103 protein-coding genes and 2 tRNA genes (2 of these 105 running past the window's edge) are annotated in these 115,343 nt (G+C 49.5%); 66 read left to right on the top strand and 39 right to left on the bottom strand.

Annotation, left to right across the window (positions count from 1 at the left end; genetic code table 11):
* Positions 1–399, bottom strand: the 5' portion of a protein-coding gene (locus E4L36_RS05250; protein ID WP_136679567.1) for a hypothetical protein. 6 nt of this gene lie to the left of the window's left edge; only the first 399 of its 405 coding nucleotides appear in the window; it begins with the start codon at positions 397–399; its stop codon lies off the left edge, out of view.
* 283 nt (positions 400–682) lie between these two features.
* Between E4L36_RS05250 and E4L36_RS05245 the strand changes: the two genes are divergently transcribed.
* From E4L36_RS05245 to E4L36_RS05235, 3 genes are read left to right on the top strand one after another with little or no spacing between them, the layout of a single operon-like run.
* Positions 683–1,945 carry a hypothetical protein gene (locus E4L36_RS05245; RefSeq protein WP_169051476.1) on the top strand — a complete coding sequence of 421 codons (1,263 nt, stop codon included), beginning with the start codon at positions 683–685 and terminating at the stop codon, positions 1,943–1,945.
* Positions 1,926–2,837 (top strand): zinc ABC transporter substrate-binding protein, encoded by a 912-nt coding sequence (locus E4L36_RS05240; RefSeq protein ID WP_206064512.1) that lies wholly within the window; start codon positions 1,926–1,928, stop codon positions 2,835–2,837. Before E4L36_RS05245 ends, E4L36_RS05240 begins: the two co-directional genes overlap by 20 nt.
* The gene (locus E4L36_RS05235) at positions 2,837–3,583 is read left to right on the top strand and encodes a metal ABC transporter permease (RefSeq protein ID WP_136679565.1); all 747 of its coding nucleotides are present in this window, start codon (positions 2,837–2,839) and stop codon (positions 3,581–3,583) included. Before E4L36_RS05240 ends, E4L36_RS05235 begins: the two co-directional genes overlap by 1 nt.
* An 86-nt stretch (positions 3,584–3,669) precedes the next feature.
* Here the strand turns inward: E4L36_RS05235 and E4L36_RS05230 are convergent, their stop codons facing one another.
* On the bottom strand, positions 3,670–4,437 hold the full coding sequence (locus E4L36_RS05230; protein WP_136679563.1) for a zinc ribbon domain-containing protein: 768 nt from the start codon (positions 4,435–4,437) through the stop codon (positions 3,670–3,672).
* Between the two features lie 93 nt (positions 4,438–4,530).
* On the opposite strand from E4L36_RS05230, the gene E4L36_RS05225 reads away from it, so the two are divergent.
* Entirely contained in the window at positions 4,531–5,226 is a 696-nt protein-coding gene (locus E4L36_RS05225) for an IS3 family transposase (protein WP_346763626.1), read from the top strand.
* Positions 5,227–5,528: 302 nt separating this feature from the next.
* Positions 5,529–8,753, top strand: coding sequence for an EAL domain-containing protein (locus E4L36_RS05220; protein WP_136679559.1), 3,225 nt, complete (start codon positions 5,529–5,531; stop codon positions 8,751–8,753).
* Positions 8,754–9,177: 424 nt separating this feature from the next.
* On the opposite strand, the gene E4L36_RS05215 is transcribed toward E4L36_RS05220, so the two are convergent.
* Positions 9,178–11,946, bottom strand: a complete 2,769-nt coding sequence (locus E4L36_RS05215) for a restriction endonuclease (protein ID WP_136679558.1) — start codon at positions 11,944–11,946, stop codon at positions 9,178–9,180.
* A gap of 412 nt (positions 11,947–12,358) precedes the next feature.
* Here E4L36_RS05215 and E4L36_RS05210 point away from each other — a divergent pair, with 412 nt between their 5' ends.
* The 3 genes from E4L36_RS05210 (at position 12,359) to E4L36_RS05200 (ending at position 14,583) form a co-directional block, all read left to right on the top strand.
* Positions 12,359–12,904 carry a recombinase family protein gene (locus E4L36_RS05210; RefSeq protein ID WP_136679555.1) on the top strand — a complete coding sequence of 182 codons (546 nt, stop codon included), beginning with the start codon at positions 12,359–12,361 and terminating at the stop codon, positions 12,902–12,904.
* Positions 12,905–13,468: 564 nt separating this feature from the next.
* Positions 13,469–14,236 (top strand): hypothetical protein, encoded by a 768-nt coding sequence (locus E4L36_RS05205; protein WP_169051475.1) that lies wholly within the window; start codon positions 13,469–13,471, stop codon positions 14,234–14,236.
* Between the two features lie 158 nt (positions 14,237–14,394).
* A complete protein-coding gene (locus E4L36_RS05200) occupies positions 14,395–14,583 on the top strand; it encodes a hypothetical protein (RefSeq protein WP_136679551.1) in 189 nt (62 codons plus the stop codon).
* A 36-nt stretch (positions 14,584–14,619) separates the two neighbouring features.
* Here E4L36_RS05200 and E4L36_RS05195 read toward each other — a convergent pair whose 3' ends face one another.
* From E4L36_RS05195 to E4L36_RS05175, 5 genes are all read right to left on the bottom strand, one after another.
* Positions 14,620–15,558 (bottom strand): site-specific integrase, encoded by a 939-nt coding sequence (locus E4L36_RS05195; protein ID WP_136679549.1) that lies wholly within the window; start codon positions 15,556–15,558, stop codon positions 14,620–14,622.
* A gap of 45 nt (positions 15,559–15,603) precedes the next feature.
* Positions 15,604–16,263 carry a DUF6538 domain-containing protein gene (locus E4L36_RS05190; protein ID WP_136679548.1) on the bottom strand — a complete coding sequence of 220 codons (660 nt, stop codon included), beginning with the start codon at positions 16,261–16,263 and terminating at the stop codon, positions 15,604–15,606.
* 149 nt (positions 16,264–16,412) lie between these two features.
* Positions 16,413–16,489: transfer RNA gene (locus E4L36_RS05185), tRNA-Val, on the bottom strand.
* 68 nt (positions 16,490–16,557) lie between these two features.
* Positions 16,558–17,196 carry a response regulator transcription factor gene (locus tag E4L36_RS05180; protein WP_127694075.1) on the bottom strand — a complete coding sequence of 213 codons (639 nt, stop codon included), beginning with the start codon at positions 17,194–17,196 and terminating at the stop codon, positions 16,558–16,560.
* Positions 17,174–18,553, bottom strand: a complete 1,380-nt coding sequence (locus tag E4L36_RS05175) for a cache domain-containing protein (RefSeq protein ID WP_136679546.1) — start codon at positions 18,551–18,553, stop codon at positions 17,174–17,176. Before E4L36_RS05175 ends, E4L36_RS05180 begins: the two co-directional genes overlap by 23 nt.
* A 265-nt stretch (positions 18,554–18,818) precedes the next feature.
* On the opposite strand from E4L36_RS05175, the gene E4L36_RS05170 reads away from it, so the two are divergent.
* Entirely contained in the window at positions 18,819–19,265 is a 447-nt protein-coding gene (locus E4L36_RS05170; RefSeq protein ID WP_127694077.1) for a hypothetical protein, read from the top strand.
* Positions 19,266–19,290: 25 nt separating this feature from the next.
* On the opposite strand, the gene uvrB is transcribed toward E4L36_RS05170, so the two are convergent.
* Complete coding sequence (gene uvrB, locus E4L36_RS05165; RefSeq protein ID WP_127694078.1) at positions 19,291–21,306, bottom strand: excinuclease ABC subunit UvrB; 2,016 nt, start codon at positions 21,304–21,306, stop codon at positions 19,291–19,293.
* Between the two features lie 101 nt (positions 21,307–21,407).
* Positions 21,408–21,668, bottom strand: a complete 261-nt coding sequence (locus E4L36_RS05160; protein WP_136679544.1) for a hypothetical protein — start codon at positions 21,666–21,668, stop codon at positions 21,408–21,410.
* Positions 21,669–21,946: 278 nt separating this feature from the next.
* Between E4L36_RS05160 and E4L36_RS05155 the strand changes: the two genes are divergently transcribed.
* The 6 genes from E4L36_RS05155 to E4L36_RS05130 all read left to right on the top strand — a co-directional run bounded on the left by E4L36_RS05155 (position 21,947) and on the right by E4L36_RS05130 (position 30,237).
* Positions 21,947–23,131 carry a pyridoxal phosphate-dependent aminotransferase gene (locus E4L36_RS05155; protein WP_136679543.1) on the top strand — a complete coding sequence of 395 codons (1,185 nt, stop codon included), beginning with the start codon at positions 21,947–21,949 and terminating at the stop codon, positions 23,129–23,131.
* Positions 23,132–23,359: 228 nt separating this feature from the next.
* Entirely contained in the window at positions 23,360–23,989 is a 630-nt protein-coding gene (locus E4L36_RS05150; protein WP_169051474.1) for a TetR/AcrR family transcriptional regulator, read from the top strand.
* On the top strand, positions 23,973–25,031 hold the full coding sequence (locus E4L36_RS05145) for an efflux RND transporter periplasmic adaptor subunit (protein WP_136679539.1): 1,059 nt from the start codon (positions 23,973–23,975) through the stop codon (positions 25,029–25,031). The genes E4L36_RS05150 and E4L36_RS05145 overlap by 17 nt, the downstream gene beginning before the upstream one ends.
* A 5-nt stretch (positions 25,032–25,036) precedes the next feature.
* Entirely contained in the window at positions 25,037–28,099 is a 3,063-nt protein-coding gene (locus E4L36_RS05140; RefSeq protein WP_136679537.1) for an efflux RND transporter permease subunit, read from the top strand.
* An 11-nt stretch (positions 28,100–28,110) separates the two neighbouring features.
* Entirely contained in the window at positions 28,111–29,394 is a 1,284-nt protein-coding gene (locus tag E4L36_RS05135) for a TolC family outer membrane protein (RefSeq protein ID WP_136679535.1), read from the top strand.
* A gap of 141 nt (positions 29,395–29,535) precedes the next feature.
* Positions 29,536–30,237, top strand: coding sequence for a class I SAM-dependent methyltransferase (locus E4L36_RS05130; RefSeq protein ID WP_136679533.1), 702 nt, complete (start codon positions 29,536–29,538; stop codon positions 30,235–30,237).
* Positions 30,238–30,296: 59 nt separating this feature from the next.
* Here the strand turns inward: E4L36_RS05130 and E4L36_RS05125 are convergent, their stop codons facing one another.
* The 7 genes from E4L36_RS05125 to E4L36_RS05095 form a co-directional block, all read right to left on the bottom strand.
* Positions 30,297–31,094, bottom strand: a complete 798-nt coding sequence (locus E4L36_RS05125; protein WP_136679530.1) for a hypothetical protein — start codon at positions 31,092–31,094, stop codon at positions 30,297–30,299.
* A 99-nt stretch (positions 31,095–31,193) separates the two neighbouring features.
* Positions 31,194–31,835, bottom strand: a complete 642-nt coding sequence (locus E4L36_RS05120) for a hypothetical protein (RefSeq protein ID WP_136679528.1) — start codon at positions 31,833–31,835, stop codon at positions 31,194–31,196.
* Positions 31,835–32,401 carry a dCTP deaminase gene (gene dcd / locus E4L36_RS05115; RefSeq protein ID WP_136679526.1) on the bottom strand — a complete coding sequence of 189 codons (567 nt, stop codon included), beginning with the start codon at positions 32,399–32,401 and terminating at the stop codon, positions 31,835–31,837. The genes E4L36_RS05120 and dcd overlap by 1 nt, the downstream gene beginning before the upstream one ends.
* A gap of 116 nt (positions 32,402–32,517) precedes the next feature.
* Entirely contained in the window at positions 32,518–33,351 is an 834-nt protein-coding gene (gene apbC / locus E4L36_RS05110) for an iron-sulfur cluster carrier protein ApbC (RefSeq protein WP_136679524.1), read from the bottom strand.
* A gap of 93 nt (positions 33,352–33,444) precedes the next feature.
* A complete protein-coding gene (locus E4L36_RS05105; RefSeq protein ID WP_136679522.1) occupies positions 33,445–36,573 on the bottom strand; it encodes an MFS transporter in 3,129 nt (1,042 codons plus the stop codon).
* A complete protein-coding gene (locus E4L36_RS05100) occupies positions 36,551–37,174 on the bottom strand; it encodes a TetR/AcrR family transcriptional regulator (protein ID WP_136679520.1) in 624 nt (207 codons plus the stop codon). The genes E4L36_RS05105 and E4L36_RS05100 overlap by 23 nt, the downstream gene beginning before the upstream one ends.
* A gap of 96 nt (positions 37,175–37,270) precedes the next feature.
* Positions 37,271–37,696 carry an Lrp/AsnC family transcriptional regulator gene (locus E4L36_RS05095; RefSeq protein WP_136679518.1) on the bottom strand — a complete coding sequence of 142 codons (426 nt, stop codon included), beginning with the start codon at positions 37,694–37,696 and terminating at the stop codon, positions 37,271–37,273.
* 123 nt (positions 37,697–37,819) lie between these two features.
* On the opposite strand from E4L36_RS05095, the gene yjeH reads away from it, so the two are divergent.
* Positions 37,820–39,061: an L-methionine/branched-chain amino acid transporter gene (gene yjeH / locus E4L36_RS05090; RefSeq protein WP_136679516.1), complete on the top strand. Its 1,242-nt coding sequence runs from the start codon at positions 37,820–37,822 to the stop codon at positions 39,059–39,061.
* A 28-nt stretch (positions 39,062–39,089) separates the two neighbouring features.
* Here yjeH and trmA read toward each other — a convergent pair whose 3' ends face one another.
* Both trmA and E4L36_RS05080 read right to left on the bottom strand, forming a co-directional pair.
* Positions 39,090–40,178: a tRNA (uridine(54)-C5)-methyltransferase TrmA gene (gene trmA / locus E4L36_RS05085; protein ID WP_136679514.1), complete on the bottom strand. Its 1,089-nt coding sequence runs from the start codon at positions 40,176–40,178 to the stop codon at positions 39,090–39,092.
* 119 nt (positions 40,179–40,297) lie between these two features.
* Positions 40,298–41,518 (bottom strand): HDOD domain-containing protein, encoded by a 1,221-nt coding sequence (locus E4L36_RS05080; protein ID WP_136679512.1) that lies wholly within the window; start codon positions 41,516–41,518, stop codon positions 40,298–40,300.
* 173 nt (positions 41,519–41,691) lie between these two features.
* On the opposite strand from E4L36_RS05080, the gene metG reads away from it, so the two are divergent.
* The 6 genes from metG (at position 41,692) to E4L36_RS05050 (ending at position 50,176) form a co-directional block, all read left to right on the top strand.
* Entirely contained in the window at positions 41,692–43,737 is a 2,046-nt protein-coding gene (gene metG, locus E4L36_RS05075; RefSeq protein ID WP_136679510.1) for a methionine--tRNA ligase, read from the top strand.
* Between the two features lie 127 nt (positions 43,738–43,864).
* Complete coding sequence (locus tag E4L36_RS05070) at positions 43,865–44,806, top strand: ABC transporter substrate binding protein (RefSeq protein ID WP_136679508.1); 942 nt, start codon at positions 43,865–43,867, stop codon at positions 44,804–44,806.
* Positions 44,807–44,821: 15 nt separating this feature from the next.
* Positions 44,822–46,414 carry a HAMP domain-containing sensor histidine kinase gene (locus E4L36_RS05065; protein WP_136679506.1) on the top strand — a complete coding sequence of 531 codons (1,593 nt, stop codon included), beginning with the start codon at positions 44,822–44,824 and terminating at the stop codon, positions 46,412–46,414.
* A gap of 8 nt (positions 46,415–46,422) precedes the next feature.
* A complete protein-coding gene (locus E4L36_RS05060) occupies positions 46,423–48,543 on the top strand; it encodes a TonB-dependent receptor (protein WP_136679504.1) in 2,121 nt (706 codons plus the stop codon).
* A 24-nt stretch (positions 48,544–48,567) separates the two neighbouring features.
* Positions 48,568–49,380 carry a citrate synthase gene (locus E4L36_RS05055; RefSeq protein WP_136679503.1) on the top strand — a complete coding sequence of 271 codons (813 nt, stop codon included), beginning with the start codon at positions 48,568–48,570 and terminating at the stop codon, positions 49,378–49,380.
* Positions 49,364–50,176, top strand: a complete 813-nt coding sequence (locus E4L36_RS05050) for a hypothetical protein (protein ID WP_136679501.1) — start codon at positions 49,364–49,366, stop codon at positions 50,174–50,176. The genes E4L36_RS05055 and E4L36_RS05050 overlap by 17 nt, the downstream gene beginning before the upstream one ends.
* Positions 50,177–50,178: 2 nt before the next feature.
* Here the strand turns inward: E4L36_RS05050 and E4L36_RS05045 are convergent, their stop codons facing one another.
* Together E4L36_RS05045 and E4L36_RS05040 are read right to left on the bottom strand one after the other, a co-directional pair.
* On the bottom strand, positions 50,179–51,879 hold the full coding sequence (locus tag E4L36_RS05045; RefSeq protein ID WP_136679499.1) for a thiamine pyrophosphate-binding protein: 1,701 nt from the start codon (positions 51,877–51,879) through the stop codon (positions 50,179–50,181).
* A 49-nt stretch (positions 51,880–51,928) separates the two neighbouring features.
* Positions 51,929–54,442, bottom strand: a complete 2,514-nt coding sequence (locus E4L36_RS05040; protein ID WP_136679497.1) for an EAL domain-containing protein — start codon at positions 54,440–54,442, stop codon at positions 51,929–51,931.
* A gap of 661 nt (positions 54,443–55,103) precedes the next feature.
* Between E4L36_RS05040 and E4L36_RS05035 the strand changes: the two genes are divergently transcribed.
* The 5 genes from E4L36_RS05035 (at position 55,104) to E4L36_RS05015 (ending at position 59,767) form a co-directional block, all read left to right on the top strand.
* Positions 55,104–56,120 carry an amino acid ABC transporter substrate-binding protein gene (locus tag E4L36_RS05035; RefSeq protein WP_136679495.1) on the top strand — a complete coding sequence of 339 codons (1,017 nt, stop codon included), beginning with the start codon at positions 55,104–55,106 and terminating at the stop codon, positions 56,118–56,120.
* A 98-nt stretch (positions 56,121–56,218) separates the two neighbouring features.
* Positions 56,219–57,418, top strand: a complete 1,200-nt coding sequence (locus tag E4L36_RS05030) for an amino acid ABC transporter permease (protein WP_136679494.1) — start codon at positions 56,219–56,221, stop codon at positions 57,416–57,418.
* A gap of 9 nt (positions 57,419–57,427) precedes the next feature.
* Positions 57,428–58,525 (top strand): amino acid ABC transporter permease, encoded by a 1,098-nt coding sequence (locus tag E4L36_RS05025; RefSeq protein ID WP_136679492.1) that lies wholly within the window; start codon positions 57,428–57,430, stop codon positions 58,523–58,525.
* A 20-nt stretch (positions 58,526–58,545) separates the two neighbouring features.
* Positions 58,546–59,313 carry an amino acid ABC transporter ATP-binding protein gene (locus tag E4L36_RS05020; protein ID WP_127694106.1) on the top strand — a complete coding sequence of 256 codons (768 nt, stop codon included), beginning with the start codon at positions 58,546–58,548 and terminating at the stop codon, positions 59,311–59,313.
* A 97-nt stretch (positions 59,314–59,410) separates the two neighbouring features.
* Entirely contained in the window at positions 59,411–59,767 is a 357-nt protein-coding gene (locus tag E4L36_RS05015) for a HopJ type III effector protein (protein WP_136679489.1), read from the top strand.
* A gap of 17 nt (positions 59,768–59,784) precedes the next feature.
* Here the strand turns inward: E4L36_RS05015 and E4L36_RS05010 are convergent, their stop codons facing one another.
* Both E4L36_RS05010 and dinB read right to left on the bottom strand, forming a co-directional pair.
* Positions 59,785–61,344, bottom strand: a complete 1,560-nt coding sequence (locus E4L36_RS05010) for a SulP family inorganic anion transporter (protein WP_136679488.1) — start codon at positions 61,342–61,344, stop codon at positions 59,785–59,787.
* Positions 61,345–61,435: 91 nt separating this feature from the next.
* Entirely contained in the window at positions 61,436–62,488 is a 1,053-nt protein-coding gene (gene dinB, locus E4L36_RS05005) for a DNA polymerase IV (RefSeq protein ID WP_136679486.1), read from the bottom strand.
* 111 nt (positions 62,489–62,599) lie between these two features.
* Here dinB and E4L36_RS05000 point away from each other — a divergent pair, with 111 nt between their 5' ends.
* The 4 genes from E4L36_RS05000 to E4L36_RS04985 all read left to right on the top strand — a co-directional run bounded on the left by E4L36_RS05000 (position 62,600) and on the right by E4L36_RS04985 (position 65,316).
* Positions 62,600–63,463, top strand: a complete 864-nt coding sequence (locus E4L36_RS05000; protein WP_127694110.1) for a prephenate dehydratase — start codon at positions 62,600–62,602, stop codon at positions 63,461–63,463.
* A gap of 330 nt (positions 63,464–63,793) precedes the next feature.
* Positions 63,794–63,869 (top strand) — tRNA-Thr (locus tag E4L36_RS04995).
* A gap of 121 nt (positions 63,870–63,990) precedes the next feature.
* Entirely contained in the window at positions 63,991–64,413 is a 423-nt protein-coding gene (hpaR, locus tag E4L36_RS04990) for a homoprotocatechuate degradation operon regulator HpaR (protein WP_127694111.1), read from the top strand.
* Between the two features lie 69 nt (positions 64,414–64,482).
* Positions 64,483–65,316: a polyphosphate kinase gene (locus E4L36_RS04985; protein ID WP_136679484.1), complete on the top strand. Its 834-nt coding sequence runs from the start codon at positions 64,483–64,485 to the stop codon at positions 65,314–65,316.
* On the opposite strand, the gene E4L36_RS04980 is transcribed toward E4L36_RS04985, so the two are convergent.
* Together E4L36_RS04980 and E4L36_RS04975 are read right to left on the bottom strand one after the other, a co-directional pair.
* Positions 65,313–65,552 (bottom strand): DUF1653 domain-containing protein, encoded by a 240-nt coding sequence (locus E4L36_RS04980; protein ID WP_127694113.1) that lies wholly within the window; start codon positions 65,550–65,552, stop codon positions 65,313–65,315. The genes E4L36_RS04985 and E4L36_RS04980 overlap by 4 nt on opposite strands.
* Positions 65,549–66,055, bottom strand: coding sequence for a hypothetical protein (locus tag E4L36_RS04975; RefSeq protein ID WP_136679482.1), 507 nt, complete (start codon positions 66,053–66,055; stop codon positions 65,549–65,551). Before E4L36_RS04975 ends, E4L36_RS04980 begins: the two co-directional genes overlap by 4 nt.
* A gap of 106 nt (positions 66,056–66,161) precedes the next feature.
* On the opposite strand from E4L36_RS04975, the gene E4L36_RS04970 reads away from it, so the two are divergent.
* A complete protein-coding gene (locus tag E4L36_RS04970; protein WP_127694115.1) occupies positions 66,162–66,605 on the top strand; it encodes a universal stress protein in 444 nt (147 codons plus the stop codon).
* A gap of 51 nt (positions 66,606–66,656) precedes the next feature.
* Here the strand turns inward: E4L36_RS04970 and E4L36_RS04965 are convergent, their stop codons facing one another.
* Together E4L36_RS04965 and E4L36_RS04960 are read right to left on the bottom strand one after the other, a co-directional pair.
* Positions 66,657–68,540, bottom strand: coding sequence for an ATP-binding cassette domain-containing protein (locus tag E4L36_RS04965; RefSeq protein ID WP_127694116.1), 1,884 nt, complete (start codon positions 68,538–68,540; stop codon positions 66,657–66,659).
* 67 nt (positions 68,541–68,607) lie between these two features.
* Positions 68,608–69,588, bottom strand: coding sequence for a hypothetical protein (locus E4L36_RS04960; RefSeq protein WP_206064511.1), 981 nt, complete (start codon positions 69,586–69,588; stop codon positions 68,608–68,610).
* Between the two features lie 135 nt (positions 69,589–69,723).
* Here E4L36_RS04960 and E4L36_RS04955 point away from each other — a divergent pair, with 135 nt between their 5' ends.
* The 3 genes from E4L36_RS04955 to E4L36_RS04945 all read left to right on the top strand — a co-directional run bounded on the left by E4L36_RS04955 (position 69,724) and on the right by E4L36_RS04945 (position 73,001).
* Positions 69,724–70,182: an Lrp/AsnC family transcriptional regulator gene (locus tag E4L36_RS04955; RefSeq protein WP_136679480.1), complete on the top strand. Its 459-nt coding sequence runs from the start codon at positions 69,724–69,726 to the stop codon at positions 70,180–70,182.
* Positions 70,183–70,264: 82 nt separating this feature from the next.
* Positions 70,265–72,226 carry a transglycosylase SLT domain-containing protein gene (locus tag E4L36_RS04950; RefSeq protein WP_169051473.1) on the top strand — a complete coding sequence of 654 codons (1,962 nt, stop codon included), beginning with the start codon at positions 70,265–70,267 and terminating at the stop codon, positions 72,224–72,226.
* On the top strand, positions 72,219–73,001 hold the full coding sequence (locus E4L36_RS04945; RefSeq protein WP_206064510.1) for a TatD family hydrolase: 783 nt from the start codon (positions 72,219–72,221) through the stop codon (positions 72,999–73,001). Before E4L36_RS04950 ends, E4L36_RS04945 begins: the two co-directional genes overlap by 8 nt.
* On the opposite strand, the gene E4L36_RS04940 is transcribed toward E4L36_RS04945, so the two are convergent.
* Complete coding sequence (locus E4L36_RS04940) at positions 72,984–73,256, bottom strand: glutaredoxin family protein (RefSeq protein ID WP_136679475.1); 273 nt, start codon at positions 73,254–73,256, stop codon at positions 72,984–72,986. The two genes, E4L36_RS04945 and E4L36_RS04940, sit on opposite strands and share 18 nt — an antisense overlap.
* A gap of 119 nt (positions 73,257–73,375) precedes the next feature.
* On the opposite strand from E4L36_RS04940, the gene E4L36_RS04935 reads away from it, so the two are divergent.
* From E4L36_RS04935 to E4L36_RS04900, 8 genes are all read left to right on the top strand, one after another.
* Positions 73,376–73,915, top strand: coding sequence for a PAS domain-containing protein (locus tag E4L36_RS04935; RefSeq protein WP_136679473.1), 540 nt, complete (start codon positions 73,376–73,378; stop codon positions 73,913–73,915).
* 2 nt (positions 73,916–73,917) lie between these two features.
* Positions 73,918–75,420: a methyl-accepting chemotaxis protein gene (locus E4L36_RS04930; RefSeq protein ID WP_136679471.1), complete on the top strand. Its 1,503-nt coding sequence runs from the start codon at positions 73,918–73,920 to the stop codon at positions 75,418–75,420.
* Positions 75,421–75,568: 148 nt separating this feature from the next.
* Positions 75,569–77,332 (top strand): class I poly(R)-hydroxyalkanoic acid synthase, encoded by a 1,764-nt coding sequence (gene phaC / locus E4L36_RS04925; RefSeq protein WP_136679470.1) that lies wholly within the window; start codon positions 75,569–75,571, stop codon positions 77,330–77,332.
* Between the two features lie 93 nt (positions 77,333–77,425).
* On the top strand, positions 77,426–78,181 hold the full coding sequence (locus E4L36_RS04920) for an ATP-binding protein (RefSeq protein WP_136679469.1): 756 nt from the start codon (positions 77,426–77,428) through the stop codon (positions 78,179–78,181).
* A gap of 11 nt (positions 78,182–78,192) precedes the next feature.
* Positions 78,193–79,539, top strand: coding sequence for an MATE family efflux transporter (locus tag E4L36_RS04915; protein WP_240656963.1), 1,347 nt, complete (start codon positions 78,193–78,195; stop codon positions 79,537–79,539).
* Complete coding sequence (locus tag E4L36_RS04910) at positions 79,526–80,596, top strand: DUF3080 family protein (RefSeq protein WP_136679468.1); 1,071 nt, start codon at positions 79,526–79,528, stop codon at positions 80,594–80,596. Before E4L36_RS04915 ends, E4L36_RS04910 begins: the two co-directional genes overlap by 14 nt.
* Before the next feature lie 154 nt (positions 80,597–80,750).
* Positions 80,751–81,386, top strand: a complete 636-nt coding sequence (locus E4L36_RS04905) for a transglutaminase-like cysteine peptidase (RefSeq protein ID WP_127694127.1) — start codon at positions 80,751–80,753, stop codon at positions 81,384–81,386.
* Between the two features lie 17 nt (positions 81,387–81,403).
* Positions 81,404–83,347, top strand: a complete 1,944-nt coding sequence (locus E4L36_RS04900) for an EAL domain-containing protein (protein WP_136679467.1) — start codon at positions 81,404–81,406, stop codon at positions 83,345–83,347.
* Here E4L36_RS04900 and trxC read toward each other — a convergent pair.
* The 3 genes from trxC to tusA all read right to left on the bottom strand — a co-directional run bounded on the left by trxC (position 83,344) and on the right by tusA (position 84,665).
* Entirely contained in the window at positions 83,344–83,778 is a 435-nt protein-coding gene (gene trxC, locus E4L36_RS04895; RefSeq protein WP_127694129.1) for a thioredoxin TrxC, read from the bottom strand. The genes E4L36_RS04900 and trxC overlap by 4 nt on opposite strands.
* 72 nt (positions 83,779–83,850) lie before the next feature.
* Positions 83,851–84,426 carry a ProQ/FinO family protein gene (locus tag E4L36_RS04890; RefSeq protein ID WP_240770675.1) on the bottom strand — a complete coding sequence of 192 codons (576 nt, stop codon included), beginning with the start codon at positions 84,424–84,426 and terminating at the stop codon, positions 83,851–83,853.
* Positions 84,423–84,665 carry a sulfurtransferase TusA gene (gene tusA / locus E4L36_RS04885; protein WP_127694130.1) on the bottom strand — a complete coding sequence of 81 codons (243 nt, stop codon included), beginning with the start codon at positions 84,663–84,665 and terminating at the stop codon, positions 84,423–84,425. Before tusA ends, E4L36_RS04890 begins: the two co-directional genes overlap by 4 nt.
* Before the next feature lie 146 nt (positions 84,666–84,811).
* Here tusA and E4L36_RS04880 point away from each other — a divergent pair, with 146 nt between their 5' ends.
* Positions 84,812–85,093 carry an antibiotic biosynthesis monooxygenase gene (locus E4L36_RS04880; RefSeq protein WP_127694131.1) on the top strand — a complete coding sequence of 94 codons (282 nt, stop codon included), beginning with the start codon at positions 84,812–84,814 and terminating at the stop codon, positions 85,091–85,093.
* A 17-nt stretch (positions 85,094–85,110) separates the two neighbouring features.
* Here E4L36_RS04880 and E4L36_RS04875 read toward each other — a convergent pair whose 3' ends face one another.
* Positions 85,111–85,719: an alpha/beta fold hydrolase gene (locus tag E4L36_RS04875; RefSeq protein ID WP_136679466.1), complete on the bottom strand. Its 609-nt coding sequence runs from the start codon at positions 85,717–85,719 to the stop codon at positions 85,111–85,113.
* A 352-nt stretch (positions 85,720–86,071) separates the two neighbouring features.
* Between E4L36_RS04875 and ccoN the strand changes: the two genes are divergently transcribed.
* The 16 genes from ccoN to rdgC all read left to right on the top strand — a co-directional run bounded on the left by ccoN (position 86,072) and on the right by rdgC (position 102,668).
* Complete coding sequence (gene ccoN, locus E4L36_RS04870) at positions 86,072–87,502, top strand: cytochrome-c oxidase, cbb3-type subunit I (protein ID WP_136679465.1); 1,431 nt, start codon at positions 86,072–86,074, stop codon at positions 87,500–87,502.
* Between the two features lie 20 nt (positions 87,503–87,522).
* Complete coding sequence (ccoO, locus tag E4L36_RS04865) at positions 87,523–88,143, top strand: cytochrome-c oxidase, cbb3-type subunit II (protein WP_127694134.1); 621 nt, start codon at positions 87,523–87,525, stop codon at positions 88,141–88,143.
* A gap of 6 nt (positions 88,144–88,149) precedes the next feature.
* A complete protein-coding gene (locus E4L36_RS04860; protein ID WP_206052653.1) occupies positions 88,150–88,341 on the top strand; it encodes a cbb3-type cytochrome c oxidase subunit 3 in 192 nt (63 codons plus the stop codon).
* Positions 88,338–89,231 (top strand): cytochrome-c oxidase, cbb3-type subunit III, encoded by an 894-nt coding sequence (gene ccoP / locus E4L36_RS04855; protein WP_136679464.1) that lies wholly within the window; start codon positions 88,338–88,340, stop codon positions 89,229–89,231. The genes E4L36_RS04860 and ccoP overlap by 4 nt, the downstream gene beginning before the upstream one ends.
* A gap of 134 nt (positions 89,232–89,365) precedes the next feature.
* Complete coding sequence (gene ccoG / locus E4L36_RS04850; RefSeq protein ID WP_136679463.1) at positions 89,366–90,784, top strand: cytochrome c oxidase accessory protein CcoG; 1,419 nt, start codon at positions 89,366–89,368, stop codon at positions 90,782–90,784.
* 70 nt (positions 90,785–90,854) lie between these two features.
* Complete coding sequence (locus E4L36_RS04845; protein WP_136679462.1) at positions 90,855–91,388, top strand: FixH family protein; 534 nt, start codon at positions 90,855–90,857, stop codon at positions 91,386–91,388.
* Positions 91,389–91,394: 6 nt separating this feature from the next.
* Positions 91,395–93,854 (top strand): heavy metal translocating P-type ATPase, encoded by a 2,460-nt coding sequence (locus E4L36_RS04840; RefSeq protein WP_136679461.1) that lies wholly within the window; start codon positions 91,395–91,397, stop codon positions 93,852–93,854.
* 25 nt (positions 93,855–93,879) lie between these two features.
* The gene (gene ccoS, locus E4L36_RS04835) at positions 93,880–94,068 is read left to right on the top strand and encodes a cbb3-type cytochrome oxidase assembly protein CcoS (protein ID WP_127694139.1); all 189 of its coding nucleotides are present in this window, start codon (positions 93,880–93,882) and stop codon (positions 94,066–94,068) included.
* A gap of 1 nt (position 94,069) precedes the next feature.
* Positions 94,070–94,732, top strand: coding sequence for a sulfite exporter TauE/SafE family protein (locus E4L36_RS04830; protein WP_136679460.1), 663 nt, complete (start codon positions 94,070–94,072; stop codon positions 94,730–94,732).
* Positions 94,733–94,809: 77 nt separating this feature from the next.
* Positions 94,810–96,201 (top strand): oxygen-independent coproporphyrinogen III oxidase, encoded by a 1,392-nt coding sequence (gene hemN, locus E4L36_RS04825; protein WP_136679459.1) that lies wholly within the window; start codon positions 94,810–94,812, stop codon positions 96,199–96,201.
* Between the two features lie 84 nt (positions 96,202–96,285).
* Positions 96,286–97,068: a fumarate/nitrate reduction transcriptional regulator Fnr gene (gene fnr / locus E4L36_RS04820; protein WP_127694142.1), complete on the top strand. Its 783-nt coding sequence runs from the start codon at positions 96,286–96,288 to the stop codon at positions 97,066–97,068.
* A 182-nt stretch (positions 97,069–97,250) separates the two neighbouring features.
* A complete protein-coding gene (locus tag E4L36_RS04815) occupies positions 97,251–97,793 on the top strand; it encodes an adenine phosphoribosyltransferase (RefSeq protein ID WP_136679458.1) in 543 nt (180 codons plus the stop codon).
* A gap of 63 nt (positions 97,794–97,856) precedes the next feature.
* Entirely contained in the window at positions 97,857–98,735 is an 879-nt protein-coding gene (locus tag E4L36_RS04810) for an alpha/beta hydrolase (protein WP_136679457.1), read from the top strand.
* Positions 98,732–99,193, top strand: coding sequence for a thioredoxin fold domain-containing protein (locus E4L36_RS04805; RefSeq protein ID WP_136679456.1), 462 nt, complete (start codon positions 98,732–98,734; stop codon positions 99,191–99,193). Before E4L36_RS04810 ends, E4L36_RS04805 begins: the two co-directional genes overlap by 4 nt.
* 64 nt (positions 99,194–99,257) lie before the next feature.
* On the top strand, positions 99,258–101,717 hold the full coding sequence (gene hrpB / locus E4L36_RS04800; protein ID WP_136679455.1) for an ATP-dependent helicase HrpB: 2,460 nt from the start codon (positions 99,258–99,260) through the stop codon (positions 101,715–101,717).
* Between the two features lie 42 nt (positions 101,718–101,759).
* Positions 101,760–102,668: a recombination-associated protein RdgC gene (gene rdgC, locus E4L36_RS04795; protein WP_136679454.1), complete on the top strand. Its 909-nt coding sequence runs from the start codon at positions 101,760–101,762 to the stop codon at positions 102,666–102,668.
* A gap of 50 nt (positions 102,669–102,718) precedes the next feature.
* On the opposite strand, the gene E4L36_RS04790 is transcribed toward rdgC, so the two are convergent.
* Complete coding sequence (locus E4L36_RS04790; RefSeq protein ID WP_136679453.1) at positions 102,719–103,360, bottom strand: rhodanese-like domain-containing protein; 642 nt, start codon at positions 103,358–103,360, stop codon at positions 102,719–102,721.
* A 181-nt stretch (positions 103,361–103,541) separates the two neighbouring features.
* Here E4L36_RS04790 and queE point away from each other — a divergent pair, with 181 nt between their 5' ends.
* Positions 103,542–104,171 carry a 7-carboxy-7-deazaguanine synthase gene (gene queE, locus E4L36_RS04785; RefSeq protein WP_136679452.1) on the top strand — a complete coding sequence of 210 codons (630 nt, stop codon included), beginning with the start codon at positions 103,542–103,544 and terminating at the stop codon, positions 104,169–104,171.
* Here queE and E4L36_RS04780 read toward each other — a convergent pair.
* Positions 104,168–105,055 carry a bile acid:sodium symporter family protein gene (locus E4L36_RS04780; RefSeq protein ID WP_136679451.1) on the bottom strand — a complete coding sequence of 296 codons (888 nt, stop codon included), beginning with the start codon at positions 105,053–105,055 and terminating at the stop codon, positions 104,168–104,170. The genes queE and E4L36_RS04780 overlap by 4 nt on opposite strands.
* Positions 105,056–105,486: 431 nt before the next feature.
* On the opposite strand from E4L36_RS04780, the gene E4L36_RS04775 reads away from it, so the two are divergent.
* Together E4L36_RS04775 and E4L36_RS04770 are read left to right on the top strand one after the other, a co-directional pair.
* On the top strand, positions 105,487–106,638 hold the full coding sequence (locus E4L36_RS04775; RefSeq protein WP_136679450.1) for a cation diffusion facilitator family transporter: 1,152 nt from the start codon (positions 105,487–105,489) through the stop codon (positions 106,636–106,638).
* A 268-nt stretch (positions 106,639–106,906) separates the two neighbouring features.
* Entirely contained in the window at positions 106,907–107,926 is a 1,020-nt protein-coding gene (locus tag E4L36_RS04770; protein ID WP_136679449.1) for a GGDEF domain-containing protein, read from the top strand.
* 93 nt (positions 107,927–108,019) lie between these two features.
* Here the strand turns inward: E4L36_RS04770 and E4L36_RS04765 are convergent, their stop codons facing one another.
* The 4 genes from E4L36_RS04765 to E4L36_RS04750 form a co-directional block, all read right to left on the bottom strand.
* Entirely contained in the window at positions 108,020–108,574 is a 555-nt protein-coding gene (locus tag E4L36_RS04765; protein WP_136679448.1) for a hypothetical protein, read from the bottom strand.
* 109 nt (positions 108,575–108,683) lie between these two features.
* The gene (locus E4L36_RS04760) at positions 108,684–109,811 is read right to left on the bottom strand and encodes an ATP-NAD kinase family protein (protein ID WP_136679447.1); all 1,128 of its coding nucleotides are present in this window, start codon (positions 109,809–109,811) and stop codon (positions 108,684–108,686) included.
* Complete coding sequence (locus E4L36_RS04755) at positions 109,804–110,502, bottom strand: flagellar brake protein (protein WP_136679446.1); 699 nt, start codon at positions 110,500–110,502, stop codon at positions 109,804–109,806. Before E4L36_RS04755 ends, E4L36_RS04760 begins: the two co-directional genes overlap by 8 nt.
* A 29-nt stretch (positions 110,503–110,531) precedes the next feature.
* Positions 110,532–111,677, bottom strand: coding sequence for a 4-phosphoerythronate dehydrogenase (locus E4L36_RS04750; protein ID WP_240770674.1), 1,146 nt, complete (start codon positions 111,675–111,677; stop codon positions 110,532–110,534).
* Positions 111,678–111,845: 168 nt separating this feature from the next.
* Between E4L36_RS04750 and E4L36_RS17795 the strand changes: the two genes are divergently transcribed.
* The 3 genes from E4L36_RS17795 to E4L36_RS04740 all read left to right on the top strand — a co-directional run bounded on the left by E4L36_RS17795 (position 111,846) and on the right by E4L36_RS04740 (position 114,139).
* On the top strand, positions 111,846–112,022 hold the full coding sequence (locus E4L36_RS17795; RefSeq protein WP_164847071.1) for a hypothetical protein: 177 nt from the start codon (positions 111,846–111,848) through the stop codon (positions 112,020–112,022).
* Between the two features lie 122 nt (positions 112,023–112,144).
* Complete coding sequence (gene trpB / locus E4L36_RS04745) at positions 112,145–113,347, top strand: tryptophan synthase subunit beta (protein ID WP_136679445.1); 1,203 nt, start codon at positions 112,145–112,147, stop codon at positions 113,345–113,347.
* A 345-nt stretch (positions 113,348–113,692) separates the two neighbouring features.
* Positions 113,693–114,139, top strand: a complete 447-nt coding sequence (locus E4L36_RS04740; protein ID WP_136679444.1) for a pseudoazurin — start codon at positions 113,693–113,695, stop codon at positions 114,137–114,139.
* 152 nt (positions 114,140–114,291) lie between these two features.
* Here E4L36_RS04740 and E4L36_RS04735 read toward each other — a convergent pair whose 3' ends face one another.
* A protein-coding gene (locus tag E4L36_RS04735) for an FdhF/YdeP family oxidoreductase (protein ID WP_136679443.1) crosses the window boundary here: on the bottom strand, positions 114,292–115,343 show its 3' portion. Its footprint extends 1,225 nt past the window's final position; 1,052 of the gene's 2,277 nt are visible here — the last part of the coding sequence; its start codon lies off the right edge, out of view; its stop codon occupies positions 114,292–114,294.

Genomic DNA, 115,343 nt, shown 5'->3' with positions numbered 1-115,343 from the left:
CCTCTGCCACTGCTGCATTGATACGGCGGGTTGATCGGTAGCAAATTCATGCCCCGTAGCTAAAAAATATTGGCCTAATGTGTATACCTCGCGCTTCATTCGCAAAAGTTGCTGACGCTGATGTTGGCTACAGTTCAGCATCACCAGCGCATTCAAAGGCCGGTAAATGTTATCCAAACATAGCTGACGCCACTGATGCGCCACGCAACTATCACAAATGGTATCCAGCAAGGTGCGATAGCTACGCAACTGCACACAGCGCTGCTCATTACGACAACAGCACTGGGTCGATTGCTCGATCGCAGCTAGATACTGATAAAGAACACTCGGCGTATCTGGCAAAGCTCCTTGGCGCACGCACTGTTCCAGTTGGTTTAGCTCGACAATGGATAGCTGCATTAGAAAACTTAAATAAAAATGATAATGATTACCATTTATATCAAACTATACTTAGGTGATCAATAGCGCTACTACTTAGAACTGATCAACACGGCGGCGGCATCGACCTTGCCGCAGCAGAAGCTATCTTCCAACAGGACGACATTACCGTAAAAGTACACCCAAAAAATGTGTTCCTCGAACTAGCACGCATCAACCCAACCGGAAAAGCGATTGCCAGCTCAAATGTTACAATATAACATTACGCAAAATTTCTTAGATTGACTAAAGGCTTCAATACGTTATGCGCCATACCCCGCTCTCCACCCGCCAAAGCAAAGCAAAAAAGACCGCCGCTGTAAGCACCCTCAACCCTCTTGCCCTAGCGGCGGCATTAGTTGCAATACCAGCAACACAAGCGGCTGCTCAAACCGATGTTAGTTTGATTCTGGACGCCTATCACAAGTCTGATCAAACGGCATTGGGTGGGCGTAGCGAAGGCTTTGGCCTGAGCCATTCGGAGCTATCCATCACGCAAAGCATGGGCGAGCACCTACGCGGTAAGCTCACAGCTGTTGCTGATATCAACGAAGATGATTCCGAGTTTGAGCTTGAAGAGGCCTACCTGCAAACCCTAACGCTACCCGCCGGCCTTACCGTTAAAGCAGGCCGTTTTCTAGCGGATATCGGCTACCTCAATAGCCAACACAGCCATAGCGACAGCTTCACAGAGCGCCCGCTAGCGTACCGTGGCTTCTTGGGTGGCCACTACTTTGATGATGGCTTGGGGCTAAGCATTACCCTGCCAACGCAGCTGTACTGGCAAGTCAACGCGGGTATTTTCACAGGTGATGAGTTCGCAGATCGAAACAGCGACAACTCCCTTGGAATTTGGACATTATCGAGCAAAATCGGCGGAGATATCGGCACGGAGCATAGCTGGCAGGCAGGCTTTAGCTACGTACGCAACCGCACCATCGACGACGCTCATGATGAGCATCACCACGATGATCATGATGAAGAGCATGAAGAGGACCATGACGAAGAACACGATGATCACGGTGATGAGCACGACGCCGATCACGACGACCATGGCCATGACGATCATGATGATGGCGGACACCACGGCCACAGCCATGGCGCAGAGTACACGGGCAAGAATATCTACATTGCCGACGTTGTTTGGAAATGGGCACCACAGGGTAACAACCGCCAGCAGCAACTGAAGCTGTCCGGTGAGTATATTCGCGTTACCGACATCAACGAATACGCCGGCAGCAGTGACTACCACAGTGGTTACTACCTATCTGCGGTTTATCGCTTCCTGCCTGAGTGGTCGGTAGGCGTTCGCCACGGCGAGCTAGATGTAAAAAATCCACACGGTGACCACTTCCACGCTGCCGATATCAGCGAAACCAGTGTGATGGTCGCTTGGAACCCAACACACACCCAAACCGTGCGCCTGCAATACACCGAGCAGGATGGCAACGGCTTTGAAGATGACGACAAAGCGATCACTCTGCAATACCAGATCGGGTTTGGTAGCCATGCCGCACATGGTTTCTAAGCCAGTCTATTGGTTGCTGGGTACACTGGGGTCGCTACTAGCGACTCCGGTTTACAGCTTAACCATCTTCGCCTGCGAACCAGAATGGGCCTTACTGGCAAAAGAGTTAGCACCGCAAGCAAAGGTGATTCAAGCCACCCACGCCTACCAAGACCCACACTACATCGAGGCTCGCCCGAGCTTGATCTCGGCGTTTCGCCGCGCTGATCTGGCGATCTGTACCGGAGCTGAGATGGAAATTGGCTGGCTACCCGCACTACAGCAGCGTGCTGGCAATGCACGCCTGCGCGATGGGCAGCCCGCAATGATCTACGCAGCAGATGCCGTTGAAACGATCGATAAGCAAGAGACACACTTCTTGCAAACGGGCCACATCCACGCACAAGGCAACCCGCACTTCCAGCTCGATCCAACACGTTTCGTGCCTGTGGCTGCGTTGATTAGCCAGCGGTTGATAGCGCTAGATCCAGACAACGCCGCTAACCATCTACGCCAACATCGCGCTTGGCATAGTCAGTGGCTGGATCACATCGCACGCTGGGAAAACAGCAGCCAAGTACTCAAGGGTAAGCGGGTTGTTGTGCAGCACAGTATCTTCGATTATCTAATACGCTTTACCGCTATGGAGAAAGTCGCCGATCTCGAACCAGAGCCCGGTGTACCACCTACCATATCCCACCTGCAAAAAGTACAGCAGCAGGTCAGTGTTGCGCCGCCAGATGGTATTTTACGCGCTTGGTATCAAGACGAAAAAAGCAGCCAATGGTTGGCCAAACGCATCGACCGTCCGGTGCTGGATCTACCGGCAAGCCCAGATCCCAATCAAGCACAGCTGTCGAGCTTGGCGGGCTGGTTTGATCTAATTTTCAGCCGTTTGCACGCACTCAATTAATGATGAGTTGGGATCTTATTCTGCTACCGCTGGCAGCGGGCGTTCTGGTATTGCTGAGCCATATTCCCCTTGGCGTGCAGGTGCTAGGGCGTGGCGTTGTGTTTTTAGATCTCGCGATGGCGCAGTTGGCAGCGCTCGGCGGCCAGATCACAAGCTTATACTTCCCCGATAAGCTTTGGATCGCCGCTGGGGGCGTCAGCCTCGCGCTATGCGGTGCAGCATGGGTGGCACTCATTAGCCGCCACTACGCCCACCACCGCGAAGCGATGATCGGCTGCCTCTACGTGGCGTGTGTTTGCATCGGTTTGATTTTGGATAGCCAATCCCATGGCGCATTTGCGCATAAGTCCAGCCATGGCGATATCCTTTGGGTTAATCCAGAGCAGCTTATCCCCCTCTTTGCCGTTGCGCTACTAGTGATAGCTACCCGCTGGAGCTATACCCAACTCACCAACGGCCTACTCTTTTATCCGCTCTTCGCCTTAAGCGTAACCCTATCTGTAGACCTGCTGGGGGTATATCTGGTTTTTGCCAGCTTAATTGTTCCCGCTCTGCTGATACGCGTTTGCAGCTGCCCGCTATGGGTAGGCTACTTTGCGGGTATCGGCGGATACGCCGCAGGCTGCCTGCTGGCGCTATGGCAAGACTGGCCAGCAGGCGCAAGCATCGTCGTGATGTTGATGCTCACCGCTATTGCTGCCGCACTGAGCTTTAGCGGAGTTAGGCGGTTAGCGCTCTTTAGTTAAGAGCCGAAGAGATTGGTTGCCACTAGAGCCTCCCACAATACGCCCGAGCTGCTGACCACCTGCTCGGACGTATCCGGCAGGTTCCGTTACGTTTTTTTAGCACTCTCAATAGACTGGGTTAGTTGCGCTAACACTTTTTCAATATCACTTGCTTTGGTGTGTAGAGTCATTTGTGCTCCACCTACACCAATCACCTCCAGTGACGCCTTACGCGCTAGAAAGCCTAGCAACAACACTGCGGCACCTATAACGTAAAGCATAGGTATGGTTAACTGGTATCCCGCTGCACAAACAACCATACCCATACCATAAAGCCAAAAATGTTTAGTTGAAGCGACTTTGCTGAACTCTGAAATCCGAGCTGGATTGACCGAAAACTGCATATCCAAAAAGGTGTTACGTCCTTGGTATGTAACAAGCGCACTTTCATCCAAAGCGGTGTGATAGCGCTGGCTCACTGCCTCCATATCCTCTTTAATCGGCGTTACATTACCCGTGCTAGCAATAACGCCTTCATCAACAGCCAAGAAACCCAGTACCACTAATCCCACTACCGTAACACCAGCAGAAAACGGCCAATCCAGTCGCATCCACGCAAAAACGACCGCAACAATGACAGGCAAACCAATAACAAGCCAAACCCAATTACGTGTTTTCACTGAAGAAACGGCTGCAATTTCATTTAGCACAAAATTCGAGCCACCCGCTTTGAATAACTCAGAGCGCTCTTCCACCCGCTTGGGTTGAGACGCTACAACTGTTTGCTCTGGCTGCATCGGATGACCACACGAGGGGCAGGAAACAGCAGCATCAGACACCTGATTATTGCACTCAGGACAGGATACTAAAGCCATAAATATTCCTTAAAAGAGAGTTAATCCGTAGTTTTTATAAGACATAAATCGGCGCAGAGGCTAGCAACTTGTGCAGCGCAAAACAATACATAAATAACATTTAATATACGTTGTTGGCTCAGCTCACAGGAGGCTCAAATTTCCTGTGGGCGCGACCGTATTCTGAGATTGATGCGCCAAGCAGGACTAAAAGCACAACGCGGCTATCGTGCCCCGAAGGGCTATTACGGAGGGATACCTGATGTTGTTACTCCGAATGCATTACAGCGAGAGTTCGTTGTCGATGAGCCTAATCAATGGTGGGTGAGCGACATTACTTACATCCACACCCATGAAGGTTTCCTATCTTTAGCCGTGGTGATGGGTCTATATGCACACAATATCGTTGGCTGGTCTATGAGTGAGCGCATAACCGATGAGCTGGTATTGGATGCGCTGACGGCCGCCTATTGGCGCAGAAAGCCAGAGAGAGCAGTACAGTTTCATTCCGATCAAGGATCGCAATACACCAGTCGCCGCTTCAGAAAACTACTGACCGAGTTCAATATTGAGCCGAGTATGAGTCGACGTGGAAATTGTTGGGATAATGCTGTTGCAGAGAGTTTTTTCAGCAATCTGAAGAAAGAGAAAATCAGACGAACAAAGTACAAAACCAGAGATGATGCGAGACAGGCGATGTTTCATTACATCGAGATGTTCTACAATCCCAAGCGCCGACATACGACCAACGGTCGTCAGTCGCCCGCTGACTTTGAGCAGCAGCATTTTGAGAAGCTAGAAAGTATCTAGGAATCTCAGGCCTTACCAAGGTCGGATAGAAAAATGTAGAAAAAACATAATAAAAATCAGATAAGTAGATGCATAGCGAAAACATCAATTAACTAAGAATATTGTCCATAATGACATGCAGTTTCTTTAAAGTAGTATAATACTTAGTTAACAGCGGAAGGGTTAAATCACATTAACTGATTGAAATACTAAAGATTTGAGACAGGATGGAGTCTGCTTGATTAACTTATGGAGCCAACAAGAGATACTTCCGGTTACGTTGCGGTATCGATCTTTTTTTGCTCTGAGATAGAGTAGTAGGCATGATAAATTCTGTGATTTCTGCGTTTGGCGCACAATTCTTCAGTTCGCCATTGGCGAAGCAAACCCTGCTTAAGATGTGCATCAGACTTTCTATAGTTATCACTCTGATGTCTTATATCAGCTATCATCATATCTTCGACCTGCTTGACCAGCGGGTACGCAACAGTCTTATCGAATATATCACCGAGCGAGGAGAGAAAGAGAGCAAGATCTTTCTTGATGCAGAACGCAATCACCGGTTCTTCAAAGAGCGCTTTCTAGAGCAATGGGAAACACGCAAGAATCAGACTGTTTCTTCGGAGGCGGAGCAGCTAATTGTCAGCCTTCCCGATGGAACACGGCGTCTCTACCCGCCAGCGTTTGAAGGCACCCCTCGCAATGATGGTACAGTGAGTCGGTACATAAGTGCCTACATAGGCCAGGACGCCCCACAAACTAATGAGTTTTTAAATAAGCTTATCCTAAGTTACGAGCTCGTAGATCGGTACGGCGAGGCTTGGAGTATGGAATACGCCAATCTCTATGTATCGATGCCCGACAATGTAAATCTGGTCTATTGGCCGGAAGTCAACTGGGGACAGCACGCTGAGGCCGATTTAGATGTAAACAAAGAGGAATGGGTTTATGTCGCAAATCACCAAAATAACCCAGCAAGGGATCAGGTCTGGACCGGTTTGTATTACGACCAGACTGCCGATGAATGGATGGTGTCATTGGCGTCTCCGGTCTATCAAGAGGACGACCACCTCATCAATGTCGGGCACGATATTCTGCTGAATAAGCTGTTTGACAGTGCTTTTAATGACAAGCTACCGGGTACAGAGAACCTCATTTTTCGACGTGACGGCAGAGTCATTGCCAACCAAAGTTTAGCTGAAGCGCTAGAGAAGCATCAGGGAGTGCTCCATGCCAAAGATGTGAATAATGATGGCATTAGGCAGATTATCTTACACGCCTGTGCTTTGCTGGAAAAAGATGCAGAAACCCCATTCGTAGTTGAGTCCAAAGAGGTTGATGCGTTAATTGCAGTGACCAAAATTGAAGGGCCTGATTGGTACTTTATAAATATCTATCCTAAATCTCTACTGTCTTCAACAGCCCAACAAACTGCATTAATCGTGTGTTTGGTGGGATTATTCTCTTTAATTGTTGAGTTAATTATCCTGTTCTACATTATGAAAGATCAGGTGATCAGACCATTGACTGTCTTTACCCACTTTTCAAAGTCGTTTCAGCTATCAAGATCACAGTCCATTGCTAATCTCAAAAGCGACCCGATCTTTTCTCAAAAAGATGAGATTGGTCACTTAGCTAAAACGCTAACCTCGATGGCGAATTTAATAAACAAGCAAAATTTGTTTATGGAGGAGCAGGTTAGCTCTAAAACTCGGGAGCTAAATGAGACCAACCAAGCGTTAGCGAAAGAGGCCCACTCCAGAAAAACCATCATGGAAGCGCTGCATACCATCGCTAAAGATGTTTCCGGGCTTCAAGGCGTCGATTACTTTGATTCCTTAGGGGAGTTTCTCTCAACCTCCCTGGAGGCTGATATGGTGATTATTTCCAAACTTTCTAAGGATAGGTCAGAGATACATGGGCTGTCTGTGTATATTGACGGCAAAAAAGTCCCTGACCTTTGCTATCCATTAAAAGGCACACCTTGTGAGATAGTTATCAACGAAGGGGCACAAATATACAACAGCAATGTACAAGAACTCTTCCCGGATGATGACGACCTCGTCAAATTGAACCTTCACTCATATATTGGTACGCCCATGCATGGGGTCAACGGTGATGTCGTCGGGCATCTCGCGGTGCTCAGACGTGGTGCCTTTAAAGAGTCAGAACAAACAAAACTCATTATTGACTCCGTGACCTCCAGAGCCTCCAGTGAGCTTTTACGAGGTATTCAAGAACATATCATCAGCAAGCAGGCAGAAACAGATGACCTGACCGGGGTATTTAATCGCTCTACTTTTATCAAAATATTGGATCAAGCGATTCACGCAACAGAGAGGCACGGTGGAAGTTTAGCGGTCATCTTTATCGATATCGATAACTTTAAAATGATCAATGACCACGTGGGCCATTCCAACGGGGACAAGGTACTCAAAACCTTTGCTGCACGGATGCAAACTGTTCTGCGAGCTGAAGATACAGTTGGCCGCTTGGGAGGGGATGAGTTTGTTGTGCTGTTGCCAAATATCCAAGAAAGCTACGCTGCCGAGAAAGTAGCCAAGGCACTGCAACAGGAACTGGCAAAAGAGATCAAACTGACTTCCGAAAAGACTATCGTTACCTGTAGCCTTGGTGTTGCGCTATACCCCAGCGATGGACTAAATCATGAGGCTTTATTAAACAGCGCAGATACCGCAATGTATCGCGCTAAAGAGCTAGGGCGTAATAATATTCAGTTCTTTACGTCTGAAATGAATGCTGAAGTAGAGCGGGTACGCCAGTTAGAACGTGACCTATATCTGTCAATCACTCACAAAAACTTCGAGGTCTATTATCAGCCCATTGTTGATTTAACGACAGGCGCCGTTGTTAAGCTCGAGGCATTGGTGCGCTGGAATGATCCTAATAGAGGCTTGGTTGCACCGAGTGATTTTATTCCTATTGCTGAAAGAACGGGGCAAATTACGAGTATCAGCGAGTTCGTGCTGGAACAACTATGTCTGGACATGCAGCACCTGAAGAAACATTTCGCGCAATTGGAGCGCGTAACGATCAATTGTTCGCCAAGAGTGTTACAACATCAGAATTGCCACAAATACATCGCTAAAGCACTCGAACGTCATAATATCGACCCGAGTAATCTAGAGCTGGAGATAACCGAAAGTATCTTTATCGATGATAGGGATGATTCAGCGGTTAAGAAGTTGAATTATTTACGGGAGATAGGAGTAAGCATCTCGCTTGATGATTTTGGAACAGGCTATTCATCCTTGTCCTATTTAAGACGAATACCCGTTGACTGTCTTAAGATAGACCGAAGCTTTATTCAAAATGTAATAAATAATATTGACGATATTATTCTGGTAGAAAATATTGTCAGCTTAGCTAAAGGGTTTAACCTTTCGGTAGTCGCTGAAGGTGTTGAAGATAAAGACCAATGCCTTCTGATTAAGGGCGCTGGTTGTAACTTGGTACAAGGCTATTACTTTTCGAGGCCCCTACCTATCGATCAACTATTGAACCTTGACCTGAATATGATTGACTAGTCGGTGGTTAAATATTGAAAATAAAAACGGGGGAAGTAAAAGATGTATCGCTCTATGCATATAGCGCTTAGCATCCTACAATCTTGCCCAAAAACAAAGCGTTAGCCGAGCCAAAAGTTGTGCGAATCAATGGCACAATGGGTGTGAAATTATAGTAATAGATGACAAAAAACGAAGAGGATATATTTGCGTTACAAAAGTCACCACCATATTTAGTGTGAAATTTTTGTAAACTGGGTAATAGATAACAAATGAAGCCACAGAATTGGTAGGACTAGGCAGATTCGAACTGCCGATCCACAAGGCTCTAAGCGTAACCAACTGATTTTATTAGACTTACTAATCCAGCCCTGAGGTAAAGAATACCAGAGTTTTGTACCAGTAATCTAGACTTCCAATAATGAGCTTAACCCTTATTATTTGGCTATGTATTAGCCGTACCCCCTTTACTTCTACCAGGTAACGGAGGAATCTTTGATTGCTCAATACCTTCTTTAATCCATGCCGACCATTGCTTTAGACTATTTCCACCTCGAAGCATTGTTCCTTCACTCCAGTCTAAGTTAAACTCGTCTGAAATGAATTTTCCGTAATCGGTACCAGAAGACAGTTTTTCTTCTGATAACTTCTCAATACACTTAATCATTGACTGTTCATTCTTAGTCGAAGTCCAAATTGACTCAGTAGAACCGCCATGCTTTTGTAACAGAGCGTGATTGATTACGAATTCACCATCAACTTCAATGATCATTTCGAACCGCTTAAGAACAGTTAGAGCGTTTCTATAACCACTTTCCTCGAGTGAAGTGTAGGTATCACCTTGTTCAAGTAATGAAAATGCTTTTTGAACTATAAAAGGAGAAACTGGCGGCGCAAAGACTACACTTTTTTGTTTCCCCTTTCTCCTTCTTGCTAAAGCTGAGCTTGAACTAGTCGGGACACCTGTATCCTGAACAACATATTTCGCCCCGGTTTTGACAAGAAAACCTGTCAGTTGGAAATACTTAACTAGGCGCCGAGCATAAATATTCCATGTCTTTTCGCTGTGTGACGCTTTTGGTAGTGAGTCTTTCAGGGCATCTACTACTTTACTATGATCGATTATCTTCCCAGAATAATTTTTAAAGAGTGATAACTTAAGAGAGTGTTTAGCAAACTTCTGACGTATTACATCAAGAGCACTGAATTCTGTTAATTGCTGAATACTATGATGAATTTTAAAGCTAGAACCTTTTCTCTCCGCTATTCCTAGCATTACTAAATCGGCCCCAACATTGAGAACAGTTCGTTCGTTAAGACCCGTTTCAGAAGATATGTCTTGAGCAGAGGTTAAATCCGTATTATTAAGCACCTTTGCTACATTCATTAGAGCCACAAAATCAGATGTCGGAATGAAGTTATAAGGAATAACAGGGACCTTGCCTGTTACTAGATAATCTTTGAATATATCCCAGTAAATGTTAAGACGATCACCACTTCGAATAACCATTCGCTTGTTAACAAGATTGCTGACATCTGCAACACTAGACAGCTCAATTATTTCACTCCAATCGGCAGGGGCTTTATTAGCAATCAGATCAAGACAAGTTCTTTCCGAAGCAGTTAGTAGTTCGATATCAGTATCGAAAAGTCGGCCCACATCTAAATCAACTAAAGATAGATCAGTTCCATTCCCCTTCTTATAGCTCTCCCGAAGATTTATACATAATTTTTTTAGCAACCAAGGAAAACCTTGGCAACTATAAGAAATTTGATGGCGAATTTCAGGCACTACCTTGTGATCAAACTCTTTTTCAAAGGTCGTAATGGACTTAGATATTTCACCGCTGTCAAACAAATCAAGTCTATACTCTCTTCGAAGATCAGCTAAGTTATGCCACATGTGATACGCAGGGTGGTCTTGATGAGTAGTGCTATCAGTTTTCCAAGCGAAACCCAATACAAGATTTCCTTTGAATGCTGCGACGTCAATCATTAGATCTTGAGCAGCTGTAAACACGTTAAACAGTTCTGGCTTCGAGTATAGCTCTTCGAACTGATCACAAACCAAACAAACCACTTTTTGTTCTTTTGCAACAGAGTCTAGATAGCTCTGAATACTGTCGGAAGCAAGAGGACTATTAGGATCATTCAGTTGAAGAGGTATATCGCTGCCAAAGCCTGCCTTTTGAGCTTCTCTTAAAGCCTTCAATAAAGATGCGCTTATATATGAAGGAGACTTTGCACCTCGAATATCAACAGCATACACAAAGTACTTTTTGCGGTAGTGCTGGTTACGTGATCGATCTCTAACCTTGGCGATTAAGGAGCTTTTTCCTAACCCAGAATTCCCAGTAATGGCAAAAATTCTTGAAGTACTTGTTTTATCCTTGGCGTTACCTAGAAAGGTTAATATTTCTTTTTGGAGATCGTCTCTACCTACAAAGTCTTTTGGACGTGCAGGTCGGTAGTCATCCCATGAATCACCTGTTTGGACTTCAACAACATTTGGTAATTTGTTAGCTGTATCTGTTGAAGGAGCGCTATCTTCTGTAACTTGCCCAACAGTGAGATCATAATCAGCAATCGTTGACTCAAGTTTAGATATATTAGATATCGTATCTATAGCCTGAATATGCTTACCTGTTTGTGCACTATATAGAAGCACCCCATCAGGTGTTCCAGCTTTTAGGGTGTAAACAGCCCAATATCTGCCGTACTTACTAATAAGCAGGGTCCAGCTACCAAGTAGGTCTTTATCGCCCATGAAATCTACAGCTCTATCGATAGGCGGAGCAGTAATTACAGAAGCATCTCTCAAAGCCTCAATAACTTTGCTTGGAGTATAAAAACTGTATTTTGAGGATTCTTCTACTGATTTCCTACTCCACTTATCAACAAGCCCCTGGGCATCTTTACCATATTCTGAAGTACTAACTAACCACCCTTCTTGGTAGTCGTGAGTTATCACAGTTCCTATCAGTTTTGTGAGAATAGGGGCATTGATTTTTTCTTTTTGTGCCTTGCACTCTACATAGACTTCTTTCTGACTTACTTTGTGCTTACAGAGCAAATCAAGCTCAACACCAGTGACACGAATCTCTTCAATGACATCATAACCTTGTGCTTCAAGGAGATCTCTCGACAACTTTTCAAATAGATCACCTTTTGCTTTATTTGGTTCGTTCTTCTCGCAGGCAACTTCAATCTTCATCCGTAAACTCACAATGTATGATGCTAAATTACTCCAGCTACAAAATATAACACACATGTAACTATTTGATAGCAATTGGAAATACTATATTTGTCAGAAAAATTTATCCGACTTTTCTATTTTGTTCGAATACCTGTTCTTCCCCCCTACCCTTAGCTCTTAGCATTTCTAATAATCTATAAACGCATTTTCTTTAGATCGAAAGGAATACCTTTTACATGTTGTAAAAAGCACTACTCCGGACACATCACCAATCCGATTTAACTAGTTTATTTCGAGCACAACGAGACCGTCTTACTGAGGTACACCCTATAAATACAGCCAATAAGTGTCTCTTAAAGGTTAACTTATCTCTAAACGATACAGTACTGTCTCAGCATCTAGAGTTAACTGAGACACCCAAGGAAGATATATGAACATCTTTGCTTACTGCCGAGTATCCACTCTTGATCAGGATACAGGCATTCAGGAAGCAGCTTTACGCAAAGCCTATCCAACTGCAGTAGTTAGAAAAGAGACTGCATCAGGAACGACCACAGAAGGTCGAGGAGTTCTTGAGTTGCTACTTGAAGTCATCAACGAGGGTGACAAGTTGGTTGTCTGGAAGCTGGATCGCTTGGCTAGGAACATGAATGACCTCACCAATATTGTTCAGACTCTGGAAGACAAAGGCGCTTCATTGGAAATACTGGATCAGAAGATCGACACCAGTACAGCTAGTGGCAAAGCTTTCCTACAAATGCTGGGTGTATTCGCCGAGTTCGAGACAAACCTCCGTAAAGAGCGACAGATGGCGGGTATTGTCAAAGCTAAGGCAGAGGGTAAGTACAGAGGAAAACAGCCTAGTATCGACCCAGAGAAGGTGAAACAGCTTAAAGCTGACGGCATGGGAGCGACCTCAATTGCTCGTGAATTAGGTATTGGTAGAGCTTCTGTATATCGCATATTAAACAGATGACTACTGATCATTTGATATACCACCCCTTAGGAATAAATGACTAAGGGAAAGCTATAGATAGATACTTAAAGTCTACTCTTAGTCATACTCTGTGTTACCTAGGCTATAGGGTTACACAGGGTCTATCCCTGTGCTCTCTTCAATGATTATTACTATTAATGATAATACCTATTGTCATTGTAACCCTCGATTGACACAGCCTTCAGTGATCATACGCTATGGATTACTTCAGGTCAGCTTAATGCTGGCCTTTTGTTTTCGAGCCGTGAAACATTCCGTGGAACATGCAATTTACCATGCCTGTCTATTCACCTGATGTTTTCTTAGTGCTGCTTAACGCCTTCTTCATACTCCTCTTTAGACCAAGAGATATCAAAGCCCACACCATAAGAATAAATAACCGGTGTAAATAACAGCGAGTATTTACACACTATTTTCATATATTTAACATCAGGCTCAATATTACACACTATGTATATTTGAGCTTGATAATACATAGAAGAAGAGAGGGCTACATTGACACAACAAGACTGGAAAGTACGCACTGAGCAAAAGCGATGCGAGATGTATGAGAAGCGAGGCTTGAAGATTCTAAAGAAGGACTCCTTGCCTGACATAATATACGGACAATTCGAAGGATACCCTCAAGGTTCGAAGCTAACTACCTCAGAGCTGCGGGCTCATATAGACGCATATTGGGATCATGGTGTACCCAGCCCACAACAAATGACAAACGCCTTAGCATCATTAGTGAAGCGAGGATATCTCGAAAGGGATGGGAGAAACTATCTCATAAAAGGAGAACGCTCAAGCGATTTGTCTGCATCAGTCCTCTCCAGCAACAGAGCTGAGAGTTTTGGTCGTACACTAAGCGCTATGATCGTAGACTCCTTTCCAGTCAAAAAGGACAAAACCATCCCCGCGTATTCCTATGACACTCAAGGTATCTGTATAGAAAAATACTCACCTGGACAATCAGGTTTACATTTCATGGTTATCAACGAGCGTCCCCGTTTCCTCATCCTTCCGACATACTCAGATGGGCCTGAAGGAATCATCAAAGCTGCTTTTGACGCACTACAGCCACGCTATGCTACCGGATGTGATGTTTATCCGATTGCATCGATGATCTACTTCAAGGAATGCACAAAGATCAATGAACATTACCGAAAGATATTCAAGCATTTCACTAGTAAGAAAATGATCATCGATATGGGTGAAGGTCGTCTTGCTTTGTCACTGCGTCTCGATTGGCTGTATTACTCAGATGAATCAACTAAAGAGTGGTTTAATTCTCAACTAGAGCGTTTAAAGCAATCTTCTAAAGACTGATACCACTGAATGAAAGAAGCGCTGATTGAACAAGATGACCACGCTGGTAATATTTGCAGAGCAGCAAGGTACATAGGGATATGAAAGTTTGGGAGGCATAGCGCCTCCTATTGTTTTCAAGTTACGATGTCATCTCCAACATTCAAGGAGCTAAGGAAATGCAACACACGGAAAACGGATTAACTCAATATGAAGTTGATCAACGTGAGCAGGAGTTATTAAGTCGCGGATACAGACAAGTTAGCTGGAACTCTCAACTTGATGACGGCGAATACGCAATATCTCAGTACTCAGGTGATGCCAGCGACTTCGGTGATAACGTGGTTTTTGCTATCAAGTATACGTAATTAAAGGAGGCTCGAGGCCTCCCTATTGTTTTCAAGCTACAAAGTAATCTCTGAGTAGTCGATCTTGTTTATGTTATCCCTTAGCTCGACCATGAATGACTCGTAGTGCAGCCCGTAGTTATCTCCGGCTGTCCGTTCCTTCTGGCTCTTCCAACCACCAAGCAGCTCAGCATTCTCTTTACTGATCTCGTAAGCCCTAGCATTGGCACGGAAGGTATGCCTGAAACTGTGGAAGTCTCTGATGATCTGCTCATCTGTTTTAGGCTTGAGCCCCAAGCGTTTAAGCATCGGATTAAACCGTTTGCTGTAGGTGAACGAGTATGTACCATCGGCAGCCGCTAGAGCCACACAGGGGAACAATCGACCATTATCAACACTCTGGACGTACTCCAAAAAACCAGCGTCTATCAGCACCTGTGGGACAGGTATCTTGCGTTGACTGTTGGCTGTCTCGGCTTTCTTATCCTCACCTGTTTCAGTATCTAGCTCAGTGTTCACATCCAGATACCAGACATCACCAGCTTGCTTAACGTCAGCCTTCGTAAGCTGCAAGATTTCATTTGAGCGCATGCCTGTAGTAAGGGAGATACGAGGGCACCAGTAGTCAGAAGGACGCTCAGCCCCCTGAGTCTCGTCAAAGATAGCCTGCAGCTCTTCAGGTCTATATGGCACTCGTTGCTTGCTCTTGCCCTTTTGAACGGTAATACCTGCAGCCCTGTTCTTGTCGATCCATTCTTCTTGCTCAGCGTGACTGAACAGGGAATTGATAAATACAAACTTCTTCTTAACAGTAGTCGGAGACAACAGGGGCAGCTCTTCCTCTGCAGCAATCTCGACCAGTTCATCCAGTGACTTATCTTTGAGCCTTGGAATAATTGTGTAGCGCTGGGGTAACTGGTGCAGCAGTGCAATGAAGTCTCTGAGCTGTTCACGGGTAATAGTACTTGGATCAACATCAGCACCAATGAACTCCATGAATTGTTCATAGACCCCAACAGGATCACGCAGAGTCTTACCTGCTCACTCACCACGATCTGTTTTGTACTTAGTAAAAGATTCAATGATCTCTTTGAGAGGTTTGTAGTCCTGCGTTGCCTTTTCCGTACTCAGGCGATGCTCAGAGAGTCTTGGTGCCAGCTCTGGCGAAGACTTCCAGTTTCCATAGAAGCGATCCTCAGCTATCTTGGATAGCTCCATAAACCGCCAGCAGATACGTTCAGTTAAAGCTCTATACTCATCACTACCTTCAGTCAGAAGTACATTGTTTTCTTCAAGAATCATATCCACATGAGATTGCACCATTCTCAGTTGGGATTTATATCCTCCTTCCAGAGCATCAGCTATGAAGGAACTGGCATCTGCATATCCCTCAGTATCAAAACCGACAAGGTAGTTTTCAAAGTCGCCAACATCTTCCATGTCATCAACAGTAGTCTGAAGCCACCTCTGTGCTAACGCTTCGATGTCTTTAGTGCTCAACGTGACCTTATCTCTAGCCTGCTGAAAGAGAGCCTGAGTGTCAGCATAGCCAGACGCGAAGAGACGCTTAGCTTCTATCAGGTCACGGGTGAAAAGTGAATATTTGATTACAGACTTACCGATCTGATCACGGATGTCTTTAGGAACACCTACGCGTAGATAGTAGATGCCACTGTCAGGATGTTTCCAAGGAGATGCCATACAACCCATTTCCAAACTCCACGTTGTACGTGAAGCAACTGATTTGAACGCGGCTTTGTACCAGTGTTTTGTACCAGTTGCAATTATGCTGGGTTCAGTAAGTCTTTGAAATCAGAAGAAGTTATTAAGAAACAATAACTTAAGAGAAGTGGTAGGACTAGGCAGATTCGAACTGCCGACCTCTACCATGTCAAGGTAGCGCTCTAACCAACTGAGCTATAGTCCTAAAGTGTGGTGCGTATTATAGAGATGCGCGGTTGCAGCGCAACCGTTTTTTCACACTTTTTTGGCGGTCTAATCAATTATTCCGTGCTCTATCGCAAACTTGGTTAGGCCTGCGGCTGTGTGGATATTGAGCTTCTGCTTAATGTTCTGGCGGTGGGTCTCTACAGTACGTACTGAGATGTCTAAGCTGCGGGCGATCTCTTTGTTACTACCGCCTTCGGCCAGCAGGCGCAGCACCATCTCTTCACGCTTGGTGAGCTGATCGCGGCGGCCATTGGTTGGCTGCGTTTTGGTTTGAGTTTCATCGAGTAGCGTTTCGGTGGCTTTGGGGCAGAAGTAACTGCCGCCTTGGTAGACTAGCTCAATTGCTTTGATCAACTCATCAGAAGACACATCTTTCAGCACATACCCCGCCGCGCCTGATTGCATCAACTGCATAATGTATTCACGGTTTTCGTGCATCGATAAGATCAGGATTTTCATAGCCGGGAAGCGCAAACGCAGCTCTTTAGAGGCCTCTAGACCGCTCATGACCGGCATAGAGACATCCATCAACACCACATCAGGTTGCTCACTCTCGGCAACTGATAGGGCTTCGAGCCCGTTAGAGGCTTGGCCAATCACGTTAATCGACGGGTGGTCACTTAAGCAGGCATTGATTCCGTCGCGTACTAACGGGTGGTCATCAACTAACAACACGTCGATCATGCTCTCTCCCCAAATACTGTTCGAGTGGCAGCCGGACTAAAATAGTCGTCCCACTGCCCTGTTCTGATTTAATAGTAAGCTCTCCGCTCAGCAGTTCAATGCGGTCGGTCATATTTAGTAGCCCAATACCGCACTCCTCTGCCACGGGCGTGATGAAGCCGCACCCATTGTCAGCCACGCAGGTGTAGATATCGCCCTCTTTCTCCCAAATGCGCAGGTTCACCGCTGTCGCTTCAGCGTGTTTCTCTGCATTGTGCAGCGCTTCTTGAATCGTGCGATACAAGGTAATTTCGATATCTTCGGGCAGGCGCTCATCCGGTAGCTGCATATTCGTTTTGATCACCCAGCCGGTGCGCTCGCGATACTCAAGCAGCAAGCTATTAAGCGCTGATGCTAGCCCCATATCATCCAGTAGGCTGGGCCGCAGATCGTGGGATACTCGGCGTACCTCTTGAATTGCGAGATTAAGTATCTCAAGCGCTTTGTCGATCTCTTGGTGCGCAGGGTTTGCTGCTTGGCCCAGCTTGCGCATGGCCAGCTCCATCCGAAACTTAGCCGATACCATGAGCTGGTTGATGCCATCGTGCAGTTCCCGCGCAAAGTGGCGGCGCTGATTCACCTGAAATTGTACGGACTTGTGAGCCAGTTGACGGATGCGACGGCTCGCAATCCGACTCTCGTGCAGGTTAAACGCCACGCCCACCGTGACAATAATAACAATGGATAACGCGGCCACTAGAATGACAGAGAAGAAAGCGCTGTGGATATTGTGCGTAACCTCTTCGCGCGCTTTGGTCACATCTGCGGCGATATCGTCAACATATAGCCCAGTGCCAATCATCCACCCCCAGCGCGGCAATGTGACCACAAACGCCAGTTTATCAACCGCCCCGCCATCAGTGGGTTTGTGCCACATATAACGATGATAACCACCCTCTTTCGCCACACTGAGTAGATCGCGGATAACATAATCACCGGCGACATCACGCAGGTTATAGAGGGCTTTGCCTTCAAGCTCGGGAAGTGTCGGGTGCATGAGGTTGACGCCTTGAGCGTCGTAGACAAAAAAGTAGCCGTTATCACCAAATGTAAGGCCACGCAGGATACGCAGCACCTCTTGCTGGGCTTCTAATTCGTGCATCCAGGTTGCTGAAAGCACTGGCGATAGCGATGTCATCGCCAAGTCCATGTAGTTTTGCAGCTCGGAACGCTTTGATGCGAGTAGGTTCTCTTCAAAGGTTTGAATCTGCGTTGCTGCAAGCTCTCTGGCCTGCTTAAGGTTGACGTATGTTATCGTCGCTGTGACAAAGATCAGCGGGATGATAGCCATCGCTAATACTTTGATTTTTAGCGGCATTTGAGGGTCTCTCAGTTAGCTATACGATGCAATATGGCGCAGGGGTAAAGCGCAACTCACACACCGAGGATTTATCAGTGCACCCACTCTCGCCTATCGGCATTCTAACTTCAACGTTTGATTTGATAAATCTATAACTAAAGTTGTTTGCAGTCTGCGCCGATTAAGCTTATAAGTACGCTGTGTAAAACGTAACCAATCGATTGTTCTGTAGTTCGCCACACCCGCTATACTGTGGTTAGGGTTACAGATTAGGTAACTAGGCATGAATGCGGGTCTCACCCAAGGCTATATACGGCACCCCCAGCAGATTCCAGCTGACGTATCAGCATCTGCCGCCCCAGCTATCACCTCAAAAGAAGCGCTTGCCGATAACCATGTAGGCATCAGCTTCACCACCCAACGCTTCTACGCATCGGGCAAACACCTCAAAGTGTGCATCAAGGTCAGCCAGCCCTATTTTAGCGCTGTGGGAAAAGTTGCATGGTGCATTCCCGAGCCTGATGGGAGCTTCACAACCGGCATCGTGTTTGATGGTGATGAGATCGCTTACTCGGCACGAATGGCCGAACAGATCTGCCATATCGAGCAGTACCGACGTGATATCGAATGCAATGAGGGCCGCAAACTATCCGCAGAAGCAGCCGCTGCAGAGTGGATTGTTTTATACGCGCACGACTTTCCGGGTCTTAACTCCATTACCCACCGTTAAGTCGCACGCTTTATAGCTTGCTAATTTATGTGGCAGCGTGCTTTAAGCGCTCTAGCTCATCGCGGTACTTGGCAGCCAGTTCAAACTCTAAGTTTTTCGCCGCTTCATACATTTTGTCTTCCAACTGGCTCATCGCCTTCATCAACTCTTTGGTCGATAGCGTTGCCGCATCCACTTGATAATCGCCCGCTTTATCCGCCGCTTTCTTAGCGGTACGTGCCGCCTTACGTCCCGGTACCGTTGTCGCACCTTCCATAATATCGGCAATCGATTTGACGATACCTTTTGGCGTGATGCCATGCTTTTCATTGTGCGCCATCTGCTTCTCACGGCGGCGCTCGGTCTCATCGAGGGCGCGTTGCATCGAACCCGTAACGCGATCCGCGTAAAGAATCGCTCGGCCATTCACGTTTCGTGCGGCGCGGCCAATGGTCTGGATCAATGAGGTTTCAGAGCGCAGGAAGCCCTCTTTGTCGGCATCTAGGATAGCCACCAGCCCCACCTCCGGCATATCGATACCCTCACGCAGCAGGTTGATACCTACCAGTACATCGAACTCACCAATACGCAGATCACGAATAATCTCAACGCGCTCAACGGTATCGATATCTGAGTGTAGATAGCGCACTTTAACGCCATGTTCGGCGAGGTACTCGGTTAAATCTTCAGCCATCCGTTTGGTCAACACGGTCACCACGGTGCGCAGTTTCTTGCTTACCATATCTTGGATTTCTGTGAGCAGATCATCCACTTGGGTGGAGGCAGGTTTGATATCCACCACCGGATCAAGCAAACCTGTCGGGCGTACAACCTGTTCGACCACCTGTCCAGCGTTCGCGGCTTCATACTTACTAGGCGTTGCCGAAACAAAGATCATCTGCGGTGCGAGTGCTTCCCATTCCTCAAACTTTAAGGGGCGGTTATCGAGTGCAGATGGCAGGCGGAAGCCATACTCCACCAGCGTCTCTTTACGGGAGCGGTCGCCTTTATACATGGCACCTAATTGAGGAATCGTCACATGGGATTCATCGATCACAACCAATGCATCGTCAGGCAGATAATCGAAGAGCGTTGGTGGCGCATCGCCGGAGTCGCGGCCAGAGAGATACCGCGAGTAGTTCTCGATCCCAGAGCAGTAGCCTAGCTCCATGATCATCTCCATGTCATACATGGTGCGCTGTTCAAGCCGCTGTAACTCCACGAGTTTATTGGCTTTTTTAAGCTGTTCTAATCGCTCTGCCAGCTCAACTTTAATCTTATCAACCGCGCCCACCAATATATCCCGCGGGGTAACATAGTGCGTTTTTGGATAGATGGTGGTGCGTGGTACTTGGCGCAACACCTCACCGGTTAGCGGATCAAAATAGCTGAGGTTTTCTACTTCGTCATCGAACAGCTCAATACGTACTGCCTCGCGCTCAGATTCGGCCGGGAAGACATCAATCACATCTCCGCGCACACGATAGGTACCACGATGGAGTTCAATATCATTGCGGGTGTACTGCAGCTCAGCCAGACGACGCAAAATCTGACGCTGATCGGTCTCTTCACCGCGATCAAGGTGCAACATCATCGATAGATAGGATTGCGGATCACCCAAACCATAGATCGCTGACACCGTCGCAACAATAATCGCATCATCGCGCTCTAGCAGTGCTTTGGTTGCCGAGAGCCGCATCTGCTCGATGTGGTCGTTGATGGAGGCGTCTTTCTCGATAAAGGTGTCCGAAGCAGGAACATAAGCTTCCGGCTGGTAGTAATCATAGTAGGAGACAAAATACTCCACCGCATTATCGGGAAAGAACTCCCGAAACTCGCCATAAAGCTGCGCCGCCAGCGTCTTATTGTGGGCAAGGATAATCGTTGGGCGCTGCGCTGCAGCAATCACATTCGCTATCGTAAAGGTCTTGCCCGAGCCAGTCACACCGAGCAAGGTTTGCGCGGCTAAACCCGCATCGATGCCCTCTACCAAGCCTTTTATTGCCGTGGGCTGATCACCTGCGGGGGCAAACGGCGAGTTAACCTTGAAACGCTGCTTCATATCTGCTGACTACCTCAATGATCGCGGAAGAATCGAACAGTATAACGATGATGACTCCGCGCTGACCACTTAACCTGTTGATGGCGGTGGTATGTTGATAACTAAGTCTTGGCCCGCTCCGCCAAAAGTGGCAGGGCAAAATACGTCATCGCTGTGTAGAACAAAGCGAACGTAAAACCGGTTAGTGGCTGCATTCTCTCGTAATCAAGCAGATACAACAGCTCATTCACTACGTAAAACGCGCCCAAATTACTCAAAAAACACATCAGGTTGGCTTTTATACCGTGGCGTTTACGCAGCCACGCTAAGTTCTTTTCCCATGTCGAACGCGGCACGCGCGCACTTGATGCAAGTCGATTCATTAATCCCTCTTATAGGTGTTGTGGCACACCCTCTCCTTTTCGTTACAAGCACAGCCTCACTCAGGCAGCTCAAAACATGAGAATTATAATTATTTCCAACAACATATAATAGTTGCCGCACCTCTTGCATAAAAAACAACTGCGATTCTGCGGTGCAGCAGTCATATCTTTTCTGTATAATTGGCCAGCTTAAAGAGACAACCTTTCCTGTTCGCTGTCACGGACACTCTTTGGTCTTTAAGCGCCTACGCAATCCATTCTTTTATGAGGATTTAGACTTGGACGTTCAACTTTCAGACCGTGTTAACCGTATCAAACCATCGCCAACACTTGCTGTAACAAACCGTGCAGCAGAACTTCGTGCGGCTGGTAACGATATTATTGGCCTCGGCGCTGGCGAACCCGATTTCGACACGCCGGAACACATCAAGGACGCTGCAGTAAACGCCATTGATAATGGCATGACCAAATACACCGCAGTTGATGGCACCCCCGGTCTGAAAAAAGCGATTATTAACAAGTTCCAAACCGAAAATAATCTCTCATACGAAGCGAACCAAATTTTGGTTTCTAGCGGCGGAAAGCAGAGCTTTTTCAATCTTGCGCTGGCGCTACTCAATGAAGGCGACGAAGTCATCATCCCTGCGCCATTTTGGGTGTCTTACCCCGATATGGTACTTGTAGCCGATGGCAAGCCAGTCATTATTACCACCACCCAAGCTAACCGTTTCAAGATCACACCTGAACAACTTGAAGAAGCTATCACACACCGTACGCGCTTAGTTGTGCTTAATAGTCCATCTAACCCAACCGGTGTCGCTTACACGCACGAAGAGCTAGCAGCGTTAGGTGAAGTACTGCAGCGCTTCCCGAATGTTTTGGTGGCCAGCGATGATATGTATGAGCATATCCGCTTTAACGACCAGCCGTTTTGCAACATTCTTAATGCGTGCCCAGAGCTCTACGACCGCACGATCGTGTTGAATGGTGTTTCTAAAGCTTACTCAATGACAGGCTGGCGTATCGGCTACGCGGCCGGCCCTGCAAAGCTGATTGGTGCGATGAAAAAAGTGCAATCTCAGAGCACGTCCAACCCATCATCTATCTCGCAAGCGGCGGCACAAGCTGCACTTGAGGGTGGTTTAGAGTGTGTTGAGAAGATGGTGGTCTCGTTCAAAGAGCGCCACGAGTTTGTCGTCAACGCGCTGAATGATATTGAAGGTGTGGAGTGCATCCCTGCCGACGGTACTTTCTACGCTTTCCCAAGCTTCGCAGCAGTGATCGAGAGCGATTCTCGCTTCAATGACGATATTGAACTGGCCGAGTTTCTACTCAACGAAGCAGGTGTGGCCCTTGTACCGGGTTCAGCTTTTGGTGCACCGGGCAACATGCGCCTTTCTTTTGCCACGGGCCTGAGCACCCTCGAAGATGCGATCAGCCGCATCAAGAACGCTCTCGCGTAACGCTACCTCCCCAAACAAGCCGAGCACATGCTCGGCTTTTTATAGCAGTATCTGCTCCGAACACCGCTGCTCTACGTAGGTTAATAACTGAACTAGAGCAACCTCTCGTTCAACTCTATTCGTGATGACACTTCTCCATCACGTAACAAATCTTTACGTAATAGCTATTGCTCAAAAAAGGCACACATCATTATAATGCTCTTTTTTAGCACGACCGGTCTAGTTAAAATGGTACAAGGCAGAAAAGCTGCACATAGCCGCGAGGATATCCTCGCGAAAGGCTTCGACTTATTTAGCCGCCAGGGTTATCACGCCACAGGCTTAGCCACCATTCTAAAGGAGTGTCAGGTATCGAAAGGCTCGTTTTACAACTTCTTCGGTAGTAAAGAGCAGTTTGCTATCGAAATCCTCGACCACTACCACCAAGCCGAGTGGGAGAAATGGGAGCAAGAGTTTAACCGCGTAGAAGGGCGCATCTTTGCCAAGATGCGCATCATCTTGGAGCAAAAAATCCAGATGCGTGAGCAAAACGCAGACCACTACGGCTGCCTGCTTGCCAACCTCACAGGTGAACTGGGGGATTGCGACTCTAGCTTTAACGCAACAATTCGCACCTATATTCAACAGATACTTGATGCCATCACCGGCGACTTCGAAGAGGCACAGCGCGATGGCGATATTCGATCGGATATCGATGCCAGAACGCTAGCGTGCGCTTTTTGGGATAGCTGGCAAGGAGCACTTCTGCGCGTGAAGGTTGAAAACACCGCAACCCCAATGCGTGAGACCATCGAGCTTTATTGGAATCATATTTTACCGCCAAAACAACAGGAGACAGCGGATGAAAGCCCGTCATAATCGTTTTATCAAAGCAGGGATCGCCGCTTTGATGATCAGTTCAAGTTCCATGATGGCGGCCGCTGAAGGCAAGCCCCAAGGGCTGCCAGCTGAAGTCATCAAGGTTGCGCAAAGCACGTTAACCAGCGAGCTACGCGCTGTCGGCAAGCTTGAAGCTTGGGAGAGTGCAGTCATTCGTCCAGAGCAAAATGGCGTGATCGAAAAGGTGCTCTTTGAGGAGAGCCAATCAGTTAAAGCGGGCGACACCCTCTTTGAGCTGGAAGCGTCAACCTATCGTGCGGCGGTGGCCGAAGCGCGCGCACGCGTTAGCCTAAGCCAAAGCGAATACAAACGCGCCGACCAACTCCTCAAAAAACGAGTTGGCTCTGCAACCGAACGTGATACCGCACTGGCTCAACTGCGCGTGAATGAAGCGCAATTGCAAGTTGCCCAAACACAGCTGGCAAAAATGCGCATCAAAGCCCCCTTTGACGGCGTCATCGCACTGCGCAGCGTGTCCCCCGGTGATTATGTGACCGCAGGCCAAGATCTCGTTGAGTTGGCTGATATCAGCAAGATGAAGGTGGAGTTTAGTTTGCCGGAGATCGCGCTAAGCCAGATTAGCAAAGGCCAGCAGATCAATTTGCAAATCCCTGCCTACCCCAATGAAACGTTTAGCGGCGAAATCTATACGATCTCACCACTGATCGACCCACGTAGCCATAGCATTAAAGTGAAGGCACGCATTGAGAACAGCAGCGGTAAATTACGCCCCGGCCTGTTCAGCAAGATCAAAGTGCTGCTAGGAACCGATGACCAAGCACTTCTCGTACCCGAGGAGGCGATCATTCCCAACAACAACACTTTTTTGGTGATGAAGGTAGATGAGAACAACACTGTGGGTATGGTGCCGGTGCAGCTCGGTGTCCGTAAAGACGCCAAAGTGCAAGTGATCTCAGGGCTGAATGCAGATGATGTCATCGTCACAGCAGGCCATATCAAATTGCGCCCGGGTATGCCGATCACCCCTATTTTTCCACAGCCGGCTAAACAGGAAGGCTAATCGCTATGGTTTTGTCTGATATCAGTGTTAAGCGCCCTGTCCTTGCGACCGTCATGAGCCTTATGCTCTTGCTGGTCGGGATAATCGCTTATGACCGTCTCACGGTACGGGAATATCCAAAGATCGACGTTCCCGTCATCACCGTAGAGACCAACTACCCAGGCGCCAGCGCCAGTATTATAGAAACCCAAGTTACGCAGATCATCGAGGACTCCCTTTCAGGTATCGAAGGGATCGACTTTATGACCTCTATTAGTCGCTCGGAGAGCAGCCAGATCACGATCAACTTTAAGCTCGATCGCGACCCTGACTCCGCGGCCAGTGACGTGCGTGACCGTGTGGGCCGAGTGCGTGGTGCTCTGCCAGATGACATCGATGAACCTATCGTCGCCAAATCTGAAGCCGACGCGCAACCGATTATCTGGCTCGCCTTCTCTTCCGATCGCCACTCCCCCATGGAAGTCTCTGCGTTTGCGGACAAGCGCGTAAAAGATCCGCTGCAAACCGTATCTGGCGTTGCTAGCGTCTTTGTTGCCGGTGAGCGCCGCTACTCGATGCGCATCTGGCTTGATCCAGACCGTCTAACCTCCTACGAGATCACGCCCAGCGATGTGGAAGCCGCACTGCGCGCGCAGAACTTGGAGGTACCCGCTGGCCGTATCGAAAGCACCCAGCGCGAGTTTAGCGTGCTGACCAACAGCGACCTTAACGATGTTGCTGAGTTCGAAAACGTGATTGTTCGCAACGATGCTAACTATCCTATTCGTATCCGCGATATTGCGCGCGTGGAGATTGCTCCTGAATCAGAGCGTGTCATCGGTCGCTTCAACGGCGAAACTGCGGTGGCTTTGGGTGTTGTTAAACAATCAACAGCCAACCCTCTTGATGTCTCTAATGGCGTCAAAGAGGAGATGAAGCGCATTGAGAGCATTCTTCCAGAGGGGATGCGTGTTGCCATCGCCTACGACTCATCGATTTTTATCCAAGCATCTATCGACTCGGTATTTAAAACACTGATCGAAGCCGGGATTCTGGTGGTCGTGGTGATCTTTTTCTTCCTGCGTAACCTGCGTGCAACACTGATTCCGGTGGTGACGATTCCGTTATCATTGGTCGGTGCCTTTGCAATCATGTACGTGTTGGATTACTCCGTTAATACGCTAACACTGTTAGCGATGGTGCTCGCTATCGGCTTGGTGGTCGACGACGCCATCGTTATGCTAGAGAACATCTATCGCCATGTTGAAGAGGGATTATCTCCGGTAAAAGCCGCCTTTATCGGCAGCCGCGAAGTCGGCTTTGCGATTATCGCAACAACATTAACTTTGGTTGCGGTGTATGTCCCTGTGGCACTGACACCCGGGCGCACCGGCAAGCTCTTCACCGAATTTGCTATTACACTGGCAGGCGCGGTGCTAATTTCAGGTTTTGTCGCTCTCACCTTATCGCCGATGATGAGCTCTAAGATGCTCAAGCATGAGAAGAAGCACTCCGCGATCTTCAACATGATTGAGGCGTTCCTCAACGCCATCACCAACGGCTACCGCTTCCTACTTGAGAAGGTACTGCGTAGCGCCCTGCTGGCGATTCTGATTATGGGCGCAAGCTCCTATGGTGTCTGGTTCTATTACCAGCAGCTGCCACAAGAGCTGGCGCCAACAGAAGATCGCGGCACGATTATGTCGTTCTCTATCAACCCAGACGGTTCGTCTGTTGACTATGTTGACCGCTACTCGAAAGCCGTTGAGGGCGTCGTATCGCAACTGGAGGAGAAAGACCGCTTCTTCACCGTGGTGGGCTTCCCTTCTGAGACAAACTCACTCACCTTTATTGGCCTAAAAGACTGGGCCGAACGTGAGCGCAGACAGCAAGAAATTACCGCCGGTTTAACACCACAGTTGTTTGGTGGAGTCACGGGGAACATGACGTTTGCAATGGATCTTCCATCGCTCGGCCAGAGTATTATCTCTCGTCCGGTGGAGTTCATTATCAAGTCAAATGGCACCTATGATGATCTTAAGGCCATTCAAGACAAGGTGATGGCTAAGGTTTACCAAAACCCGATGTTTGTTCAACCTGATACGGATTTGAAGCTCAACAAGCCGGAGCTACAGATCGATATTGACCGTAACAAAGCGTCCGAGGTGGGAGTACCTGTTGAGCGTATTGGCCGCACACTGGAAAGCTATATCGCAGGTCGTGATGTCACTCGCTTTAAAAAGGAGGGGGATCAGTACGATGTGATCGTGCAGGTTGATGCGCAAGAGCGGAACAACCCAAGCGATCTATCAAGCCTCTATGTGCGCAGTGATTCGGGCGACATGATCCAGCTGTCTAACCTGACCACCGTACGTGAAACCGTAGCACCGCGTGAGCTGAACCACTTTGATAAGGTGAAGGCGGTGAAGATCCAAGCGATGATTGCACCGGGCTATAGCTTGGGTGAAGCGCTGGATTTCTTAGATCAGACCCTAACCGAAGTAGCGCCAGAAGCCACTGCAGACTACGGTGGCCAGTCACGTGAGTTTAAAGATTCAACATCGAGCCTGCAGCTCACCTTCACGATGGCACTGATCTTTATCTTCCTTGTTTTGGCAGCTCAGTTCGAGAGCTTCAAAGCACCGTTTATTATCTTGCTCTCGGTACCACCGGCGGTTTTGGGCGCGCTCTTTGCACTGCAAAGTACAGGCGGCAGTATCAGTATCTACAGCCAAATTGGTATCATCACGCTCATCGGCTTGATTGCAAAACATGGTATTCTGATTGTGGAGTTTGCGAACCAGCTACAGGAGCAAGGACGTTCACACTTCGAGGCGATTACCGAAGCTGCAACACTGCGTTTACGCCCTATTCTGATGACCACAGGTGCAACGGTACTTGGCGCGCTGCCACTTGCGCTAGCAGCGGGTGCCGGTGCTGAATCACGCCAGCAGATTGGCTGGGTTATCGTCGGCGGTATGCTGTTTGGTACGCTAATTACACTGTTTGTCATCCCAACGGTGTATAGTTTCTTGGGTAAACGCCGCCCCAATACGATCGAACAAGAATACGCGGAAACACTTAAGTAAGGACTAGATTGATGAAATTGATCTCACATGCAATACGTGTTGCGCTGGTTGCAGGGCTATGCAGCTCTGCCGCTGCTCAAGCGGGCTCTCTTGAAGAGATCTACCGCAAGGCGCTCAATAATGATCCGCAATTAAAAGCGGCCCAAGCAAACTATCGCGCCGATAAAGAAGCATTGCCGCAAGCAAAAGCAAACTTACTCCCCGTTGTTAATGCCGAAGCCAAAACGGGCTACGTCGACGGTGAGAACGACTCTTACAATACAAATGGTTACACGGTCAGTTTAGTTCAGCCGGTTTTCTCGGCAGCTAAGTGGCAAACTTATCAACAGGGCAAGGTGCTGGACGAGCAGGCTCAGCTACGCCTTGATCAAGCCCAGCAAGCGTTGATTTTGCGCACCATCGAGAGTTATCTAAACGTACTTCGTGCACAAAGCAACTTGGATACCGCCCAAGCGCAAGTACGCGCAATCAAACGCCGCCTCGACCAGGTTAACGCGCAGTTTGACGTAGGTTTAATCGCTATCACAGATGTCCATGAAGCGCAGGCATCATACGATAATGCACGTGTTTCACAGATCGAAGCAGAGGGTGCTTTAGACAACAGCTATGAAGCACTGGAACGCCTCATTGGTGAGCCGGTTGATAACCTTGATCAGCTAGCAGCGGACTATCCGATACAAGCACTGAGCCCAGCAGAGCCACAACCATGGCTCAAGAAAGCGCTACAGGATAACCTCTCATTGCGTGTTGCCACGTCAAACGTGGAGGTTGCGCGCCGCAGCGCGAAGATCGCTAAAGCGGGCCACCTGCCGACGGTTGATCTCAATGCATCGCACGGCGAAACCAACGCACTTAACGATGTTGAAACGAGTCAGATCGGTCTAACGCTTAGCGTACCTCTCTATCAAGGAGGAGCGATTAGCTCACGCTCCCGGCAGAACTACGCGCTGCTAGATGCCAGCATGCAAACTCAAGAAGATACGCTGCGTGCAGTGCGTCAAACAACACGCAGCCTGCTCCGCGACCTTAAAACCAATGTTTTGAGCGTAGCTGCGCGCCAACAAAGTATCGTCTCCAGCGAAGCCGCTTTAAAAGCGACCAGTGAAGGCTTTAACGTTGGCACACGTAACGTGGTTGACGTACTACAAGCCGAGCAAGCGCTTTATGCGGCACAACGTGATTACGCCAGCGCGCGCTTTGATTACGTGCTTAATCTGTTTACCTTCAAGCAGCAGATTGGCACCTTGAATCCAGACGATATCTACGCACTGGATGAGTGGCTTATCGCCAACTAGCGCGCATTAACTTGTACGAAAATGCCCGCCATTGAGCGGGCTTTTTTTGTGCTCAGACAAGACCGACTTAATCCCTCGTTGACCACCCTGCGTACAGATAAGAGAATACTAATATTGAGACTTATCGTTGGAGGATAACCTGTGATCACACTCGAGCAGCGTCAGCGCCAAATAGAGGAACACCACGGCGGAAACGGTGAAAAAGCGGCACAGCGTACACTTGATAACTTCGCTCGGCACCACAACGAAGACTTTTGGACTTTCTGGCAGCAAGCGGTGTTACAGCGCTTACCCGCCTCTCCCAAGCGGCTACTTGATCTTGGCTGCGGAACTGCGCAGTTTCTTCAAGCGATCTCGCAGCAGTTACCCCACGTAAAGTTGACCGGTATTGAGTGCGCACCCTACATGTTGGCTAAACAAGTTTCATTGCCAATGGATAGCACCCTACTCGTAGACGATTTGAACGCTCCCGAACGCGAATGTATCGAACCAAGCTCCCAGCATATCATCATGGCAAATATGCTACTGCACGAATTAGAACAACCGATATCAGCGCTACTCGCCTGCCATCACTGGCTTGCTGATGATGGGTTACTGGTCGTTATCGATATGGTGCGCCAACCGCTCGCGTCCTACCTACCCCACGCCCTTCGCGATACTGCCGTCGCAGCGCTATCAGATACCGAGCGAGCGTTTCACTTTCGCCAGTTTCAAGAGCACAACCGTTACACAGCGGACGATCTAGCTTGGCTGTTAACCGAGTGTGGCTTTGAGATCTGCCACCGCGATGCTATTCGTAGCGGGCGAGCAGCGCGCTTCGTGGTGAGAAAAGCGCCCCACTAAACAAAAAAACCCAGCACTGTTACGATGCTGGGTTTTCGTTTCATGGGGCGCTTTTTGTCTTAGTGGATAACTGGGCTATCTTCATCGCCCTCTGGCATGATCATATGCCCAACCCCATCCCGAGCCAGCGCACCATGCTCTTCGGCAACCTCCAATAACTGATCCAACAGAATATTAGTTAGGTGGCCGCTGATAATCATGCCGGCCGGCGGATCACCAGAAAACAGCTCCTCATCCACCAGACCATCTGGACGAAGCCCAAGCAATAGTGGGTTTTCTTTCACAAGGGGTGCAATATCATCCGGCGCAAAAACCGAGTAGGAGCTGGATACTTCAAGTGCTAACTGATAAGCATCGTGCGCTTCGGTTTCCAGCTTTTGTAAGAAGCTCTCTTCCGCCGCTCGAAAACGTGCTGTCAGTAATCCCACACCAGGTTTGCTCAAATTGCTCGTTGCTTGCTTTGAGAGGCTGTAATCTGCCAGCATTGGATAGCTGCGTGTGGGGTCGAGCTCTTTCTCATCGACCATCACGTTACCCTCTTCATCAAGCCGCAGCCAGTCATTCTCGACCGCCACTGCCAGCAAGTTCTCTAGCGCAACCATGACCAAATTACTGGCGATGATGGCACCCACCGATGGGTTACCACGCTCTTTAGGGTCAGCTATCAGATCGCTCGCTCGGGAAGCGAGCAACGAGGGCTCCTCCTCAACAAGCTCGGCCATACGGTCGGTATCGAGGTAGAGCATTTCATGACAAAGGCGCTCAGCGGTCATAAAAGGAAGCGCGGCATCCTGCACCATCCGCTGTTTGTATTCGTCCCTTACACCTTCAAGGATACTTGAAAGAATTTGACTCATGGATTTATCTCATCAATAGGGGCAAAAGCAACAGAATACCCAGTGAATAATCAGAAGGCGCTACGAACGTCGGCACCTTGCTACATAGTTTAGACCCATTTAATGGATTTTGATCCCTATCGGCTCCACGCCATGCTTCATACCATCAAAGCAATCGCGTAGTTCACTCAGCGGTGATAAGCCGTAATCAACCGGATCAACTGGCAACTCAATCCAATCAAGCGACCAGATGCGGGTCATCAACTCATACTCACCGATGAGCGCATCAAGGAAGATCATAACGGCTTCAGTGCGCGGATCCATCTCGAGTACTTTCGGAACATCATGCATATACACGGCAAGGTGGAGCTTGTTATCAATTGTGCGCAGGGAGTACCAATAGTCATCGAGTTCACAGATCTCATCGGCCACATTGATATGGCTAGGGATCGGATCGTAACGATGGTTAAAGGCCTTAAATTGAATACCCGCAAGGCTCGGCGCAGCGCCAACTAAGCTCAGTACCGAGTGGATCGACTCAGGATAGCCATCGCAGCCGAAGATCATCTCAATCGCGCCATCTTCAGCGTCTTTTTCGAAGTGGAACGTTAAATTGCGATCAATTTTTTGCAGCGTTTCACGATAACCACTTAATAATGCATCCGCATCAAACTGGTTTTCACTACGGCTGGTTAGCAGTTGATCGATGGTGTGCTCGACATGCGCCCAGAAATCTTCGATGTTTTTACGCGACTGCATCATTACGTACGTGGTACCACTACACCCGTTTGGCCTTGATACTTGCCCTGACGGTCACGATAGGAGGTTTCACACACCTCATCCGCACCAAGGAATAGCATCTGTGCAACCCCTTCATTCGCATAGATCTTCGCAGGTAATGGTGTCGTGTTGGAGAACTCCAGCGTCACGTGGCCTTCCCACTCTGGCTCAAGCGGTGTCACGTTGACGATAATGCCGCAACGGGCGTAGGTGCTCTTCCCTAGACAGATCGTTAGGACATCACGGGGAATATGGAAATACTCTACCGTCCGCGCGAGCGCGAAAGAGTTTGGCGGGATAATGCAAACATCCGACTGCACATCCACGAAACTGCCTTCATCAAAATCTTTCGGATCCACCACTGAGGAGTTGATATTCGTAAAAATTTTGAACTCATCAGCACAGCGCACATCGTAGCCATAACTAGAGGTTCCATAAGAGATCATTGCACCCCGTTCGCTTGAGCGCACTTGGTTTGGCTCAAAAGGAGAGATCATCTTATGTTCTTGCGCCATACGGCGAATCCAGCTATCCGATTTAATGCCCATTAAATGTCCTGCAACTGACGGTTAGTAAAGCGCGCGATTATAGCCTTTTTGGCAAAAAAAATCCGCATTTAAATGGCAATAAATGCGGATCTTTTCGCGTGAAAAGCTAATAAGCGTTAGTCATCAACCACATGGATCTGTGGCATGGAAGGTGCGGCCTCAGCTGCACTGTCCAGTGCGCTAACAACTTCGCGGGCGACCGCTAAGTAATGCCCTGCTAACACGCTTTGTGGATCAGCAACCACCGTCGGTTTTCCGCTATCGGCTTGTTCACGGATGGCAAGCGATAGAGGCAACGCGCCTAACTGGCGAGTGTCGTATTCACGGGCGATACGCTCACCACCACCAGCGCCAAAAATATGCTCCTCATGGCCACATGCGGAGCAAATATGAGTACTCATATTTTCCACCACACCAATCACAGGAATATTTACTTTACGGAACATTTCAATACCTTTCTTGGCATCAAGCAGCGCGATATCCTGCGGCGTGGTCACGACCACAGCACCCGACAGCGCGACCTTTTGCGACAAGGTTAGCTGAATATCGCCAGTACCCGGCGGCATATCGATGAGCAAGTAATCTAGCTCGCCCCAGACTGTTTGAGTAATTAGCTGCTGCAACGCTCCGCTTGCCATTGGACCACGCCATACCATGGCGGTCTTCTCGTCCACCAGCAAGCTGATCGACATCACCTTCAGGCCGTGGGTCTCCACTGGCATCATGCTGTTTTCGCTGATCTGCTCAGGGCGAGTGCCCTCAGTAATACCGAGCATCATCCCCATACTCGGGCCGTAGATGTCAGCATCTAAAACCCCAACTCGATACCCTTGCGCAGCAAGAGCCAGCGCTAAGTTCGCCGTTGTCGTGGATTTGCCAACACCGCCCTTACCGGAAGCGACTGCAACAACATGTTTTACTCCGGCCAAGCCGGGCGCTGAAGATTGCATCTTTTCTCTCCTAATCAGATAAACACGCCTCTCTTAGTGAGACCACCCGTTTACCAAATGACCAAATACCTGAGTAATTGTATCAACTATTAGTTAGCTCTGGCTATCATCTAGAAACAGAAAGCCATCAGCATCTAAATAACCTGCTCGCCGCGTTCGGAACCAGCGCACTCCCTGCTCGATAAATATCGCGTCATCGGCATTACAGTGCTGACTCACTTGCGCACCACCAACGATGATTTCGCCCACCTCTTCAGGCATCGCAAGTTGACCACCAGGTTTTTCGATACGCACGGCCGTGCCAGGCAGCGCCATGCCCACCGAGCCTACCAGCGTGCCGCGCTGAACGCTCCACCAGCGCGTACTCAGATAATCGGGGATATTCACCGTTGCCACCGCAGCGACCTCAGCGCACCCAAACCCCTCTAACACGGGCTTGTGGAATCTTGCTAGAAACGCATCTTGTGAGGCGCCATCAAGCTTACCGCCGCCGCAAACAACCAAACGCAGCGACGACAGCATGGCAGGATGAACAGCCTCAGTGCCCAGCAAAGCTTTGGTAATATCTGGCGTCATAAAAAACAAACTAGCGCGATAACGGGCAATGGTTTTAGCTATGGCCAGACTCTCGTGCGATTTCGTTTGATAGACAACGGATAACGGCTCCAGCCAAGGCAGAAACAGATGGGTGAGCAACCCGTAAGCCGTTGAGAACGGCAACACACCGGCGAGCCGCTCATCTTCACGCCGATTGAGAAGGTCAAACAGCTGACGAACATTCGCCACGATATTTTGATGGCTTAAACCGACAGATCGCCACTGACCGTCAGCATGTTGAGTGAGCGTAATAGCCGCAAGCGCTTGCGTATCAGTAGCGCTACCAAACCAACGCGCCAGCAGCTTAGTAGGTAACAAAGCCGCACCCAACATACCTATCGAGCGCCCCAACCAACCAGCTTGATCATGCACCGATTCTAGTGTCACCACTGGGAATGCATTAAGCTGCAAGGCACTCAGCCCAAGCAGGTTTAACGTGTAGTCCGACGTGATAACGCCCTCGGCGCCGCTAACAGCGACCTGCTTTTTCAACTCATCTAGGTCAGCCGTTGGATTTAGATTAACAACCACTTTCCCCGCAAGCAGCGCCGCCATATTGGCCAACGCAGCCGAAACGCCTGCCGGCAGCACAATAGCTATACGATCACCGCCAACACGACGAACATACTGCGCCAACACCAATGCCGCAGCGAGCTGCTGATAGGCATTCAATGGCTTTGCACCTTGATCAAAACGCGCTACCGCACCTCGCCAGCGTTTCATATTCTTGATAAAAAGCTCAGGAATTGCGGGCTGCTTTTCGATATAGGCTTGCCATGCCACCACCGCTAAGTGGGCGACCGCTTGCTTAACGTCTTCAGCTTTAGCATCAGCAGATAAAGGCGCGCCAAATGCAACAATCACATCTCGCTTCCATCCCGTGCGCTGGTCCGCTTGTAACGTGTCCTCCGCACGGGACCAGCGGCTGCCCCACAGGCCACGTAGGTAGAAAGGCACAATAGCCACCCCTGTATCCGCAACAGTGCGCTCAAAGCCGCGGCGAAACTGACCAAGCTGGCCCGTATAGCTGATCGCCCCCTCAGGAAACAAGCATACGACTTCTCCTGCTTTGAGCAGCGCCTGCACCTGTTCAAGCGATGTGCGACTACTCTTACCTTTGGAGATGGGGATCACGCCGAACAGATCCAAAAACCAGCGCAAGTACCAGCGCTCATAGATGGAGCGCTCCATGACAAACCGAATCGGTCGCGGACAGGCCATCTGAATCATCGCCCAATCCAACCAACTGATATGGTTACCAAGCAGCAACATCCCTTCGCCTTCCGGCTTCAGATTGTGGAACCCTTGCACTGTTAAGCGATAGCGCTGACGCATTAGCGCAGCAACCAGAATGCGAATAAAAGCCTCTGGCAGCAGCCAAAGCGCAACCAAGAAGACCAGTGCAGCAATGCCGATCAACATGATCAGCAGCCAACTCGCGGGCATCTCCAATAGCGAGAAAACCGCTGTAAGCACCAAGCCGGTCAACATCGCGATATTCTGTAAAAAGTTGTTTCCAGCCAGCACTTTGCCCAGCTTTTGCTGCGGCGCATGGAACTGAATCAGCGCGTTAAGTGGTATCGTCATCAATGCACCACTGAGCCCTATCAGTAAGAAATAACCACCGGCTTCTAACAACGAACCGGCTTGCGGTAACAATACTAAACCCACCAGTAAGCCCAACGCCCCTGCTGGAATGAGACCGGTGTTGATATGGTGCGCCGACAGCCGCCCTGCCAGCACCGAACCGAGCATAATGCCCACTCCCGCCAGCGCCATCGCACCTTGGATATGGAAGGTATTACTAGCGTCTAGCGCCACCTCCGCATACGAAGGGAAAACCGCCAGCATGATCTGGCTAATGGTCCAGAAGGAGGCCAAGCCAAGCACCGAGCGCAAAATCGCCTTAGAGCTTGTGACATAACGTAAGTTTTTCTTGAGCAACTGCCCACGGCGATACGCCGCCCAATTGAAAGGCTCTGTAGAGTTGGGCTGTTTGCGCACCGGCAAGCGCTGCGCCAGCCATGCCTCTAGTAGTGCACCGGCCACCAGCAGCCAACCGAGCGGGGCGATGGTTTGTAGGATAGCTGCTGTTTCCCAAGTACCTGTCGCGGGTAGCCAAGCCGCGAAAAGCGTTTCAAAGAGTAGTGAAAAGCTCACTATCCCGAGCAAAATCGCAACCATGGTCACCGACTGCATCCAACTGTTGCCTTCGCTGATATTGTCGGTGCCTACCAAGTCACGGATGAAGCCATACTTTGCAGGAGAGTACAGCGCGCTTTGCAACGCCAGCACAAATGTCATGCCGAAGGCGAGTTCAAACCAGCCTTGGTAGTAGCTGAGGGTAATCAGTAATGTGATTGCCACCGCACTTCTGGCGGCCCAGCGCATCACTAACGGTTTCGCGAAGCGGTCCGATAGGTAGCCTGCGGGTGTTAACAAGCCGATAAAAGGCAACAATATCAGCGCATTAACAACCGCCGTTAGCATCACCTGCTCGGGGCCATCATAAGCTTTAAATAGGGTATTCTGGACAATGATTTTATGCCCTAGGTCGACAAATGCATTGATAAAAGCGACCGCCAAAAAAGCGATAAACCCGTTAATACGCAGCAGTGCTAGCATGACCCGACTCCTGTTGCCATCCGTTGATAAAATTCTCGATTAAGCTGGCGAGAATAGCCTGCTCGGCGGTCGTTTGCTGTAAGAACAGTTTGTCTCGCAAGGTCAGCACTGCCACACCATGCACACCTCCCCAAACGGCGCGCGCAGCACAGCGCACTTGCTCGGAATCAGCACGAGGGTTGAGGCGTGCTAACAGTACTTCGATCTCTTGAAAGAGGTGCTCTATCTGCTGACTTAAAGCCTCAGGCATTGAGCAACTACTTGCGGAGCGATGTTCAAACAGCAGTGACCAGAGTGCATGGTGCTGTTTTGCAAACATGACGTAATCGCTGGCCAGCCCTGCCAACTGCTCTGCGGCACCGAGGCTCTGACGCGGCAAAAGAGCGCTATTGAGACGCTTCAGCGTACGTAAGTTAATTTGCCAATAAAGGTCATCGAGGTTAGCAAACACTTGATACAGCGAACCTGCGGTGTAACCGATCCGGGTGGCTACTTTTCGTGCCGATACACCAGCAACGCCCTCCTCGATCAATAACGCTTCTGCTGCATCCAAAGCGAGCGCTTTAATTTCGTCTCGGGAGTGATCATTACGCCTTGCCATACCAGTAACGCACCTTAATTGAACAGTGTTTAAAAACAACCTTAATTAAACATCGTTTAATTATCAATAGTTTTATTCGATGAGGGTAAAGATCAATTAGCGCCACTCGCGCATCACAACATGGGTTGTCACCGTCACATCGCTGGGAAGCAACTGGTCAATCTGGTAGCGCAGCTCATGTAATTGCTGCATATCGGTGGTTTCAACGAATGCAAATAGATCAACTTCACCACTGACACCATGGCAACACGTCACCCCCGGCAAGCTCAGTAACCGCGCAGCAATCTCTTCGCAGCGGTAACCTTTTTGCGTTACTTCAAGGTACGCCTGCACCTTTGCCTCTCCCTCAACATACGGAGGGCGTTCAACGCGATAGCCACGGATCTCACCCATCTGTTCCATACGGCGAATGCGCTCCGTAACAGCTGAGCGCGATAGATTCACCCGCTCGGCGATTGCTGAAACGCTAGTGCGTGCGTTTTCGCTTAGCACCGCAAGGATCGCTTGATCAAACTTATCCACTTCTTAGTTACCCAACAAAACGACAGAAAAACCCGCAAAATGACGGCAGCAACGCGCAGTTTGCAGCGCTTAAAAGCCTTAGACTGACTCGGCGTATTTATGTGAAGACACGAGAAATAAGAGATGACTAGGCTAAAACAAACAATTACCCGCTGGCAAGGGATGGGGCTTATCGCAACAACGCTACTGGGTACTGGCGTTTTTATCTTGCCACAACTCACGTTAGCGGCAGCAGGCGATAAAGCGATACTCGCATGGGGACTGCTGCTATTGGCCATTTTGCCGTTAACACAGGTTTTCGCGCAACTGGGACGACACTTCCCCCATGCCGCAGGCCCCGCTTACTTCGTCGAGCGAGCATTCTCGGCAAAAGCTGGCCGAGTCGTCGGTTTGATGTTTCTCTTTGTGGTGCCGCTCGGCGCGCCTGCAGCACTGATGATCACCTTTGAGTTTTTAACACCCATCGCGACCCTCAATGAAGGTGAAGAGCTATTCGGACAGCTTCTGCTACTGGGAATCATCTTCATCATTAACCGCCAAGGGATTCAACTCTCAGGCACGCTGCAACTGGGCCTAACTATTGCGATTACCGGTGTGGTCATTCTGTTGTTCGTTGCGGTGGTGGCAAGCCCGCCTGCTATTCACCCAGAACATACCGCCATACCGGGTACCTGGAGTGGTGTTATGGTTGCAGTCAGCATCGCGATTTGGAGCTTTCTAGGTATCGAGACAGCCACGCACCTGAGCGAGGAGTTTCGTGACGTACAGCGCGATTTCATGCCAGCAATGCTCATTGGCGTTGTGCTAGTTGGCCTGATCTATATCGGGTGCACCCACCTTTCAAGCTTTGGCCTTGGGCAGCCGCTCGCCATTGTGGGTACCTTCGAGCAACTCTTCGGCGGCGTGGGGCGTTGGGTTATCGCTTTGCTTGGATTTATCAGCGGCATCGCAACCGTAAATGTCTACTTTGCGAGTGTGGCGCGTCTTGCCTGGAGCTTCAGTTGCGAAGGCGTCCTCCCGCAGCGGCTTGCAAAGCTCAATAAACATCAAACACCCGAAATGGCACTGATGAGCTTTCTATTGATCTCGGCGGGTGTACTGCTGCTAAGCCACCTGTTGGCATTACCCTATACAGCGATGATGCAGTGGGTGAACGGTGTTTTTGTGCTGGTTTACATCGCGAGTATGCTGGCCGCATGGCGTTTACTACCACAAGCTAACCGGCTATGGATCACTCTCGGTCTGCTTGCTTGTCTGCTCTTCATCATTAGCTTAGGAGCAGCCATGATCTATGCCGCACTTCTGTTAGCCACAACTGGATTATGGGTATCGCGCCAGCCAGGCAAGGCTACACAAGCGTCATAAAAAACGCGGCCTTTGGCCGCGTTCTTCATTAGCGCTTTGTTAGATAAACGCCACACTCGAGGTGATGGGTGTAGGGAAACTGGTCGAACACCGCAAAGCGCTCGACTTTGTGGGTGCGACAGATGGTTTCCAGATTGCTGTAAAGCGTGTCAGGGTTACAGCTGATGTAAACAATATTGTCGTACTCAGTCACCTGCTCGATTGTGCCATCATCGAGACCTGCGCGCGGTGGATCAACCAAAACAGTCGAGAACTTACAAGAATCTAACTCAAGCCCAGCCACTTTACGCGTCTCTTTCTTGCCTTGCAGCACAAGCGTGAGGTCCTCTGAAGGCATACGCAGAATATCGAGGTTCTCGATATTATTAGACTCAATATTCTCTTGTGCAGCACGCACCGATGTTTTGGAGATCTCCGTTGCGACAACACGCCGGAAATTCTGCGCTAATGGGATCGTAAAGTTGCCATTACCGCAGTAAAACTCGACCAAATCACCGCCGGCATCTCGCGTCACATCAAGCGCCCAGCGAATCATGTCACGGCACACTTCACCGTTTGGTTGGGTGAAGCTATTTTCAACCTGTTTGTAGGTATAGGTGCGCCCGTTGATCTCCATCTTTTCCATAACGAAGTCGCGCTCCAGCACCACTTTCTTTTTACGTGAGCGCCCCACCACATCGATGTTAAAGCGCGAGCGCAGCAGCTGTACTTGCTCTTCCCATGCCTCATCAATCGGACGATGATAAAGCAAACTAACCAACAACTCGCCAGATAAGGTGCTCAGGAAGTCAATTTGAAACAGCTTAAAACGCAGATCTCTGTTGTCACGAATGACGTCCAACAGCTCGAACATGACATTGCGAATCGGTAGCGCCACCATTTCGCATTCGTCGAGACGCACTGGATTACGGTTATCACCCGGTTCAAACATAACGTAGTAAAGATCATCACCATCATGCCAAACACGGAACTCTGCACGTAAGCGGTAATGCTTCTTGGGCGATGCAAACGACTCTATCTGAGGAGGTTCAAACGCTGCAAAGCGTGCTTGGATATCCGCCACTTTTTCAGACAAAAGAGCATCGTATTGATCGGGTCGAATATCGGGAAGCGCCATGGAACAACCTCAAAAGCTTGGTAAATAAGAGAGCGAGGCATTCTAGCAGTACAAAGAAGTGGGTCAACCGCTGTTGCTGCGCCGGCACATATTAAACCGGCACAACAGCAGCCATCGTTTTACTGATACTTGGCAGCCAGTGCTTGCCAGTCATTGAGTTTGTGCTCTACACCCAGGCGCTCAAGATACTTGAGCGCTAGCTGGCTGGAGATTTTCGCATCGTAGGCGGAACTAACCGGAGCAAGCAGCGCGTCAGCTACATGCACAGCGGTTAATGGCTGAAACTCATCACTAGCACTGCTGGCAGGGAAATGATGGAACAGCACCGCTTCAATCACCGCAGGTGGAAGATTCCATAGCCCTAGCAAGTAGGCACCTGCTTCGGCGTGGGAAACGCCAATGTTCATCTTCTCTACAACGTATAAAGGCTGCTGCATCTCACCGGATAAACCAACAACCTGTCGGTAGCCCTCAGGATCATGATTGGCCAGTAACAACATACCGAAGTCGCTTAGCAGGCCCGCAAGAAACGCTTGCGCCTGAGCATTGCGGTCAGCACCGACCGAGCGGCTGATATCCTGGGCTAGCCGCGCCACCAGCAACGAACGTTGGTGTACTTGTTCAAACGAAAAGCTATCCCAACCATAACCTGATGGCAGTGCCTCAAACAGGTGGGATGACAACGCTAAGTCACGAATCAAACGCAGCCCCAGAATCGTCACAGCTTCGTTCAAACGATAGATTTGCCTCTCCAAACCAAAGAACGCCGAATTGACCAGTTGGAGAACCTTCGCTGCCATCGCTGGGTCTTGCTCGAGTATCTCAGAGATATCGTTCGCGTTAGCGTGGCCAGACATTAATGCCTGATTGAGCTTTTCATAAATAGCAGGCAGCGATGGAAGCCGCTTGATACCACCGATGACGCGTTTGATCTCAGGGCGCTGAATCAGGCCAATCACCTTTAACGCACGCTCAACAGCACAGGAGATCTGCACATCCGTACAATCAAAAGGTAAACACGAGTGTGCCACTTCAGCCACTCGAGCCGTTAGGGTTGGCGAGAGGTTACTCGCTACCACGATACGCACCGCATCAGGGCGCAAACGAATGATCTCGGCAAGCGCTGAGACCGTTTGCTCTGCGTCAGCAGGAATACCGATGATAAGAATGTCATAGTGATACTGCTCAATGCGTTCGAGCAGTTCTTCGGAGGAATCAACGTAATTGACGAACCAGCTATTTAGCTCGGCAACCGTACTGATAGCATCATCCCTAAGTGCAGCTGAGCGACACACCAGAATGCTCTTGTCATGCATTGCTGGTTTCACTTTCGCGTCCATATTGGGTCCACCCCACAATTGATATCGGGTACGAATTACGAATAGATACCCCACTTTAAAAGCAAGATACCCGCTTAGTCCACTTAAATTTCGTGTTAATTCTGTTCTACATCAACTTAAAAACGTAAACTAGCGAGCCATTGTTTATTCTATTTAGCGACGCCCTGAGAACCATGACTAAAAATACCCGAAAAATCTTAGTGACCAGTGCTTTGCCGTACGCCAACGGGCCAATTCACCTCGGACACTTAGTGGAATATATCCAGACTGATATCTGGGTACGTTTCCAAAAACAACGCGGCCACCAATGCACTTACGTCTGTGCTGATGATGCGCACGGTACCCCGATCATGCTGAAAGCAGACCAGATGGGTATTTCGCCGCAGCAACTGATCGACCAAGTAAGTGCCGAGCACCAGCGTGATTTTTCTGGCTTCATGGTAGGGTTTGATAACTACTACTCGACGCACTCGGACGAAAACCGCGAGTTTGCATCGCTGATCTATACCCGCTTGCGCGACAAAGGCCACATTGCCCAAAAGACCATCACGCAAGCTTATGATCCTGAAAAAGAGATGTTCTTGCCTGACCGCTTTGTCAAAGGTGACTGCCCGAAATGTGGCGCTCAGGATCAATATGGCGACTCCTGCGAAAAATGTGGTGCAACTTACAGCCCAGTTGAGCTGAAAAATGCTTACTCTGCCGTATCTGGTGCTAAACCGATTGAGAAAGAGTCTGAGCACTATTTCTTCAAACTAGGCGACTTTGAAGCGTTCTTGCGTAATTGGGTTGATAACCACGTACAAGAGCAGATGATCCACAAGCTCAACGAGTGGTTCGAAGCGGGTCTGCAAAACTGGGATATCTCTCGCGATGCGCCCTACTGGGGTTTCGAAATTCCAGGTGCACCGGGTAAGTATTTCTATGTCTGGCTGGATGCGCCGATCGGTTACATGGCCAGCTTTAAGAACTGGTGTGATAACAACGGCGTAAGCTTTGATGAGTACTGGAGCGAAGCATCCGATACCGAGCTATATCACTTTATTGGTAAAGATATCGCGTACTTCCATACTCTGTTTTGGCCCGCCATGTTGGAAGGTGCCGGATTCCGTAAGCCCGATGGCGTTTTCTGCCATGGCTTCTTGACCGTTGATGGGCAGAAGATGTCTAAGTCTCGTGGCACGTTTATCATGGCCGAGACCTACCTCAAGCACTTACGCCCTGAATACTTGCGTTACTACTTTGCAGCCAAGTTAAGCTCTGGCATTGATGATATCGACCTTAACCTCGAAGACTTCCGTATGCGTGTTAACGCGGATCTCGTGAATAAGGTGATCAACATTGCTTCACGTTGCGCCGGCTTTATCAAGAAGAAGTTTGATGGTCAGCTGAGCTCTCAACTTGTAAACGCCGAGCTCTATAATGAAGCGGCCGCCATGAGCGAGAGTATCGCCACAGCATACGAGAAACGTGAGTACGGCCGTGCGATGCGCGAAATTATGGCTTTAGCGGATAAGGCTAACCAATATATCGACGCAGCGGAGCCGTGGGTATTAGCAAAACAGGAAGGCAAGGAGCAAGAGGTTCAAAATTGCTGCACAATGGGCATCAACTTGTTCCGCGTTATTGTCTCCTACCTTGCGCCGGTACTTCCGCATGTTGCAGCAGAAGCCGCCGAATTTTTGAATATCGATAGCTTTGCATGGGACGCTATCAACACACCGCTGCTTGATCACAAAGTAAACAAGTTCAAGCCGCTGATGCAGCGTATTGAAGAAGATAAAGTCAACGCGATGATCGAAGATAGCAAAGCGACATTAGCAGCGATGGCCGCCGCAGCACCTGCAGCACCGACAGCCGAGAAAACGCCGCTGCAAGAGACACCGATTGCTGACGAGATCACGTTCGATGATTTTGCCAAAGTCGACCTACGTGTTGCACGTATTGCGAAAGCTGAGCATGTAAAAGGCGCAGATAAGCTATTGCAGCTCACACTGGATCTTGGTGGTGAGACGCGCAACGTTTTTGCGGGTATCAAATCAGCTTATAGCCCCGAAGACCTCGAAGGTAAGCTTACGGTTATGGTGGCGAACCTCGCACCTCGCAAAATGAAATTTGGCATGTCTGAGGGCATGGTGCTAGCAGCAGGCCCTGGCGGCAAAGATCTATGGATTCTTGAACCGCACGATGGCGCTCAGCCAGGCATGCGTATTATGTAATAGCATGAGCCCTCGATACGTGAGTAAAGCGTAACGAGGGCTCATTGTAATTATTTAACTTGCTACCCCTGCATTATGATGTAGTTAGTTCTATGCTTGAGGATGTCGTTTAACTTGTGCGCACTTTATGCTGAACTGGAAGTCACCCAAAGAGCAATGTCGATATTGGATTGCCTCAACCTTGTTGTGGGTGGTCGCGCTTTCTGCATCTACGGCTACGGCCTCTGTTCTTGGAGTGCTCTACCCTGATGCTCCTCCCCCCTATCGCCAAGTCTTCTCGCAACTGATTGATGGGATCCGAGATCAGTACTTAGGTACGGTCAAGCTCTACCCGCTCGATACATCAACAGACTCGGCCACGTTACAAGCTCAGCTTCGCAATGATAGTGTTGATGCCATCATTACACTCGGCCGCAGCGGCTACACCCAAGCCGAACAACTCACTAGCGAAAGGCCTTTGGTTAGCGGTGCGCTACCGCTGATACCCGGACAAGGTACGGGCGTTAGCCTCATTCCAGATCCAGAAGAGCTGTTTGTGCAGCTCAAGCGCTTATCCCCAAATATTCAGCAAGTTCATACCATTTTATCTGAGCAAAGCCGCTGGCTAGAGCCTATTGCTCAGGCGTCAGCTGCCCGCCAACGTATCAAGCTAACGATTCATTACGCCTCTGATATTGCAAGTACCTTGGCGCTCTATAAACGCTTATTAACGCATGCTGACCGACTCCGTGATGCATTGTGGCTACCCCCCGACCGGCAAGCAACGAATGAGTCGGTGATCCTGCCGATACTTTTGCAGGAGGCATGGGAGAAACGCCTGATTATTTTTGCGAGCAAACCGTCATTTGTGCGGCGTGGCGCACTGTTCTCGTTGTTTCCTGACAACGAGCGTACTGGTAGAAGGTTGGCTGAATTGGTCGGCAGCCTACAACAAGAGGAAAAGAACCTCGGGATTGAATTTTCTAAATCAGATAAACTCGTTATAAACCAACGCACTGCAGCGCACGTGGGCATCAAACTAACGCCAGCTCAACTTCGCTCTGTGTATCGAACTTATCCGCAACCGTAGTACTGACGTGATAGCATGAACCAGATGATCAACAACAAGAACTATAGCTTCCGGCGCCAGCTGATGATCTTTTTGATCGCCGCTATCGCGTTACTGTCGCTTGTTAGCTCTACGGTGTCATCTTGGATTGCCCTGCATCAATCCGGCCAAGTACTTGAGAAAAACGCGTTACAAATTGCCGATCACTTCAGTAAGCAAAGCGTGCTCGCCCTGTTGACCCGCAGTGAAGACAATGCCGAATCGGCGCTATCTCAAGTGATGGGTTTTGCTGATGTTACAGGTGGTGCTATCTTCGCCGATACACAGCAAGCACTGTTTGTAAAAGGCGAGATTCAACCCGATCAAGCAAAACTTGCTGACTGGTTATCCTCACCCAAACCGACTATCGCAGTGGATGCGCGTGACTACTGGATTATTACCTCCCCCGTGATTTTGGAGGACGATAGAGAAACCTTTACTGAGTTCGCTCTTTCGCAAACTCACACCCAACAACTGCTTGGATTCGTTATGATCCAAGTCTCGAAAAGCTCTATCGTGCAGCTGACCCAGCAGCTGTTCTCCTACACAATCGGTATCGGTATCGTATTCGCGCTACTATGTTTGTGGCTATTAAATATCGGCCTGCGCCGGATTATCGATCCAATACGTGCCCTATCAGCGACAATGAAAGCCGCTCAAGATAGCGGAGCCCATACCTATGCAGAGATTAGCGGCCCTCAAGAAGTTCACAGCATAGCTCAAAGCTATAATGCCATGATGGCAGCTCTAGAGGCACAGGAAAAGCGCTTAAAAGAGCTAAACACCAGCTTAGAATCTGAAGTAGAGATCCGTACCAAGGAGCTAACGCACGCGCGCGATACAGCGCTCGTCGCAGTACGCACTCAGTCTGAGTTTCTAGCGAATATCAGCCACGAATTGCGCACACCGCTTCAAGCGGTCATGGGTTATATTGACCTCGTTGTTGAAGAGTTAAACGAGCAGGGAATGTATGACCAAGTGAGTGATTTAGAGGCATCTCTTAGCGCAGCGAACCGCCTGTTAACACTCATCAACTCGATTCTCGATCTTGCTAAGTGTGAGGCGGGAAAAACCGAGCTCGTCTTAACCGAAACACCTTTGAAACGCCTTACCAAAGAGACCGAAGCGATTATCCGGCCATTAGCGGTTCGCAACAGCAATACGCTCACAATCCACCTACCCGATAATGACAGCATTCTGCTGATCGATAAGGAAAAAACGCAGCAGATTTTGCTGAACTTACTGTCGAATGCGTGTAAGTTCACCAAAGCGGGCACTGTTGAGTTACATATTGATTTGCAAGATGAAACGGTTAAATTTGCCGTCTCAGATACCGGTGTCGGTATCGCAGCGGATAAACTCGAGTCTATCTTTGATAAATTCAGTCAAGGTGATGGTAGTGTGAAGCGCCGCTATGGAGGCACAGGGCTCGGCTTAGCGATATCCAAACACTTTGCCGAAATGATGAATGGCAGTATCCACGTCAGTAGTGCGCAGGAGCAAGGCTCCCTTTTCACACTGACACTACCAAAGCAGGTTACCTTTAAAAACTCACTTACAATGGGGTCCTCCGAGGACCAAAAAGGTTAGATATCAACATGTTCCTTCAGAAGCGATACTCAGCTCTCTCACTGGCTCTCGTTGCTAGCGCGTCAGTATACGCCAACAACGCCTATGAAAATGACGAGCTGGGGGGCTACTACGCTGAAGACGAACTTGTCACTATCGCCACCGGAACGCAGCGCTCACTGCGCCAAGCGCCATCATCAGCCAGCGTGATATCCGCCGAGCAGATCCAAGCGATGGGCGTTACCAATCTACGTGAAGTACTTGAGCGCATTCCGGGTCTACACGTTATGCCATCAGACCTGAGCCGTATGGACTCGGTTTACTCCATACGAGGTATTGAGACTGGCTTTAACCCGCAGGTGCTGATTATGATCAATGGCACCGAGATTAAGCAAAACGCCAACGGTGGCCTGCCATTCACGTTTCGGATGCCGGTGAGCAATATCAGCCGTATTGAAGTCATTCGCGGACCTGGCTCGGCTGTCTATGGTGCCGACGCATTCAGCGGCGCAATCAATATCCACACGAATACTGCAGCGGAAAACCTAACGGGCGCAGCGGGCGTCCGGCACGGTGCATTCAACAGCACCGATGTCTGGGCACGCAAAGGCTACATGGGTGAACAAATGAGTGCCTCCATCGCGTTTGAGCTACAGCGCTCAGATGGCGATGATTCTCGTATGGCGACCCGCGATACCCAGAGCGGTCTAGATGCCCTGTTCGATACCGACGCATCATTAGCGCCCGGTGCGTTTGCCACACGCTACGATACAGGCACGGTACAACTTGATCTTGGCTGGGGCGCTTGGCAGTTCTCTAACTGGTACTGGCGCCAATCCAATGGCGGTCTTGGGCAAGGTGGCGCACTTGCATTGGATCAAGATGGCTATCAAGATGCCAGCCAGTGGTTATCTCAGCTGAACTACCAAACAGAGCTCAGCAAGCACTTACATTTCGAAGCGAAAGGCTCGTTTGTTCGAACTGATAGCGATAGCTTTTTTAACCTCTTTCCTTCAGGTGCCGTTTTACCTATTGGCCCAGATGGCAACGCTTTTTCCGCACCCACTACGCAGGTTGTCCGTTTCCCCCACGGCTATATCGGCAACCCTAAGTCGCGCTCAGAGACACTCAACATCGACGCGATTCTTGGCTACCAAGGTATCGAAAACCACGCTCTTCGCCTTGGTGCTGGCTGGAGTAAAGATCGGGTAAAAACCAAAGAGTATAAAAACTATGGTCCCGGCGTTATCGGCACGCCGGGGTTTGGCAGTGACCAACTGACGGATGTCAGCGACTCTGCGAATGTTTATTTAAATAATCAGTCAAGCCAGTCATTTTATTTGTCTGCGCAGGATGAGTGGCAAATCAGCAATGATGTGGCTTTCACAACCGGATTACGCTGGGATCATTATGATGACTTTGGCTCCTCGCTTAATCCACGTATGGCACTCATTTGGGAAACATCTCATAACTTAACATCAAAACTTTTATACGGTACTGCGTTCCGAGCGCCGACTTTCAGTGAGCAGTACCTAATGAACAACCCCGCGCTTATCGGCAACCCCGACTTAAAACCTGAAGAGATCGAAACATTGGAGCTAGCGTTTGACTATCGGCCCAGTTTCTCGACAGATTTCAAACTAAACCTATTCCGCTATCGAGCAACTGGCCTTATTGCTACCGTTCCTAACGGCAGCCAACGCGTTTATCAAAACAGCAGAGATCAAGATGGTTATGGTGCTGAGCTAGAGGCAACATGGCGCGTGAATAGTAAGCTTTACGCCTACGCCAACTACGCATATCAACATGCTAGTGATGCGAATACAGATAGACGCATTGCCCGCGTACCATCACACACCACCTATCTGGACCTTCGCTATACGCCTGATAACAGCTGGACAATATCAGCACAGCACTACTGGGTGGGTTCACGATATCGCGAGACGGGCGACCAACGCAGCCGTATCGATGACTACCACTGGGTAAACGCAAAACTATCGAAAACGATTATGCAGGGGCAGCTAACCGTTTCGTTAATTGCCAAGAACCTGTTTGATAGCAGTGCAGCAGAACCTGCATCGGCACAAATAGCCGATGATTATGCCCTTGAAAGCCGCAGCCTTTGGGCACAGGTCGAGATGCGCTTTTAAACAAAAAACGGAGCACAAGCGGTGATGAAGAATGTTAATGAAGCGCGCCGCGACGAGCACTTTGCGGAACAGATCTCCACTGCCATCTGGCATGAAAAGCCCAGCGATGATAATCCGTTTATCTCACGAGAGTCGCGATGCCATGGGTATGAACACCTGGCACTGATGCAGCAGAAGAGCTTTGCCGAGGTGATCTTTCTGCTATTTCGCGCAGAACTCCCTACTCAAGATGAGCACACGCTCTTTAACGAACTCCTGATCGCACTTATTCATCCCGGCCCCCGCCACAACGCAACCCGTGCAGCCATGAACGCAGCCGTCAGTAAAACACATAGCAGCCATATACTACCGCTCGCATTGCAAGTTCTCGGCGGTCAATGGCAAGGGAGCGAAGAGGTGTTTTTAGCGGCCAAATTTCTCTTAAAGTCACAAGGTCAAGCGCCCGAAGACTTTACGATCGATACCCCAGCAGAGCTAACCACTGACAATACCAAGCCCGAACTGCAACTAGCACCGGGCTTTGGGAGCCTCTATGGGACACGTGATACCTACACGCACCAACTCGCTGATAGACTGCTAGCCTTACCACAAGCGGGGAAAATGATGCAGTGGGGGCAGCAGCTCATCACTGCACAAGCGAATGAGCGTATCGGCTGGCGAATTTCTGGGCTGACCGCAGCCTGCTTGGTAGACCTTGGCTTTTCACCCTATCAAGCCGAGCTGATTTTCCAGATCGCCAGCGCGCCCGGTATTGCTGCGCAGGCAGCCGAGAAGACCGACCAACCCATTACCGCAATGCCTTTTCTTAAAGACAAAGACTATGTCATCAAAACCTGAACTGCACTTTGCTGAGTGGCTAGCACGCCGCACTCAAATCACCAGCCATAAAGGTGGTTGGCGCATCGGTGATGCGGTCTACAACCAAAACTTGTCGCTTTTGGATGATGTGGTTGGCTCGTGGTCTTGGGTCGAGCTGTTACTGTTTAACTTAACCGGTAAACGCCCCGCCCCCGCGCTTTTAAAGTGGGTAGAGTGGAGCTTTATCTGTGTCAGCTGGCCTGATGCAAGAATTTGGTGTAACCAAGTAGCCGCGCTAGGAGCGAGTTCGCAAGCAAGCAGTGTAGCCAGCACATCGGCCGGTATCCTTGCTGCAGAGTCGAAGCTCTATGGGCCCGGCGTGTTGCCGAGCTGTTACACGCTGCTGAGCCAGTTGGTTGCGCAATCGCGGAGCGGCGAATCAATCGCTGACATGGTCGCGTCCAAGCAAAAGCTACCCGGGTTTACCCGCCCAATAGCACTGGGAGATGAGCGCGTTAAAGCGATGCAAGCTGCCAGCCTTGAACTGGGCTTCAAACCCGGTGAGTTTGAACGCACAGCCGTAGCAATCAGTGACCACATCTGCGACAGCACCGGCGAGAGCCTTAACTTCGGCGGCTACATCGTGGCATTTCTGGCCGACCAAGGCTTCTCTTGCAGAGAGGTGACTGAGCTCTACACCTATTCGATCGCGGTTGGCGCCCTAACCTGCTACACCGATGTGCGTAATGATATTCCGGGGGGATTTCTGCCGTTACGCTGCGAGGACATTCGGTATGACGGCCCAGCAGATCGCGAACTGCCCAAATCTCAGTAACGTCACTCTACCGCCGTAAGCCCTTTGACGCGCTCCCCCATCGGCGGCATAGCGCTTGAGTCTATTTGAACATCGAGAACCGTTGGGCCCTCCTTCGACAATAGCGCTTCAATATCAAGCGCCTGCAACGCGATTACACTGCTCACGCGCATCGCTCTCACCCCCATCGCCTCAGCAAGCGCTGCATAATTCACTCGCGGTAGCTCAAAGCCGCCGCGCTCAGCGCCCCCCATGCGCTGGCCATGCATCACCATGCCCAACACGCTATCATTCAGAATAATCATCAACAATGGCAATTGATATTGCTGCGCAACCGTAATCTCTTGTCCCGCCATCAAATAGCTTCCATCACCCGTGATACACACATGAGGCACATTCGGATTAGCGAACGCAGAGCCTATCGCGCTGCCGATGCCCCAGGTCATCGATCCAAACCCCATGGCGATTCGATAGCGATTGGAGACCTCAGCACGCCGAAAATAGTGCGTCGCCCAAGCCCAAGCATTGCCTGCATCCACATGAACGCGGGCCTCTTTAGGCAGGCGATTAGCAAGCCATGAAAAAAGCGCTTGAGGTAGCACCGGCACATGCTGCACCGCTTTTGAGTAGGGGTTTACCTGAGCCGCTTGCTCCTGCCTTGGCCCCAACCAGCGGTATCCATCGGCACGCAGCTCATCCACATGCTCAACCAGCAAAGGCATTAATGCCTCGTAATCCGCTAAGAGGTGTAGGCGCGCCATGGGCGATTGCACGAAGTTTCCAGAGTTCGCATCGATATGCACAACTTTATCGTTGAGAAGATGCGGCGACCATGCGTTAGTACTTAGCTCACAAAAGCGAGTACCAAAACAGAGCAATAGGTCATAATGCCCGCCCTGAATAAATGCCCGAGCACTGGTATGGCCAGCAAAACCATAAACGCCCACAAACTGCGAAGAACACTCGTTGACCTGCCCCTTAGCAGCTGGCGCACATAACACAGCCGCGTTCAACCGCTCGGCAAGCGATTCCAGCCAAGCGCCCTCGCCGTCATAATCAGCACCCACTAAAATAGCTACACGCTGCGCACGCTTGAGCTCCGACTGCAGTTGCGCAACACCAGCGAGATCAACCCGGGAGAAACTACGCTCAAGCACATTACTCACTGACAATGTTGGGATATGCTCGCAGGTTTGCGCCAAGATATCCGACGGGATACTGATATGCACCGGACCGCGGGGTAGCGTTTGCGCTGTATTGATTGCTTGGATCAGCTTACTAACAAGCTGTGAGGGATGTGAAACGAGGGTCGTAAACTTGGTGCAGTTGCCCATCATCGATACAACATCGACACCATTACGCGAGCTATCTTGTAGGGATTGCTTGGCAAACTTAGCTAAAGGCGTCTGGGCAGTGATAACCAACATAGGGACGCGATCAACAAACGCACTCGCAACCCCCGTCATCAGATTCGTAATACCGGGCCCCGTCGTGGCACAGCAAACACCAAAGTGCCCCCGCTCCCGCGCATACCCATCAGCCATGAAGGCGGCACCTGACTCATGCCGTGATACCACAATCTGCATCTCACCACGCTTTTGTGCCCGCAGCACGGCGTTAAAGAAAGGCTCTATTGAGCCTCCAGGCACGCCAAACACGCGATCAATATTCAACTGACGCAGAAAATCGATCACCACATCAGCAAAGGTGAAGCTATCACTCATTCTGTTCACTCCCTACTCGGCAATGAGGAGATAGCCAAGCGTTAGCGCTTTATAAAAAGTCGGGAAACACCGGTTCAGTTGCCATCTCAGCCAATAGATCATCTATCGCCATTGGCTTCCCTAAGAAAAAGCCCTGTGCGTAATCAACGTTGATCTCTCGCAGCAGGTTTAGCGTGTCGCTATCCTCAACAAATTCCGCAACGGTGGACTTACCAAGGGCGGCAGCAACTTCTCGAATCGCTTTAACCAAGGCAAGATCAATACGGCTAGAGGTCAGCTCGCGGATAAACGAGCCGTCGATCTTAACCGTATCAGCTGGCAGGTTTTTCAGATATGAGAATGTACTAAAACCCGTGCCAAAATCATCGATCGAGAAGCCACACCCCATTTGCGACAATTGACCCACCATGGTTTGCGTGACAGACAAATTGGATAAGCTAGCACTCTCTGTAATTTCAAAAATGATCCGCTTTGGATCCACGTTGTGCTTCGTCAGCATCTGCCGTACCCATGGCACAACAGAATCATTACGAAACGCCTGCGCCGACAGGTTGATCGCAATACGCTTCAGCTCTGGGTGGTCTGCCAACATCTTGAACGCTTTAGCAATCACGTGCTGATCGAGTAACGCCACATCCTCAAAACGCTCCAACGCAGGTATGAAGTCGCCCGGATAGATAATCTGATCATCGATCATAAGACGCACCAATGCTTCATAATAGGACACTTGATTGGTGGGTATATGATAGATCGGCTGAAAGTGCAGCACTAAGTCGTCATTCGCTATCGCATTCTTGACGGTATGTAGCCACTTCATCGAGCTGCGGATATCGCCAGCCTCTTGGTCCTCGTCGGTGTAGACATGAACACAATTGCGGCCGTGGTTTTTGGCGATATAAAGCGCTATATCCGCCTGCTGTAGATACACTTGTGGTTTCGCGACATGGCCATTGATCGCTGTAATACCGATACTACAACTGATCTTAAACACTTGGTCTTCAAAACGATACGGGTCGTCTGATAGTAGCTTACACAAGTTGCGAGCTGTGGCGGCGGCCTCTTCCAGCGTGGTATCGATAAGCAGCGCCGTAAATTCGTCGCCGCCGATACGGCACAGCCGGTCTGTCTCACGTAGGCGTTGTTGTAGCTTCTCTGCCACCTCTTTGAGTACTAAATCACCTTGATTGTGGCCTTGGGTATCGTTGATCGCTTTAAAGTGGTCAAGATCAATATATAAAAGGCAGTGATGCGAGCCGTAACGATACGACAAAGCCGCCAAGCGTTTCAGCTCACTATCAAAGAAGTGCCGATTGTAGAGCCCAGTCAAGGAGTCGTGCATGGCAAGGTGCTCTAAACGCTGCTCGGCGCGTTTACGCGCTGATATATCATCCATTGCAACAGAGAGCTTAAGTTTATTCTCTGGCTGATGGCTGATTTGGCTCAGGCGAGCCTCAACCCAAATTCCCTGTCCATACTGATCGCGCAGCTTAAACTCCAACGTCTCACGCGCTTGATCCGTATGATAAATGCGGTGTATGGCTTCCTCGAGCGAGATGCCTTGTACGAAAGAGTCACGCATCGTGAAGGAAACTAACCGTTTCCCAAGCGATAACGCTTCACTCAAACCGGTCAAGCGCAGCCACGCTTGGTTCACAAAGGAGATACGACCGTTTTCATCGAGCTCAAGCACCGCTGTCGATAAGTTATCCAGTATCGCTTGATGCTCCAGTGTCTGCGAGGCCAACGCGTGTTCATTGAGCTTTAGCGTTTCAATCGTCTCAACAAATTGCTGATTACTCACCAGAAAGTCTTCGCGCCGCGCAGCAATCTCACACACTTTACGCAGTTGCTCAGTTCGAAACGGCTTACTGATAAAGTCACATGCCCCTTGCAGCATGAGCTCTTCAGCGAGATCTGCCGAGCCATGAGCCGTCATAATGACAATGCTTTGCTCTGGCTTTTCAGCCAAAATCTCACGCATAACTTCAGGACCAGACATGCCGGGTAACATGACATCTAACAAGATAATCGGGTGTTTCTTATCACGCCACAGCTCAAGCCCAGAGAGCCCATCCGGCGCGATATCCACAGAAAAGCGCGTGCGTAAGATTCGCTCAATCAGGCTGGCCGTTTCCTCGGCATCCTCTATCGCTAAGACAGCAGGTGCCTGCTTCTGCGGTAGAAGAGAAAGATCTTGTTCAAGGTAATCTTTGAGACGATGAAATTGGGCAAAAGGGATGAGCGCATCAACATCGAACTCACGAGCAGTCGTTTCTGCGATGCGTTTGCACCACGTCGACGTGACCACAAAGAATGGCGTAGCCGCAGCACAATTAAATACACCTGAGCGAACCATGCGCACCAAACGCCAGCCGTCAAGTTCGTCTAAATCAATATCGCTGACAATACAGGCAATTTCCGCTTTTTTGAGCAAAGCAGCGGCCTCAGCTCCATCGCTCGCATCAACCACCTCATAGCGGTTTAAGCTCTCGATAAACTGTGCAAGTACATCACGGCGTTCAGCGTCGCCGTGAATAAGTAAAAGCTGAGGCAAACCCTTCATCAACACAACAGCCCTTCATTCGTTACTACCACTAGCCACCTCTACAGACAGCCTCTCTATACGAACTGTGTAAGGAGCAGTGGCTCTGATCCATACATCGGTAACGCTGTTAAATTACGTCTCGCCAGTGATTTGTTTTAAACAAAATCTAGCCGACGATCGGAGTATAATCCAATACTGCATTTAGTTTACATATATTTAAAACAATTGTTTAAATAAATCATACCATTACTGCAATGCAGTTAAAGTAAACACAAACAGTATACTAGGCCGCACAAAAAGCGCCGGTTCATACAAAATTGTCATCAGCCTTTTTGATTTTTACGTTTCAAAGCAGCCTCCGTTACAGCAAAAATAACTCACTTAAATCAAACAAATATCACTTTTCTCTAATGCTTCAGCCAAATCACGTACGTACTTTCCCTTACGTATTATTCGCATTGAAATATCGTTTCTTTTTTGAAACTCTACTTCAGTAGTAGTCCAAAGACACTGACCATTTTTTGCTCAGCCAGCGGACCACTTGGATAACAGTAGAACTTGAAATTGGAAGTACACAGCGGTGCTGACACATATTGGGTCAGATATCGCTCCCTGCCACTCAATGTGGCCCGACAGAACACAATAACAACAACTTCTCTGACCCTGGGGGTTTATTCCGATGATAAAAAGAAGCTTGATCACTGCTACAATCCTGTCAGCTGCCACTTCTGGCCATGTGCTTGCAGACGTTACTCTGGACGCTGTGAAAGCGCGCGGAGTTTTACAATGTGGCGTCAGTACAGGTCTACCGGGCTTTTCTAACCCGGACGACAAGGGCAACTGGAAAGGCTTAGACGTTGATATGTGCCGCGCCGTTGCTGCAGCAGTGCTTGGCGACGCAACGAAGGTGAAGTACATCCCACTCACAGCAAAAGAGCGCTTTACTGCACTTCAGTCTGGCGAAATTGATCTCCTGCCACGAAACACAACCTGGACGCAAACACGAGACACCCAACTGGGCCTAAACTTTGCCGGCGTTAACTACTACGACGGTCAAGGCTTCATGGTCTCGAAAGACTTGGGGGTAAAAAGCGCCAAAGAACTAGATGGTGCTGCGGTTTGTATTCAAGCAGGCACAACCACTGAACTTAACCTAGCTGACTACTTCCGCCTCAATGGCATGAGCTATGCACCAGTGGTATTCGATACGTCTGATCAGACGGTCAAAGGTTTCGAAGCTGGCCGCTGTGACGTGTTAACGTCAGACCAATCTCAGCTGTATGCATTGCGTATTAAGCTCGAGAAACCAGATTCAGCCATGGTACTTCCAGAAGTCATCTCTAAAGAGCCGCTAGGCCCTGTTGTTCGTCAAGGTGACGACCAGTGGTTCAATATTGTTAAGTGGACACATAACGCGCTCCTAAATGCAGAAGAGCTAGGTGTGACCTCTGCCAATGTAGACGAGATGAAAAAATCGAAGAACCCGAACGTACGACGCCTCATCGGCTTGGAAGGTCCAAAGGGTAAAGGCCTAGGCCTCAATGATGACTGGGCGTATCAAGTCATAAAGCAGACCGGTAACTATGGTGAGTCTTTTGACCGTAACGTCGGTGCAGGTTCTCCGTTGAAGGTTAACCGTGGTATCAACGCACTATGGACTGATGGCGGTCTGCAATACGCTCCACCAATGCGTTAATCATCTGAACCGCTTAGCACTCACTTTGCTAAGCGGTTCATCTTTGATTAGTGAAAGGATGCACTCTTTCTCGCGTTTCTTTTGTGGAGAACTCGTTGATGTCATCAAATCGACCATCACCCGAGAGCCCAACGAAGCCTGATAGTACTCCGCGTTTCTGGAACGACCCAGATAAACGTGCGCTTATTTTTCAAGGCCTTATCGTATTGGCGCTCGGTGCTTTTATCCTGACTGTTGTTAGCAATACGCTGCATAACCTCGAACAACGCGGTATTACAACCGGGTTCGATTTTCTCTCAGTAGAAGCTGGTTTCGGGATTTTACAGTCACTTATCCCTTACAGTGAAGCTGACTCATATGGACGCACGTTCATCGTCGGCCTTCTGAACACTGTTTTGGTCTCATTCCTCGGCATCGTTGCTGCCACCTTCTTAGGGTTCCTCATCGGCGTTGGTCGTTTATCCAAGAACTGGTTACTTGCTAAAATCTGCGCCGTTTATGTTGAGATTTTCCGCAACATCCCACTGCTACTACAGATTTTTTTCTGGTACTTCGCTGTTCTCAGAACGCTGCCAAGCCCTCGACAGAGTTTCGAGTTATTCGGCGGATACTTAAATGTTCGCGGCCTCTATCTGCCAGCTCCCATCCCCGAAGACGGTTTCGGTATTGTCTGGACTGCACTCATTGTCGGCATTGTTGCCACTTGGCTGTTCAAGCGTTGGGCGGATAAAAAACATGATGAGAGTGGCCGAGAATACCCTGTCGGCTTGATCGCATTGGGTTTGATCGTCGGCCTACCTCTACTGGTCTTCTTCTTTGCTGGTGCTCCCGTTACGATGGACTACCCTGCCCTGAAAGGCTTTAACTTCCGCGGCGGCGTGACACTCATTCCTGAATTGATTGCACTGTGGTTAGCGTTGACTATTTATACTGCCGCGTTTATTGCTGAGATCGTGCGGGGCGGCATTTTAGCGGTACCGCACGGACAGCTTGAAGCCGCCAGCGCGTTAGGCTTACCGCGGGGCAGAACGTTGCGCTTTATTATCATTCCACAAGCGCTGCGCGTCATTATTCCACCACTGACATCGCAATATTTAAACCTGACGAAGAACTCCTCATTAGCAACAGCGATCGGTTATCCAGATCTCGTGTCAGTTTTTGCCGGCACAACACTGAACCAAACAGGCCAGGCCATTGAGGTCATCTTTATGACGATGGCAGTGTACTTAACACTCAGTGTACTGACCTCGATCTTTATGAACTGGTACAACAGCCGCAGTGCGTTGATTGAGAGGTAAGGAGGGGTTATGAAATACGATCTACAACCAACATTACCACCACCAGCCAACTCAACAGGGCTCATCGGCTGGCTAAAGCGCAACCTGTTCAGCGGACCGCTCAACAGCCTTGCAACACTTGCGATTCTTTACTTCCTCGCGATCTCCGTTGGCCCGATGCTAAAGTGGGCGCTGATCGATGCGGACTGGATCGGTGATTCGCGTGAGGCATGCAGTAGCGGCGGCGCATGCTGGGTATTTATAACCCACCGTATTGATCAATTCCTCTATGGCTTCTACCCAGAAACTGAGTATTGGCGTATCGATACGACGTTTTATATCTTCGCAGCCTGTATCGCTTGGCTCGTGATCGATAAGACCCCCTATAAAGGCTATGTTGCTGCGTTTACGCTGTTCGTATTCCCAGTGATCGGCTTTTATCTGATGTACGGTGGTGGGTTTGGCCTTGATGTTGTCGAGACCCACAAGTGGGGTGGCTTGAGCCTAACGCTTATTTTAGCGGTGATCGGTATCGTCGCAGCGATGCCTTTCGGTGTCATCTTGGCCCTTGGTCGGCGTTCGGATATGCCTATTGTGCGCTCCCTTTCGGTGATCTATATCGAGTTTTGGCGCGGCGTGCCACTGATCACCGTGCTGTTCATGGCATCGGTCATGCTACCTCTCTTTGTTTCAGAGGAGGTCTCATTCGATAAACTACTGCGCGCTTTAATTGGCATCATTATGTTCCAATCAGCTTATATGGCTGAGGTGGTGCGTGGTGGTCTTCAAGCGATTCCGAAAGGCCAATATGAGGCCGCAGATGCGCTGGGCCTTGGCTACTGGAAGTCGATGGGCTTCATCATTCTTCCGCAAGCTCTAAAGCTGATGATTCCGGGCATTGTGAACACCTTTATTGCACTGTTCAAAGATACCAGTCTGGTTCTCATTATCGGCTTGTTTGACCTACTTGCGATTGTTCAAGCAGCGCTTAACGATCCTGAGTGGCTAGGGTATTCAACCGAGGGCTATATCTTTGTCGCGCTCGTTTTCTGGGTCTTCTGTTTTGGTATGTCTCAGTACAGCCAGAGCCTCGAGAAACGTCTGCAAACCGGTCATAACACACGCTAGTTAGTGTAGAGAATAATAATATGAGCACACTTGAAAAGAGTAACCAAGCACAGTTCATGATCGAACTACGCGACATGAACAAATGGTACGGCGAGTTCCACGTTCTTAAGAACATCAACCTACAAGTGCAACGTGGCGAGCGTATTGTCATTTGCGGTCCATCTGGGTCCGGCAAGTCCACCATGATTCGCTGTATCAACCGCCTAGAAGAGCACCAAAAAGGCGACATCATCGTTAACGGCACCGAGCTAACCAACGATCTCAAAAATATTGAGCTGATTCGTCGCGATGTCGGCATGGTGTTCCAGCACTTCAATCTATTCCCGCACCTCACGGTGCTGGAGAACTGTTGTCTGGCCCCTATTTGGGTGAAGAAAAAACCCCGTGCCGAAGCGGAAGCGACAGCGATGGAGTATCTTGAGCGGGTAAAAATCCCAGATCAGGCGCTTAAATACCCAGGGCAGCTATCAGGAGGCCAGCAGCAGCGGGTTGCTATCGCGCGCTCGCTCTGCATGAACCCTGATGTGATGCTTTTCGATGAACCAACCTCAGCACTCGACCCAGAGATGATCAAAGAGGTGCTCGATGTCATGATCGAACTGGCTGATGAAGGCGGCATGACAATGCTTTGCGTTACCCACGAAATGGGCTTTGCAAAAACAGTCGCAGACCGCGTTATCTTTATGGATGCCGGCCAAATCATTGAAGAGAATGAACCTCACGAGTTCTTTAACAACCCGCAACACGAGCGAACTCAACTTTTCCTCAGCCAAATTCTGCAACACTAAACCCTATCCGGGCAGCGATTTTCGCTGCCCAACTCCCCACAACTTGTATAAATATGCTAAAACAGCGCTTTTATCTGTTTATCAAAGGTAACCGCGCATGACATTAAGCGAATATAAGGCCCAACTCGCTAGCAACGAAGGCGTTGCATTCGAAGCAACGATGCAAGTGATCGCAGAGCACTTTACTTATCAACCAACGACTTTTCGCAACGGACTGAACGAAGATACCGTTGTTAATACCGCGGGCACCAACGAAGGCTCTTGTAAGATCTTTGCGTTCGCAAAACTAGAAGGGCTGGATAAAGAGCAGACACTCGGCTGCTTTGGCGGGTTTTATCGTGATGTCCTAGCGACACCGCAAGGCACTGATCATGGCAACATTCGCGCTTTTATGAAGCACGGCTGGGACGGTATTTCATTTGAAGGTGAAGCACTTACTCGCAAAGGCGAGTAAGTGCCTCTACGGCCAGCTTAAGCGAGCTGGTCGTCTGCTACTTTGTATTTCGGATCTTCGATCAAGTTAACCTCAACCAAACTACCCGCTTTGTCTAGCAAGCTCACACACTCAGAGCTGAGATGTCGCAAGTGCAACGTTTTACCCGCAGCAACATAACGCTCCGCAACAGCATCAATTGCCTCAATCCCTGAATGATCCATCACGCGAGAGTCTTTAAAGTCGATGATGACATCATCAGGATCGCCTTTGGCATTAAAGTTATCACGAAAGCTCTGAGCTGATGCGAAGAACAGGGGGCCATGAGCGAGATAAACCTTTGTTTTACCATCACTCTCAAGCCATGTTTCAAATTCTACATGCTTCGCATGTTTCCACGCGAACATCAACGCCGACAGAATAACACCGACGACCACAGCAATGGCCAAGTCTGTTGCCACGGTAACAACCGTAACCGTCAAAACAACGAACAGGTCTTGCTTAGGCACTTTACCCCACAGGCGGAAGCTCGCCCATTCGAACGTTGCGATCACCACGATAAACATGACACCCACCAGCGCAGCAACAGGAATCATCTCGATCAACGAAGCGCCAACCAGAATAAAGACAAGCAAAAACAGAGCCGCTGAGATACCTGAGGCTCGGCCACGTCCACCCGAGTTAATATTGATCATACTTTGACCGATCATGGCACAACCGCCCATACCACCAAAGAAGCCTGTAACGATATTCGCCACACCTTGGCCAACACACTCTTTGTTGCCTCGACCACGTGTTTCAGTCACTTCATCGATCAGCGTCAACGTCAGTAGCGACTCAATCAGACCGATTGCTGCCAAAATCACCGCATAAGGGAAGATAACACTCAACGTTTCCCAGTTAATCGGTACCATTGGAATACCGAACTCAGGCAAACCGCCCGCAATAGTGGCTGCTGGGTTGCCTGTCATGTCCGCTAAAACGTCTTGTACAGTACGCGCATCAAGGTCTAAGAAAACAACTAACAGCGTAACTGTGACTATCGCTGCCAGCGATGAAGGAATCGCGCGGGTAAATTTAGGCAAGAAGTGGATAATCGCCATCGTTAGCGCCACTAACCCCAACATCATGGCCATTTGGCCACCCTGCAACCATTGCAACACGCCATTGCCGTCCGCAAACTGGAACTGCTTCATCTGCGCAAGGAAAATGACGATCGCCAAACCGTTTACAAAACCCAGCATCACAGGATGGGGCACCATGCGGATAAATTTACCCAGCCGGAAAATACCCGCAAGTACCTGTAAAATCCCCATCAACACAACGGTAGCAAACAGATACTCCACACCATGCTGTGCGACCAGGCTTACCATAACAACCGCCAGCGCACCTGTGGCCCCGGAGATCATCCCCGGACGCCCGCCGATTGCTGCTGTGATCAAGCCCACCATAAATGCCGCATAGAGACCGACTAAAGGCTCCACCCCTGCAACAAAAGCAAATGCGACAGCCTCAGGCACCAACGCCAAAGCTACCGTTAAGCCAGAGAGCAGATCGTTCTTCATACTTTGCGTTTTTGAAGCAAGTAACTGAAACATCAAAATCCCCGTAGGACGAAATTAAAAGAAGTGATTAAAAAAGCGCCAGATTCTACCAGAGCAGGCCGCTACTGTCAGGCGATTGTGACAATTACCAAAGGGCTAATTGCTGTGGCTGGTCCTCAGTATCACCAAGACGATAGCCAATACCGAGGAGTCGAACCGCTTTACCATTTCCGCGGCTGTAGCCCTCTCGCATAAGGGCTTCAAAAAGCGTTGCGCTGACCGTTTTTGCTTGCTGCTCAACGGTAGTTTGAGAAAAATCAGCAAACTTCACTTTCACTAAAGCCCCCTGTATACGCTTCGCGCCTTTGAGTGCGTCAAAACGGCGCGCCAAATCATCCAACAGAGACGGCAGTTGCGCCAAACACAGCTCTACTGCATCAAAGTCCTCAGCGTAAGTTCGCTCGACGCTAACAGACTTCCTGCGCCGCTCCACTTGCACGGGGCGCTCGTCAATGCCTTGGCTTAAGCGATAGAGCCGTTCACCAAACACACCAAACTTTTCTACTAACTCGGCTAGAGGCCGCTGCAAGACATCATGACACGTCACTATCCCAGCCCGGGCAAGCTTAGCTGCCGTCTTCTTCCCAACGCCATGCAGCTTAGCCACAGGTAAAACCTCCACAAATGACGTAACATCTTGCGGAGCGATCACGAACAGGCCATCCGGCTTATCCCAATCGCTGGCGATTTTGGCAAGAAACTTATTCGGAGCAACACCTGCAGAGATCGTAATCCCCACCTCCTCTTTGACACGACGGCGCAGGTACTCAGCAATTCGCGTTGCACTGCCGTCAAACATCTGGCTACCGCTCACGTCTAGATACGCCTCATCCAACGATAGTGGCTCGATTAGATCGGTGACCTCGCGATAGATCGTCATAATCTGCTGCGAGACTGCTCGGTACTTTTCCATGTTACCGCGCATGACCGTCAAAGCGGGGCAGCGCTTAAGCGCTTGAGCAGTGGACATCGCTGAGTGGATGCCAAAGCGCCGTGCCTCATAGTTACAGGTTGCGATGACGCCACGCCGATCCGCCGCACCTCCAATCGCAAGAGGAATATCACGCAGCGCAGGATTGTCGCGCATCTCTACAGCGGCATAGAAACAATCGCAATCGCAGTGGATAACTTTACGCATCTCGCAACCATAAACAGCTCTGGAATAACATAAGTGGCGACTTCTCCCCTATTAACGACCTGTGACATAATATGGCACCGGAATTAATCACCCAATGGAATCTATCTCATCATGAGCAAAAACATTATTGCCTATCAAGGCTCACAAGGCGCGTACTCGCATCTCTCCTGCCGACACGTATACCCGGAGATGGAGGCATTTGCCTGTGAGAGCTTTAGCGCGGCAATGCTCATGGTTGAACGCGGTGAGGCAGAATTAGCCATGATTCCACTCGAAAACTCCACCGCGGGCCGTGTGGAAGAGATTTACCGCTTAATGCCGAAAACGCGCTTACACATTATCAATGAGCACTTCGAGCCGGTAAATCACTGCCTACTTGCGCCAAAAGGCACAAAACTTGAAGACATAAAAACGGTTTCCTCACACCCCCAAGCGCTGGCCCAATGCGATAACAACCTCAAACAGCTAGGCATCCAACCTATTGCAGCGCTTGACACTGCAGGAGCTGCGGAAGATCTCGTTAACAATCCGCAACCTCATCATGCGGCTATCGCATCTAGCCTAGCGGCGGAACTGTACGACTTAGAAGTGCTGCGCGATAACTTCCAAGACGTTGATGGCAATACCACTCGGTTTATGATTCTAGCGAAAGAAGGCGTGGTTCCCACACTAGTACCGGGCGTCACTTTTATCACCACGATTATGTTCTCAGTGCGCAATATTCCCGCCGCACTCTACAAAGCATTGGGTGGGTTCTCCACGAATGGAATCAACATGGTTAAGCTAGAGAGCTATATGGCCTCCGATACGATGCAAGTATCCAGTTTTCACCTTGACATACTAGGGCACCCACACCAAAAATCGATGCAATATGCGCTTCAAGAGCTCGACTTCTTTGCTAAAGAAGTACGTATTATTGGTACGTACCCTGGGCACCCTTTCCGCTTCGAGAAAGACAAAATTAACGATATTTAATGCATTGCAGCATTTTAAAAAATGCTCGATTTTAGTGCAGACAAAAGACTATACAAAAGTATTATTGTGCACTGCACAAAAAAGCATGATAGTTAATCTCGATAGAAATTCATGTCGATCTTCTTCACGTGAGCTGTTTCTATCACATCCCTACTTTTCAACTCTGGCTGTTTTCCGAGTTGGTTTTTTGGCCCCTGATTCTTCAGGGGCTTTTTTATTGGGCTTCGCAACCCAGCAATACACGCCATACGACGACTAAAAATATTTTTAATTTCGGGGTTGCGCTTTTAAAAAAGCGCTATTATCATACGCCCCACTTCAACACGATGTGCCGGCATAGCTCAGTTGGTAGAGCAACTGACTTGTAATCAGTAGGTCCCGAGTTCGACTCTTGGTGCCGGCACCACTCCCCTCTCAAAAGCACTTTATGTTCTTAACCGGTTTGATTTTTATATAAAGTTACGCTTCAGTAGTACTTACTTATTTAACAAGTTATTATTTGGATGTTTTATTAAGGATGATAAACCATGCATAAGATCGATGAATCAATCCCTCTGCAATTACTGAGAGCTCGTGAAGCAACCCTCTCTTTTTTTCGCCCCTTGCTGTCTGAAAACGCTGTCACTGAACAGCAATGGCGAGTTTTTCACGCCCTTTACACCAATGGCGAGATGGAATCCAAGCAACTGGCAAAAGCTTGCTGCATCCTGAGTCCTAGCCTTACCGGCATCATTCAGCGCATGGAACAACAAGAGCTCATACAGCGCCGAAAATCCGATGAAGACCAACGCCGCAGCCTACTAACGCTAACCGACAAAGCGAGGCTCATGTATGAAGAGATTAGCCCAAAGCTTGCTGAGCAGAACGAAGAGCTAACTAAGCGCATCAGCGCCGACAAACTCAAGCAGCTCAACCGCCTATTAAACGAGTTAAGCGGCTTAACGCCATAGCTCAATACGACTTTTGCGATGCTTAGCTGCTATTATCGAAGCCATATTTGAATCAGCAGGGGAGCAACAATGGAAACACCCAGCAAGATTAAGCTGCAAAAAGACAGCCCACGGCTTGATCAACTGAACTTTTCCGATGCCTTTATCGAGAGCAAAGCGAAGTATCAGAAGCAACTCAAGAAGTGGCAGGTGCGCTTACTGCAGATACAACAAGCTTATTACCACCAAGACAGGCGGGCGATTCTCGTCTTTGAAGGGTGGGATGCCAGCGGTAAAGGCGGTGCAATACGGCGTTTAACCGAAAAACTAGACCCACGTGGTTATACCGTACACCCTATCGGCGCGCCAAGCACTGAAGAGCAAAGCAAGCACTACTTACATCGTTTTCAAGCACGGCTACCAAGCGCGGGAAGTATCGCCATATTTGATCGCTCTTGGTATGGTCGCGTGCTGGTTGAACGTGTTGAAGAGTTCGCGAGTGACGCGCAATGGCAGCGCGCCTATCAAGAGATTAACGAATTTGAGCGCATGCTAGCGGATGATGGAGCACGTATTGTGAAGATCTTTCTTCACATTACCCCGCAAGAGCAGCTCAAACGCTTCGCTGAGCGCTTAGAGAATCCAATGAAACGCTGGAAGCTCACGGAAGAGGATATACGCAATCGCGGGCGCTGGGATGATTACGAAGCAGCCATTAACGACATGCTGCAGTACACATCAACCAACAGCGCACAATGGCACGCCATTTCAGGCGATCACAAGTGGTATACGCGCATTGAAGTACTCAAGCACATCGTAAAAGCGCTCGAGAAGGATGTTGATGTTGCACCACCACCTATCGACCCGGATGTGCTCAAAGCAGCCCGCAAAGAGCTAGGTTTAACTTTACCTGAGGTGTCTTAGGCTTCGCTTATTTTGGCAAAACGCGGCTGCTCAACACCCTCTATCACCACGTTGCTGTAAAACATTTCAAAAGGCCTTACCCATAGATCGCCCTCTCCGTAGAGCGGGCGATAAAGCACCATCCACTCCTCCGTTTCAGAGTGACGAACCAGATCAACGACTTCGTATTCGTTGCCTTTATAGTGGCGAAACTTTCCATTTACGAAGCTCGGTTTTGGTGTGAGTGGTTTATTCATAATTTAGCCTCCATCAAGCGGTTCAGTTGTACCTTGATCTTATCCAGCGACTCATCACCACTGTCTTCACGCCAGAACGCAGTCACCTGTATCGGCGTGGACTCCAATGCCACCACATCGCGCGGTAACCCGGATAGCACCTGTTCGAGCACAGCGAGCTGCTCAGTGTCCAGCACTCGCTCACCAAGCTTCCAACTCCAATCACTAGGTAGGCCCTCATTAGCAATGGAAGTAACACGAAAAACCTGCCATGCCGGAAGCTCTTCCGCTAAGCGCCGCTCGATATTGGTACGCAGCAAGCGGTAACCTGGTACCGTTCTTGTTTCCTCATCCAACTCGCCTTGTGCCCGCGGTGCGGTTAAGCGAACTAACTGTACCTGAAAGCCCTCTTGGCGCGCTTTCATACGCAGCTTTGCCTGCTCTTTCTCGCGCCGTGTTGGCATCATCCACATAGCAGAGCCAATCAGCGATAGCACCACAAATACTATGATAAAGGTTTCCATTATGACCTCTGTCGATCTATCACGCTTTCGTCGTGACAGGTTGTTTGTAACCCAATCGAGTGTGTTAAGCTGACAACACACCATCCATCAGAGAAGGATATTTCCAATGGGCGTTTACTCTAAAATTCTGTTAGCCGTTGACCTATCTGAAGAGTCGGATCAATTAATCGAGAAGACCCGCACGATAGCAAAAAACAACCAAGCTCAGCTGACAGTGCTCCACGTAATCGAGCCGCTTAGCTTTGCATATGGTGGCGACGTACCCATGGACCTTACCACTGTTCAAGAGCAGCTTGATGCGCACGCGCGCGAGAAGCTAGAGCTTTTTTCCCAGAAGTTAGCGTACCCAACAGAGTCACTACAGGTCGTGACCGGCCATACTGAGTCCGAGATCCACCGCATCGCAAAAGAGAAGGAGTGTGACTTAATCGTAGTTGGTAGCCACGGGCGACACGGTCTTGCACTGCTACTCGGATCAACCGCAAACTCTGTTCTGCACGGCGCTCCATGTGACGTGCTCGCTATTCGTGTTTACGAACCTGAAGAGTAACAAGGTAGGCAGGCCGTATTGTCATCCGCACACGGCCTGCCGATTCGTCAGTTACATCGATTCTAATTCGACCCAGCGCTCCATCAACGCTTCTACTTTTTGCTCTTGCTCTGACAGTTGAGCTAACACCTCAGATACCACACCATGATCTTGCTCGTAAAAGCCCGGCTCCGCTGTTTTCGCCTGCAACGCTTCTAGCGCAGCTTCAGCTTCTTCAAGCTGAGCAGGTAACGCATCAAGCTCGCGCTGCAGCTTATAGCTCAACTTCTTCTTCGCTTCAGCGGGCTTCTCTTCCGTCGCTGACGCCGTTTTGCCAGATAGCTTTTCGGTTGGTTTTTCCGCTGCTTTCACAACCGGACGTTGGCGCAGCCAGTCTTGATAGCCACCCACATAAGCACGCACACGTCCCTCCCCTTCAAATGCGAAGGTACTGGTCACGACGTTATCCAGAAATGCACGATCATGGCTAACAAGCAGCACGGTTCCTTCAAAGTTGAGCAGTATCTCTTCCAATAGCTCTAGCGTTTCAACATCTAGGTCGTTGGTTGGCTCATCAAGAATCAAAAGGTTAGCAGGCTGACTGAAAAGCTTGGCAAGTAACACACGGTTACACTCGCCACCAGAAAGCGCTTTAACCGGCGTACGGGCACGCTCTGGAGAGAAGAGAAAATCCTGCAGATAGCCGATAATATGGCGGCGCTGACCATTGATCTCGATAGACTCACGCCCCTCCGAGATATTATCAATAATCGTCTTTTCTTCATCCAACTGCCCTCGCAGCTGATCAAAGTACGCCGCTTCGAGCTTAGTACCGCGTGCCACACTGCCGCTATCGGGCTCCAACTGCCCCAAGATCAGCTTGAGTAGCGTACTCTTGCCAGCACCATTTGGGCCGATGAGACCAATACGGTCCCCCCGTTGAATGCGCGCAGAGAAATTATGAATCACAGGCTGCCCAGCAAAGCTCACAGATGCGTTCTCAAGTTCAGCCACCAACTTACCTGACTTCTGCGCCTCTTCGAGGTTAAAGCTGGCTTTACCTTGGCGGCCCAAGCGCTCCGAACGTTCCTTGCGCATCGCTTTAAGCGCTCGCACACGCCCTTCGTTACGGGTTCGGCGGGCTTTAATGCCTTGACGAATCCATACCTCTTCCTGCGCTAGGCGTTTATCGAAGAGTGCATTTTGGCGCTCTTCCTGCTCAAGCAGCACCTGTTTTTGCTCGGTGTAGGCTGAGTAGTTGCCCGTAAACGAGGTCAGCACGCCACGGTCTAGCTCGATGATGCGGGTCGCTAGATGATCCACTAATGACCGGTCGTGGGAGATAAACAGTAGGCCACCACGGAACTCTTTTAACTGAGTTTCGAGCCATTCTATAGTCTCGATGTCGAGGTGGTTAGTTGGCTCATCGAGGAGCAGAAGATCAGGCTCTTGAACCAAGGCAGCGCCCAACGCCGCACGACGACGCCAGCCTCCCGATAGCGACGACATCAGCACCTCACCATCGAGCTTGAGCTTCGTCAATACACGCTCAACACGCTGCTCTAGGTGCCAGCCGTCCACCGCTTCAAGTTGCTGCTGCAGGGATTCGAGCTTCGCTAAAGATGCGCTATCTGTTTGGCTAGCCAGCTCATCGTACTCAGCGCGCATCGCCACGACTTCAGATAAACCTGCCGCGACAACATCCCAGACGCGTCGCTCATCAGCAGCGGGCAGCGCCTGCGCTAGCTCAGCAACTCGGCACCCTGGATCAATCCATAGTTCACCGCTATCGAGGGCAACGTGGCCGTTGATCACCTTCAGCAGCGTTGATTTACCCGCGCCATTAAGGCCCACTAAACCAATACGCTCCCCCGGCTCCACCAGCAGATCAACATCAGCAAGAAGGGGTCGGGCACCAAAAGCTACAGAAGCTTTATCAAGTCGAATCAACGGCATCGCTTTATCTCGGTCGTCACAAAAGTCGCGCTATTCTAGCCCAAAGCCCTCTATGCGAACAGGCACGTTACGTGTTTGCGGCAGGCTGTAACGGCTCGATATGACGATTCACAAGATGCATTCTCCAAATGGCGTCAGGTAAACGATTCACCACCCGCGTCAGGACCGCAACGATCAGGAGCGCCAGCAACATTCTGAACCAGAAAACCCAGAAAAAGTCCGCACCTAAAACCAATACCAGTAACGTATCCTCGATCATGCTGTGACACAGCCCCAGTAAGCTCATCGATGCGAAAATGTCTTTCTTTGGCACATGCCCAGCACGTGCCTCTTTAATAAGCAGCCCGCCACCGAAAGCAAGGCCAAGGGTAACACCTACAATTGTGATCGTCGTGGCCTCACGCCCAATACCTAAGAACTTAAGCACAGGGCGCAGCATCAGCCCCATGAGACGCTCAACCCCCACTACCTTGAGGATTTTCAGAGCGGTCAATAGCACAATAATAATCAGCTGAATCATCACCAAGCTTTCTAGCTGACCGACGAACCAAGGCCACAGGCCAGGCTCCGGCAGTGCTGGCTCCCAAACCAACTGGTTAGGCTCTTGCAGCAGATTAAAGTGCGTCATGATGAGATGGGCTATCCAACCAAACAGGAAACCACCACCAATGCGCAGTAGCAACGTCACCCGTAAACGAATCCCCGCCTGTTGCGCAATACGCGCTTCGACAGGTAAGCCATGGGCAAGCAGCAGCAGAATCGCGATAACAGTGACTTGCGCGACAGTGAGCATTTCAGTTTGCTGAGCGTAAAAGAAAACCAGCATACCCGCATAAATATTGGTCAAGATCGTGGTTGCCCACACCAAGCCCATCGATTCCGGTAGCCCGACGACGCCCATTAAAGGCCCCAACAGCAGCGATATATATTCGATCGCCCCCATCTCCTCGAGCACTTTGACAATGATAATCACGGGAATCATGAGTTTAAAAAGAGTGTAGGAAACATCCCATATATCACGGCCAAGTTCGCTGAAAAACGCCTTCACAACGCTATCTCCTTTCATCATCGAGCGCTAAAACGGAGGAGATATCATAGGGAAATAGTAATGCCCTGTATTTCTTTATTGACTACGGTTAACTAATATTATTTCTAAATAGATCACTTGCGACGAATAAAATTAATGCAACTCGATAATGTAGATAAACGAATCCTTGTGCTACTGCAGCAAAACAGCCGTATAACAAACGCTGCACTAGCGGAGGCGGTGGGACTATCCCCTCCTGCTTGCTTAAAGCGGGTTAAACGTTTACGCGATACGGGGGTCATAACTCGGGAGGTAGCCATCTTAGATCCAAAACTCGCCGGTCAAGGTATCACCATGATTGTTGAGGTGGAGGTGGAGCGCGACCGCAGTGACCTTTTCCAACAAAGCATCCGCCGTATCCGCGCCAGCCGCGAGGTTACGCAGTGTTATCAAGTCACTGGCGAGGTCGACTTTATATTGATTGTTAACGTCGAAAGTATGGAGGCATTTCAAGCATTTACTGAACGTGTACTGTATGCTGATCCAAATTTGCGTAAATTTCGCACCTTGATATCAATGAATCGCATTAAGTTCACCACAGAGGTGCCGCTGTAACAGGTATAACATGCATATAACGGAATCATTTGCTGTTTTAACACCGCTACGCCACAGCCAAAAAATAACATTGGAGCTACCTATGCATATCGCACAATGCTCTAGCAAAATCGCGCTTGTACTCACTGCCGCGCTGTTCTCAACACTAGCCACGGCAAATCTAGCTTCAGACCGCGCGAACTACCAGCAAGCGCTCACGGCGTTTAATGCCAAAAATACGGCTCAAGCCGATAAACTTACCGCTTCTTTGCGCGGCTACCCGTTACATCCTTACCTTGAGGCCAAACAATTAAGACGCGACATAGCCTCCAATAACGATACGAAGGTCGCAGATTTTCTGGAGCGCTACCCCAATGCTCCGTTTGCCAGAGACCTGCAAACAACACGCTTAAACCACCTCCACAAAACCCAACAGTGGTCTAAATTCCATAGCGCTTGGCAACAAAAACCACTTTCAAGTGCGAAGTACCGCTGCCAAGCCGCTTTTGCCGATTTAAAACTAGGCAAACGCAAAGCTGCCTTCACGCAAGCGGCTCAGCTTTGGAATGTCGGTTCATCTCAGCATGATGCGTGCGACCCACTCTTTAAAGTCTGGATGCAAGCGGGCAATCCAAGCGCGGAGCTTGCTAGAGAGCGCTTCTGGAAAGCTGCAGATGCCCGTAATTTGCGCCTTGCGCGCTATCTAGAGAAACTATTAAAGCGCAAAGCTGACAAGCAAGATGCCGCCCTCTTCTTCAAAGCGAGCGCCAATCCTGAGAGCGTTTTCGAAGAGAAGCAGCTCAAAAAGCGCAACGTACACCATGGCAGCATTGCGGCTTATGCAGTCCGTAAGATCGCCCGAAAAGATATCTACAAAGCCGCAGACTTATGGCTGGATATTCGCCCAAAGCTCACTATTGAACCGCGCAAAGCCTATAATCTGAACCGCTATTTCGCCATGCGCTTTGCAAAGGGTTATCGCAAGAATGCAGCGCAGGTACTTGATCAACTCGATCCAGGTTTTGCTGACGATAAAATATCGGAATGGAAAATTCGCCTCGCGTTAGCTGAACAAAACTGGGACAGGTCGCTTACTTTGATTGAGCAACTTCCAGCGTCGCTCAAAAACTCAAGCCGTTGGCTGTACTGGAAAGAGGTGTTAAAACAGCGCGTTAATCCGCGCTACACGCCAAACTTTGCTGGCGTGCGCCAAGACCGCAGTTTTTATGGCTTCCTCACCTCAGAGATTACCGGGGCACCCTACCAACTACACTACGAAGCCGCGGGTATCACTGAGCAAGAGAAAGCCTCATTCGCACAGCGCGCGGATATCGCTCGAATGCGTGAACTGCTAGCAAACGAGCAAGTTTATGATGCACGCCGTGAATGGAATGCTATGGCGGCAAAAGCGAGCAAACGCGATATCCAGACCGCTTCCCATGTCGTCTACGGATGGGGCTGGTACGATCAAGCAATCCGGGGCGCGAGCAAGATCAAAGCGTGGAATGATCTTGATATCCGCTTCCCGGTCGCCCACAAACCCCTCTTTGATAAGTGGAGCCAAGATCGCAACATCGATATAACGTGGCCAATATCCATCGCTCGCCAAGAAAGCGCGTATGACCGCTACGCCAAGTCCCATGCTGGGGCTCAAGGGCTTATGCAATTGATGCCAGCCACGGCAAAAGCTACGGCGAAGAAGCACAAGGTGCCCTACAAAAAGCGGGCAGAGCTATTTGAGCCGAATACGAATATTGCGCTAGGTACGGCGTACTTGGCTGAGATGCTGAAGTTGTTTGATGGTAATCGTGTGTATGCGACTGCCGCCTATAATGCCGGTCCACACCGTGTAAAGCAGTGGCTAGCGGCGCGTGGTGAGCTACCGCTTGATGCGTGGATCGAAACGATTCCGTTTGATGAAACCCGCAACTATGTGCAAAACGTGCTCTCCTTTGCCGTCATCTACGATGTGCGTAATCAACGTAAACCAAGCCTCCTTAGCACTGCAGAGGAAGCATTGCTTGCGCTGAATGGTTCGGCTCGCGTTGATACACGTTATGACTGAGCTGGTCGATATCGGTGTGAACCTAACGGATAAACGCTTCGCACAGGACCAAGCAGCTGTTGTTGCGCGCGCAAGGGATGCCGGAGTCAACCAAATGATCATCACCTGCACGGCATTAGAGATGGCGGAGCAGGTGATCTCTCTTGCCGAAGAGCATTGCGTTTATGCCACTATGGGCATTCATCCTCACGATGCATCGTCCTTCTCCGACAGCACTTATATGGCCCTGAAAACCTTAGCCCTACACCCACGGGTGGTTGCAATAGGTGAAACCGGCCTCGACTTTAATCGCAACTTCTCTTCACCCGAGGAGCAAATGTTCGCGTTTTCTGAGCAGCTCAAATTAGCGTCTGAGCTGCGACTCCCCCTGTTTCTACACGAGCGTGATGCCACAGCTACACAGCTCGACCTACTAGCAAATGCCGATCTAAGTAATGGAGGTGTCCTACACTGTTTTACTGGAGACCAAGCCGCACTTGAAGCCTATCTAGCGCTTGGATTACATATCGGCATCACGGGATGGGTTTGCGATGAAAGACGCGGAGAAGCACTGCAAAAGCTTGTGCCATTGATCCCTAGCGATCGTCTGCTCATTGAAACAGACGCGCCTTACCTTTTGCCAAGAGACTATCGCCCTAAACCCAAGAAGGGCCGCAACGAGCCGAGTTTGCTGCCCCACATTCTTGATACGGTGGCTTTATTGCGCGGAGATGATCCTGCAGCACTTGCCCTGCAAGTCTCTCTAAATAGCCAAGCGCTATTTAAGATCGGATGAGCTTTCGCCAGTGGCGCAACCTTCCAGAAACGCAATAAGTTGCGGCTGATCAAAAGGCCAGCAAATTTCCGCTCCTGAGGACTCATGCTGCAACACTGGAATAGTGTTACCATATCGCGTCAACAAATTATCATCGTAAGCAATATCAACGATATCAACTTGATGACACGAGGCATCCATCGTCACAACGAGTAGCTGCTCAGCGAGCTCACATAGATGACAATGAGAAGTACTAAAAAGTAGATAGCTATCCATAAATATTCGACTACACTCAAACTAAAAATCGCGGCCACATTCGCGAGCCGCGCCGCGTAGCTAGCCATGATATCAGTAAGGACTGTTGTTTTTTATCCTTTAAGCCGTCTTGGAATTTTATGAAACCAAAGATTACTCCTATAGACCACGAAGTCTCTCTCGAAGACGATGAGTTCATCGTCAGCAAAACCGATACCCGTGGTTTGATCACCTATGTAAACAGAACCTTTATGCGCATTTCTGGGTTCTCAGAGCCTGAGCTTTTAGGCATCCAACACAACATTATCCGTCATCCCGACATGCCACGCGGAGCCTTTAAACTGCTCTGGGACACATTAAAAGAGGGAGACGAGTTCTTTGCTTATGTTAAAAACCTGTGCAAAGACGGCAGCTACTACTGGGTATTTGCCAATATCACACCCGACTATGACTCACGTGGCAATTTACGTGGTTACTATTCGGTGCGGCGCAAGCCGAGTAGAGAGGCGGTTGATACCATCATACCTGTTTACGAAGAGATGCTCAGAATAGAAAAAAACAGTACGACAAAAGAGGCGATGACACATTCCATTGCATACCTGACAGAGCAGTTGTCTCATGCCGGCGTCACCTATCAGGACTGGATGTTACAGCTAAATAGCAGCGAGGTTGAGCGATAAACATGACTATCTCTTCTGCCCAAAAAGCTGGCGTGAGCGCCGGCACCGCCTTTTTACGGGCACGCGAGCGCTACTACTGTATCGCATTTTTCTTAGTCGCGTTGATTAGCTCAATTGTTGTCATTAGCCACTATGAGTTCAACCTGCTTTGGCTCATCCCCCCCGCGATCAACTGTGTACTTGCTGTGTTGTTCTTACGCGGGTCTGGGCGCTCCTACGATGTGTTAGAGCGTATCTATGAAACCCTCTCTCAAGCTAACAAAGGCGGCTTTGATGCCCGCATCACGCGCACAGCAAAGCTGGGCGAAGTTGGCAAAGTTGCTTGGGAGGTGAACGATTTCCTCGATAAGGTTGAATCCTACTTCAAAGAGGTCGATTCCTGTTTCAGCCACGTTAGCCGCGGCCAGTTTAATCGTACAGCTCAACCTCAAGGCCTACCAGGCTTGCTTAGACAGTCACTGCAGAATATTAATGTATCGATCAATGAGATGGGCAAAGGTGTCGGGTTGTTGGCAGCAAATGAGCTGCACTCGGAGCTGCATTCACTTAACACGAGCCACCTTATCAATAACTTACGCCAAACACAGCAAGACTTGATCAGTATTGGCGATGAGCTTGCCAGAGTCGAGGCCATCGCCAATGATAACGGCACAGCCGCTGAAAGCAGCCAAGGCGCCGTGCAACAAATGGTGACGGCGCTGGCAAATATCACAGCGACTATCAACTCAGTGGCTGAGGTCGTGCATAAACTTGGGGAAGATAGCGCCAGAGTGAAAGAGTCACTGTCGATCATCACAGACATTGCTGACCAGACCAACCTGCTTGCTCTGAATGCTGCGATTGAAGCCGCACGTGCGGGTGAGCAAGGCCGAGGTTTTGCCGTCGTCGCAGATGAAGTTAAAGCCCTATCTAAACGCACCAAAGAAGCAGCGATTGATGTCACCGGCACAATCAATACTTTCAGTGACCGCGTTGAAGAGATGGTGGTTCAAGCACAAGTATCCAATGATACTGCCAATGAAGTAAGCTCGCTGGTAAACGGTTTTAAAACGCAATTCGATACCTTCTCTGTTGGTGCCAAAGATACCGTCAACGCTGTCAGCAGTGCTAAAAACCGTGCCTTCGCTTCATTGGTCAAAGCAGACCACGTTATCTACAAACAAAACGGTTATCTTGCTTTAGATCACAGCCAAGATCGCACAACCGAGATCGACGCGATTACCAAGTCCCACCATTCCTGCCGCCTTGGCGTTTGGTACTACGAGGGCGAAGGCTCAGAGGCGTTCTCTGCCACGCCATCCTATCGCAAGCTCGAAGAGCCACATGCAGTCGTCCACCGAGAAGTACAACGAGCCGTTTCGCTACGCGATGCAGACTGGGCAAACAACCGCGCTATCAAGCAGGAGATCGTCTCGGCAATGGCAACAGCCGAAGAGCAGAGCTACAAAATTCTGCAATATATTGACGATATGATTGAGGAAGTGAAGGAGTACAACCAAGGCTAAAGTTGAATTTGTTCAGGGATTGATTCGCTTGCAGCGCCTGATCTGCGGGGATATGCTCAAAAAACAGTAGTCTACTGGAAGAGACACCCGCGATCACTGATCTGCTTGGCCAGAACCGTTGTTGTATAAAAGGACAGGCGCTGCGCAGATGGAAGAAGAAGGCAGTTTCATGGAAAATAACAGCAATATCCTCGCTAATCAGCAAGAGCTTATTAACTACGTTAATCAAGAGACCCAAAAAATTCTCGAAAACTTCTCCCAAGCCGGTGGAGAGCACATCTACGGCCAATTCACACAGTCGTGGATGGAAATGGTCAACCGCTCAATGGAAGACCCTACCGCTTGGGTGAAAGTCATCACCGACTATCAACAAGCACAGTTGAATCTTTGGCAACGTATGCTATCAGGACAATCTGACGCTGAGCCGCTAGTAGCGCCTAGCCCAGGCGACCGCCGTTTTAACGGCGAAGAGTGGTCAAGCAACCCGGTTTTTAGCTACATCAAACAGTCTTACCTCCTGGGCTCAAAGCTCCTGCAAGATATGGCTCACCATGCGAACCTTTCGGAAGGTGAACAGAAGAAACTAGAGTTCTACACGCAGCAATATATCGATGCGATGTCACCCACCAACTTTGCCGCAACCAACCCAGAAGTGCTGCAAGATGCATTGGAAACAAAAGGCCAAAGCCTAATTGATGGTTTGCAGAACCTACTTGGTGATATCGAGAAAGGCCGCATCTCGATGACAGACGAAAGTGCGTTTGTGATTGGTGAAAATATCGCCACCACTGAAGGCGCGGTCGTATACGAGTGCGAGCTGTTCCAACTACTGCAATACAAGCCCACAACCGAGCAAGTATTCGAAAAGCCGACGCTGATTATCCCACCATGCATCAACAAGTACTACATTCTTGACCTGCAAGAGCACAATTCCTTTGTGAAGTACTGCGTCGATCAAGGCCAAAATACCTTCCTAATCTCTTGGTTGAACCCAACCACCGAGCAAAGCGAGATTAGTTGGGACGATTACGTTGGTGATGGGGTATTAAAGGCGATTGAAGTCGTTAAAGAGATCTCCGCCTCCAACAAATTGAACACCGTTGCTTGGTGTATTGGGGGTACGCTAACCGCTTCAGCACTCGCGGTTATGGCGCATCGCAAAGATACTAGCGTTACATCAGCCACTTTCTTGACCACTCTTACTGACTTCCAAGACCCGGGTGATCTGTGCGTGTTTATCGACGAGCAGCAGGTCAAGCAGCTTGAGAATAAGGTCAACAACCAAGGCTACCTCTCTGGCCGAGAGCTTGCGACATCGTTCAATATGCTGCGCTCAAACGACCTGATCTGGTCTTACGTTGTTAATAACTACTTAAAGGGCAAGCAACCAGCACCTTTCGATATTCTCTATTGGAACGGTGACTCAACAAACTTACCGGCCAATATGTATACCTATTACATCAACAAGATGTACCTAGAGAATAAGTTGGTCGCGAAAGATGAACTGACGATTTGCGGTGCACCGATTGATCTAAAACGTATCAAAACGCCGTGCTACTTCCTCTCAACGATCGAAGACCATATCGCCCCTTGGAAAGGCACCTACATTGGTGCTGAGCACTTTGGCGGCACGGTCGAATTCGTGCTAGGTGCCAGCGGCCATGTGGCGGGCGTCATCAACCCAGCTGCGAAAAATCGCCGCAACTTCTGGGTGAAAGGCGAAGCAGGCCAAGGGCCTGACCACTGGCTAGAAACAGCAGAGCGCGTGGAAGGTTCGTGGTGGCCAAACTGGATTGAATGGCATAAACGCCGCGGCGGTAAAAAAGTGGCGGCGCCAACTGGCTATGGTAACAGCGACTACTCAGTCGTTGAGCCAGCACCAGGACGCTATGTAAAAGTTAAAATCGACTAATACTCGACTTCGGTAAGATGATAAGCCCCTGTAATACAGGGGCTTTTTCATTTAAGCTCTAACCAAAGAGTGTGACTTTTCAAGGAGTTCGTGATGAGTAAAATCGACTGGGCAAACACTCATGGGGCGATTTGGCGAGCGTCTCGGCGCCGCTTACGTGCCATCGCTAACCTCGACCCGATCCAGCCAGAGCAATTGCTAGGTGTTGAGCGCCAAATGCAGCTGCTTATGCAAAATACCGAACGTTTTTTAGTCCAGAAACCTGCGAATAACGCGCTTCTGTGGGGCTCCCGAGGTACAGGGAAATCCTCGCTTATCAAGGCCATGCTCAACCATTACGCGCTTCGCGGTTTACGCATGATAGAGATCGACAAAGCAGACCTGCAAGACCTGCCCGATATCGTTGATGAGCTGCGTGCCCTGCCCTATCGTTTCGTTATTTATTGTGATGACCTCTCATTTGATGAGGGTGACACCAGTTATCGTCCGCTAAAAAGCGTGCTGGAGGGCTCATTGGAGCTACCCCCAGAGAACATTTTGATCTACGCCAGCTCTAATCGGCGCCACCTTGTTCCCGAAACCAAACAAGACAACCAGCAAGTCAAAAGCGTGGGTACGGAGTTGCATCTTGGCGATGCCATTGAAGAAAAAATCTCTCTATCTGACCGGTTTGGCCTGTGGTTATCTTTCTACCCTATCGACCAACCTGCCTATCTCAACATTGTTGATAGCCTTTTTCCTACCCACCACGACCGCGCTCAGCTACACTCCGACGCCATACGGTTTGCTCACGCTAAGGGCATTCGTAGCGGTCGAACTGCTAAGCAGTTTTTCAATAGTTACAGTTAAACGAGATCATTTTGCGCGCATCAACTCTTCGCGAGTCCCAGCTACTGCTGGGGCTCGGCCTGCCTATTATTTTAACCCAAGTCGCCCAAGCATCACTTGGCTTCATCGATACACTGGTAGCTGGCCGTTACAACACACTTGATCTAGCCGCCGTGGCGCTGGGTAATAGTATCTGGATGCCGCTTTTTTTAGCGGTTAACGGCATCATTATGGCAACAACGCCGCTAGTTGCTCACGCCACGGGGGCCAAGAACGCTAGCGAAGTCCCGACGATCTTTCGACAAGGTTTGTGGATTTCCGCTTTTCTAGGCCTATTAGGCTTGGTGTTGCTGCGCAATGCTGATGGTATTTTAGCGCTGATGTCAGTTGAAGCGACCCTAGCTGATAAAACCATGGAGTACCTAAAAGCCGTTGCCTGGGGATTTCCTGCTATGGCGTTGTATCAACTGCTGCGCTGCTATTTTGAAGGACTCGGGCGTACGCGACCGGCGATGTACATCGCGTTTCTTGCGGTTGCAGCCAATGCGCCTCTGAACTATGTGCTCGTGTTCGGGAAGCTGGGTTTTCCTGAACTTGGCGCAGCTGGGTGTGGCATCGCGACAGCGTTAGTGATGTGGATGATGCTGTTCATCGGCCTGTATCTCCAACGCCATCGCAGCACACTCCGCTTACCGCATACTGACAACTTAAAATTGATCGACCTAAGCGCTTTAATCGTATTTTTAAAACTTGGTATACCTATTGGTTTCTCAATACTGATCGAGGCATCTATGTTTTCGATTATCGCTCTTATTCTTGCGCCACTGGGAACGCTCGTTGTTGCAGCCCAGCAGATCACGATTACTGTGACAGGGCTCATTTTTATGATCCCACTGAGCCTTGCGATGGCCTTTACCATCAGGATTGGGCAATTGCTGGGTGCGGGCGAGTATGCCCACGCGCGCTTTGCCAGCAAAGTGGGTTTCGGTATGACAGGGTTGATCGCTGTTGTGACTAGCGTTTTGTTGTGGTCATTCGCGCAACAGATAGCGATGGCCTTCTCTACTGAAGCGGAAGTGGTAAAGCTCGCCGCTGGGTTACTGACTATCGCTGCCCTTTTTGAAATATCAGATGCCATGCAGGTTACGGCGGCTGGGATTTTACGTGGCTATAAAGACACTAGTATCCCATTGTTGATCGTCTTTGTTGCTTATTGGGTTGTTGGTTTACCACTAGGGTATATCTTAGGTATGACCGATTGGATTACGGCGCCAATGGGAGCAGCGGGCTTTTGGTATGCTTTAGTCATCGGTTTGACGGTTTCAGCCTTATTCCTAACCGTTCGTTTAGTGAGCGTGATTCGCCATGCTGGGCGCTAAGCCACTGATCGCGATTATCTGCGGGCTCACCTTGTTGGCCGGATGCTCCGATACCTCATCGGAGCTTGGGCAAATGCAGAGTTACGCCAATAGAGTGGCTGATATCCTAGATCAACCAACACCTACCATCACACCAGATAAACTCCCCGCGATCCCTGCTCATCGACAGCGTGTTTTTGAAGTCCCACCGCTGCGCGAAGGTATGTTGGATGTATTAGAGTTCCGCCATTGTGGGATGCTCGACTTAATTGCGCAACGCAACAGCTCGCTCGGCAAGGTTGCTCAGGCATCTCAGGTTTTAAGCCATGAGATAAAGTTCCTAACGGCACTCGAGCGCTGCTTACAACAGCCCGAGCAGCTTGCTAAGCTCGATGAAGAGACACAACAACACTTTCGCAACATCGCCGCTACTAAAGCGGCCCAACTTCCAGCCGTTCTTTGGAATGGTTTCTACACGGGCCGCGAAGTGGAACAAAACCTAGCGCTGAGCGCACCGCTACTGTCACCGACGCAAATCGGCCAACACACCCCAGTGTTGGCTGCGTGGGAAACCTTCGCCACGATCACTGAGCAAACGCGCACGCAGATTACAGGTTTTGACCTAAACCAGCTAGAAGGCCTCGAAGAACAGTTTGCCACCATTTATAACTCGACAACCGGCGCATCGACGCTCAAGTCATTACAGACGCTAACAGCGACACTGAACGCAGTGGCAACGACGATCGAGGCTCGCCTTGCGAGGCGCCCACTCTGCTTTAATGGACAACCCACCAATAAAGCTCGCACCTTGCGCAGCGCTTTCGATGCGCTTTACGCAAAGGAGCTACAACCCTATATGGCCTACACCCATCGGCTCGGACAGCGCTGGTTTGCTGCACACGCACGCATACTTAAACACCTAAACGTACCTGCCGATTCCCAAACTTATACAGATCAAGTTTTTGCGCAAACGTCCGATAAGAGTATCTGGATCGACTACCAAGCCGCACTAACGCGTCACACCAAAGCGTGGCAGTCCATTTTGGGCCAGTGTGGTTTGATGCCGGGTACAAATTAACGCGTTTACACTTGAGCTATCATAAAACCTGAACCATGCTGAGTGTCTGCCTTTCGCTATCAACGGGCCTTGTGTGTTTGCAAACCAGTCATCCGTGACCTTAAAGCATCAAAAGACGTGCCGCCCCCAACAGCTCCTGAGCCTATGGGCTGTCATGTTGCTGCTGTCTTTGTCGATGCTATCTATCAGCGATACCACCGTACGCTTGAGCGGAGCCGAGATAGAAAGGCTCGGTAAGCGTTATGGTTCAGCCGCTCAACTTCGCCTACAAGCATGGCAGGACCTTATTTTAACGGCACAAGATTTACCGGAAAAAGAGAAGCTCGATGCTGTTAATGATTTCTTCAACCAGATCCGCTTCTTGAATGATATTGATCACTGGAAGCAGCAGGATTACTGGGCAACACCGGTGGAGTTCTTGATAACGAATGGCGGTGATTGCGAAGATTTCTCCATCGCTAAGTACTACACATTGCGAGAGGTCGGCGTCGACATCAGCAAGCTAAGCATTGCATATGTCAAAGCACTGACACTCAATCAAGCCCATATGGTCTTGACCTACTACGAGCGCCCCTCCTCGGTGCCGATGGTACTGGATAATATCGACCCAACCATCAAGCCCGCAAATAAACGCCCAGACCTGCTTCATGTATACAGCTTCAACGGCGATAATCTTTGGCTTAGCAAACGTGGACGCCGCGCAACACTGGTGGGAACATCAGATCAATTAAAGCCGTGGGTGAAGCTCAAATCGCGGCTTGAAAATAACGCTATTAACGTGACGGACTAAGAGGTTCAGGAGAGCTTATGTCATTACTCAACCAGTTGATCGCTGCAGTCTTCGCCGTACTTATTGGGCTCGTCTCGGGAACCGTCTTTGTCATGTCCGATAGCGCAAAAAATATGCTACTGCGCCAGCTTGAATCCCATGGCCAAGATACCGCGACACACTTAGGCTTATACCTCGCGCCCTACATAGCCGAAGGCGACTCCGCCACCATCGAGGCGACCGTCAATGCTATTTTCGACAGTGGTTATTATCAGCAAATTCGCGTGACCCAAACAAACGGCGATGTACTATTCACGACACCTGCACCAACGAGTATCCAAAGCCAAGCCCCCCAGTGGTTTGACCGTTTAATCGATATAACGCCACCCAGCATGTCGCAAGAGGTTAGCTTTAATTGGCAGCGCGTTGGTAAAGTCGAGGTCAGTGGACGGCCCGACTATGCGTATCAGCAGTTATGGAAAGGCGTTGAGCAATCGCTCATCTGGTTTATCTCATTAGCACTGATGGCCGTCTTTGCACTGAGCTATCTCATTCGGCGCATATTGCGCCCATTGAAACGGGTTGAACAACAAGCCGCCGCATTATCGAACCGGCAGTTCATTACCGTAGCGGAAGTTCCTAACACAACGGAGCTACGTCAGGTGGTTGAAGCAATGAACAAAATGGTCAGCCGTGTTCAAGCGATGTTTAACAATCAAACACACCATATTGAAGAGCTGCATCAAGCCGCTAGCGTTGATGCCGTGACAGGGCTTGCCAACTTACCTGCCACGGAATCGCTGCTGGCTGACTGGTTCGATTACCGTGGTGAGTTTGGCGATGCCGATTGTATTTTTCTCCACCTCAACAAGCTGCAAGAGGCCAACCAATCACTCGGAAATGATAAAACAGACTTGCTCTTAAAGAGCATTGGTGAACAGCTCAAGGGGTTTGCTTGCCAGCATCAGACGCATGTGACCGGGCGCCTCGCAGGTTCAGATTTCATAACGGTTGTACCCCGCTCGGAAGAACAGGAGCGCAAACGCGAAGTTGACCAGTTAGTCTCTGAACTCAACCAAACGCTGGCATTCTATCAGCTTGACGGCATCGAGCATCTCAGCATTGCCGTAACGCAAGTGGATGCAAGTAGTTTAGCATCACACATCATCTCTAAAGCGCGCAGCCAAGCTTATGAGCAAGCCGCTAGTGATCAGCAAGTTTGCTATCCCGATACCTATGCAAATGGCGCAAAGGTATCTGCATGGCAAACCTACGTTGTCGATGCAATCAACCAGAGCCGCATTTCGTTACAGTATCAGAGTGTTATCGACACCTCTGGCGTCAATATTATCCACAATGAACTGCTCGCACGCATTCATAACCAAGCCGGCGAGATCTGCCCTGCAGCACAATTTCTAACGATCGTAAAAGAGCATAACCTTGCCTCTGCGCTTGACTTTGCCGTACTCAAAATGGCCGTACACGCCATTCGTCACCACCGCCTAAATGGGCCACTGGTTGTTAACCTCTCCCGAGAAACAATCCAGGGATATCAAAGCAGTGCATGGTTTGACCTACTGACCAGTAAAGAACTCGCTGGTCGGCTCTGTATCGAAGTGAACGAAACAACAATATTGAGCGATCTCGACAGCATCATTCCCTTCAGAGAGCGCCTGCAATCACTGGGCATTGACTTCGGTATCGATAACTTCGGCCAACATCCAGCTGGGTTCTCGTACTTGTACTCCGTCCACCCTGACTACATCAAGATCGATGGTTCGCTGGTGCGAGGAGTGGATAAAAACGCGGCTGGACAGTTCTTTATCCGAAGCCTTATCGCCGCCGCGAAGTCACTGGAGATAACCGTGTTTGCAGAGCGCGTCGAGAGCAAGCAAGAAGCGGCTTGCCTCAACGAGATAGGTATTGACGGGACTCAAGGCTTTTTACACGGAAAGCCGCAGCCATTTAGCACAAGAGATTAAAGGTTATCATCAACCCAGCGCACAAAAGATGAGAGATCTAGCGCACCGGCTTGACGCGCTACCTCTTGGCCCCGCTCAACCATAACTAGCGTCGGAATACTCCGTATGCCGTACTGCGCTGCGATTGCCTGCTCAGTCTCGGTATTTACTTTTACGAAGTGTGCTTTTCCCACTAATTTACTGGCACCGGCGTGAAAAACCGGCGCCATCATCTGGCATGGTCCACACCAGCTCGCCCAAAAGTCGATCACGACCGGAAGCTCAGTATTTCTGATAAGGCGTGCTAGTTGCTCCTGCCCAAGCTCCAACGGTTGCTCCGATAGAACCCGTTCTTTACAACGACCACAGCGGGGATGACTACCTAGCTTATTTTCGGGGATTCTATTCGGCGTTTGGCAGGCACTACAACCAACCAACTTTTGATGAGACATATCGACACCTGATCAGTTAATTTACTTAATAGATCAGGTGCCTATCTGTGTTTTTCAAGAGAAGGGAAGGTATTAACGCTTGGAGCGCGACACAAGCTGCTCTAACTTGTTGCTCATACGCTCCGCTTTTTCCTGCTCGCGTTGCGCTTTCTCACGCTCACGTTGCGCCTCACGGCGACGCTGGTGAAACTCTTTGAGCTTTTCTTTCGCGTGCAGCGCTTCTTCAGCGGTCACTTTGCCAACAGCCTCACCCGATAGATCGACGCGGTCAGCGTCTTCAACCATCGCTTTAAAGTATTGAGGCGCCCGAACGTAGGAAGCGAGTGCTCGCTTGACTTTGTTCTTAGCAACCTTCTCATCTGCGATGAGGTCTTCTTGGATACCAATCTTAAGCGGACGCACATTGTCACGGCTAAAGACGTCCGGGTAAGTATCGATTAGTAGTTGCAGCGCAGCTTGGTTTGCCGCACGGTTTTTTGATTTGTTTTTACTCTTAGGTGTTACTTCGTCGTTCACAACTTTTCTCTCAATCAGGCGGGTATCCGCTTGCTGCGCTTTGTTTTCTAGCTCGGTCAGAAGCTTTTCGCACTCTGCCACTGCTCGCGCTGTTTGCTCGACCACCGATGCTAAATCGTCACTATCTTTCACGAGCCACCCTTGCGAATATAGTAACGATATATTTCATTTTCTTGGATGTGCTGCAATAACTCATGTCCCAAAAAGTTACAGAACTTAGGGATATCACGTTCTGTCGATGGATCTGTTGCTCTTACTAGCAACACATCACCCACGCCAATCTCGCGCATTTTGTTGTGCAACATCATTACAGGTTCCGGGCAGTAAAGCCCGCTCGCATCAAGTTCATGATGGTGTTCTATGCCTGCCATACATCGCCTCGTTTGAAAATCGGCGCTAATTGTCTCAAATAAAGCTGCCCAGCGAAAGGCATGGTATTGGGCAAAAAGTATGGTGATTATTGGCCAAAACGCTATTCTTAAAGGGTACATCAACATAACAACAAGGCGGTGCTGACATGATAAAAGTATTAATCGAGCGCCATATCGCGCCAGACCTTAGCGAACACTATGATCTCGCAGCTATGAGAACCCTTCAGACGGCAATGCAAGCTCACGGCTTTATTTCCGGTGAAGTGCTGCACAACGCTGATGATCCGAATCATCGGCTACTGATCGCCAATTACAGAACGATTCAAGATTGGCAACGCTGGCACCAATCTGAAGAGCGCCGAGAGATGATGTCGCAACTTGCACCGATGCTAGAAACCGAAGAGCGAATTACGGTTTTTGAGCACTAGATACGTTGCGACGCGCATCAACGGAGCTGCTCGATAACAGCGCAAACCCTCTCTGCTATTTGATCAATGTACTGTGCTTGAGTCGCTCCGCTGCGCTTTCTGGGCGCTAAGTCGTGATCGGCATCATAGAACCACGTCGTAACGACATTTTCGGATAGCTTTAGCGCAGCAAAATCTTCTTTTGATCCTAGCTTATCTCGCTCACCTTGAAAGATATGGATCGGTTTATCGCCCCTCGTTAGCCCTTCAAGACGCACGTTTTCAGTATTTCCCACTGGGTGTAAAGGGTAGCCAAAGACAAAGCAGGCTTTAGCTCGGCTCGCTTCGAGCACTCTGACAGCAACACGCCCCCCCATAGACTTACCTCCTATAAATACCGGTAGGTCATGGTCAAAGCGCTCAACTAAATCAAGCAACTCAATCTCTAGCTTGTTAATGCGATCAGGTGGTCGTTTACTGCCTCCGTGGCGGCGCTGAGCCATATAACTAAACTCAAAACGCACTACTTGAACGCCGCGAGCCGCCAAGGCGTCCGCCATTAGAGACATAAACTCGCTATCAGCTGGCGCACCAGCACCGTGTGCAAACAGGAACACTCCCTTTTCAGGGTCTCCATCAACGAACATTTCACCTCCAACAACAATAAGCCTTTATTTGCCGCATTTTTTTGCTTGATCTGCATCAAACAAACTTTTTTTTAACGTCCAATTTAACTGCTTCTAAAGTATCAGACAGAATTGAAAAAATGTAATTTTTGAAAATACAAAAACTTCAAAAATAGAAAAATAACCTTAAGAATCAGCAATATATAAAACAAACCCTTTTCTAAAAAAGAGCTCAAGGTAGGACATAAGAAGCACTTTGGGTGCGACATTACGCCACACTCACTCACCTATTTACGTTGAAAACAGGGGGATATTGCCAGATAATTGCGCGTGGAACTCTACTTTAAAACCAAGCTTTTGATGAGAGCCTGACATGAGCACTGCAACTGAACATCCAACTTATAACTACAAAGTTGTACGCCAGTTTGCCATTATGACGGTAATCTGGGGTATTGTTGGCATGACTGTGGGCGTCTTAATCGCCGCCCAGCTAGTTTGGCCAGCCCTAAACTTTGACACACCATGGCTAACTTACGGACGTATTCGTCCTCTTCACACCAATGCGGTAATTTTTGCATTTGGTGGTTCCGCGCTGTTTGCGACGTCGTACTACGTAGTACAACGTACTTGCCAAACTCGCCTCTTCTCAGATGGCCTAGCAGCCTTCACATTCTGGGGATGGCAAGTTGTTATTTTGGCAGCAGCCATCACACTTCCAATGGGCTTCACTTCTGCAAAAGAGTATGCCGAACTGGAATGGCCGATTGACATCCTGATCACGATTGTTTGGGTTGCATATGCCATTGTCTTCTTAGGAACAGTTAAAAACCGTAAAACGTCTCACATTTACGTTGGTAACTGGTTCTACATGGCTTTCATTATTACCGTTGCGGTTCTTCACATCGTAAACAGCCTAGAAATTCCTGTTACTATGTGGAAATCCTACTCTGTATACCCAGGTGCTGTAGATGCGATGGTACAGTGGTGGTACGGACATAACGCGGTAGGCTTCTTCTTGACGGCTGGCTTCTTGGGCATGATGTACTACTTCGTACCGAAGCAGGCTGAGCGTCCAATCTACTCTTACCGTCTGTCTATCGTTCACTTCTGGGCGCTAATCGCGACTTACATGTGGGCGGGTGGTCACCACCTTCACTACTCCGCACTTCCAGATTGGACTCAGTCTGTAGCGATGGTTATGTCTTTGATCCTACTAGCACCATCTTGGGGTGGTATGATCAACGGTATGATGACGCTGTCTGGCGCATGGCACAAACTACGTACAGACCCTGTACTACGTTTCTTGGTTGTATCTTTGTCTTTCTACGGTATGTCTACGTTCGAAGGCCCAATGATGTCTATCAAGACAGTAAACGCGCTGTCTCACAATACTGACTGGACAGTCGGCCACGTTCACGCGGGTGCTCTTGGTTGGGTTGCGATGATCTCGGTAGGTGCGACTTACCACATGATCCCTCGCCTATTCGGCAAAGCGCAAATGTGGAGCGTTAGCTTGATCAACACTCACTTCTGGCTAGCAACTGTAGGTACAGTACTTTACATCTGTGCGATGTGGGTAAACGGTATTCTACAAGGCCTAATGTGGCGTGCGGTAAACGAAGACGGCACATTGACTTACAGCTTCGTTGAAGCCCTAGAAGCATCTCACCCTGGTTACTTCGTCCGCTGGTTAGGCGGTATGTTCTGGGTTCTTGGTATGGTGCTGATGGCTTATAACACGTGGCAAACTGTTCGTAAAAACAGTACAGCCCCAGCAGCAGACGTTGCTCCGCAGGTAGCATAAGCGGATAAGGAGCATAGAAAATGATCAAGCATGAAACGATTGAAAAGAATATTGGCCTAATGATCCTTTTGATCATCATCGTTATCAGCGGTGGTGGTCTGGCTGAGATCGTACCTTTGTTCTTCCAGGCTTCTACCTCCAAGCCAATTGAAGGCCTGCGTACTTATAACGCAGTTGAGCTAGAAGGTCGTGACATCTACATCCGCGAAGGCTGTCACGTATGTCACACTCAGATGATTCGTCCTTTCCGCGCTGAAACAGAGCGTTATGGACACTTCTCAACTGCAAACGAGTTCGTATATGAGCACCCATTCCTATGGGGTTCTAAGCGTACTGGTCCAGATATCGCTCGTGTAGGCGGCCGATACTCTGACGACTGGCATCGTGCTCACTTGTACAACCCACGTGATGTAGTACCTGAATCTAAGATGCCGTCTTACCCTTGGCTTTTCGAAGAGAAGCTGACGGGTAAAGATACTGCAGCGAAGATGACAGCTCTGCGTAAAGTGGGTGTTCCGTACACTGATGAGCAGATTGCATCGGCACAAGACGATGTTGCTGGCAAATACGAAATCGACGCGCTGGTCGCTTACCTTCAGGCGCTGGGTAAAACCCACCCTAACTACACAAACAAACGGTAAAAACCAGTGAGTTACGATGTTTATGGTCCCTTCATCCCTGTAATCATGCTGATTACCTTCATCGGATTGTTTATCTGGGTATTACTACCTGGCAACAAAAAACGATTCGATGAAGCGGCTCAAGCACCTTTTGCTGATGCAGAGGAAGATGATAAAGAGCTGGTTGAAGAGACCCATAGCAGGAGAGTAGAAAAATGAGTGCTTTTTGGAGCGCATGGGTAACAATTATTACCTTAGCAGTTATTTTGGGCTGCACCTGGTTGCTCTTCCAGACACGCAAGAGCGAAAACTATAAAGAGGAAACTGATCAAACAGTTGGCCACTCCTTCGACGGTATCGAAGAATACGATAACCCGTTGCCTAAGTGGTGGTTCCAAATGTTTTTGGCAACAGTTGTCTTCGGTCTTGTTTATCTTGTTCTATACCCAGGCCTTGGTAACTTTAAGGGCCTACTCGGCTGGACCTCTACAGGCCAGTGGGAAGAAGAGATGGCACACGCTGAAGAAAACTATCGCCCAGTTTTCGCAAAATATGCCGCACTATCCGTAGAAGACCTAATTAAGCCTGAGAACGAAGCAGGCTTAAAAATGGGTCAGCGCATGTTTGCTAACAACTGTTCTTTGTGCCACGGCACAGCGGGTACGGGAGCACACGGCTTCCCTAACCTAACGGATAGTGATTGGTTGTACGGCGGTAACCCAGACGCAATCATGCAAACGATCGTGCATGGTCGCCAAGGTGCTATGCCAGCTTGGGGTGCGGTACTCGGTGAGGAAGGCGTTCGTGACGTTACTAGTTACGTCCTAACACTTTCCGGCAGCGAAGCTGATAGCGAAGCAGCTGCACGCGGTAAGACTCAGTTCCAGGCTCTGTGTACCGCATGTCACGGCGTTGACGGTAAGGGTATGCAAGCGCTTGGTGCACCGAACCTGACTGACGACGTTTGGTTGTATGGCAACTCTTTCGCAGAGATTGCACACACTATTCGTGCGGGCCGTAACGGTGTCATGCCTGCTCACAAAGACTTGTTGAGCGAAGAGAAGATCAAACTGATCACTGCATACGTGTATAGCTTGTCAAATCAGTAATTGACAACTATCAACAAAAAGGGCGATATGGCTAAAACCATATCGCCCTTTTTTTGTTGGGATCGGTATAATATTAATGTTAGCTAATAGACTAGCAATTCGTATAATTTATTTCTCAGCTTGCGAGCACAGGCATGAACCAAATACCAGTAAAAGATGTAACTCCAGCATCGAAGAAAGAGAAAGAAAGTTACGACTTATATGCCAAACGAGAGCATATCTATGTCAAATTCTATAAGGGCATCTTCAAGAACTTTCGCATAATCTCTGGCGCTATGATGCTGGTGATGTTCTACACGTTTTCGTGGATCCAGTGGGATGGGCGCCAAGCCGTTTTATTCGACTTACCAAACCGCCAATTCCACGTCTTTGGGATGACCTTCTGGCCCCAGGATTTCATGCTGCTCTCGTGGCTACTAATTATTCTGGCTTTTACGCTCTTTTTTGTCACCGTATTCGCTGGCCGACTATGGTGTGGCTACGCCTGTCCGCAATTCGTATGGACTTGGCTATTTATCTGGGCCGAACGTGTTGCAGAAGGCGATCGCAACCAACGCATGAAGCTCGACAAATCACCATGGAGCGGCACCAAAGCACGCAAGAAAGCGCTTAAACATCTACTCTGGGTGTTTATTGCTGTCACCTCGGCGATCGCTTTTGTAGGGTACTTCTCACCTATTCGTGAGCTTGTCGGCAACGTTGCTACTTGGAATCTTGGGCCTTGGGAAACTTGGTGGATCGGATTTATCGCCGTTGCGACCTATGCCAATGCTGGCTGGCTCCGTGAGCAGGTCTGTATCTATATGTGCCCGTACGCTCGTTTCCAAAGTGTTATGTTTGACCAAGACACACTGATTATCTCCTACGACGATAGTCGCGGTGAGCGACGCGGTAAACGTAGCAAGAAGATCGACTATAAGGCTGAAGGCCTTGGCGATTGTATTGACTGTGGCGCCTGTGTTCATGTTTGCCCAGTGGGTATCGATATTCGGGATGGGCTACAGTACGAATGCGTGGCATGTGGGGCATGTGTTGATGCCTGTGACGATATTATGAATCGTATGGGCTATGAACCGGGCTTAGTACGCTATACAACCGAGCACCAACTAGACGGAAACAAAACGCATCTTCTGCGCCCTCGACTCATTGGATACTTTGTTGTGTTGATCGCCATGTGTATCGCATTCGGATACACCATCTTTACACGCGTTCCACTAGAAGTAGACATCTTGCGTGATCGCGGTCAGCTATACAACGAAACATCCAATGGTAAGATTGAAAACGTATATCAGTTGAAGCTGGCTAACAAAGAGCAGATCGACCACCGCTATAAGATTAGTATCAGCGGTATCGACGGTTTGGAGCTTATCAACAACCCAGTTGTAACAATTAAGTCAGGTGAGTTGCTTGATTATCCAATCAGGGTACATGTTGATCCAAACCAGCTAGAACGAGCCAACTACAACATTACGTTTACCGTGCAGGCATTAGACGACGAGAGCATTTTAGTGATAGAGGAGAATCGATTTATCGGTCCTGCTCCACGCCGCTGAACACTCTTGTGATGAAATAGGTTAAAATAGCTGCCACTCCCGGCAGCTATTTTTTTGAGTGCAGTTTTTTATGAACAACGAAAAAGATCTAGACGCGATAGAAGCAGCCAAGCCTTGGTATAAACAACCTTGGTTATGGTTCATATTAACTCCACTAATCGCGGTATTTATCTACGGTACGTCTTTTCTTTACCTCTCCATTGTCACTATGGATGGTGTCGTCAAAGAAGACTATTTCCGAAAAGTAAGAAGCTATGAGATAAACGACGCTCCCAACCAAAGAGCACTAGCCTTGCAAATGCGAGCGGATTTAAAGCTTGATAGCACCACAGGCGATATTCAAATGCAGCTAAAAGGGAATCTGGATACACTCCCTAAAGAGCTGACACTCGATATTGTGCACCCAACGCACCAACAGTATGACCAATCTATTACGTTGCGCGCGCTTGGTAGCGCAGGTATCTACTCAGGGTCACTACAAAATACGCTCAAAGGTAAACGCTATCTCTATCTAGCCCCAGCGGCAGAAGACTGGAGCTTACGCGCGGAAGTACTCCCTCCCTATGAGCAAAAACTTGTAAAAATGGCACCTCAGGAGCAGTAAACCTGAATGAATCAGCACGTACAAATGACTGATGAAGCTTGCTTTCATTGTGGACAAGAGATCCCAGAAGGCACCCATTTCACAGCGATCATTAGCGGTAAACCGCGATCGATGTGTTGTCCTGGTTGTAAAGCGGTGGCCGAGACCATCGCCGCAGGTGGCTTAGAGCACTACTACAAGCACCGTACGGGCGATTCATTCATAGCACCGGAACTCACGGGAAAGGACTTACCCAGCAACGTGCAAGCGGAACTGCAACTGTATGATAATGAGAACATACAGAAAGAGTTCGTGATTGATGCATCAGATACAGAGAAAGAAGCAACGCTGGTTATCGAAGGGATAACCTGCGCTGCTTGCGTCTGGCTGCTTGAGCACCACCTAGTTAAACAAGACGGTGTAGCCCAAGCATCCGTGAACTTAACCAATCACAGGGCTCGGATACGCTGGAACAACGATGAGATATCTCTCAGCAACATCATGGGAGCAATCTACAAAATTGGCTATCAAGGACACCCCTATCACCCAGACAAAGAGGAGCAACTTCTCGAACAGGAGAAAAAACGCGCTATTCGCCGTCTAGGGCTTGCAGGCCTTGGCATGATGCAAGTCATGATGCTCTCTATTGCTTTGTATGCTGGCGCTTTTCAGGGTATCGAAGCGAAGTATGCGCAGTTCCTGCGCTGGGCAAGCCTAATCATTGCAACACCAGTTGTCCTTTACTCAGCTAGACCCTTTTTTATTGCTGCATTCCGAGATCTGAAGTCACGAAGCCTCAGCATGGACGTGCCTGTTTCTATCGCGATTGGCGGTGCTTACTTGGCCAGCGTGTGGGCCACTTTTACCGCCAGCGGTGAGACCTATTTCGACTCCGTTACAATGTTCACTTTCTTCCTATTGATCGGCCGATATCTTGAGATGCAGGCCCGCCACAGGACTGGCCGGGCTGGCAATGCGCTCATGAACCTTCTACCCACCAGCGCCATAAAGCTGAACAACGACACCGAAGAGCTAATCCCGGCCACAGAGCTGGTTCCGGGCGATATCGTCATCATAAAACCAGGCCATACGGTTCCATCTGATGGCTATATCCTATCAGGGCACACCTCAATCGATGAGTCGGCATTGACCGGCGAATACCTCCCTGTTAGCCGCCAAGAGGGGGATCACATCATCGGCGGAACGATCAACGTTGAAAACCCCATAAAACTCAAAGTTAGCGAAGTGGGAGCCAACACAAAGCTATCAGCTATCGTACGTTTGTTAGACAGAGCGCATGAAGAGAAGCCCACCGTTGCCAAAGTCGCCGATAAAGTAGCAAGCTATTTTGTTGCTGCAGTGCTCGTTACCGCCACTGTTGTTAGCTACATCTGGTGGCAAATTGAGCCAAAAGACGCATTTTGGATCACCCTGTCCGTACTCGTGGTTACTTGTCCTTGCGCCCTCTCGTTAGCAACACCAACAGCGCTCACCGCGGCAACCGGCACATTGCGCCAAGCAGGACTGCTTATTACACGCGGGCACGTTCTAGAAAGCTTAGCTAGCGCAACCCATGTAGTATTCGATAAAACGGGCACCCTTACCGAGGGGAACCTTACGCTGAAAAAGACGGTGCCCCTAGCGGATCTCGATAGCCCCAAAGTGCTCCAAATAGCCGCGGCGCTTGAGGCGCATTCTGAGCACCCTATTGCTAAAGCATTCCATCGTTACAAAGAGACCAACGCAGCGGATGTCAACGTTACTGTTGGACAAGGCTTGGAAGGCAAGGTTGATGGAAAGATCTATCGAATTGGCAAACCGGAATACGCGTCGCAGCTGTGCCATCAGGCTCTGTCGAATACCGACGCCCCGGATAACCATGGCCAATGGCTCTTGTTATGTGATCAAAACGCCCCTGTTGCTTGGTTCTCATTAAACGACCAATTACGTAAGGATGCCAAGCTCACCATCAAGCGACTGAAGTCGATCGGTATCACCACCGAGATCTTAACCGGAGACAGCTCCGCGGCCGTACAGGAAGTGTCCTCTGCACTTGATATAGACAAAACTACAGCCAATGTATCGCCACAAGAAAAGCTCAGTTATATACAAAAGCTTCAAGAGCAAGGCGCTAAAGTAGTGATGGTGGGTGACGGTATCAACGATATTCCTGTCCTTGCTGGTGCTCAAACTTCGATCGCCATGGGCAGTGCGACGGATCTTGCAAAGACTAATGCCGATGCTGTGCTCATCAGTAGTGAGCTTGCTAAGTTAGCCGATGCCGTCTTACTCGCACGTAAAACCCGAGTGATCATTAAAGAGAACCTAGGCTGGTCGCTATTTTACAATATTACGGCCCTTCCCTTAGCTGCGACAGGGTTTATCGCCCCATATATGGCAGCCATCGGCATGTCGGCCAGCTCTTTGGTGGTGGTCGGAAATGCCCTGCGTTTGACTAAACTTATTCGTAGAAAACCCGTAAAATGAGCCTTTGGCTTATTGAGTGTGCCTAATGGAAATTATCTTCCTTCTCATCCCCATCGCTATTATCTTAGTCGCCTTTGCTATCTGGGCTTTCTCGTGGAGCGTCAAATCTGGACAGTTTGACGACTTAGAATCCCCTGCACACAGCATCCTCTTCGAGGATGATAACGAGCTGATTCCAGACGACGCCAAACCAAAAGATAAAGACCGAGACTAACGTGTCAGAACCGCTGAGCGTCGTTACGGCTTTCGTACTCGGTTTACTAGGCAGTGCCCACTGTATGGGTATGTGTGGCGGTATCGCAGCAACTATCGGGTTGCGTCAACATCAAAAGCGAATCGACCACCTATTGGGTTACAACTTTGGCCGAGTGATCAGCTACAGCATCGCAGGCGCTTTGGTTGGTTCTTTAGGCTTCCTACTCAAAGGTGAAATCTTGGGCCTTGCCTTGCGCACGTTTGCGGGGCTCCTGCTCATTGCTATGGGCCTTTACATCGCTAAGTGGTGGCAAGGGCTGCTACAAGTCGAGAAGCTCGGCGGGTATGCATGGCGCTTCATTCAGCCGTTTGCAGCCCGGCTACTCCCAGTCCAGTCAGCAAAGCAAGCTATAACACTGGGCTTTTTTTGGGGCTGGCTGCCCTGCGGCTTGGTCTACAGTACGCTACTGTGGAGTGCCACCGCTCAATCAGCCAGCCAAAGTGCGCTGCTCATGCTAGCCTTTGGTGTAGGTACCATGCCCGCTATGTTACTAACGGGTATCTTGGCACAACAAGCACAAAGCCTGCTGGCAAATCAGTATGTGCGTTCTATTTCGGGATTGATGGTCATTGTCTTTGGTATTTACACAATCCCTTTTGCAGGTTTACAGGCACTGCTATAGCTTGATAAGTGTCAACGTCGTATTCGCAAGAACTCCCTATAATTTGCGCTTTTCGCTGTTAAACAGAGGTATAAGTTTTGAGCCATAACGCCACCATCTCTTGGGATCTAGATCTTATTAAACGCTATGATCTATCTGGACCGCGTTACACATCCTACCCAACAGCGATCCAGTTCGACAGCGAGCTGACAGAACCACAGCTCATCGAGTCTTCACAGACGACAGCGGATAAAACAGCACCGCTATCGTTGTATGTACATATACCTTTCTGTGCTCACGTTTGTTATTACTGCGCTTGCAACAAAGTGATCACTCGTAACCGCAAAAAAGCCCAGCCGTACCTAGACACACTTTTTAAAGAGATTGAACAAGCAGGTACGCTCTACAGCAACAAACGCCAAGTTAATCAGTTGCATTGGGGAGGCGGTACGCCAACGTTTATCAGTGACGACCAGATGGTTGAACTAATGAACAAATTACGCGAGAACTTTTCACTACGCGATGATGACAAGGGTGATTACTCCATCGAGATCGACCCACGCGAAGCCTCTATGGAAACGCTCGAGACGCTTCGCCGCATCGGCTTTAACCGCATCAGCCTTGGCGTACAGGATGTGCACCCAGAAGTCCAAGAGGCAGTGAATCGCGTGCAATCGACGGAAGAAACGAAAGCGATCCTTGATAAAGCTCGCGAACTTGGCTTTAAGTCGATCAATATGGACCTTATTTATGGTCTGCCTCTACAAAGCCTACAACGCTTCTCGGAAACGCTGGATACCGTTATTGAGATGAGTCCAGATCGCTTATCAGTATTTAACTATGCGCATATGCCGGACCGTTTCCGCTCGCAAAAGCACATTAACGCAGAGGACCTCCCCTCCCCTGAAGAGAAGCTGGCCATCTTAGAGATGACGATTAATAAGCTACTCGATGCCGGCTATGTCTATATCGGCATGGACCACTTCGCAAAACCTGATGACGAGCTTGCTGTTGCACAGCAAACCGGCCATCTGCACCGGAATTTTCAGGGCTATACCACCCACTCAGACTGTGATCTTGTTGCGATGGGCGTCTCGGCGATCAGCCAAATCGGGGATGTTTACTATCAAAATCAACACGATATTGCTGCGTACTCGCAAGCCGTGGAAGAGCGCAGTACTGCAATCAAGCGCGGAGTCACACTAAATGACGACGACAAACTCCGCCGCGCTGTCATCACCCAACTTATTTGTCATTTTGAGCTTGATACGAGCACCATCGAACAACAGTTCAATATCGCGTTTAAAAGCTACTTTGAAGAGGAACTGGCTGAGCTGGCAAGCTTTGCAACCGATGGTCTTGTGACTCTGGAAGACAACGCAATAACTGTTACACCCGCTGGTCGACTTTTAATTCGTCGCATATGTATGACGTTTGATGCTTATATCCCCAAACAGCAGCCAACGAAAGGATTCTCACGAATCATCTAATGTTTACTTTCAGGAAAGCCTGAAATGTTACATAATTTCCGTTGAGTAGCCGCTCGCATGTTTAAACCAACACAGGATATGGCCATGAGTGATACAAAAAAAGAAGGGATACTACACAGCTTACAGCAAGCGCATTGTAATACTTGCAGCTTGAGTTCCTTATGCCTGCCTGTTTCATTGAACTTGACGGAGATGGAACGCCTCGACGATATCATCGAGAAAAGCCGCCCACTTAAAAAAGGCGAGCACCTTTTCCATCAGGATGAACCTTTTGAATCCGTTTACGCGATCCGCGCAGGTAGCGTAAAAAGCTATACCATCACCAACGAAGGTGAAGAGCAGATTACGGGATTCTACTTCCCCGGTGAGCTGGTAGGCTTAAGTGGCTTTGATAATACGATCTATCCTGTCTCCGCCAAAATTCTAGAAACAACGACCGTTTGTGAAATCCCATTCGAGAATCTCGATAACTTATGTGGACAGCTTCCAGAGCTGCGCCGGCAAGTTATGCGTACGATGAGTAAAGAGATTCGTGATGATCAGCAAATGATGCTCCTGCTCTCGAAAAAGAATGCAGAAGAGCGTGTTGCTACATTTTTAGTCAAACTATCGCAACGTTTCCAAGCGCGTGGTTACTCCCCATCGAAGTTCCGCTTATCAATGTCGCGTAATGAAATTGGTAACTACTTGGGTCTTGCGGTTGAAACAGTGAGCCGTATTTTCACACGCTTCCAGAAAAGCAACTTCATCACCGTCGATGGTAAAGAGATCGAGTTGTTAGATCTGGATCACCTGTACACTTTAGCAGGCGAGTGCCTCGCGGGTGAATGCCCTGAGGAAAGCGACGTTCAGCAGTTATCGATTTAACGATTGCTGGACAAAAAAAGACGCCGTTCTAGAAGAACGGCGTTAATTTAGTTGCACAAAGAAGTAGCCATCTCTATGTGTAACCCAACGTCTTAATTAAAACCCGACTTCCCCTATTCGTACATTGAGCCACATCAATTAGACTCTATGTGGTTACACGACTTATCAGGAGTGCACTTTCCATGTCCTATGACGAGTACTATGTCAAATCGGTTGTTCGAGCTATACCCGACTGGCCAGAGCCTGGCGTGATCTTTCGTGATATCACACCGATTTTCAAAGACCCAAAAGCACTACGGATGGTGTCTGATGCATTTGTACAACGATATATGGATGCCGACATCACCCATATTGCTTGTATCGATGCACGTGGTTTTCTAATCGCTTCAATCATGGCATACCAGCTACAAATCCCGCTGGTGCTGGTACGAAAGAAGGGTAAACTGCCGGGTGAAACCGTCTCTCAATCTTACGAGTTAGAATACGGAACTTCCGAGGTTGAAATGCAGACTGACGCTGTTGCCGAAGGCGATCGCGTGCTAGTTTTTGATGATCTTATCGCGACCGGCGGCACCATTCTGGCAGCTTGCACATTGATCAAGAAACTGGGAGCTGAGGTGGTCGAAAGCGCAGCACTGATTGACCTACCCGATTTACAGGGCTCCGCACGCATCCAAGGTGCAGATATTCCTGTCTTCACCATGTTGGCCTACGAAGGTCTCTAGGCATTCGTTTGGGCCTCTGCTATTGTTTTCGATATAAGCTTATAACAATAAAAGAGGCTCACTATGTTCAAGCGATCGCTCGCAACGCTGCTCCTGTCAGTACCCACTCTATCTCTGGCCGCACAGCAGGTCACGATACCTTTCAACGGCTTAAATCTTGGCGCTAACTTAGCGATCGCAGAAGGTAGTAACTTATCTGACAATATCGTTGTGTTGACCCACGGAACGCTCGCACACAACGAAATGGAGATCATCGCGACACTGCAGTCTCTACTGAGTGACGAGGGGATAAACTCACTAGCGGTCAACCTAAGCTTGGGGCTGGACTCACGCCAAGGCATGTACGACTGCGCCGATTCCCACCGACATAAGCACTCCGATGCCGTCGCCGAGCTCAATGCTTGGGCGGACTGGTTAACTACTCAAGGGGCAACACAACCTATTTTTGCCGGCCACTCGCGCGGCGGCAACCAAACGGCGTGGTTCGCAGATACATACCCAGAAAAAGCCAAAGCGCAGGTATTGATTGCCCCTGCGACATGGTCAGAAGATTACGCGCAGGAAAGCTATCAAAAGCGCTATCGCACACCACTCAATGACGAGCTACAACGAGCAAAAGCAAGCGACCAGAGCGCTTGGCTGGATACGCCCGGCTTTATCTACTGCGAGAATGCACGTGTAACAGCAGCAAGCTTTGTTGATTATTACGCGCCTAACCCTCGCTTTGATACACCAACGCTTTTAAAAACAGCGAGCGTACCTACGTTAGTCATCAGCGGCAGCGAAGATAATACCGTACCTGATCTGCCTGAAAAGATGCCAAATGTGGATAACTCGCATGTCACCTATTACAACATTGAAGGCGCAGATCACTTTTTTCGGGACCTCTATGCTGACGAAGTGATCGACCAGATCGTCGAATTTATGGATACATTAGAATGATCAAACAACTGATTGCTCTGTGCCTGTTAACCGTAGCATTTAGCGCGCAAGCCAAAGATAGCTTGCTGCGCGCCACGGATTTCAGCAACACAGATTCTCACCAAAACAAGCATGTCTATGTCGTACTCGTAAGCCGCTATGATTGCAGCTACTGCGATCTGGTTCGGGAAGATTTTTTGTTACCTCTCGAGCGGCAAGCCAACCGAGCCTACCCCGCTCAGATTCGCGAGCTCAAAGTCGACAGTAACAAGCTGCTAGTCGACTTCGATGGTGCGCAAATATCACCCAAGAAGTTCGCAGCGCGCTACAACGCAAGCTTTACTCCAACCCTGCTCTTTTTGAATCAAGATGGTGCTCAAGTCCACCAGAAATTAGTGGGGATCAGCAATAAGGAGTTTTACGGCTACTACCTCGACCAAGCGATTGAGCAGTCTTACCGGGCACTCAATACTCAATAGCGGCTTTACAAAAGGCAGCGCGCTTTTTACAGTGCGCGCTCTATCTCCAAACGAGCCATAGCCAATGATGTCACTTCCTATTGATTCGGTTCTTCCGTCTATACAAAAAGCATTGGCAGATAAACATGAGCTCATCCTAGAAGCACCGCCGGGCGCAGGTAAAACCACGGCTGTTCCCCTTGCACTCCTAAACCAACCTTGGCTAGGCGCGCAGAAAGTTCTCATGCTTGAACCTCGCCGTCTTGCGGCACGCAATGCGGCACAACGCCTAGCTCATAACTTAGGTGAACCACTTGGACAAACAATTGGGTTGCGCACCAGAACAGACACGAAAGTCAGCCAAACGACCCGTATAGAAGTGGTGACCGAGGGCGTGCTGGTAAGGATGCTGCAAAACGACCCGAGCCTTGATGGCTATGGCCTTGTTATCTTCGATGAGTTTCATGAGCGCAACCTAGATAGCGATCTGGGCTTAACGCTGCTGCTGGAAGCTCGCGAACTACTGCGCGATGAAGCTCCGCTCAAGTTGCTGCTCATGTCCGCCACACTGGATCGCCTCGATCTTGAAAAGCTCCTGCCAGATGCCGCACAGGTGCGCAGCGAAGGGCGGGCATTCCCTGTCGAGGTTCACTACAGCACTCCCTGGAGCAACTCGCAACAGTTACCAGAGCGGGTCAGTGAAGCAATTCAACAGGCGCTAGCGAACGAAACGGGATCGCTACTGGTCTTTTTACCCGGCGTCGCGGAGATCCGCAAAGTGCAAACCGCATTAGCGGGAAAACTCGACACATGTTGCTTAGTCACGCCATTGTACGGCGACCTATCCATAGAGCAGCAACAGGAAGCGATTCAACCCGCTTCCAAAGGCCACCGTAAAATCGTACTCACCACGGCGATTGCCGAGACGAGCTTAACCATCGACGGTGTTCGAGTCGTGATCGATGCAGGGCTTAGCCGCACGGCGATCTACGACCCACGTACGGGTATGAGCCGCCTTCACACACAGCGTGTATCAAAAGCTGCCAGTATTCAGCGTGCCGGTCGTGCTGGCCGCACCGAGCCCGGCTGCTGCTATCGGCTTTGGTCTGCTGAGCAGCAAGACCAATTAGCCCCCCAAGCTCCCATCGAGATTGAACACGCCGATTTAAGTGCTCTAACACTGCAACTACATCAGTGGGGCTGCCACGACCCAAGTGACTTGCAATGGCTAACGCCCCCACCAAAAGCACGGCTCGAGCAAGCAGAAGAGCTGCTCACAAAACTTAACGCACTGGCACAGGATAGCTCCGGGGCAAAGCGCTTAACCCCGTGTGGTGAGAAGATGGCTAAGCTGCCATTACACCCACGCTTAGCACATATGCTTGTTGTTGCTGAAACACTTCAATTGGTGCCAGAAGCGGCGCTGCTAGCGAGCCTTTTCTCGGAACGGGATCCCTGCTTTGGCCAAGGATCCGAACTGGCAAAGCGTCTTCATTGGTTGCGGCAACATCGCAGCCATCCAACGGCTAAACGTATTATCCAGCAAGCAAAGCGCCTGAGTCGTACCGCCGACGCACACAACAATATCAGTGACAACGCACTCGCTCAGCTTGTCGCTGCCGCATGGCCAGACCGTATCGCCCGAGGAGATGGCGCTGGCCAGTTTCAGCTTGCTAACGGCCGTCAGGCAACATTGCCCGCCACAGATCCGCTGAGCCGCAGTACATGGCTTGTTGTTTGCGATCTGGGCGGACGTGCTGATCAAGCCCGCGATACCATCTGGGTGGCTCAAGTACTGGACCACCAGCTACTCAACTCAGAGCTTGCCCACCTGACCCGAACAGAAACCACCACTGAATGGGATGAGCAAAAGAGTCGTGTGGCTGCCTACGAACACGTGGTCATCGACAAACTCGTACTAGCGCGCCGTCCCATCGCGATGACACCAGACCTGCACGCCCAAGCGCTTTGTCAGCACATTCGGGGGCAAGGCGTAGATGTGCTCCCATGGTGTGAGAAGAGCCGAGCACTGCGCCAGCGTGTACAGTTTGTCGCGCGCCAAGCCACCGATTGGCCTGATTGGTCAGATGCAGGCTTACTTGCGTCGCTCGATAGTTGGCTCGTGCCCTTTCTGGGCTCAACCTCGCGTTTAAGTAGCCTCAATATGGCGCAAATACTGCTCTCTGCGCTCAGTTGGCCACAGCAGCAGGCACTCACCGAAAAAGCACCGGAGCGCTTAACCGTGCCCTCCGGCTCGAGTATTCGCATCGATTACAGCACTCATCCACCGGTACTCGCGGTTAAGCTCCAAGAGATGTTTGGTTGCACCGAGACCCCACGTATCAACGGAACAGCATTAACGTTACATCTGCTTTCACCCGCCGGCCGTCCACTGCAGGTTACCCAAGATCTGATAACTTTTTGGCAAAATGGCTATCCGGAGGTACGCAAAGAGACGCGTGGACGCTATCCTAAACATCCTTGGCCAGAGGATCCTGTTACCGCCATAGCAACGGCCAAAACCAAGCGACACCTCAATAACTGATCGAATCAGCGACGCAGCCTTAAGATAATTCAAGGACACAGCATGTGGTTTAAAAACCTAATCTTTTACCGCTTCACCGAATCACAAGACTATCAAGCAGAACAGCTAGAACACGCGTTGGAGGAGCATCGCTTCTCACCCTGCAAAAGCCAAGAGCTAAGCCGCTTTGGCTGGATAGCACCACATAATGCGATGGATCAACAACTGGTCTTTGCGGCGCAAGGCGCGTACCTGCTCACTGCGCAAAAAGAGGAGAAGATTCTACCTGCCAATGTGATCAAGAAAGCACTGCAGGAAAAGGTTGCCGTAATTGAGCGCGAGCAGGCGCGTAAGGTGTACCGTAAAGAGCAGCTGCAACTTAAAGACGAGATTATACTCGATCTACTCCCAAGGGCATTTAGCCGTTACCAGCAAACCAGTGCTTTGGTCATGCCGCGCAGTGGGCTCGTTGTTGTGGATAGCGCCTCGCATAAGCGAGCCGAAGAGCTGCTCAACCTGCTGCGCAACAGCTTAGGCTCACTGCCCATTGCCTTACCCGATGTGCATCATGCTCCTGCGGTTGTCATGTCTGAGTGGTTACAGAAAAATCGCGATAGCGTGCCCTTCACCTGCTTAGACGAGTGTGAGTTAAAAGAGCCCGGCGACGAAGGCGGTGTTATCCGTATCAAAGGCCAAGAACTGTTCAGTGATGAAATTATCGCCCATATCGAAGGGGGTATGCAGGTCACGAAATTAGCCGTCGCATGGGATGAAACACTTAACTTTGTGATTCAGGATGATCTTTCTTTGAAGCGCGTAAAGCCCACCGAGGAGCTATCGCAAACGCTAAATGAAGAGGCCTCAGAGGACCCCCTCGTACGTCTAGATAGCGACATATCGCGCTTAGCACTGGAGTGCCAAAAGCTCTATCCGCAATTCATGGATGCTTTTGGCGGCCAGATCACCCGATAATCCCGGTAGTCAAGGCAGCGTCAGCGCGCTGCCTTTGCAAATAGATAAGATTATTCTGCAGCCTCGCCGACAACCGTAAACCCAAGACTCGTCCACGCCTGCATACCGCCGCGGTAGTACTTTATCTTCGCAGCCGGATAACCGAGCTCAAGCATCGCGCGTACCATAGCTGGGGTCTGTCCACACCAGTAGCCGTTACAGAACATAGCCAAAGTCTTAGCACCGCTAAAATCATAGGTACCATCGGAGGCTTTCTTCGCACCAAACTCATCCAACGCCCAATCGCGCTCCTCAGCATCCTTCATCATGGTATAAGGAAAGTTAGCCGCCCCGGGAATCGTTAACCGCTCGTGCCATCCGACGGTGCGCGTATCAACAACCATGACATCATCCGATTTATCAGCCTGCATCATATAATCAACAAACTCGCGTTCACCGAGCGTTTCCACCTTGTGGGGTGCAAATGGATGCATCGGCTGCGGCATACCACGGAAAGTGGTGGCATAGAGCTCTGAGATACGGTTATCTTTGCTCTGGTTTCGCATCACCTCAATCGGTTCGCCATCGTGCTGGATCGTAAATGAGAAGAGCCCCGGAGCGATCATGGCTTTACCGCCGCCCTCTGCGTAAACGCCTGTTGATGCCACCATCGCCCCTGTGACCACAAGAGCTGCAAGAGATCGTTTGAACATGATAATCCCACCTTAGAATATGCTTATTTTTATTAGATATAAGTAATGTTATACACCAGCGCCGATCTATACGCTACGTTCCGCGCTAAGACTTACGAATAAGCCACCCTCGATCTTGATTCACAGCCTGTGCGCAGTAAACTACTGCCCTTTCTTTGAACAACCCCAGGTGCTTGATCCCATGTACAGTGTTAAAGAGATGTTTTATACCCTACAGGGAGAGGGAGCCCATGCGGGAAGACCAGCAGTTTTCTGCCGCTTTACAGGCTGTAATTTATGGTCTGGTCGCGAGCAAGATCGAGCCAAGGCAATCTGCGATTTTTGCGATACTGACTTCGTTGGTACAGACGGTCAGAATGGTGGCAAGTTTGCCACCGCACAGGGTCTTGCGCAGCGGATCGCGAGCTTCTGGCCCACCCCTGAAGGTATTCCATTTGTGGTCTTTACCGGCGGCGAGCCTGCCCTGCAACTAGATACCCCCCTTATAGATGCAATGCATAAAGTGGGGTTTGAAGTCGCCATCGAGACAAACGGCACCAAACCACTCCCCGAGGGTATTGATTGGATATGCGTTAGCCCAAAGGGAAGCTCCGACGTGATCATCACGCAAGGGCACGAGCTTAAGCTTGTCTATCCACAGGCTGCCGCCATGCCTGATCGCTTTGCAGGCGCTGATTTCGAGCACTTTTATTTACAGCCCATTGATAGCCCCGCTGAGCCAAACAGCACTCAACAGGCGATCAAGTACTGTATGCAGCACCCGCGCTGGAGGCTAAGTTTGCAAACCCATAAAATTATCGGGATCGACTAACTGGGCGGCATCACCCATCGCCATCTACCCGCAGGCAGGTTCCGATATAACACCAATAAGATTGCCGGAACTTGCATCAGAATCCCGTACATCAGCACCACGGTAGACATCGCTTGATCTTGCAATACCGTCCCGGTGATCACCAGTGCCAAACCGGCATTTTGTATCCCCGTCTCGATACCCAAAGTCAGCGCCTGCTCCCATGGCAGGCGAGCTATACGAGCGATCAGCGCACCTAAAGCCATAGCCCCCACTGAGAGCGTTAACACAGCAGGCACAGCAACACTCGACAGCTCCCATAACTGATCACGATTCGCCACCAGCAAACCAATCACAACGGTCAACATAAACAGCAGCGAAGCCCACTTAATAACCGGCTGTAAACGCATCGCAACAGCGACTTTATAATGGCGCAGCCACATCCCCAGCACCACTGGCAACAGCGAGATCACAATGAGCTTGGTGATGGTTTGCAGGATAGGCACATTCACCTCCACCGAAAGCCCCATAAAGTAGCCAACGGCAACATAGGACATCAGCGGTAAAGAGAGTGGCGTTACAACGCTGGCTAAGGCCGTCAAACTAACGGACAGAGCCGTGTCTGCTCGACATAAATAGCTGATCATATTGGAGGTCGCACCACCGGGCGCAAACGTTAAGATCGCAATACCTACCGCATATACCGGTGGCAACGAAAACACGCAGATAACCAGAAAGCCAAACGCTGGCAGGCCAACTAATTGCAATGCGACACCTAACACAACAGGCTTTGGCTGCTGCGTTAGGCGCTGGAAGTCAGCCGGTGTCAGCGAGAGACCGATCCCGAACATGATCAAAAACAGAGCCACCGGCAAGAGCAATTGGGAAAGGTATACGCTATCCATCTCGTTTGTTCATCCAACTAATGTCGAAATCAGCATCCTAGACCCTTGTTAAGCCCGAGACAACCGTTTAGTAACCCGCGATACCAACGCTGGCGGGGCTTGAAGGGGAATGTTAACAGTTACTGTGGATAACTTTGTTAGTAGCGTCACAGAAAAGTCTTACACCCCCCGAAAAAGCGTAACATAAGACAATTTGTTTATTTTTTATACAGATGTTTTATATCATAAAAAACAGTAACTTATGTGCCTTTAAGTCAAGTTTTTAGACATTTTCCTATCACTTTCTTAGAGCCCACAAATGGTGCGGGTTTGCAGGGTGTCAACCCCTAAATTAGGCTTTTTCTATTAACAGGGAAAGGCAATATCGGCTCAAACTTGTTCTGTGATTTGCTAATATGAGTGGCAACATCAACTTGGAAGGACTTTTTGGCATGAGCCAGCTATCGGATCGAAATAAGGCAGCGAAGCGGGTTACCCTGATAGGTGCAGCACTCGATGGTGTCTTGGGCCTCATGAAAGTCGTTGCGGGTATCTTTGCCCACTCCGCAGCGTTGATTGCCGACGGTATTCACTCTCTCTCAGATCTCTTTACCGACTTCCTCGTTATCTTCGTGTTCCATATTGCCGATGAAGAGCCAGACGAATCTCACCCTTGGGGTCATGCACGCTTTGAAACGATGGCGACCGTCATTTTGGGCACTATTTTAATTGCCGTTGCGGGTGCACTGGCACTGGAAAGCGCTCAACACTTTTTTAACGCAACCGATATACCAACGCCCACATGGCCAGCTTTGCTAGTAGCTCTGATATCAGTCGCTGCAAAAGAGTGGATCTTCCGCTACACCTTAGCCGCCGGTAAAAAGCTCAAATCAGACCTGTTAATTGCGAATGCTTGGCATAGCCGCAGCGATGCACTCTCTTCCATTGTGGTTTTGGTTGGCGTCGCAGGCGCTATGCTGGGCTGGGTATGGCTGGATCTGCTTGCGGCTATTGCCGTCGCTCTCTTGGTCGGAAAAATTGGTTGGGACCTTACCTGGAACAGTATCAAGCAACTCGTCGATACTGCGCTACCTGACGATCAAGTGGCTGCGCTACGCGATACGGTTCTTGAGGTAGACGGTATTCAAGATGTGCATAGTTTCAAAACCCGCCGTATGGGCAGCAAAGTTCTTTTAGAGATGCACCTGCAGGTAAACCCTCGATGCAGCGCTTCTGAGGGCCACTGGCTTGGCGATATGGCCGTTTATCAACTCAAAAAGCGATTTGATGACCTCGGTGAAGTGATCTTCCATGTCGATACATTTGACGACGAACCGCAGAACGTATGCCGTATTTTACCGCTTCGCAAAGAGATTCTAACCTCCCTAAACGAAACGACCCCTAACCTTGCGCCATGGCAACATAACGAGATCCAACTCTTTTACGCCCATGATCACGTTGATGTGGAGTTGCAACTTACACCGCAACGGGTAAAAGAGTTAGCTACTCTTCAACTCACTTGCGAAGCACTAAGGAACCAACTCGAAAGCGGACTGGCACCAGATGACTGGTTGGGCAAGTTACGCATTTGGAAAAGCGTTTAGTGCCCCTTCCGGTCCAGCCTTTTTATGAACACACTCTAATTTAGTCAAAATTAGACTAAGGTAGGTTAAAGTGTTGCTAACTCCTGACTAATATTTAAAGGGAAACTATGTCAGGCCGATAACTCCTTTGTATCGATCAATATTCGTTTTTAAACAAGCGTTTAAATCTAAACTAAACGAGGTTATATTGGTGGATGAAGTAGTTAATGTGTTTATCGCCAGACACATTAGAGCCATCAATCTCTTGAGCCTTTTGCGATAGGTGTTTATGAAGTTCGCTGAAAATTCCAACCAGTCCGCCGAGTATCTACGCCAAGCCATACCGCTGATGGTGAAATACAATATTCCACCGAATCCGTTGAACTATGCGCTTTGGTATACTTATGTTTCAAACAAACTGCCATCGCTCAACACGCAGATGGACCAGACACTTGAAACCTACGGAACCTGCCCGACGCTACTAGGCGAACAGATGTTTCGTGAACACGTTATCAGCGATGAGGTAGCGGAATCAGAGCAAGCACAAAACCAGTTAATTGCGCTGACACAGAATTTGCAAGAGCACGCCCATACAGCCGCAGAGCACACCACCAGCTTTGGCGTTATTCTGGAAGATAGCTTAGCTGAGCTATCAGAACCGGTGAATAACGGTGCTGAGCTCGAATCCATTATTACCCGCTTAGCGGAAAACACCGCTTCTATCAGCCAAACAACCAATAACTTTCAAGAGAAGATAGCAGCGGCGCAAGCGGAGATTGCATCCTTAAAGGAGGAGCTGCAACGTACACGCCAAGATGCGCGCGTAGACGCTCTGACAGGCTTGTTCAACCGCCGTGTATTTGATGCAGAGCTAGAACAAATTGCCGGCTCTAAAAGCCATAAAGTCACTACACTGGTCATGATCGATATCGATCACTTCAAGCAGTTTAACGATAACTATGGCCACCTCATGGGCGATAAGGTTTTGCAGTACTTCGGTAAAGTGCTCAAAGAGACTTGCAAGGAGCCTGCCCTACCGGTTCGTTACGGCGGCGAAGAGTTTGCCGTGCTTATGATTGGCCAAAGCGCAAAGGAAGCGGCCGAGCTTGCTGAAGGGCTACGGAGCAAGATTCAAGCAATACGTATTAAGCAGAAAAAGTCTGGCAAAGTAATCAGCTCCATCACCGCATCGTTTGGTATCTCACAACGCACCGAGAATGAGTCAGCAGAGCAAACGATCGAGCGCGCTGATAAAGCCCTTTACCGTGCGAAAGAGAACGGACGAAACCGGGTCGAGATCGCAGATTAAGCGGCGAACACCCCACCAGCAACGCCTCGAAAAAAGGCGTTGCTCCAAGACTAAAAAAGGCCTCATAAGAGGCCTTTTCTAGTGCACATCATCTTAGATTTTGTTGTGTGCTTTGAACTTCGCCATCAACGCCGTTGGCTTTTTCTTTTTGTTCGAGCTGTTCAGTACGTAAACAACTGTTTGCTGCTGTGGGCCCGCCCCAATCACTGTGTAGCGGTATGGTGCTTCACCGACTTGGCGCATCGCTTTCATATCTTCTAGGCTGTCGAACACATACAAACGACCATCTTCAGCACGAATCTCGCCATAGAAATCATCAGCCGCTTGCAGCGTGCCTTTGAACATCTCTACACCCGCAATGCCAGACAGCTTTTTCTTATCTTTGCCACGCAGACCGTGAACCAATGTTTCACCGTGTGGACCGCCACCGATAAACACTTTACGGTAAGAGGTCTCACCTACAGTCAGGAACTCTTGGTAAACGTCGAAGTCGTCAAACACGTAGTAACGGCCTTCGTGAACCACTTCATAAAGATCGTCGTTGTTCAACTCAGGGGCTGCTGCCGCTGTTTTAGTTTGTGTCGCTTGGCAGCCATATAAGCTGACCAACGCACCAGAGATTAAGATACCCGCGAATAGTTTTTTCATTGTTTTGCCCCAACTAGCTCTATGCAAATTTGAGGCAAAATTTAAAGCAAAAACATGACACTAATATTGCAGTTTATAAACAGCGGCCAATACCCTGTTACTTGCCTAACTAAATCTCTGCGACGCGATAGAGCACCGAATCATGGTAGCCGGTTGTCACAGGGATTAGGCCAGCTAGCTCTCGATCTAGCTCAGGGTCACCACTGTCGACGATAAGAGGACGCCCTTCGAGCGCTTTTAGCTTGCTCTTAGTGGCGATAACAATCAGGTTTTCTTTACCTACTTGGCGAATCAATGCAGCCGATAACTGCTGATTTCCACGCCCGAGGATATGCCCTTGCCCACCGATCAAAGTGATCACTACTTTTGCATCGACACCATCGGTTAACTGCAGTAAGTCTGCCGCAGTGCAGTCTTGCTTTACCAAAGCACCATCTTCGATGACATCCACACCTAATAGCGTATTCTCTAGGCCTAATTCATCCATCACCGCTTTGACGGTGGTGCCCGACCCCATCACATAACGCACACCAGGCTCTAAACGCTCCACAACATCCGCTGCGATATCAGCAACAACAAGCTCCTCAACCTCTTTCCCCCCCTCTTTCACATGCTGCATATAACGGTGTTCTTGGGGTACTTGCAGCTCGCCGTAGTACTTGGCGCGCACACGCCCTTCGCGGAACTGCGCCTCATCAATATCGCGCACCTCTTGATTCATTAAGGTGACAAGCTCACCACGCACAAGCATCGCAACCACTTCGCCAGCCGCTTTGGGAGTCACCGCATAAACACCAGAATGGATCTTCACGCCAGCAGGAATACCTAAAACCGGAAACTGCTCGGGCAATGCGTGGCAAATATTACGGGCAGTACCATCTCCGCCAGCAAACAGGATCAAGTCAACACCCGCCTCAAATAACGCTACGGCGGCTTTTTCAGTATCTTCAGCAGTGGTAGCACCGGTGGTAATCTGACCAAGCACGGTTGGATTGAAGCCCGCTTCGCGCGCCACCCGCTCTCCCATCTCATCGGGATAGGTCAACACCTCCATGGGTAACGCTTTAAATACTTCGAGTGCGGTTAACGTGCGCTGCTGAGCTTTAGGCTCTGCGCCTAGCGCTAAGGCCCGCGCCGCTGTATCAGCACCGTCACTCCCTTTAAGTGCAACACTACCGCCAACACCCGCCAGTGGATTGACGATTAAGCCCAAACGAAACAGTTGTTGATTACTCATCTCTTAAATAACCCAATTCTGTAAGATACTGTTGATAGACAAATGCGCTGACTAGCAGCTGGCTATCCTCCTCCATGGACTCAAACTCAAACCCTTGCATCACCACCCCGCCCGCACTTTGTTGCACCGAGCGCAACACCGCAGAGAGCAGCACAACCTGATCTAACCGATGCACCCGAAAGCGCAATGTTAGATAGAAACGATCGCCCACTTGGCCTAAGCGCTCGGGCAACTCAATACTCACACCACCTAGGCCGATATCACGGCATAACAAGACCCGCGGCAAGCCCAGCTGGCTGCTTTTCATTTCGTCTTCATGATCCACCGACACCGCCATGCGCACCGGTATTCGGTCATATTGGCGTAGGCGGCTGGTCTCAACCTGTGTAGGAAAGCTCAAATGCCAATGAGGAAAAGGCGCATGATGTGCTTTCACCAACCGGCTCGTAAAGCGGCAATGGTAGTTACCCGCTTGCATACTCACATTGACTTGAGCACCCTCTAAGGCAAGCGTATTAACTTGCCCTCTGGGTGCGCTTACGATCACACTCTTCTCTGCTTTAAAGCCGATAAAATTAAGAGAAAAGCGCTTTTTACTCTGGATAAACTGCACCGTCACGTTTTGGCCAATCTCGGGGCTAAGCTCAGATAACGCGCGGGATGAAGTAGAATCAGGAACCGATGGCAGCATGTCGACCTCTTATAAACACGCAGCCCAGCTTACGCTAAATCAACCGAAAAACCGATGGCACGCAACTGCTCTTTCAAAGCTTGGTCGCGCAGACCAGTCACATGGAGAGAGGCAAACTCACGGCGCACCGGGTACTGTTTGCGCAAGAGATCAAAACGCACGGGCTGATCACCACACATCAGTGTTTTTCTCATCCGTCGATCATCGTGCAGTGGGTCATAAACCATATTGATTAGTGCAGAGATCCTTATATCATCGCTCACCGTTACAGCGTTTATAGCCGCCACCGGCAGAAACTCGCTGAGGTCAGGCGGTTGTGGTGCATCTAGCACCGTTGCCGCCGCCTGTCGTAACATATGTGTACCACGCAGCTTGCCATCAAGGCTGTATCCCGCGATATGCGGCGTAGCGATATGCACGCGTTCAGCAAGCGTAGCGTCTACCTGCGGCTCGTGTTCCCATACATCTAAAATGGCAGTGACATCCGTTCGCTGCTGCAAAAAGCCCAGCAGCGCTTGGTTATCGATAACAGGCCCACGCCCAGCGTTGAGCAACACCGCACCCAACTTCAATCGTTCCAATTCTGCATCGCCTACTAAGTGATAGCTTGGCCATTGCCCCGTTTTTACGAGCGGCGTATGTAAACAGATGACGTCCGCTTGAGCGAACACCTCATCTAAGGCGATAAAACCCGATTCACCCGCCGCATGTCGAGGAGGATCATTCTTGAGAACCTTCACCCCCAGAGCTTCTAAGCGCTGACATAAGCGCCCCCCCACATTACCCACACCGACCACGCCAACCGTTTTATCCACGAGTGACTCACCACGCTCTTCAAACAGGTTAAAAAGCACCGCTAGGTCGTATTCGACAACCGCATCTGCGTTACATCCCGGCGCGTTAAAGAACGGAATGCTGCGGCTGGCCAAATAATCTTTATCTAAATGATCTGTTCCGATCGTTGCAGTACCCACCATTTTGAGGTGCTTCGCTGCGTCTAGTAATGCTGCATCCACCTGTGTAATTGAGCGCACCAAAAGGAGATCCGCATCCGCTACATCATTGGCTGACATCTGGCGACCAGCCACTTGCTTAAGCACCACATCGCCCGAAAACATTGCTGCCAATCCAGGAATGTTCTCATCTGCCACAATTTTCAGGTTATTCTTCAACAAAACCGGCTCCAGACTTTACAAACGACGCGCATTAAGGCTCAATTCGGCGCCACATAATTAAGCTGCTCATTCTACAACGATTGGTACCCACCTGTGATTGCTCACTGGCGAAAAAATCAAGACTATCTCGTCATACGGCTATACCAAGACCTTGTTGGAGACTGGGTGGTGTCCGAAAGCCGCGGCCAGTTCCAAGTACCCACCAGAACTGAGTATTCGCGTACCATTTTGCACTCATACCAAGAAGCACGCCAAATGGTGCTAAGCCTAAGCAAGCAGCTACGCTGTGAGGGCTACAAGAAAACAATCGCCAGCGAAGAGCAGCTCGGTTTTCAGTTCGATTAACCACACGCTGCGTGCATCTTTTGTATAAGTAAATCACCGTATAAGTAGATTCCGGTTGCGCTCTCTTTTATAGTTTCAGAAAACGATACTGAAAGACTGATACCCATCAAGAGAGATGTAACATGAGCAAGTTTGACTTTGGCCAAATGCCTGATAGAGAAGGCTTCTTCGGAGAGTTCGGCGGACAGATTATTCCGCCTGAGCTCAAAAAAATCATGGACGAGATCGATCAAGCGTACGAGGAGATCCGCCAAAAGCCAGAGTTCCAAGAAGAACTTGCGTCTCTACTCACTGATTTCGTTGGCCGCCCCAGCCCAATCTATTACGCACGCCGCTTAACTGAGAAGCTTGGCGGGGCTCGCATCTTTTTGAAGCGCGAAGACCTAAACCATACTGGCGCGCACAAAATCAATCACTGTTTGGGCGAAGCACTCCTTGCGAAGTACATGGGTAAAACCAAAGTTATCGCTGAAACAGGCGCAGGCCAACACGGCGTTGCACTGGCAACAGCATGTGCCCTTGTTGGTATCCCTTGCGAGATCCACATGGGTCAGGTCGACATCGAAAAAGAGCACCCTAATGTCACGAAGATGAAAATTCTAGGCTGCAAGTTGGTACCTGTAACACGCGGTACAGCTACGCTCAAAGATGCCGTCGATAGCGCCTTTGAGGAGTACCTAAAAGACCCTGTTAACTACATTTACGCCATCGGTTCAGTGGTTGGCCCACACCCGTTCCCAAAAATGGTTCGCGATTTCCAATGCGTAATCGGCCAAGAAGCACGCCAGCAGTTCCAAGAGAAAGAGGGCAAGCTGCCTAACTACATTACGGCTTGCGTTGGCGGTGGCTCGAACGCTATGGGCCTCTTTACCGCATTCCTGAATGACGACGACGTCAATATCGTTGGCGTAGAGCCTGCGGGCAAGGGCCTTGCAACAACTGAACACTCTGCAACACTCACGCTTGGTAAGCCTAGCGAAATCCATGGCATGAAGTGCTACGTCCTAGAAGATGAAAACGGCGAACCAATGCCGGTTCACTCCATCGCATCAGGCCTTGATTACCCAGGCGTTGGCCCACAGCACAGCTACCTAAAAGAGCTAGGCCGCGTTAACTACGAAACGGCATCAGATGAAGAGTGCCTTGACGCTTTTATGACGCTCTCCCAAGTGGAAGGCATTATCCCTGCGCTGGAGAGTTCCCATGCGGTGGCTTGGGCGATGCGCAAAGCGGCTGAGTTACCAAGCGACCAAACCATTTTGGTTAATCTATCTGGCCGTGGTGACAAAGACGCCGATTACGTTGCAAACAAATTAGGGCTGTAAGTCCTGAAAGTAAAAGAAAGGATTAGATCTTATTTATCAATCATTTGCTGATTTAGGTTTGATCTAGTCCTTTCTACTCTCTTGCAAAACCTTTCTACACATTCGCACGCTTTCTTGCCTTTCCCAGCCCTACATTAAGCCCTAAGCTTTGCCCCCTCACCCGTTACGTTAGATACCCTATCTACCCCTCATTTACAGGTCTCTACTTCTGACTGTAGAGGCTGCTTTGCATATTGAACGAAATCGCCTAGCCCTGCGTACAACCCTCAACACGATTGAAAGTCTCTTAAGAAAAATATTAGAATGATTCTCATTAACAACTCTGTAACTATTTGGATGATAGCTATGAATAGAAAGATTTTTACCGCTACCGCAGCCCTGATGCTTAGCTCACAGTTGGTATTCGCCGCTGAGCATACAGTACAAATGAAAAATGTCGGAGCTGATGGAACCATGGTTTTCGAGCCTGCCGTTCTAAATGTGGCTGTCGGTGATACCGTTCACTTTGAACCGACAGATATGGCGCACAACGCTGAATCCGTTAACAATCTGATCCCTGAAGGTTCAGCTGGCTGGAAAGGCGCGATGAATCAGAAAGTATCCTTTACGGTGGATAAAGAAGGCGTTTATGTCTACAAGTGCACGCCTCACACAATAATGGGAATGGTTGGCGTGGTGGTTGCTGGAAGCCCTACTAATTTGGAAGAGATTAAAACACAGTCAGCTTCTCTAAGCGCAACTTTTGTTATGAACAAAGATCGCCTAACGAATTACCTAAACCAAGTTAAGTAACACGCAAAATTGATACAAACGTGACCTCGGCACACTCATTCACAACCGCCCGAACGAGTGCGCCGATCACGTCACAAAGACTTGTTATGCTAGCTCGGAATCTCGAAGCAAGAGTTGAGCTTTATGTTGCGGCTAACCACCGCGCCATTTTCCTAGCTTCTCAAAATCACGTCGGACTTAGACTCAAATAGCTCAACTGCCACACTTTTTGAGGTGGGTGTACCGCTGCCCTCACCAACGCTTTCTAACGGAACTAACGGATTTGTCTCGGGATAGTAAGCCGCTATGTTTCCGAGCGAAATATCGTAGGCAACGAGTTTAAACCCATGTACTTCCCGCGTTTGGCCATCAGGCCAAAGAGAACGCATGGATACCATCTGCCCCTCTTGGTAGCCACGCGCGCGAATATCATCTGGATGTATAAATACCACGCGCCGCTCACCACGAACACCGCGGTACCTGTCGTCCATTCCGTAGATGGTTGTATTGTATTGATCATGGGAGCGTAAAGTTTGCAAGATGAGCACCCCCTCTTGCAGTGACGCATCCGCCAGGGCGGGAATAATAAACTGCGGCAATGGGAAGTCATGCATGGTTAGCTGATTAGCTGGTGTGTTCCATACTCTGTTACGGGCGCTGTTACCTAGATAAAAGCCCCCAGGTTCCCTGATACGCCGATTAAAACCGTCGAAACCAGGAATCACTGCCTCGATCAGATCGCGAATACGATCATAATTTTCCGCCAGCTCCAGCCACTTAACAGGGCGAGTTCCCAATACCGCATTAGCGATACCTGCGATGATAGCGGGCTCCGAGCGCATCTCCGAGGATAAAGGCACCTGCACACCCTCCGAAGCGTGAACCATGCTGAAGGAGTCCTCTACCGTAATGCACTGTGATCCTGACTTTTGGTAATCGATATCAGTGCGTCCTAGGCAAGGGAGTATCAACGCCTCTTTGCCAGTAACGAGATGAGAACGATTAAGTTTGGTGCTAATTTGCACTGTTAGATCACAGTTAGAAAGCGCTTGAGCAGTTTTTACTGTATCCGGGGTAGCCGCTGCAAAATTACCACCTAAACCGATAAATACCTTGCTACTGCCTGCCAACATAGCTTGAATTGCCTCAACAGCAGCGTGGCCATGGTGTCTTGGGCTCTTCATCGTAAATGTTTGATCTAAACGATCAAGAAATGCTTTGGCAG

This window comes from Neptunomonas sp. XY-337, from assembly GCF_004959845.1.
Classification (GTDB): Bacteria; Pseudomonadota; Gammaproteobacteria; order Pseudomonadales; family Balneatricaceae; genus Neptunomonas; species Neptunomonas marina.
Note: the sequence above shows the minus strand (reverse complement) of the source record. Positions and strands in the feature narration are given on the sequence as shown.

Coding starts and splice junctions, on each gene's coding strand:
- E4L36_RS04950 (WP_169051473.1), top strand. CDS start 70,265: ATGCATATCGCACAATGCTCTAGCAAAATCGCGCTTGTACTCACTGCC.
- E4L36_RS05105 (WP_136679522.1), bottom strand. CDS start 36,573: ATGCTAGCACTGCTGCGTATTAACGGGTTTATCGCTTTTTTGGCGGTC.
- E4L36_RS05070 (WP_136679508.1), top strand. CDS start 43,865: ATGCTGAACTGGAAGTCACCCAAAGAGCAATGTCGATATTGGATTGCC.
- E4L36_RS04810 (WP_136679457.1), top strand. CDS start 97,857: ATGTTCAAGCGATCGCTCGCAACGCTGCTCCTGTCAGTACCCACTCTA.
- trmA (WP_136679514.1), bottom strand. CDS start 40,178: ATGGCGCTTCCCGATATTCGACCCGATCAATACGATGCTCTTTTGTCT.
- E4L36_RS05080 (WP_136679512.1), bottom strand. CDS start 41,518: ATGGACGCGAAAGTGAAACCAGCAATGCATGACAAGAGCATTCTGGTG.
- E4L36_RS05120 (WP_136679528.1), bottom strand. CDS start 31,835: ATGATGCAGTCGCGTAAAAACATCGAAGATTTCTGGGCGCATGTCGAG.
- E4L36_RS05170 (WP_127694077.1), top strand. CDS start 18,819: ATGAATGCGGGTCTCACCCAAGGCTATATACGGCACCCCCAGCAGATT.
- tusA (WP_127694130.1), bottom strand. CDS start 84,665: ATGGCAGGCATAGAACACCATCATGAACTTGATGCGAGCGGGCTTTAC.
- hpaR (WP_127694111.1), top strand. CDS start 63,991: ATGCATAAGATCGATGAATCAATCCCTCTGCAATTACTGAGAGCTCGT.
- E4L36_RS05020 (WP_127694106.1), top strand. CDS start 58,546: ATGAGCACACTTGAAAAGAGTAACCAAGCACAGTTCATGATCGAACTA.
- dinB (WP_136679486.1), bottom strand. CDS start 62,488: ATGCGTAAAGTTATCCACTGCGATTGCGATTGTTTCTATGCCGCTGTA.
- E4L36_RS04965 (WP_127694116.1), bottom strand. CDS start 68,540: ATGCCGTTGATTCGACTTGATAAAGCTTCTGTAGCTTTTGGTGCCCGA.
- fnr (WP_127694142.1), top strand. CDS start 96,286: ATGAGTGATACAAAAAAAGAAGGGATACTACACAGCTTACAGCAAGCG.
- trxC (WP_127694129.1), bottom strand. CDS start 83,778: ATGTCTCATCAAAAGTTGGTTGGTTGTAGTGCCTGCCAAACGCCGAAT.
- E4L36_RS05245 (WP_169051476.1), top strand. CDS start 683: ATGCGCCATACCCCGCTCTCCACCCGCCAAAGCAAAGCAAAAAAGACC.
- E4L36_RS04940 (WP_136679475.1), bottom strand. CDS start 73,256: ATGGATAGCTATCTACTTTTTAGTACTTCTCATTGTCATCTATGTGAG.
- E4L36_RS05100 (WP_136679520.1), bottom strand. CDS start 37,174: ATGGCAAGGCGTAATGATCACTCCCGAGACGAAATTAAAGCGCTCGCT.
- E4L36_RS04975 (WP_136679482.1), bottom strand. CDS start 66,055: ATGGAAACCTTTATCATAGTATTTGTGGTGCTATCGCTGATTGGCTCT.
- E4L36_RS04935 (WP_136679473.1), top strand. CDS start 73,376: ATGAAACCAAAGATTACTCCTATAGACCACGAAGTCTCTCTCGAAGAC.
- E4L36_RS05030 (WP_136679494.1), top strand. CDS start 56,219: ATGTCATCAAATCGACCATCACCCGAGAGCCCAACGAAGCCTGATAGT.
- E4L36_RS05000 (WP_127694110.1), top strand. CDS start 62,600: ATGAGCAAAAACATTATTGCCTATCAAGGCTCACAAGGCGCGTACTCG.
- E4L36_RS04740 (WP_136679444.1), top strand. CDS start 113,693: ATGAATAGAAAGATTTTTACCGCTACCGCAGCCCTGATGCTTAGCTCA.
- E4L36_RS04765 (WP_136679448.1), bottom strand. CDS start 108,574: ATGAAAAAACTATTCGCGGGTATCTTAATCTCTGGTGCGTTGGTCAGC.
- E4L36_RS04905 (WP_127694127.1), top strand. CDS start 80,751: ATGTTGCTGCTGTCTTTGTCGATGCTATCTATCAGCGATACCACCGTA.
- E4L36_RS04790 (WP_136679453.1), bottom strand. CDS start 103,360: ATGTTCAAACGATCTCTTGCAGCTCTTGTGGTCACAGGGGCGATGGTG.
- E4L36_RS05010 (WP_136679488.1), bottom strand. CDS start 61,344: ATGTTTCAGTTACTTGCTTCAAAAACGCAAAGTATGAAGAACGATCTG.
- E4L36_RS05140 (WP_136679537.1), top strand. CDS start 25,037: ATGGTTTTGTCTGATATCAGTGTTAAGCGCCCTGTCCTTGCGACCGTC.
- E4L36_RS05200 (WP_136679551.1), top strand. CDS start 14,395: ATGCAACACACGGAAAACGGATTAACTCAATATGAAGTTGATCAACGT.
- E4L36_RS04875 (WP_136679466.1), bottom strand. CDS start 85,719: ATGTTCGTTGATGGAGACCCTGAAAAGGGAGTGTTCCTGTTTGCACAC.
- ccoP (WP_136679464.1), top strand. CDS start 88,338: ATGAGTGCTTTTTGGAGCGCATGGGTAACAATTATTACCTTAGCAGTT.
- E4L36_RS04780 (WP_136679451.1), bottom strand. CDS start 105,055: ATGGATAGCGTATACCTTTCCCAATTGCTCTTGCCGGTGGCTCTGTTT.
- E4L36_RS04945 (WP_206064510.1), top strand. CDS start 72,219: ATGACTGAGCTGGTCGATATCGGTGTGAACCTAACGGATAAACGCTTC.
- E4L36_RS05235 (WP_136679565.1), top strand. CDS start 2,837: ATGATGAGTTGGGATCTTATTCTGCTACCGCTGGCAGCGGGCGTTCTG.
- E4L36_RS05125 (WP_136679530.1), bottom strand. CDS start 31,094: ATGAGTCAAATTCTTTCAAGTATCCTTGAAGGTGTAAGGGACGAATAC.
- E4L36_RS05045 (WP_136679499.1), bottom strand. CDS start 51,879: ATGAGTGATAGCTTCACCTTTGCTGATGTGGTGATCGATTTTCTGCGT.
- queE (WP_136679452.1), top strand. CDS start 103,542: ATGTACAGTGTTAAAGAGATGTTTTATACCCTACAGGGAGAGGGAGCC.
- E4L36_RS04980 (WP_127694113.1), bottom strand. CDS start 65,552: ATGAATAAACCACTCACACCAAAACCGAGCTTCGTAAATGGAAAGTTT.
- ccoS (WP_127694139.1), top strand. CDS start 93,880: ATGGAAATTATCTTCCTTCTCATCCCCATCGCTATTATCTTAGTCGCC.
- E4L36_RS04845 (WP_136679462.1), top strand. CDS start 90,855: ATGAACAACGAAAAAGATCTAGACGCGATAGAAGCAGCCAAGCCTTGG.
- E4L36_RS05055 (WP_136679503.1), top strand. CDS start 48,568: ATGAAGAATGTTAATGAAGCGCGCCGCGACGAGCACTTTGCGGAACAG.
- E4L36_RS05230 (WP_136679563.1), bottom strand. CDS start 4,437: ATGGCTTTAGTATCCTGTCCTGAGTGCAATAATCAGGTGTCTGATGCT.
- E4L36_RS05175 (WP_136679546.1), bottom strand. CDS start 18,553: ATGCCGCTAAAAATCAAAGTATTAGCGATGGCTATCATCCCGCTGATC.
- ccoG (WP_136679463.1), top strand. CDS start 89,366: ATGAACCAAATACCAGTAAAAGATGTAACTCCAGCATCGAAGAAAGAG.
- yjeH (WP_136679516.1), top strand. CDS start 37,820: ATGACTAGGCTAAAACAAACAATTACCCGCTGGCAAGGGATGGGGCTT.
- rdgC (WP_136679454.1), top strand. CDS start 101,760: ATGTGGTTTAAAAACCTAATCTTTTACCGCTTCACCGAATCACAAGAC.
- E4L36_RS05035 (WP_136679495.1), top strand. CDS start 55,104: ATGATAAAAAGAAGCTTGATCACTGCTACAATCCTGTCAGCTGCCACT.
- E4L36_RS05190 (WP_136679548.1), bottom strand. CDS start 16,263: ATGGCATCTCCTTGGAAACATCCTGACAGTGGCATCTACTATCTACGC.
- E4L36_RS05240 (WP_206064512.1), top strand. CDS start 1,926: ATGCCGCACATGGTTTCTAAGCCAGTCTATTGGTTGCTGGGTACACTG.
- E4L36_RS05025 (WP_136679492.1), top strand. CDS start 57,428: ATGAAATACGATCTACAACCAACATTACCACCACCAGCCAACTCAACA.
- apbC (WP_136679524.1), bottom strand. CDS start 33,351: ATGCAATCTTCAGCGCCCGGCTTGGCCGGAGTAAAACATGTTGTTGCA.
- E4L36_RS05065 (WP_136679506.1), top strand. CDS start 44,822: ATGAACCAGATGATCAACAACAAGAACTATAGCTTCCGGCGCCAGCTG.
- E4L36_RS04970 (WP_127694115.1), top strand. CDS start 66,162: ATGGGCGTTTACTCTAAAATTCTGTTAGCCGTTGACCTATCTGAAGAG.
- E4L36_RS05160 (WP_136679544.1), bottom strand. CDS start 21,668: ATGAATCGACTTGCATCAAGTGCGCGCGTGCCGCGTTCGACATGGGAA.
- E4L36_RS04840 (WP_136679461.1), top strand. CDS start 91,395: ATGAATCAGCACGTACAAATGACTGATGAAGCTTGCTTTCATTGTGGA.
- E4L36_RS05015 (WP_136679489.1), top strand. CDS start 59,411: ATGACATTAAGCGAATATAAGGCCCAACTCGCTAGCAACGAAGGCGTT.
- E4L36_RS04880 (WP_127694131.1), top strand. CDS start 84,812: ATGATAAAAGTATTAATCGAGCGCCATATCGCGCCAGACCTTAGCGAA.
- E4L36_RS05145 (WP_136679539.1), top strand. CDS start 23,973: ATGAAAGCCCGTCATAATCGTTTTATCAAAGCAGGGATCGCCGCTTTG.
- E4L36_RS04775 (WP_136679450.1), top strand. CDS start 105,487: ATGAGCCAGCTATCGGATCGAAATAAGGCAGCGAAGCGGGTTACCCTG.
- E4L36_RS04910 (WP_136679468.1), top strand. CDS start 79,526: ATGCTGGGCGCTAAGCCACTGATCGCGATTATCTGCGGGCTCACCTTG.
- E4L36_RS05180 (WP_127694075.1), bottom strand. CDS start 17,196: ATGATCGACGTGTTGTTAGTTGATGACCACCCGTTAGTACGCGACGGA.
- E4L36_RS04955 (WP_136679480.1), top strand. CDS start 69,724: ATGCAACTCGATAATGTAGATAAACGAATCCTTGTGCTACTGCAGCAA.
- E4L36_RS04770 (WP_136679449.1), top strand. CDS start 106,907: ATGAAGTTCGCTGAAAATTCCAACCAGTCCGCCGAGTATCTACGCCAA.
- metG (WP_136679510.1), top strand. CDS start 41,692: ATGACTAAAAATACCCGAAAAATCTTAGTGACCAGTGCTTTGCCGTAC.
- E4L36_RS05220 (WP_136679559.1), top strand. CDS start 5,529: ATGATAAATTCTGTGATTTCTGCGTTTGGCGCACAATTCTTCAGTTCG.
- E4L36_RS05150 (WP_169051474.1), top strand. CDS start 23,360: ATGGTACAAGGCAGAAAAGCTGCACATAGCCGCGAGGATATCCTCGCG.
- E4L36_RS05050 (WP_136679501.1), top strand. CDS start 49,364: ATGTCATCAAAACCTGAACTGCACTTTGCTGAGTGGCTAGCACGCCGC.
- E4L36_RS04930 (WP_136679471.1), top strand. CDS start 73,918: ATGACTATCTCTTCTGCCCAAAAAGCTGGCGTGAGCGCCGGCACCGCC.
- E4L36_RS04920 (WP_136679469.1), top strand. CDS start 77,426: ATGAGTAAAATCGACTGGGCAAACACTCATGGGGCGATTTGGCGAGCG.
- E4L36_RS05195 (WP_136679549.1), bottom strand. CDS start 15,558: ATGGAGTTCATTGGTGCTGATGTTGATCCAAGTACTATTACCCGTGAA.
- E4L36_RS05205 (WP_169051475.1), top strand. CDS start 13,469: ATGTATGAGAAGCGAGGCTTGAAGATTCTAAAGAAGGACTCCTTGCCT.
- trpB (WP_136679445.1), top strand. CDS start 112,145: ATGAGCAAGTTTGACTTTGGCCAAATGCCTGATAGAGAAGGCTTCTTC.
- dcd (WP_136679526.1), bottom strand. CDS start 32,401: ATGGGCATTAAATCGGATAGCTGGATTCGCCGTATGGCGCAAGAACAT.
- E4L36_RS04815 (WP_136679458.1), top strand. CDS start 97,251: ATGTCCTATGACGAGTACTATGTCAAATCGGTTGTTCGAGCTATACCC.
- E4L36_RS05040 (WP_136679497.1), bottom strand. CDS start 54,442: ATGAAGGGTTTGCCTCAGCTTTTACTTATTCACGGCGACGCTGAACGC.
- E4L36_RS04900 (WP_136679467.1), top strand. CDS start 81,404: ATGTCATTACTCAACCAGTTGATCGCTGCAGTCTTCGCCGTACTTATT.
- ccoO (WP_127694134.1), top strand. CDS start 87,523: ATGATCAAGCATGAAACGATTGAAAAGAATATTGGCCTAATGATCCTT.
- hrpB (WP_136679455.1), top strand. CDS start 99,258: ATGATGTCACTTCCTATTGATTCGGTTCTTCCGTCTATACAAAAAGCA.
- E4L36_RS05135 (WP_136679535.1), top strand. CDS start 28,111: ATGAAATTGATCTCACATGCAATACGTGTTGCGCTGGTTGCAGGGCTA.
- E4L36_RS04755 (WP_136679446.1), bottom strand. CDS start 110,502: ATGCTGCCATCGGTTCCTGATTCTACTTCATCCCGCGCGTTATCTGAG.
- uvrB (WP_127694078.1), bottom strand. CDS start 21,306: ATGAAGCAGCGTTTCAAGGTTAACTCGCCGTTTGCCCCCGCAGGTGAT.
- E4L36_RS04985 (WP_136679484.1), top strand. CDS start 64,483: ATGGAAACACCCAGCAAGATTAAGCTGCAAAAAGACAGCCCACGGCTT.
- E4L36_RS05210 (WP_136679555.1), top strand. CDS start 12,359: ATGAACATCTTTGCTTACTGCCGAGTATCCACTCTTGATCAGGATACA.
- phaC (WP_136679470.1), top strand. CDS start 75,569: ATGGAAGAAGAAGGCAGTTTCATGGAAAATAACAGCAATATCCTCGCT.
- E4L36_RS04805 (WP_136679456.1), top strand. CDS start 98,732: ATGATCAAACAACTGATTGCTCTGTGCCTGTTAACCGTAGCATTTAGC.
- E4L36_RS04760 (WP_136679447.1), bottom strand. CDS start 109,811: ATGAGTAATCAACAACTGTTTCGTTTGGGCTTAATCGTCAATCCACTG.
- E4L36_RS05215 (WP_136679558.1), bottom strand. CDS start 11,946: ATGAAGATTGAAGTTGCCTGCGAGAAGAACGAACCAAATAAAGCAAAA.
- E4L36_RS05060 (WP_136679504.1), top strand. CDS start 46,423: ATGTTCCTTCAGAAGCGATACTCAGCTCTCTCACTGGCTCTCGTTGCT.
- ccoN (WP_136679465.1), top strand. CDS start 86,072: ATGAGCACTGCAACTGAACATCCAACTTATAACTACAAAGTTGTACGC.